Source organism: Brevibacillus sp. NPDC003359 (assembly GCF_042878995.1).
Taxonomy (GTDB): Bacteria; Bacillota; Bacilli; order Brevibacillales; family Brevibacillaceae; genus Brevibacillus.
Map to the genome: position 1 here is coordinate 1,873,309 of NZ_JBIAOR010000001.1, position 115,343 is coordinate 1,988,651.

The window sequence follows — 115,343 nt, forward strand, 5'->3', positions numbered from 1 at the left end:
AGCCCCATTTCATAGTAACCAATCTGCGTATCGATCAGCGCGGCTGGAACTTGTAATCGAACTGCCAGCAGCTGTTGTAAAAAAGATTGCACTTGATTCACTAATGCAGACTGCGGCTCATTCGACTCATGAATGGGTCCTTTCGACAGTGATACCGTTTGCTTCGCTGGTTGGATATCCGCTCGAGGCTGAGGTGCTTCTTTTTTATTGGGATTGATCAGACCAGGATCACGAACTAACTTGCCCGCATAATTTTGCAAGTGCGCTATTTTTCTACCGGTTCTATCAAAGAACTCCATCGTCATATACATCAGCTCATTTTTTCGTTGGATAGATGAAGTTTGGACTCTGGCAAAACAATGTTGCTGTAATAGAGCGGAGGCACGAAAAGATTCATAAAAAAGCGGCAAAAATAGCCGTTGCTCTTCTTGGACCACCGAAGAGAACAATACCATCGAGCCGATCGCGGACCCATCGATCAGTGTCGGGTGAAACATGAACCCTTCCGCACTGGGAAGGGCATGTTTACCGAGAGAAATCTCCATAACCGCCGCAGAATCTGTTTCGTAAATCGTTCCTTCTGCCTTCATAAAACCTGTGTGCTCCAGTTCCTGACGGCGGCATTGTTCATACACGTCATGCAGATGGACCTTTTTGTTGGCAGCTTGCTCTATCATGGAAAGATCCAGCGTTTCATCGAACTGCGTAGAAGCATGGGGATGCATTTCAGCAGTGACGTATAGCTTTTTCTCCGATTCCAAAATGCCGTTGCGCTGTGTCTGCCCCTCTATCCGAATCTGCCACTGTCCTGCTTTGCCTTCCTGGCACTGAATGCTCAGCCATACATCATAATCTTGTCCCACCATGATCGGATGATAGATCGTTAGATTACGAAGCTCAAGCTCGCTGTAATCATGACCATTTTCTCGAAACATTTGATACAACAGATCAATATAGGCTAATCCGGGCAACAGTTCCTGACCGTGCGCTTTATGATTTTTGAGGATTGGATGGTTGATAGTTATGAGAAACTGATCATGCACTTTTATCCCTCCACTATTTGTAGCTTCCAAATACTGGTCGTATGGTTAGGTTTCTGGCTCAGATATGTCAGTGTTTCTGTTGAACGATCTGCTTCTTCACGATAGACGTCAAATCGGTTTAGAGTCGGAGGTGCAATCGGATGTCGTTGGTTCGGACGTGAGACTGTCTCCTCCCAGGATTGTAAAACGACGTTGGCGTTGGTTCCCCCATCTGCGAAACAATTTATCGCTGCCGTTCGGGGCGAATCGTTCCATTCAGAAAGCTGTCGATGAAAATAAAAAGGCGTTGACTCCATATCGAAATGGGTCATCCGCTCTTGCCCTGATAGGAACGGGACCAATTGTTGGTGTTTCAGCATCAGCACGACTTTTATCAAACTGGCAATCCCTTCTGCACATAAGGGATGACCGATATTTGGCTTGATCGATCCTAATCCGCAAACGACCGTATTCGATGAGCGATAGACAGACTGAATAGCTTTGAGTTCAAGTAAATCTGTAACCTCTGAACCCGATCCATTCGCTTCTATATAGCTGATTTGTTCCGGCTTCACGCCAGCTTTAGCCAGTGCCGACTGCATAACCTCTTTTTGGGCTTGCAAATTCGGTGTGGCAGGACCTGCTGTTCGTCCATCATTGTTGACCGCTACTCCCTTGATGACGGCATGTATTTCATCACCATCAGCCAGTGCTTGCTCCACGGTCTTCAATAGAACCATTCCTACGCCTTCTCCCAATACGAGTCCGCCCGCACGCCTGTCAAAAATATGGAAGGCTGGCTCTTCGCTTAAAATTCCTCTTTGGTGGAACATCCGATGCGCTTCATCACCGTTTAATACGTTAACCCCGCCGACGATAGCAGCCCCAATCTCTCCACTACGAAGTGAATGAATCGCCATATTCATCCCGACCAGTGCCGAAGAGCATGCGGTATCGATGACCATACTAGGACCTCTAAGATCGAAGAACTGGGAAATATTTGTAGCCAAATAGTTTTGTCCCACGGTCATAATCGGGTTTTGTGTTTGATGAAGACGCTCTTCGCTTGGGCGATGGTTACTTCTTGCTCCAATGTAGACACCTACCGATTTTCCCTTGATGTCCTTCGGTGTGTATCCAGCTTGATGCCATAGATGAAGACTTTCCTCCAATACCAATAAAGCTTGCGGGTCCATTGCCTTGGCATCTTCTTTTGCTATCAGGAAGAAAGCAGGATCAAAAGCATTAATATCGTCCAGAAGTCCCGCATGATAGGAATTTTCATAACCCCAGCGTTCCTTGGGCACGGAACCAATGGCTGAACGACCATCCGCTAACAATTTCCAATATTCTTCCACGTTACGAGCACCCGGAAAACGGCAAGATAGCCCTACTACTGCAATGTCAGTTGGACTTGCCTCCCTAAATGGAGCAGTCTGACTACTCATACTCACCATCTGGCTTTTCACAGTCTCACTATGGATGGACTGAATCTCCGAATCGTCGCTCATTTCAGGAGAAGCCAACGTCAGATCGTCAGCGATGGAATCACCGTGATTGCTGACAATCCATTCTCCAAGTGTTTCTATGGTGGGATATTCATATAAAATCGTCGGATCCAAGTCCTTACCTAACCATTTACTGATCTCATTCATGACTTGAGCCAGTAACACCGAATCGATCCCATAGTCCGGAAACTTTTTATCTATCTCCAACCTGGCAGGGTCTAGTTTCAACTCCTTCGCAAATAGCTCAATCAGTCTTGTCTGCGCTGTCTTCACAAGATCAACTAAGCTTTGCGTCGGCTTGCCTGCTGTTGGACGATGAGACGACAAGTTCGCAACAGAAACTTCTTGCTTTTTGTGTCGCATCAATTGATGGGGTTCCCACAACTCTTGGTTAATTACGGCCGGCAAAACAACGGGACCTATCTTTTTCAAAAGAATTTGATCCAACAATCGCAAGCCTTGCTCGTCAGTGAGGTGTACCAGTCCTGTTTGTTGATAGGCTTTGGTCGTAACGGCACCTATTCCTGTTTCCTTCCAACTCGGCCACTGTATGCTAATGATTGGGCAAGCATCAGCATGTGCGAAAGCAAAATAATCCATATAGGCATTGGCTAACGCATAATCACTCTGTCCTGCTGCCAAGGATGGAATGATTGCCGAAACAGATGAAAAGAGAACGAAGAACTGTAGGGGCTCGCCCTTGCAGTTTTGATAAATCGTATGCAACCCAGCCACTTTCGGTTGTAATACCTGCTGAATTCCAGCAGTCGATTTCCGAATAAACGCAGGATTTTGATCATCGCTATAACCAGCGCAATGAATCACCCCGCCAATAGGACCCATCGTCTGCTTCAAATCCTGCAAATGCTGTTGCCAAGCCTCTTCATCGGTTAAGGATACAGCTAAAACTTGAACCTGTACGCCTTGCGCTTCCAAAGCTTGTATCGCCTGAATTTTCTCTGCTACAGAATTGCTTTGCTGCTGATAGGCTCCCCATTGCTCGCGCGGCGGTAGACTTTCTCGCCCTGTGAGCACCAGTTTTTTGACACCATAACGCTCTACAAAATGCTTGGCACATAAATATCCAAGCCCTCGTGTACCGCCAGTGATCAATAGAACATGGTTCTCTGGGAAAACAAGCGCTGACTCCTGACTGTCTGCTACCATCGCTTCCTGAAGATAAGCGCTGTAACGCTCACCCGATCGGTAGCAAACCTCTGTTTCCTGATCATCCATGAGAAACTCTGCTGCAATCTGTCGCGCAAGTTCTTCTACATCAGCCGATGGCTCCAGATCCACATGGCGTGATTGCAGATGCTTATATTCACTTTGCAGCATGCGATACAAACCAACACGTGAGGCGCCGGACAAATTGACAGAGTCATTCTGGTAAGACTCCAAGCCTTTTGTCACACCCAATAGCTTCAAGCCTTCCTTATGACCATTCTCAATGAGTTGTTGCAACCATGGAATCCAAGACAACAAATCAGTCTGCTGATGTCCACAACCGATCAAATCTATGACGCCATCATAGTTTTTCCACTCCATCTCATCCTGATGGAATCGTGATTCGAGCTCGTTCAGCTCTAGGATTTCACTCTTAGCGAAATGGTTAGACAATCGAATCGCCAATTGCTTCGTTTCATCCGTTGTGAAAATACCAACCGTTCGATGAGCTACTTTGGTTGGCATCGCTGTGCAAGCCTTCCATTGCTTTTTCACAAAACGCATGTCTGGCTGAATGGGAAGCTCCTCATAGGTGGATATGGATGCTGCACCTGTAAATGGTGTATATCCACCAGGCACCCAATATGCTTCTTTACTAAACGGATAGGTTGGAAGACTAATCCGGCGAGGCTTCCTCTCACCATACAAGCTGTTCCAGTCAATGTTCAGCCCTTTGACCCAAACGTCCAGCAATTTGCCGTATTTGCCTTTGTTCATCCAGGAATCAATCATTTGCGGCAGATCCTCATCTGCTGCAAAGATTGCCAAGGTCTCTTTATGACGTTTTACCTGTCCGTGGTAAAGGTCTTCTGTGTCCTTCTGTCTTCCCATGAATTGCTTCAATTTCTCTTCAAGTTCAATCATCGAGCCCGCGATCACAGCCAAACGTTCTTCCATCGCTTCTCGGCCCACTTGAAGGGTATACGCTATTTCAGCTAAATCCGTATCGGACAATCCCTGTTCCTCAATGGCTCCGAGCAGACGTTGGACCCTCTGATGAAGCTGTTGTTCATTCTTAGCCGATAAGAGAATCAATGCGGGATTTTGCGGACTTGCCATTACAGCAGGCTGCTCTTGCGTTTTTGGCATATATTCTTCAATCAACACATGAGCATTCGATCCGCCCGCACCAAAACTGCTCACACCGGCACGTCGTGGAGCTTCCCGCCCCTCAATGACAGGGCGTTTCCACTCCGCTAGCTCTTGCTGAACAACAAACGGCGTCATGCTGAAATCTATATTCGGATTGAGTACTTCTGCATGTAAGGATGGCGCTAATTGTCCATGCTTGAGCTGCAATAGCACCTTCGTCACCCCAGCAATTCCCGCTGCACTCTCACAATGCCCGATGTTGGACTTCGCCGATCCAATGGCACAAAACTGTTTGTCATTGGTGTACGCTTGGAAAGCCTTCGTTAAGCCCGTAATTTCAATCGGATCACCTAATGAGGTCCCTGTACCGTGCGCTTCCAGATAGCTAATCGTCCGTGGATCGATTCCCGCTTTTTCGAAAGCACGTCCAATAACCCGCGCTTGGGCATTCGGGCTAGGTACATTGTAACCATTCGTTTTTCCTCCATGGTTAACGGCGGTTCCTTTTATCACACCATAAATTTGATCTCCATCGGCAATCGCTTTCGCCAGAGGTTTAAGCAGGACTGCTCCCACTCCCTCGCCAGGTACATAACCATCACCGCCGATACCAAAGCTTTCGCATCGTCCTTTGCTGGATGCGAATTTGCCCTGTCCAAGCATCAAGTATTTATTAGGGTGGATCGAAACATTGACACCACCTGCAATCGCAGTCTCACATTCCCCTTGCTGCAAACTTTGGCAAGCCAAATGAATGGTTGTCAGCGAAGAAGAACACATGGTATCTACCGCCATGCTAGGTCCATGGAAGTTGCAGAAATAAGAAACCCGATTCGCAATAGATGCTGGACTTCCTGCGAGCGCTATCGGTCTACCGAGCATCGTTTCTTGGGCTCCGTAGAGCTGGTATTCTTCGTACATGACTCCGACATAAACCCCGACATTACCGCCTAGACCCGTGCCAGGTGCCGAGCCGAGAGATTCACGAGTATAGCCAGCATCCTCTAATGTTTCATAGACGCATTCCAAGAACAAGCGCTCTTGCGGGTCCATGATTTCAGCCTCTCTTGGTGTGATATTGAAAAATAACGGGTCAAATTGATCAACACCGTCCAGGAAGCCTCCCCACTTGCTGTAGGTTTTTCCTTGCTTTTTCTTATCTGCATCAAAAAACAGGCTGTGATTCCAACGTTCTTCAGGAATTTCTGCGACACAATCCTTGCCATCGCGCAAGTTACGCCAGAACTCTTTGATATTTCCAGCCTCCGGATAACGACCTGAGACCCCAATAATCGCAATGTCTAAGGCGTCGTTTGCTGGTTTGGTAATTCTCGTCGTTTCTATCAATGCGTTGCCTCTGCTCCTGCGGTTGTTGATAATCGGTTTTGTCGTTGCAGCAACCATCGCTGGTGCAACACTCGACTTTTTAACAGGGGTAACCGTTGGTGCTGCTTTCTCATCCATACCAAGGATGCTCATCATTTGATCTCGATGCGACGCCAGGAAGTATTTCGCAATTTCTTCGATGGTTTGATATTCGAAAAATAATGTTTTCGACAACGAACCAAACGTTTTTTCTAATTCATTCGTTAATTGCATGACCATAATCGAATCGATTCCGTACTTTTCCAACAAGGCATCTGCTTCGATGCGATCTATGGGCAGCTTGATGACGGAAGAGACCAGCTTTTTGAAATAATAGATCGCTTTTTCCTTTGGCAAATGATGACTTGATGGTTGTATTACGGTAGAAGCTTTGACGTCTTGTTCTGTTGTCTTCGGTCTCCCCACCACTGCTGCGCGGAGGCGTTGTAGATCTCCTTCCATTACCATCACCTGATCTTTTCGAGAAGCTACGGCTTCATAAAAAGCACGAATACCCGTCGCGGTCTGCAAAGCGATCATTCCTATACTTTGTTTCACCATCTCCTCAACTGCTTCATCTACTTGCATTCCGCCCTCTTTCCAGAGCGGCCAATTGATAGAGACAGTTTGACCCTGACGTTGTTTAGCCTGCACCCGTTCATTCCGATATTTCGCATAGCCATCCATAAAGGCATTGGCGCAAGCATAGTCTGCTTGACCAACATTTCCTATACTTCCTGCTATCGAAGAAAAGAGGACGAAGAAATCGAGCGGCTGATCTTTGCATGCTTCATCCAGATTCGTAAGACCAGCAACTTTAGGCGCTACCACTTGGCTCCATTCTTCTGTCGTTTTCTTCAGGATGAAGTTATCACGAACAACACCCGCACTATGGATGATGCCGCGAAGACCTCCGAATTCCTGTTGAATGCTTTGGATGAGCTGAACGACTTCCTGCTTGTCCGTCACATCTACTTGACGGTAGACAACCCTTGCCCCTGACCTTTGCAAATCATGAAGCATTGCTTGTTTATCTTCATGCAGAAGAGAACGTCCTGTGAGAATTAAGGTTACCTGTTTCGCTTGACTCGCGATTTCCCTTGCGAAAATCAACCCTAAACCGCCTGCTCCACCCGTAATCAGATAGGTTCCTTGATCTTTCCACGGAATGGTGACCTCATCATGCAATGGCTTGGTTTCGCACCAGCCCAGTACATAGCGTTTACCCGCTTGATAGCGAATTCGGTCTTCCATCGGATAGCAGGCATTCTCTTGCAGCTTGTTGACGATGTCTGCCGCATGTTCACCCGGGTTTAGTTCAATAAATTGACCGACTAGATTTGGATTCTCCTGCCGAGCTGTTTTCATCAATCCAGAAAGTCCGCTTACGTATGATTGCTCAGCTTTGTGGGGAACGACGACCTGCAATAACACCTTGCCCAGTATCTTTTGCTGGAAGATGCTTTGGATTTCCAAAAATACTTGGGAAGCATAAGTCTCGAACCTGTCCGCAATGCCTTCCTGTTGGGATTGCAAAGGAATCAAGCGCACTTCGTTCATCTGGGCGGATATACTTGCAAATGACGATTCAAAACCTTCCACAATCATCACGATATGCTGTGCATAGGTAGGAGTCGCCGTTTCTTGAACACCTGCTTGTTCTTTCCAGCAAGGATTTACGATCAGCATTCCTTGTGCCCCTCTGGATTCGAAGTCGTCAATTTTACCGTCCAGCTTACGAGACGAAAATCGCTTCATTCTGACGCAAACATTTCCTTGCTCGTCACATAAGTCAATATCCAGCTTCTGTACATGATCAGAAGCACTGCTGCCATCACTGTAGCGAATATAAGCCCACATCTGTGGCACGCAAGGACTGAAGATTTCCAGCTCATCCAGCGCAAAAGGCAGGATTGGCTTTAGCGAATCAAGATTGTGAGCGAGGCTCTTGTCATCTGTCCCCATAAATAAACCAATCGCCGCCTGCAAAGCAGAATCCATCATACTTGGATGCAGCACAAACTGTTCTTCTGTCCCCAAAACAGCGAAAGGTAAAGACAGCTTTGCCAACACCTGCTCGAATCCCTTATACACTTGCTCCATTCCTTGCAGGGCTGGCCCGTATTGGATTCCCATTGCTTTATAGATGTCATAGCATTGGCTGCCGCTCAAGATGCTATGGCTGCACGCTGCTTGTAACATAGCAAGATCAAGTGTTGGCGTCTCGGCTACCGAATGAAATACGGCACTTCCCTGACTGTGGACAATCTCTTCTGCTCCCTTTCCTGTATGCTCACTGTAGATTCGATAACCAATCTCTCCACTGTCTTCCAGCTGAAGACCAATGTGAACATCAACAGGCTGAGCATCGACAGCAATTGGCTTGGCCCACACAATATTTTTAAGCGTAATTCCATTTTGTCCCGCTCTCAGGGCTCCCGCTGACTGGTCGATTGCCTCACGTGCCATTTCGAGATAGGCAACACCCGGTAAGAGCTGCTGTCCATTCACAACATGATCTGCCAAGAAAAATTCCTGTCCACGGAAGGTAGAACTATACCGCTGTTCCAACAATTCAGATGTGTTTTTCTGGAGCAACGGGTGAAGGAAGAGCGTTCCTTCTGATGCTGCTGCAACTTCGCGCGCAAATTGCGTATCCATCTGAGGAATCCAATATCGTTCTCTTGCAAACGGATACGTAGGCAAGCTGATACGACGAGGTTTCTTTTCACCGTAAAGCTTTTGCCAATCAACCACGCCTCCACTTACCCACAGATCAAGCAGCTTGGCGTATTTTCTTTTGCTAATCCAAGCATCGATTGCCTTTTTCAAATCTTCATCTGCTTCAAACACGGCGATCGTCTTCTTATTGCTCTTCACCTGTCCACGGAATACGTCTGGGGTGCCTTCCTGTCCATCTACAAATTGCATCAGCTTGTCCTGAAGCTCTTGAATGGAGCTGGTCATTACAGCCAGGCGTTCGTCCATGGCTTCTCGTCCCATTTGAAGCGTGTAGGCAATATCCGCCAAGTCCATGTCAGAAATGGACTGATCCCTGATCGCGGCTAACAAACGCTGTGCCTGTTCGTGGAGCTGGTTTTCATTTTTCGCTGACAAGAGAATGATCGCTGGATTCGAGTGACTTACTTGAATAGCTGGACGTTTCTCATATTCTGGCATGTACTCTTCAATGACAAGATGAGCATTAGATCCACCCGCACCAAAGCTGCTCACACCCGAGCGTCTTGGAATTTCCTGACCGTCAATGATAGGGCGTTTCCACTCCGCCAGCTCTTGCTGTACGACAAATGGAGTCGTGCTGAAATCAATATTCGGGTTTAGCACCTCTGCATGTAAGGATGGTGCTAGTTGTCCGTGTTTGAGCTGCAACAGGATCTTCGTTATCCCGGCAATTCCCGCTGCACTCTCACAATGACCGATATTGGACTTCGCTGATCCGATAGAGCAAAACTGCTTATCTGTTGTGTACGCTTGGAATGCTTTTGTCAATCCTGCGATCTCTATAGGATCTCCTAAAGAAGTGCCTGTACCGTGAGCTTCCAAATAACTGATCGTCCGTGGATCAATTCCTGCCTCCTTCAAGGCACGTCCAATTACACTCGCTTGTGCATTGGGGTTAGGTACGGTATAACCATTTGTTTTGCCCCCATGGTTAATGGCGCTTCCTTTAATCACGCCGTAAATCTGATCTCCATCGGCAATCGCTTTCGCCAGAGGTTTCAGCAGTACTGCTCCGACACCCTCTCCAGGCACATAGCCGTCACCGCCAAGCCCAAAGCTTTCGCATCGTCCCTTGCTAGAAGCAAATTTTCCCTGTCCAAGCATCAAATATTTATTCGGATGAATCGAAACATTGACACCACCTGCAATCGCAACCTCGCATTCACCGCGTTGCAAGCTTTGGCAGGCAAAATGGATGCCTGTTAGAGAAGAGGAACACATCGTATCTACCGCTACGCTAGGACCATGGAAATTAAAGAAGTAAGAGACGCGGTTCGCTACAGATGAGAAGCTTCCGCCAAGGGCCATCGGTCTGCCCATTATGGTTTCTTGTGCGCCATACAGCTGATACTCTTCATACATGATGCCCACATAAACACCCACATTACCGTCAAAGCCAAAGCCTTGGGACGATCCGAGAGATTCGCGGGTATAGCCTGCATCCTCTAAGGTTTCGTACACACACTCCAGGAATAAACGTTCCTGAGGGTCCATGATTTCTGCTTCCAGAGGCGCGATGTTGAAGAAAAGCGGATCGAATTGATCAACACCGTCTATGAATCCGCCCCATTTGCTGTAAGTTTTCCCACGCTTGTTCTTATCCTCATCAAAATACAGACTGTGGTTCCAGCGCTCTTTAGGGATCTCCGTAATGCAATCTTTGCCATCGCGCAGATTGTTCCAAAACTCTTGGGTATTCCGCGCTTTCGGATAACGTCCAGAAACCCCAATGATCGCAACGTCCAAAGCGCCTTTTGCTGATTGGGTTTCCTTCTGTTTCGAAGTGAACCGCGAGCCTTTGTGACTTCTTCCGCGACGGCTGTTCACGTGCCTTTGCGACGTGTTTTCTTCTTTTGTCACGGATGCTGTTTCTTCCATAACAACTGTTTCCTGCTGTTCCTTCAGACCTAAGATTTCTATTAATTTGTCTCGATAGGAATCCAAGAAATATCCAATCAATTCTTGAATGGTTTGATATTCAAAAAATAACGTTTTCGGCAATGAGCCAAAGCTTTTCTCTAATTGGTTGGTTAATTTCATGGATAGAATCGAATCAATTCCGTATGTCTCCATCGAGGCATCTTCTTCTATTCGATTCACTGGCAGTTGCAGAACCTCGGCAAATTCCTTTTTAACAAAATGAGTCGCTTTCTCGTGGAGGACATTTTGTTCCACACTGGTGATCGTTTGTTTTTCATTTTGCTCTACCTTGGTAGGTGTGATCGATGCCACTGGCTGCATCTGTTTTACCGGCATTTCTTCAAATTCCCCCAGTAAATAGGAGGCAAGCTGCTGAAGTGTTGGACACTCCACGAACACAGTCGGAATCAGCCCAATGTTATATTGCTGACTTAGCTTGTTGGCGAATTCCGTCAGTAGAACCTGATTAAACCCGAGTTCAGACAGCTCCACTTTGACATCAATATCCGTGGTATGAACCTGAAGCAGCTCCGACACCGTTTGCATCAAAGCAAGTTCCACTTCATACAGCAGGTTGCTGGTATCCGCCGTTACCGAAGCTTCAGATCGGACAGGAACATGCGTCGATGGGGATTTGCTGGTCGGTGTTTGCAAAAACAATGTTTGCTTGAGCTTTGCCAGATCGCCTGTCATCACCATAACCTGAGCTTTTCCGGAGGCTAAACCTTGGTACATAGCTGCAATACCCGTTGAAGTCTCCATAGCGACTACTCCCATGCTATTCTTCAACATGTCACCAGCATCTGCATCAGCCTGCATTCCGCCCTCTTTCCACAACGGCCAATTCATGGACAATGTCTGTCCGTGACGTTGCTTTCGTGCAACCAGTCCATTGCGATAGTGGGCAAAGCCGTCCATAAAGGCGTTGGCGCAAGCATAATCGGCTTGTCCGATATTTCCCAAGCTGCCTGCCACCGAGGAAAACAGCACCAAGAAATCCAGTTCTACATCCTTGCAGGCTTCATCCAGATTGATGAGACCCGTGACCTTCGGACCCTGAACCGTTTGGACCTCCTCCATGTTTTTCTTGAGGATATAGCTGTCACGAATCACGCCAGCACTATGAATAACGCCATGAAGACGTCCATAGTCCCGTTGAATCGTATGGACCAAATCAGCCATTTCCTGTTTCTGCGTCACATCAACTTGGCGGTATTCAACATTTGCTCCCAATCTTCTGAATTCATGGAGTTTATCTTGCTTCTCTTCATCCAATGGGGAACGTCCTGTAAGAATCAGGTTTGCATGTTGAACCTTCTGTACAATTTCTTTGGCAAAAATATAACCCAGTCCACCTGCCCCGCCAGTGATGAGATAAACCCCACTGTCTTTCCATGGAATCCTCGCGTCTTGGGGAGCATTCAGTTCTACCCAGTCAGATACATATCTCTTTCCAGCTTGATATCGAATCTGAACATCCAAAGGGCAGCGTACATTCTCCTTTATTTTTTCAGCAATATCTAATTCGTCGTCTCCCGCTTCTACCTCAATTACCTGTCCAATCAGGTTGGGGTTCTCCAATTTCGCCGTTTTCAGCAATCCAGAGAACGCGGTGTAAAATGGCTGTTCTTCTTGCATTGGAACGACAAGCTGAACCAATACCTTGCCACGTAGTTTTTGCTTGATAATCCCTTGAATTTCCTCCAATACCTGCGTCGTATACTCAATGAAACGCTCGGCAACGCCTTCTTGTGAGGATCGCAAAGGAATGTAACGTACTCCATCCAAATAGTTTTGGAGATGATTCCAAGAGACGCGATGCGGTTCAACCATCATCACGATGCGCTGTGTATAGTCAGGGGCTTCGGCGTTGTTCACAACCGCTTGTTCCTTCCACTCAGGTTGAACCAGCAATGTTCCGAGTTTCCCTTTGGAATCCACTGCCTCAACTTCGTCTTCCAGCACTCGTGCGGAGAAGCCCTTCATACGCACACAAACCGTTCCTTGGTCGTCACACAAATCAATATCTATTTTCTGTACCTTGTCTCCCGTCCTACTGCTGTCAGCCTGTCGAATCCATACCCACATCTGGGAAGTAGTCTGGCTAAAAATGCTCAGCTTCTCCAGTGCAAAAGGCAGAATTGGCTTCAGAATCGCCGTATCACCAGCGCCAAGCAACAATCCAATAGAGGATTGTAAGGCCGAATCCAGCATACTCGGATGCAAGACGAATTCTCCTTGCGTCTCGGCTACTTTGGAAGGAATGGCTAACTTGGCCAATACTTGTGCGTCTCCCACGTACACCTGCTCAATTCCTTGATGGGCTGGACCATAGACGAGTCCCATTGTTTGAAAGGCTTCATAACACTGACTAGAATGAAGCGTGCGATAGCTGCATTGCGCTTTGATCGCATCGAGATTATGCGTTGGTGCAGTAGTGAGCGCAGCAAACACGACACTTCCTTGGCTGTGTACTACTACTTCATCCTGCTCTACTCGCGGTTCACTGTATATTTCATAACGAAGGTCGCCGTTATCCTCAGGATAAATGCCGATGTGTACCTGAACAGGCTCGTCTTCCACTACAATTGGTTGCACCCATCCTACATTTTTCAGCTCCATCGCGAATTGATCTTCTTCCAACGATCCCGCTGCTAGATCCGCAGCAGCACGAGCCATCTCAAGATAAGCAACCCCAGGCAGGATTCTCTTTCCTTTTACAACATGATCCGTTAAAAAGAATTCCTGACCATCAAAAATAGAGGTGAATCTTTGCTCACTGAGATCCGAAGTATTCTGATGCAACAAAGGATGAAGGGAAGCAGTCAGACCAAGCGTGCCTTTTGTGTTAGTTGACGTCTGTGCCTTGGGTTTTGGCAGCCAGTAATGCTCTCTGGCAAAAGGATACGCAGGCAAGCTAATCCGCCGAGGTTTATTCTCGTCATAAAGCTTATTCCAATCAAAATTCAAGCCCTTCACCCAGAAATCGAGAAGCTTGGAGAATTTTTTGCGTTGAATCCACTTCTCAATCGCTTCTTGCAATTCCTCATCGCCTGTGAAGATATCTGCTGTTTCTCTGCCGCGTTTTACCTGACCACGATAGAGATCGGCAATGCTGTCATTACCCGCAAGGAAGCTTTGCAACTTCTCTGCAAGTTCTGTAAGCGAGCTCGTCATTAGAGCCAGGCGCTCTTCCATTGCCTCGCGTCCCACTTGGAGCGTATACGCAATATCTGCCAGATCGACTTCTGAAAAGGATTGCTCCTCAATCGACGCTAACAGTCTTTGCACTTGTTCGACGAGACGCTCCTTATTTTTTGCCGACAGGACAATGATCGCCGGGTTTTGCGGACTGACCGTAATCAAAGGGCGTTCCTTGACCTCAGGAATATATTCCTCAATCACGACGTGTGCATTGGCCCCTCCTGCACCGAAAGAAGAGATCCCGGCTATTCTCGGGAATTCTCTCCTTTCTCCATTCACTTCAATGAGCGGTCGTTTCCATTCAGTCAAGTCCTGCTGAACGACAAAAGGCGTTTTCGAAAACGGAATATTCGGATTCAGCTCTTTGGCATGCAGGCTTGGGACCAGCTGTTGATGCTTCATTTGAAGCAATATTTTTGCCACTCCTGCTATTCCAGCCGCCGCTTCCAAGTGACCAATATTGGATTTAACAGAACCAATCGCACAATACTCCGTATCCTGCGTATCCTTGCGGAAGGCTTGGATGAGACCCGTAATTTCGATCGGATCGCCAAGCTCCGTGCCTGTTCCGTGAGCTTCGATATAGCTTACTGCTTTGGCATGAACCCCTGCCTTATCCAATGCCTGGCGAATCAGCTCTCCTTGAGCAGTTGGATTCGGTACGGTATAGCCATTGGTTTTTCCGCCGTGATTCACGCTGGTTCCACGAATCAACCCATAGATATGGTCGCCATCTGCCATTGCTTTTGACAGTGGTTTAAGCAGCACTGTACCTACGCCTTCCCCCGGTACAAAACCGTTTCCTCCTTGCCCAAAGCTTTTGCATTGTCCATCTATGGAAAGCATATGCAGCGCAGACAAAAAGACATAACTGGAAGGATGAAGATACAAATTGACTCCTCCGGCAATCGCCAGTTCACAATCCCCGTTATACAGATGCTCGCACGCTTCATGAATCGCTGTGAGCGAAGCGGAGCACATCGTATCAATCGGCATACTCGGACCTTGGAGGTTGAGGAAATAGGAAACACGATTCGTCAGTGAGCTAAACGATGTGTGAGGGTAAATGAACTCACCCTGCTTCCATAAATCAGGTCCATATAAGCTGAACCCTGTTTTTGTGATGCCTCCAAACACTCCGACTCGTCGATTGTACTTTTCCGCAAGCTGTTGTCTCGTATAGCCTGCATCCTCCAGCACTTCCCAGCACGATTCCATAAACAACCGTTCCTGCGGATCAAAATGCATCGCTTCCCACGGTGACATATTGAAAAAGAGCGGATCAAAGTCAGCGAATCCGTCTACAAAGCCGCCCCATTTGCCATAGCTTTTTCCTTCTGCCACAGCTTTGTCTGGATTAGGCTCGAAAAAGCCATCCAGAGACCAGCGCTCTTCCGGAATTTCTATAATGCAATCCTTTCCGGATTTCAGATTCTCCCAGTACTCGTTCAACGACCGCGCTTTCGGATAACGTCCGCTCATTCCGATAATGGCAATCGGCTCCCGCGCTATCTGATTTCCTGATTGCACTGCTACACTGCGAGTCGGTTCATAGTTAGCTGCTTCACGTTCGCTACGCGCCACTGGCGTTGGTGTGCCGCGATTGACCGCAATCTGACGATCAAGCCCCGTCCACTTCATGCATTCCTCATGATGATCAGCGACGAGATAATCTGCAAGGGTGTCAAGAGTCTGGTATTCATACAAGATGGTCTTGGACAATTCGCTAAAGACATCACCTAGCTTTTTATTTAGCTGGATAACCATGATCGAATCGATTCCGTATGTTTCTAACGGTTCATCGATAGCGATTTTACCTGCTCCAATTCTTGTCTCTTGACCAAACATCATTTTTAGCTGATAGAGCGTTTTATCTTTTAACACGCCTGCATCGACCGATAGCTTTGTTTCCTGCATTGGTGTGGAATCAAGCTGCGACAAGGCAGGAGTACCTAGCAAGTGTTCTTTGATTATTGGGAGATTGCCCTCGATGACCAGCATCTGCACAGAGCCAGAAGCCACCCCTTGATACAGCGCCTGAATGCCGCTTGCAGTCGGCATCGCGATCATGCCTCTGTCCTCCATAATCTTCTCTGTCGCTTCATCAATACGCATACCGCCATCTTTCCACAGCGGCCAATTGATGGAGAGTGTTTGGCCCTGGCGTTCGCCTGCTTTCACCAAACCACGGCGATACGTGGCGTATTGATCCATAAAGGCATTCGCGGAAGCATAATCAGCTTGCCCTGCATTCCCGAAGCATCCCACCCCAGAGGAGAAGAGAATAAAGAAGTCAAGCGCCATATCCTTGCTTGCTTCATCGAGATAAACCAGTCCAGAGACTTTTGGCGCTAGTACTTGCTCTAGTTCGTCCGCCGTTTTTCTAATGATAAAACTGTCGCGAATGACACCCGCAGCATGAATGATGCCCGTGAGACTTCCAAACTCTTGCTTGATGGCGTGAATTAATTCTTCTACCGCCTGCTTTTGTGTGATATCAGCTTGGCGATATTGAATATTGGCTCCCAGTGCTTTCAATGCGCTGTATTTGGCTTTCTTTTCTTCATCCAAAGAAGAACGACCGGCGATAATCACAGTCGCTCCCTTTGTTCGCTGAGCGATTTCCTGGGCAAAAATCAAGCCTAATCCGCCAGCACCACCAGTAATCAGATAAACGCCATCCTCTTTCCATACATGCTCCACTTGCTGTGAAACTTTCATTTCTGTCCAGCCGCTCACCCATCGCTTGCCATCCTGATAACGAATGTGCTTACTTTTCTCATCGGTGCTGTTTTGTTGCAGCTTTTTGACCAATTCCGCTGGATGGTCCTCTACTTGCACTTCAATGAGCTGTCCAATCAGCTTGGGATTTTCCAATTGAGCCGTTTTCAGTAAACCAGAGAGAGCCGTGAAGCATTGCTGTTCCCCCTTGTCAGGCACGACAATCTGAAGCAGAACTTTTCCCTTTGGTTTATTGGCAAGGATTCGCTGAATTTCCGTGAATACTTGGACGGTGAAGGCATGGAACCGTTCTGCAATACTTTCCTGCTGTGATTGCGATTGTAAGGCTAAGCAACGCACTCCGTTCATTTCGGATTCGATACGCTCTTTGAATTCCTCTGCCCATTCACAAACGATCACGAGATGCTCTGCAAAAGCAGGTGAACCAGCTCTTTCGTTGATCTCCTGTTCGTTCCAGCACGGTTGTAGAAGAAGCGTTTCTTGCTTTGGAGTTGCGAAAGCGATTGGCGAAATCTGTACCGAATCCGCTCCCGACTCCGTATATGCATTCTTGTTCGGTTTCGTATCCATCTCGGGAACCCGATAGGACTCCTCAGCAAAAGGATAGGTAGGAACGCTGATACGACGCGGTTTTGCGTCGTTGTACAGGAACTCCCACTCGATATCAAGACCCTTGCTCCACAACTCGGCTGCTTTTTCGCCCTCGCCTTCTGCAAACAGCTTGGAAATTCGCTCACGATTCGTCTCATTCTTTTTCAATAAGGAGACTTCATGGCTTGCTTGCTTTGCGTTCCCTTTAAAGCTACCTGCTGTTTGTTCGGCTCCACTCAAAAAGTCATCCAGCTTTTGAATGAGCTCTTCTGTATCTTTGACAATAAAAATAGCCCTGCTCTCCATCGCTTCTCTTCCCACTTGGAGGGTATAGGCCAAATCAGCTATATAAACGGACGGAACTCGCAGTTCTTTATTATCTCTAAGGAAATCCACTAATTGCTGGGCATACGCTTGTAGGCGATCATCGTTTTTAGCTGATAACGGCACGAAATAAACGCGATTGCTGTTATCATCGCTTCCGCTGACACGCTTAGCTTCTGCCCCAACCTTCCATTGTTCAAAAATGGCATGTGCATTCGTCCCGCCAAGACCAAATGAACTCAATGCCGCTCTGTGGGGAACAGGTGCATCCTCCCATTTTTTGAGCGAATCTACCACATAAAACGGTGACTGATCCAAATGGATATTCGGATTCGGCTTTTCATAATTTAGTGATGGAGGAATTTCGTTATGGTATAGGCTTAATGCTACCTTAATGCAACCTGCTAACCCTGCGGCTGTATCAAGATGTCCAATATTGGTCTTAACCGATCCAAGTCCGCAGTACTGTTTATTGGTTGTGTATTTTGTATACACTTCATTGAGCGCCGCAAATTCTATCGGATCTCCTAAATAAGTGCCCGTTCCATGCGCTTCAATATAGCTAACTGTTTCAGGATGAACCTTGGTGTCATCTAATACTTGCTGAATCACCTCAGCCTGACCTTTTATACTTGGCGCATAAAATCCGACTTTATCTGCCCCATCATTATTGATGCGAATTCCTCTCATGAGGGCATAAATATGATCGCCGTCCTTTATCGCATCGGAAGCTTTTTTGAGGACTACCACGCCGACTCCTTCTCCACCGATCATGCCGTCAGCTGACGCGTCGAATGTCTTGCAGTGACCATCACTGGAAAAGTTCAAACCGGATTGATAAACATACCCTGTATAAGTCGTAGGGAAAATAGTTGCGCCCCCTACTAAAGCCACTTTCGATTCTCCCGATTGCAGGCTGCGATAAGCCAGATGCAAGCCAACCAGCGAGGAAGAACAATTGGAATGGACGGCAAAGCTCGGTCCCTTCAGCCCCATTTTATGTGAAATCATCGTTGGAATGGTTCCACCTTGCGCCAAAACCCACGATACATATTCATTGGGGTCCTTCATGACATTCGGTGATTCCTTAGTGAAATGCGGCAAGAGTGCTTGATAATAACTATTGCTCGCCGACATAAATACACCTGTTTGCGGAACCTGTTTCGGTGTATACCCTGCATCCTCCATTGCTTTCCATGAATGGGTCAATAACAGTCGAAACTGCGGGTCCATAAATTCTGCGTCTCTGGCTGAAAGGTGGAAGAACCCTGGATCGAAGTGATCCTTCCCTTCTATGGTGGACTGCACTGGGATAAAGTTAGGATTCTGTAAGTATTCATCCGGCAGATGTAATTGATCTAACTCCTCATTAGTGAAGAAACGCACACTTTCTACGCCGTTTCGTAAATTCTCCCAAAACTCTCTATGATTTTTCGCTCCTGGGAAGTGGCAAGAGATTCCAATAATCGCGATGCTATCCTCATAGTATTCAGGATAAGTCTCCTCCACTTGTACTTCGCTATTCGCCGTTGCTTGGTTCGGATTGACAACATCTGCTTGCTCATCCGATTCATTCTCTTTCACTGCTACGATATATTCGCTAATCTCCCTAATATTGACGTACTTAAACAGAGTGGTCACATTTAGATCGCACTGAAACTCTTCCGTCATTTTGGCTACAACCATGGTAGCTAAAATCGAGTCTCCGCCCACATCGAAAAAGCCATCTTCTATACTGATCCCCTCTACATTCAGAACATCCTGCCAAATCTTTAATGTCCGCTGTTCAATATCAGATTGCGGTAGGCTCTGTTTCTTTGCCTGTGTTACCACAAGCTTTTGATTCAGTAGCTCTGTGCGATCCACTTTTCCATTAGCCGTTAACGGGATTTTCTCCATGGAAATAAAAAATGCCGGGAGCATATACTCTGGCAGGTTTTTCCTCAAATAATCCCGTAATTTTAACGGCTCAAGCAGTTCATGGTTCACACCTGCTTTCGGAACATAATAAGCAACTAACCGTTTATAATCTCCCTCTTCTTTCACTAACACGACAACGCTTTGGATCTGTGGATGAGCACTTAATTGGCTCTCGATCTCACCCAATTCAATTCGAAAACCTCGGATTTTTACTTGATGATCGATTCGTCCTAAATACTCAATCGTTCCATCAGGCAGCCAACGTGTTAAATCACCTGTTTTATACAACTTGGTTCCCTGTGTAATCGGGTTATCCACAAACTTCTCTGCGGTAAGCTCCGGGCGATTCAAATACCCGCGAGCCAAGCCTTTTCCCGCAATACAAAGCTCTCCTGGAACACCAACTGGTACCGGATTCATATGGCGATCAACAATGTAGAGCTGCGTATTAGAGACGGGTTTACCGATCGGTGTATTGCTGCTGACCAGTTCATTCTCAGAGCAGGAGAACCATGCTGCATAAATGGAGGCTTCTGTTGGTCCGTAAATATTTTCAATCTTCGCTTTTTGAAAAGCGGCAACCGTCTTTTTCACCAACTCTTTTGGAAAGGCTTCGCCCGCAACCATCACATATTTTAGCGGACAATGCTGTAGGAAGGGCTTATTCTCCACAACGCCGTTTACGAAGACATTAAGCATCGCCGGAACAAAATTGACATGCGTCACGCGATGCTTCACGATATATTCGGCTAACATCTCTGGTGACTTCTCCCCATGTGGCGGAAGAATGACCAGATGGCCTCTGCCAATGAACCAACCAAACAGCTCGGACAAAGAAACGTCAAACACATAGTTGGTTTTCAGCAGATAAACATCGTTTTCCATAACCGGATAACGAGCTTCAAGGAAAAAGAGGGTATTGATAATACTTTCATGACTCACCATGACCCCTTTTGGTTTCCCAGTGCTTCCTGATGTATAAATCACATAAGCCAAATTGGTTGGGTTTCCTACCCGGTTGAGCGTTTTTTGTCGCTGGGCTGTCTGCTCAACTTCTTCCCAACCCCTGTCTAAGACGATGCATTTCGTATTTTCTCCTGTGAAGGAAGATAACTTGTCCAAAAGGCGAGCCTGGGTAAGCACCAAAGCGGTCTTGCTGTCTTCCACCATGTATGCCAACCGCTCTGCGGAATAGGTTGGGTCCAATGGTACATAAGCTGCACCAGCTTTTAGAATGCCTAAAATGCCTATGACCATTTCCAAAGAGCGTTCGACACATATCCCTACTGTAGCTTCAGGACCTGCTCCCTTGGCCTGCAAATAGATCGCCAGCTTGGTAATCCGCGCATCCAATTCACGGTAGGTCAACGACTGATTTTCATAAACAACAGCCACGGCATCTGGCGTTTGTTGGACTCGCTTCTCGAACAAATCATGGAGGCACAAAGCCTGTGGGAATGCCGCTTCAGTCGCATTCCACTCCACGAGCAGCATGTTTCGTTCTTCCACAGAAATAAGTGGTATCTCATCCAAAGTCATGTCAGGATTTTTGATGACTTCGTTTGCGATATTCTGATAATGCTCTGCCATCCGCTGGATCGTCGCTTGATCAAATACATGCGGATTGTATTTCAAATTCAATACAAACTCGGCTTCCTGCTCAAACACCTCTAACTCAAATTCATACTCACCCTCTTGATGAACACCATCAATCAATTCGATGGCAAGCTTGTTTTGGCATTCATCATAAAATCGCTGCAGGTTTTGTGATTGCAGAAAATTTTGGTACGTAAAGATGATGTCGAATACAGGTGAATTTCCATGAAGTCGAGGAATGTTTGCCTCTCGAACCATCGCTGGAAAAGGATAGACAGCGTGATCCAACCCGTCAATCAGCGTAAGCTGCAGTTCCCGAATGAACTGGGAGAATGACTTTTCCCCTGTTACCTGACTGCGGATGGGGATCATATTGACAAAATAACCGATCAGAGAATCGAATTTCTCTTCTGGACGTCCCATCGTCGGCATGCCTACAATCACATCTGTTTGCCCTGTATAGCGATACAATAAGGCTTTAAATATTCCTAACAAGAGAACAGATGGGTTCATACGGTAATGTTTGGAGAGCTTTTTCACCTGCTGACTCAATTCTCGTGAAAATGCGTGCGTAAAAACCTGCCCCTCAAAGCTTGGGACAGAAGAACGCGGACGATCGGCAGGAAGCTCCAGTTGTGGTAGCGTCCCTGACAATTGCTCCAGCCAGTAAGATCGATGTTCCCCACCATCCGCGCTCGCCATCATGTCCTGTTCCCACTTTACGAAGTCAGCGTAAGCGGTTGAATTTGGTGTTACGTTTGGCTGTTTTCCTTCCACCAGCTCGATATATGTATGGACTAATGCTTGTAGTAATAGCACGGAGGAATGTCCGTCAAATATCATATGATGAATCGTAATCAGGACAAAATGCTCTTCTTCTGCGCGTGACAGTAGATGAACGCGAAGCAAAGAACCCTTTTCCAATGAAAAGGGTTCTTTTACTTTTTTCCTGAGATACGGCAAAACATCCTGAGACGTTAGGTGTGTGATGTCCTCCTGCTCAATGGCAAGCGATTGCTCCAGGCGTTGAAGCAGATATGGAACACCATGCTCTTCCATAATCGAACTCTGTAAAATCGGATGCTGTTTTCGCACAAGGGAGCAAGCTTGTTTAAATAACGCTACGTCCCATTTCTGGCGGATGCAAAAGCATAACGGAACATTATAAGCACTCATGGTAGGAGACATTTTTTGCAACATCCACAATCCTTGCTGCCCGACGGACAGAGGACTTGTAAACGATGGGGTTTCCAGCTCCAGAAGCTTCTCTTGGACTTGCTCAGCAGACAGCTTCCCTTCTTTGTAAGCCATGAGAATTTCCCGTCGCATCATATAATCCCTCCTTTGTCGATTAACTGTTCGATCTCTTCTAAACTTAGCAGGCCCTCTTTGAATTTTTGCAACAGATTCTCCGTCCGTTCACCGCGAGCCTGAGACGTTGTTTCTACATCTGTAGTGGAAGCGATCTCTTTATGACTCAACTCTCTTATTTTTAAGGCAAGTAGATGAGCCAAAGACTTCATCGTCGGGTTCTCCAGCACTTCCCGCCCTTTGATTTTGATGTTCCAGCGCTGCTCTAAATGACGAATCAGCTTGGTAACCATGATCGAGTCCATGCCATAGTCCAAGAAATATTTGTTAATCTTGATTTGCCCTTCAGAAAGGTGTAATTCCCGTGAGAGAAAATGTGCCATATCGCGCTGTATGTTTTCCTCAGTTGGGCTGTCAGAGTTGATATCAATCGCTAACGTCGCTTTTTCCATAGGTGGACGAATCGATTCAGTTCCAAGCTGCTGCTCCTCACCCTCAGAACTGGAGAGCCAATAGCGGTCTCTGGCGAAAGGATAGGTAGGCAGAGATATCATGCGACGCTCTTGTACATGCAAGGATTCCCAAGGAATTTTGCCTCCCTGCGTCCAATGAAGGGCTAGCTTTTCCAGATTGTTTTCTGCTAAAAGAACCTGCAACACCGTATCTCCTACCTTGCCTGAAAGAAGATTTCTCACTGCTGCCTGGTCTTCTTCGAGATCTCCTGTATAGATAGGAATCCATGTATTTGGTTCGCTGCCTTGATCGACTGCTTCCAAATACGCCTGTAATCCATGAATCAGTTCATCTCGATCGTGAACCACCATAGCCAACCTGCATTCCATGGCTTCTCGTTTCACTTGAATCGTATAGGCAAAATCCGCCAAGGAAAACGCTTGCTGCTTGGCAAATGCAAGCATCTTCTCGGCAACGGCACGCAATCGCTCAGTATTTTTTGCCGAGAAAACCACGATCTGAGATGAAGTGGCAGAAGAAATGGATTTCATCTCAGTCTGCGGCGGAATATATTCTTCCAGGATCAAATGAGCATTTGACCCGCCTGCTCCAAACGAACTAATCGTAGCACGGCGTGGAACCTCTCGTTCTTCTCCATTGATTCTCACCACTGGTCGGTTCCACTTTTGTCGATCTTTTTGCAGATAAAAAGGCGTTTCTGCAAAATCGACATGCGGGTTCAACGGCTCCGCTTTTATCGATGGAACCAATTCCTGATGCTGTAGCTGCAAGATCACCTTTGTCAGTTGAGAAATACCAGAAGCTGCCTCGGCGTGACCGATATTCGATTTCACCGATCCAATCGCACAAAACTGAACATCGTCCGTCTGCTTCGAAAAAGCATTCGTTAACGCCTTCAACTCAATCGGGTCTCCCAACAGCGAACCATTCGCGGCGGATTCCACGTAACTGATCGTCCGTGGATCAATGCCCGCTCTAGCAAAATTTTCTTCCATCAATTGCGCTTGTGCATTCGGATTCGGCACGGAAAATCCATTGGTACGTCCTCCATGATTGGTCGCGGCTGATTTGATGACGGCTAAGATGGAATCTCCATCTTCAATCGCTTTGGCTAAAGGCTTTAATAATACAGCACCTACGCCTTCTGCTGGTAAATATCCGTCTCCATCTCCAAAGCTTCTGCTGTCTGCGTGGCTTCCAATCATTTGGGCCTGACTTAAGCCTAGGTATTTCTTAGGATGGATCGAAACATTCACTCCACCAGCGATAGCAAGTGAGCTTTCTCCTTTAATTAAGCTTTCGCAGGCATGATAAATGGCAATGGCGGATGAAGAACACGCTGTATCAATTGCCATACTTGGACCTTGCAGATTAAAGAAGTAAGAGGCTCGGTTGGCAATCGAATGGTAGGAAGAGAGAGAAATGATAGAAGCCTTTTCCATATCTGTATCAAATGCGTGATACGGCTGATACATTGCCCCTACATAGACGCCGACCCTATTATCATATTGACGTTGTAATACCTCTCGCGTGTGTCCTGCTTCTTCGAGTAGATTCCACACGGTTTCCAAGAAAAGGCGTTCTTGAGGGTCCATCATTTCCGCTTCCCGTGGAGAAATCTGGAAGAAGAGCGGGTCAAATTGATCGACACCGTCTATGAATCCTCCCCATTTGCTGTATGCTTTTCCTTGACTGGTCTTAGCCTCGTCAAAATACAAGCTGTGATCCCATCGCTCTTGCGGAATTTCTGTAATGCAATCCATGCCGTCCCGCAAATTGTTCCAGAACTCTTGTACATTGGAAGCCTGCGGATATCGTCCAGACACACCAATAATGGCAATGTCTCGGTCAGATGTTGTTTGTTTATTTGTCTGCTCACGCGTAACAAACCGTGAGAAACGACGGCGATGCTCTGTTATGGAGTCAGCAGTATCCGGTACATTAGCAACATTCTCTACTGCACTTGCCTCTGCTGTTTTCCCAGCTCCCATGATTTCGATGATTTTGTCTCGATAATGCGCCAAAAGATAGCCTGTCAACTCTTCTATGTTTTGGTATTCATAGAATAACGTTTTCGACAGCGAACCAAATGCTTTCTCCAATTGATTGGTCAATTGCATCGCCATGACCGAGTCGATCCCGTATTTCTCCAGCGGAGCATCCTCATCGATTTTATAAGCTGGGAGCTTGATAACAGCAGAAATTTCCTTTTTCAGATACTCCCTTACTTTTTCCCGAAGCCCATCTTGTTGCGCAACGGAAACAGGCTGTGCATTCTCTGTTTTTGCAAAAGTATTTGCGATCTCTGCTGGCTGGAACTGTTGTTTGAATCTATCTTGGTAGACATCCATCAAGTGTTGCGAGACAGCAAAAAGCGTCGGGTACTCTACCAATCCAGTCGGAGTAAGTTCCAGCCCATAGGCTTGATTCAGCTTGTTTGTAAATTCGGTCAGCTTAATCTGGTCAAAGCCGTACTCATGGAACTCGGCGTGGATTTCAATATCCCCTCTATCAACCTTGAGTAAATCAGCGACCATTTTCAGCAAAGACGCATGAACCTCGCTTTGCATGCTGTTCGAATGAGCTGTTGGTGTCACTAAGGTCACAGAGGCCCCCATCAGCTGTTGCTTCATCCGCACAAGATCGCCTTCCATTACCATCAACTGATCTTGTCCAGAAGCTAATCCCCGATACAAGCAGTGGATACCCGAAGCCGTCTGCATAGCAACCATGCCAAGGTCATCCCACAATCTCTTTTCTGTCTCTTCGTCTACCTGCATTCCGCCCTCTTTCCACAAAGGCCAATTGATGGAGAGGGTCTGCCCTTGCCGTTCGCCTAGCGCGATCTGTTCATTGCGGTAAGCGGAGTAGTTATCCATAAAGGCATTGGCCGTAGCATAATCTGCTTGGCCCATATTCCCCAAGCTTCCTGCCGCTGAAGAAAAGAGCACAAAGAAATCCAGATTCAGCCCCTTCGTCGCTTCGTCTAAATGAACGAGTCCCGCAACTTTTGGCGCGAGAACTGCTTGTACCTCTTCTTTGGTTTTCTTCAGGATAAAGTTGTCTCGAGTCACGCCCGCGCTGTGAATGATGCCGTGAAGATCGCCAAGCTCTGATCGAATGCTTTGGATCAAATCCTCCACAGCCTGTTTCTGCGTTACATCCACTTGGCGGTATTCGATTCTTGTCCCGTTGTCCGTAAGCTTGCGAAGCTTTGCTTGCTTCGCTTCACTAAGCGAAGAGCGTCCCGTCAAAATCAAGGTGATGCCATGGGCTTTCTCAGCCATTTCTTCGGCAAAAATAAGTCCCAAACCACCTGCTCCACCCGTGATCAAATAAATCCCGTTGTCTTTCCACGGCATGCTTTCTTCATGCTGTGGAGCTGCAACTTCACTCCATCCCGCACTATATCTTTTCCCTGACTGATAGCGAATCTGGCTGTCTGTTGGGCAAAGGCTGTTTGCTTTTAGCTTCTCCACCAATCCCTCTGAGTCTTCAATGGAATCGATTTGGATCAGCTGTCCGATTACTTTCGGGTTTTCGATCTGTGCCGTTTTCAAGAGACCAGCTATTCCAGCGAATAACCGTTGTTCCGATCGGAGAGGAGTAACGATTTGAATTAGCACCTTCCCCTTTGGTTTTGCTTGAAGAAGGGCTTTTATTTCTTCAAACACCTGAACAGCATACGCTTGGAATCGTTCCGCTACGCCTTGCTGATCGGAATGCAGCACAAGGAATCTCGCTCCGTTTATCTGAGTTTGAATGCTTTCCCAGGAAATTTCCCCTGGTTCGCAGAGCATCACCACATGTTGTTCATATTCAGGGGCTTTGGTTTCCTTAGGAATGGCTTGTTCGATCCAAGCAGGCTGAAGCATCAGCGTACTCGTGATTTTTCCTGATTCCCCTGTACCTTTGCTGCCTTGTACAACTCCGGCAGATTTTTCACCTTCGAGCACCCTAGTTGTGAATCCCTTCATGCTTACGCAAATCTTGCCTTGCTCATCACACAAATCAATGTCGAGCTTCTGCACTTTTTGCGTAGTTGCATGGCCGGTACTGTATCGAACCAACGCCAATACAGCCGTTGTAGAATCACTGTAAATGTTCAATTGTTCTAATGCAAAAGGCAGAGACGGCTGAAGGTCGGAAGCACTCATCATGAAACCAAGCGATGCCTGTAAGGCAGCATCCATGATAGTCGGATGGAGTCCAAATTTTCCTGCTGTATCCGTAACAGTGGATGGCAAGATCAGCTTCGCCAGCACTTGGTCTGACCCGACAAATAGCTTCTCAATCCCTTGGTGTGATGGACCGTATTCCAGTCCGATCGCATGAAATGTTTCGTAACAATGGCTAGCGCTATAACTATGCGCTGTGCACTGTGCTTGAATTGCAGAAAGGTCGAGAATTGGCGCTTCCATAGCTGATAGTAGTACCGCTCTTCCCTGGCTATGTACTACTACATTCTCCTGAGCTTCACTTGACTGGCTGTAGATTTCAAAAGCGATTTCACCATTCTCTTCCGGGTATAGTCCCGTGTGTACTTGGATAGGTGCATCTTCCACAATAACTGGTTTCGCCCATACGATATTTTTAAGCTGAATCGCCGACTGGTTATCAGGCAGGACACCTGCTGCCAAATCTACAGCCACTCGTGCCATCTCCAGATAAGCTACCCCAGGCAAGACCTTTTGCCCATTCACGACATGATCGCTAAGGAAAAACTCCTGCCCTGTAAATGTCGAGCTGTGCCGTTGTTCTGAAAGTGTAGACGTATTTTGATGCAGCATGGGATGAAGGGTAGCCAGGGATCCTGCTGCGATAAGACTAGTTGCTTGTGACTCCATCTTTGGCAGCCAATAGCGCTCTCTTGCAAAAGGATAAGCAGGTAAACTGATTCGACGAGGCTTCGTATTCCCATAGAGTTTGTTCCAGTCAAAAATCAGTCCCTGTACCCACATCTGCAAGATTTTTGCGTATTTCCCTTTGGTGATCCATGTATCGATTGCCTGTTGCAAATCCTCATCTGCGGCGAAAACATCCATCGTTTCTTTATTCCGCTTTACCTGACCCGTGAACAGGTCTTGGATATCATCCTCATCTTCCAAATAATTCGTTAACTTCGCTTCAAGCTCAGCGATCGACTTGACGATCACAGCGAACCGCTCTTCCATCGCTTCACGTCCTACTTGGAGCGTGTAGGCAATCTCAGCTAGTTCGTTATCCGTAAAGAGTTGCTCCCGAATAGCAGACAACAACCGCTGCACCTGCTCCCGAAGACGGTCTTTATTCTTCGCTGACAATACGATGACAGCTGGATTTTTTGCCGAGATGCTGATTTGTGGGCGGTGTTCCTCTTCGATGTATTCTTCAATGACGAGATGAGCATTTGCCCCTCCCGCACCAAAGGAAGATATCCCCGCAATCCTTGCATATTCTCTCGTTACCCCATTGATTTCAATCACGGGTCGCTTCCATTCCGCCAGTTCTTGCTGCACCACAAATGGAGTCTTGCTGAAATCAACATTCGGGTTAAGGGTATGGGAATGAAGGGATGGAACTAACCGCTTATATTTCATTTGCAGCAATATCTTGGTCAACCCTGCTATCCCTGCCGCACTCTCACCATGCCCGATATTTGACTTGGCCGAACCAATCGCGCAGAACTGATTCTCCTTCGTATATTCCTGAAAAGTCTTCGTCAATCCAGCAATTTCAATAGGGTCCCCCAAGGAAGTCCCCGTACCATGCGCCTCGATATAGCTGACCGTTCTCGGGTGAATTCCTGCCTCTTCAAAAGCCCGACGAATCACCCTTGATTGCGTTTGAGGATTCGGAACCGTATAACCGTTCGTTTTTCCCCCATGATTAATGGCGCTTCCTTTGATCACACCATAGATGTTGTCTCCATCAGCGATTGCTCTCGCCAAAGGTTTGAGCAATACCGCTCCGACTCCTTCGCCAGGTACATATCCGTCGCCGCCTTCCCCAAAGCTTTCGCATCTTCCTTTGCTGGAGGCGAACTTGCCCTGCGACAAATACAGATATTTATTTGGATGAATAGAAACATTCACACCACCTGCGATCGCAACCTCACATTCACCGCGCTGCAAGCTGTGACACGCTAAATGAATCCCCGTCAACGAAGAAGAACACATGGTATCGACCGCCATGCTCGGACCGTGGAAATTGCCAAAATAGGAGACACGGTTAGCTATGGAAGCCGGACTTCCCGCAATCGTAAGCGCTCTGCCCAACGCCTGTTCAGCGGACGCATACAGTTGGTATTCCTCGTACATAACACCTACGTAAACACCTACACTACCTCCCAAGCCTTCGTGCCTGCCAAGAGCATCACGCGTATACCCTGCATCCTCTATCGTTTCATAGACACACTGTAAAAATAACCGCTCCTGTGGGTCCATCAGCTCTGCTTCCCGTGGGGAAATATGGAAGAACAGTGGATCGAATTGATCGACACCTTCTATGAACCCGCCCCATTTGGAATACGATTTACCGGCCTTGTCCTTCGCTTCATCAAAGTACTGGCTGTGATCCCAACGGTCTTTTGGAATTTCGGTAATACAATCCTTGCCGTCGCGCAGATTTTTCCAAAAGTCTTGAACATTCCAGGCTTGCGGATAGCGTCCAGAAACACCAATAATGGCAATGTCCAACGCTCCTTTTTCTCGTTGGGTTTCCATGCGCAGTGACGCGAAACGGTGAGACTTGCGTTTTTTGCTCCTACGCTCGGTCTGTGCTGTCCTCTCGTCCACAATCGTTGCTTCTGGTTCTTGCGTGAGGAGGGCTTCCGCATTTTCCCCCATCCCCAGGATGCTCATCAGCTTTTCACGATAGTTTTCAAGGAAATATCCAGTCAGTTCTTTTATCGTTTGGTATTCAAAAAATAGCGTTTTTGGTAACGATCCAAATATCTTTTCCAGCTCCTTGGTCATCTGCATCGCCACAATGGAATCGACACCGTATTTTTCCAACGAGGCGTCTGCTTCCATTTTATTTGCTGGCAATTTGATGACGGAGGAAAGCAGCCTTTTAAAATAATGGGTTGCATGTTCCGTATCGAATCGTTGTTCCCCGACTACCGCCTTATCAGCGGATGGCTGGATAAAATCATCGGCGAATTTTGACTCTCCTACTCCCAGTCCAGCAGATTCGCCTGCGATCTTGCGCGTAGAAAAACCCTTCATCCGCACACGGACATTCCCGCTCTCGTCGCACAAGTCGATATCAAATTTCTCCACTTTATCTCCAGCTTTACTGCCCTCACTGTAATGAATGAGTGCCCACATGGTAGCGGAGCATGCGCCTACGATCTCCAATTCCTCAAGAGCGAAGGGAAGAATCAGCCCAAAATCACCAGTTGCCATCATCAAGCCTATTGATGCTTGGAGAGCTGCGTCGAGCAAGCTCGGATGCAGACCAAATTGTTCTTGGGTCTTCACCACGGAAGAAGGCAGAGACAGCTTCGCCAACACCTGCCCTTGACCGATCAAAATCTGCTCAATCCCACGATGGGCAAGCCCATAGTCGACTCCCATCTTTTTGAAAACATCGTAGCATTGTTCAGCGCTGAGTGTGCTTAGGTTGCACTGTTCCTGCACTGCGGTGAGATCAAAAGCTGGAATATCTGAAATGGAACACAACACGGCACTTCCCTGGCTGTGTACAATTTCCGTCGCTTCCTTCTGGTCTTGCATGCTATCGCTGTAAATCTCGTAAACAATCTCACCATTAGCCTCAGGGTAGAGTTCAATATGTGCCTGAATAGGTTCTGACCCAACAACCAAAGGTTGAGTCCAGACCACATTTTTAAAGCGAAGCCCTTCGAATTCTTGCCCAGAATCCATGACTCCCGTCGCCAGCTTAATCGCTGCCCGTGCCATCTCCAGATAAGCCGCACTTGGCAAGACTCGTTGTCCCTTGATGACATGGTCACTCAGGAAAAACTCCTGTCCCGTAAAGGTAGAACTAAACCGCTGCTCCAAGAAATCGGATGTATTTTGATGCAAGAAAGGATGTATCGAACCCACCCCTTCACTTCTGCTAGCAGACTTGGCTTCGATCCAGTAAGATTCCTTGGCAAAAGGATACGTCGGCAAACTGATACGACGAGGTTGCTCTTCTTGATAAAGCTTGTTCCAATCGATATGTAAGCCCTTCACCCACAGGTCGAGAAGCTTGCTGTATTTACCGCGTTCCATCCATCTCGCAATCGTTTCTTCTACTTCATCATCGAACGTCAAAATATCCAGCATTTCCTGATTTCGGTTTACCTGACCAAGGTACAATTCAGCAATATGCTCTTGTCCTTCTACAAAGGCTGTTAGCTTTTGTTCCAGCTCCTTCACAGAACCTGCAAGGACTGCCAGACGCTCTTCCATGGCTACACGTCCTACCTGAAGCGTGTACGCCATGTCGGCTAAGCTCGCATCAGATAAGGAGTCTCCCTGGATAAAAGCTAACAACTGCTGTACTTTCTCAAACAGCCTCTCCGCATTCTTTGCTGACAACACAATAATCGCCGGGTTCTGAGGCGTGATCTTCCTACTGGATTGCTGTTTGACTTCAGGAATATATTCTTCAATAATCACATGGGCATTGCTTCCCCCTGCACCAAACGAGGAAATCCCTGCAATCCGTGGATATTCATTGGGTGTGCCATTGATCTCAACGATCGGCCGTTTCCATTCCGCCAACTCTTGCTGAACCACAAACGGAGTCTTGCTGAAATCAATGTTGGGATTAAGTGTGCTCGAATGTAAAGAAGGCACCAGTTGGGAGTGCTTCAGCTGCAATAATATTTTCGTTACCCCAGCAATCCCTGCCGCACTCTCACAATGTCCAATATTGGACTTCGCCGATCCCAATGCGCAAAACTGTTTGTCCTGGGTGTCTTTTTCAAAAGCGCGAGTAAGTCCAGCCACCTCGATCGGGTCTCCAAGCTCCGTCCCTGTTCCGTGTGCTTCCAGATAACTAACCGTTCTTGCATGAACTTTGGCACGTTGTAGGGCATCCGCCACTAACTGCGCTTGCGCCTGCGGATTAGGGACGGTATAGCCATTCGTTTTCCCACCGGCATTCATCATACTTCCTTTGATGACCCCGTAAATATGGTCACCATCAGCTATCGCCTTATCCAAAGGCTTCAAGACGATAGCTCCTACTCCCTCTCCATCCACAAAGCCGTCCGCTTGATCACCGAAGGACTTGCATTGATTCGTCGGAGAGAGCATCGTCAAGGCTGACAATTTCATATAGTGGGCGGGATCGACGATAAGATTGACTCCCCCTGCGATTGCACAATCGCTTGTACCGCTGTACAAGCTTTCCAAGGCTAAATGAATCGCTGTGAGAGAAGCAGAGCACGCGGTATCCACCGCCACGCTAGGACCTTGAAAGTTTAATAGATAAGACAGTCGATTCGCGATCGACCAATAAGTGGCTCCCGTCGAATAATTACCATTCATCACGCCGACAAAAACGCCTACTTTTCTGCTTTCGCACAGAGTTGTAGGCGTATATCCAGCGTCCTCGATACTCGCATATGCTTCTTGTAAAAATAACCGTTCTTGCGGGTCCATCCCCTCGGCTTCTTTAGGAGAGATTTGAAAAAATAAGGGATCGAATTTATCAATATCCTCGATAAATCCGCCCCATTTTGTATACATAGATTCCTTTTTGCCTTTTTCCTCGTCAAAATAGTTCTTCCAATCCCAGCGATCCTTAGGGATTTCAGAAATGCAGTTTTTCCCCTCTTTTAAACGATTCCAGAATTCATCCACATTTTTCGCCTGAGGATAACGCCCGGAAAGACCGATGATCGCCACATCCCGAACTACAGAGGAAGACGAAATGGATTCCTTGCTTTCTTGCTCGCGAACGGATAAAAAGCGTCGCGCTTTTCTCATAGGGAGATCGGTGTACGCCGATGAAGCAGAGGTGGTCACCTCCTCATTCTCTAGCTCATTTTGGTATGTTTCCTCAACTGCTTCCTGTGCTTCGAATCCTATTACCTTGATCAATGCTTCCTTTTGCGTCTCTATGAGATACTCTACCAAAGCATCAATCGTTTGATATTCGAAAAATATCGTACTGCTCATATTTGCAAAATCTTTGCGAAGCGAATTGGTCAATTGCACAACCAGAATAGAATCAATCCCATATTGCTCTAATGGGGCAGATGATTTAATCTGATGGGTCGGTATTCTAAGCGTTTCACCAATTAGCCTTTTTATATAAGCCGTACTTTTTTCGCGAAGCAATGCCTCAGTGACTTTGCCTGTCTTTTTCGCTGGTGTTGTGCGTACAGGCACTTGTTTTTTGAGTGGCATCGCCTTTAACTTTGGGGCTTGCTTTTTTACAGACGAATACGCAACCGTAACCGCCGACTGCTTCGGTTGGTTGCTACGACGAATAGCGCCATCGCTTTCTGCAACAATAATCTGTTGGCATAAATCCAGATCCTCTTCTGCTGGCAAGAAAACAGATCGGTATCCTGCCTTCTTCAACACCTTTTGCCATGTTTCAACCGTTAACAAAGGGCAGCCGGGAATGCGCGATTCTGAATCATCATAGCGCCACCAACCGTCCAGCAAGCCAAACGTCAAGTGAGCAAACAAGGTATTGCTGGTCAACTCATTCAGAAGAAGCAAGCCATTTTTCTGTAAAGCTGTTTTTGCGTGGAGCAAGGTTTGGCTAATATTTTTAGTAGCATGCAGCACGTTTGTTGCAATCACCAGATCATAGGCACCCGCAGCGATCCCCTGATCCTCAACAGGCTTTTCCACGTTAAAAATCCGATACGTGAGAAATGGATTTTCGGCTCCATATTCTTTTTCGGCGTGAAGTAAAAAGGCTTGCGAAATATCGGTATAACAATATTCCTCAATATGCTTTTGAAAAGGTTGTAGCCTTGGCAGTACGATCGCACTGGTTCCACCTGTACCTGCCCCGATTTCCAAAATTCGAATCCGTGCAGAAGCATCTTGCTTCGTACGTTGCTTCACATAGGTAACAATCGTATTAGCGAGCACTTCGTTAAAGTAGTCCGCAACCTTGTTGTGTTTATATATCCCTTCCACCAATTCCATCGAAGAATGAGGGAACATGATCTCTGTAGCTGGATTTTTTCCCGTTAGAATCTCTGGCAGTACACGCATGGTTGCCTCTACCAGATTCACCTGAGCTTTGCTATTAGGGTTACTGAGCCAAGCTCTTTTTTCTTCCTCCCAGTTTTTCCATGCTGTATCAAGATCGATAGGGGTGGTATCGTTTGCGATGAAAAACTCTCCATCGCACGCAACGTAATGACTTTGCACGAGAACGGCTATACTTTCTTCCAGCCATTTGCCGTATTTGTCATGCAATTTGGATTTGAGTTCTGCTATTGTTTGTTTTTTTACCGTAAACAGCCCGATTGACTGTAATTGACCATAGAGTAGTTCACCGAGAAGCTTATCCATCGTATTCATTTATAAGCCTCCATTTCAGATTGTCTGCGTTGTGACGAAAACTCTAGTTTCGGCATATCATTCTTGACACTTTCGATTTGCGATACCAGTTTTTCTGGATAGATGTGAATCGATTCATCCGGGTTTACCTTGAGCATGGCCTGTGATTTCGTTGTTTTCACCAACGCGACTTGATTCATCGGTCCAGCAAGCAGGTTTTCCAAAGCTGCCATCGCTTCGGGAGGTTCAATGGAACCTAATCCTGCCTGTGCCATCCTCTCTTGATAATCCTTGGAAGCAACAATTCCTACGTTCGCCCAGTATCCCCAATTCATCACCTTCACAGCACTGAGGCTATGTAACGATAGCTGGTGCGCGAATATATCTTTAAACGTACAACCAGATGCATAATTACTTTGCCCAGGCGACTTGGTAAATGAGTTGATCGATGAGAAGAACAAGACAAAATCCAACGGCTCCCGATCAAATACTTGCGCAATCCGCACGCTAACATCTACCTTTGCCGAAAGTCCAGCACGGAAGCGCTCTTCGTCCATGTTCGCGAGACTTTTATCGAGCAGAACAATCGCGGAATGAATGACTCCGTTTACTTGTTTATACCGTTTTTTGATCTCTTCATAGGCAAAATACAAGGACTTGCGATTCGTCGCATCCGCCGCAATATAGACGGGAGCAGGTCCGAGCTTGGCAAGTCGATCCACTTTGGCTTGGATCGCTGTATCCTTTTCTCTGCGACCAATCCAGATGATTTGCGCTTGATACGTGCTGATCATGTATTCGCTCCATACTTCGCCAATACCGCCAGCGCCTCCAATCACAACATAGACGCCACCCTGTCTGTAGGAAGCCTGCTCCAGTTGCGGATGACGCAATGGAAGTAATTCCTGACGATACCATTTCCCTCCGCGATAAACCGCTGCATTTCCCTCGCCATCTGGCGGAAGTGTGAAAACCTCCTCCATTGGCCAAGCACGACCAGCTTCCAGATCAACAAGTCGGATACGCCAGTTTGCGTATTCTTTTGCCATCGAACCGACTAATCCATAAAGACTCGCATGAATAGGGTTGACCGCATCGTTTTGATGAATCGGCTGGGTCTGGAAGGTTACGAGACTCCATCCTATTTCCTTGGTACCGTAGCCCAGCTTGAGCATGGCTTTTAACAAGCGAAACACATGAAATACACCGCGCTCCTGCTCGATGATGAGTCCCTCTTCTGCTAGGTATTCCAAATCTATCCATGGCGCAATCCAGATGATATGATCAATCGAACCAAACTGCTCCAGCTTAATTGCTATTTCATCAATACTTTCTGCGGGCGTAATCTCCATAACAGATGCCCCAGGATAGCGTTGTTGAACAAAGCTTCGATTCTCGTCATCTGCACAAACAAGCAAAATATGATCGCTTGCAAGTGGAGTTGCAGAACCACGGTCCATCACAACCTCTTCCCATACGGGGCTGAGCAGCATGGTTCCAATCAGCGATTCGCTGGAGGTCTCAACTGGCGCATTCGTTGCTGTACGATCTGTTTGAATCTCTCTTTCCAGTACACGAGATGTGAATCCCTTCATCCGTACACAAATCGTTCCTGTGTCGTCACATAGATCGATATCGTATTTTTCTACCTTATCCCCTGCCTGGCTGCCCTTGCTGTAGCGAGCGTATGCCCACATCTCAGAGGTACACGGACTGATGATTTCCATCTCTTCCAGAACAAAAGGCATCACCGGCTTACGTTTTGCCATACTGTCGGACGACATCACGTGGCGGGAAGAGAGTGTCAACTCCACAGATGCCTGTAAAGCTGAATCCATCAAGCTTGGATGCAAGACATACTGATCCTCTGAGCCTTTGACTGATATCGGTAGAACAAGCTTTGCCAAGACTTGTCCAGGCCCGACATATACTTTGTCTATTCCTTTATGTCCGAATCCATAATCAATCTGAATCGCGCTGAAGAACTCATAGAATTCCTCGGATGAAATCACCTGCTCGCGGCACTGCTCCTGCAAAACGGGCAAATCTAGCATTTGCAACTCCGAAAGAGGAGTAAGCACAGCATTTCCTTGGCTGTGTACCACGAGTTCGGCATCACTGCCCTCTGTCTCGCTATAGATTTGGTAGGATACCTCACCATCTTCTTCGAGAATGAGACCCGTATGTACCTGAACAGGCTGATCCCCTACAACGATCGGACGAGCCCATACGACATTCTGTAGTTTCATCGCTGTATCCCCGTGCCCGATCTCTCCTACAGCATGCTCTATCGCGGTCCTTGCCATCTCCAGATAGGCAACTCCCGGTAACACCCGCTGCCCTTTGACTACGTGATCTGCCAAGAAAAACTCTTTTCCCGTGAAGGTGGAACTAAACCGTTGCTCGGAAAAAGTAGAAGTGTTTTGATGCAGCATGGGATGGATCACGGACGCTGTGGTTGCATTGGCCGTTACCCTTGCATTTGCTTTCGTTTCACTCTCAAGTACCCAATGGCGTTCTTTGGCAAAAGGATACGTGGGAAGAGAAATACGAGAATACTGATCGTTCGCAAACAGCTTGTCATAATCTAATCCATATCCCTGCACAAACAATTCCGCGATCACAGACAACTGTTCCAAATATTCACTCGCCTGACTCGTCACATGCAGATTCTCGATGCTTTGATTTCCGTAACGTTTCAATGCGGTTTGCTCACGATGGTCTTTTTCATTTAACTCGGAAACAAAAGCCTGCGATGCTTTTCCTGTTTCCAGCCACTTTTTCAAAAGCTGAACGAGCTCGGCTGTATTCTGAACCATACAAGAGAAGCGGTGATGGAAATGCTTTCTGCCTACTAACAGCGTATAGCTCATATTTCCACAATCCGTCTCCGGTGCTTTTTCACAAAACGAAAGCAATTGGGCAACCTGCTGACGTAACTGTTCAAAAGTACGCGCCGACAGCACAAGCAAATAGCCCGGCTTTTTCCCATGACTCCACTCTACCTGTGGTGCCTCTTCGATGACCATATGCGCATTTGTACCGCTGGCTCCAAAGGAACTGATCGCGGCACAACGTTTGGCATGCGACTCCACTGACCATTCCCTCAGGCTTGTATTCACATAAAACGGACTATCTGCAAACTTAATGTTGGCGTTCCCTTCTTCAAAATGCAGGGATGGCGCTATTTGTTTGTGTTTTAATGACAAAAGGGTTTTGATGACCCCTGCAACGCCTGCTGCGATCTGCGTATGACCAATATTCGTCTTGATCGATCCAATCGCACAAAATTCTTTTTTATCCGTATATGCTCGAAAAGCGCGAGTCAGCGCTTGATACTCAATCGGATCTCCCAGCTTGGTCCCTGTTCCATGGGCCTCTACCATCGTAATCTGCTCAGGATTGATGTCATATGTATCGTAGACATTGCGTTCCAAGCGCTCCTGAGATTTCGCACTCGGCGCAGTAATCCCATTCGTCGTACCATCCTGATTGATTCCCGAGCCTCGAATGACACCATAAATATGGTCACCGCAAGCGATAGCTTCCGAGAGTCGTTTCAGTACAACCACACCAGCGCCTTCCCCCGTAGCAAAGCCATCGGCTCGCTCATCAAACGTATGGCATCGTCCTGTCGGTGACAGCATCCCCGCTCGCTTGGCAGACAAATAGAATCCCGGCGTAGATTGAATGAAGACACCACCTGCCAATGCCATGTCGACCTCACCTGTCCGCAAGGCTTGGCACGCCATATGAATCGCTACCAATGAACTGGAGCAAGCCGTATCAATCGTTACGGCAGGTCCCTGCAAATCCAGATGATAAGCAACCCGAGCAGGCACGATTGACTCCATATTTCCCCAGAATGCTTGGGCAGGGGGATTCTCTCCCACGAGACGATCGTAATCTCCTTTGGCACATCCTGCGTAAACACCACATTGGATTCCTTGCACGCCTAGCCCTGCATAACCAGCATCCTCCAACGCCTTCCAGGACTCCTCTAAAAAGAATCGTTGCTGCGGGTCCATATAGTCAGCTTCCAAACCGGAGATGTTGAAAAAAAGCGGATCAAACAAGTCAATATTCTCTACAAGCCCGCCATATTGAAAACCATCTGCTTCGTCCAGGCCGTACTTTGATAAATCCCAGCGTGTCACTTTCTTAAGTAAATCCGAACCGTTCACCAAGTGATCCCATAAGTCATCTGCGTTGTTCGATGAGGCAAAGGTACCGCTCATTCCAATAATCGCAATGGGTTCAGCGGAGAACGAAGCTTTTTCTGACACGCTCACTTTTTCCTCTGACAACAGAGGAGCTGCTTGAATGAATACTTCAGTCTGAATAGCAGAGACGGAGTCTTCACTCTGCTCGGATAGACTGATCTTCTGCCCTAACGCTTGAGCAATGACTTCTTTGTACTCAGACAAAATATAGCTGGCAAGTTGATTTACCGAGCTGTAATCAAAAAGAATCGTCGTCTCAATTTCAATCTTCAAAGCTTGATTGATCTCTTGAACCAATCTAACGCCAAGAATGGAGTCCAATCCATAATCTCTGAAAGCGTCATCCACATCGATCGAATCGACATCTACTTCCAATGCGGTGACCAGCTTTTCAATAATCTTATCCTTCACATAATCCTTCACCGTTTGCTCGGTCACAACAGACTGGCTTGGAATGTACTTGGTTTTTGGCTGCGAAGAGAGCTTCCCTTCTACTTTTGCCTTTTGTGAAGTCTTGTGCGCGATAGGTGATGAAACACTCGTTCCGGCACTAACATCAGGGTGAAGGACGCCATCGCTGTTTCCAATGACAATCTGTTGTCCCAGATCATGAGTTTCCCGAGCTGGAAAAGAGATCGTGTGAAATCCTTCTTTTTCCAGAACCGTTTGCCACAATGCCGGAGTTAAGGCAGGAGAACCTGGAATACGTACATCCGTATCTTCAGACAGCCACCAGCCCTCCAAAAGACCAAAGGTCAGATGAAGGAACAAGGAATTACTACTGATTTCATTTAAAAGAACCAAACCGTTTTCTCGCAAAACAGCTTTTGTGTGGCGCAAGGTTTTGCGAATGTCTTTGGTGGCATGCAACACATTAGCCGCAATCACCAGATCGTAATAGCCCTCTCGAACTCCTTGCTCAGCAAATGGTGCTTCCACATTAAAAATCTGATAGGTCAGATACGGAACATGCGGTCCATATTCCTTTTGTGCATACATTAAAAATGCTTTGGAGATGTCGGTATAGCAATATTCTTCGATACACTTCTGATAAGGCTTCAGCTTTTCAAATACAAAAGTGCTTGTTCCGCCTGTCCCCGCACCAATCTCTATGATGCGAATTTTTGCAGAAGGATCTTTTTTCACCCGTTCTTCCACATAGGTTGCGACTGTTTGTGCGAGCACTTCATTGTAGTGATCCGCCACCGGGTTATTTTTATAAATATTTTGTACCAATTCCATAGAAGAGCCTGGAAACATGACATCCGTAGCAAGTCGCTTGCCTGTCACAATGTGCGGCAGGGATTTCATCGTAGCTTCCAGCAAACTTATCCGCACTTCCAGATTGGCATCTTCTTTCCATGCCACCTTACGCCGATCCCATTCTTCCCATACAGGCTGTACCTCAATAAAGGTCGGATCAACCACCAGGCATTGTTTTCCATCATAACCATCGAGATAGCCATGACGAGTGAACATCGCCATACTTTCTTCCATCCATTTCTCATAACGGTGCTGGACGCCTGTTTTTGCCTTGAGGTCGGCGACATTCACACTCTTCTCAGCAAACCAACCGATGGACTGCATTTGCCCCCATAACAGTTTACAGAGAAGCTCGTCCATCTCCTTCCACAGCTCGGGGTGGGTATTGGGCAAGCGATCCTGTCTATTTGTTTGGGGCAACCAATAGCGTTCCCCTCTAAATGGATAGACTGGCAAAGGCACTCGGGTATATCTGCCTTTTTGATAGAAGGACCTCCAATCCAGCTTGTATCCTTTTACAAATAAATCGGCAAGCATGGACAGCTTTTCTTTACTTGCGTGGGTGGTTACCGAGCTGTTCTCTGCTACTTCTGCAATTAATTTTTCTCCAGTCTCTTTCAAGCTCTTTTCTACTCTCGCGGAATCCGTTGCATCATGGACAAAATAATCAGCAGTTGTTCCCGTTTCTTTTACTTCCGCGATTTTTTGTCGCAATTCATCTACGTCCTTGGCAATAAACATGCAACGGTGCGAGAAATGACTTCTCCCTGTGAACAAGGTATAGGAAATATCTTGTTCGTGAAAACGTCCCGCTTCTTTTGCTAACCAATGGGACATTTCATCCATTTTTCGCTTGAGAGCTGACTCGCTCTTAGCTGAAAACGGGAACAAGTAATAAGCACCTACTTGCTGATTGCTTGATTTCGGTTGTACCTTTGGCGCCTCTTCCAGTATCAGATGACAATTGGTTCCATTCGAGCCCAAAGCGCTCACACCTGCTCTTCGCGGAGTCGCATCACCGGTATTCCATTCTCTGAGCTCGGTGTTGATGAAAAAGGGACTTCCGTTCAGTTTGATGTGCTTATTGACTTCCTTGACACTGATCGTCGGAGCCATCTTTTTATATTTCATCGCCATGACAACTTTAAACAAACTCGCCAGTCCCGATGACATCGTGGTATGACCGATGTTGGGCTTATGCGATCCAATTGCACAAAATTCTGTTTTATCCGTAAACGAACGAAATGCTTCAATCAATGCCTTTACTTCAATAGGGTCACCCAGCTGCGTTCCTGTCCCATGCGTTTCGATATAACTGATCGTCTCAGGATCAACCCCTGCATTTTCGTAGGCATCCACAATCAATTCTTTTTGGGCAAGCATGCTCGGTGCTGTAATTCCGTTTGATCTTCCTGTCTGATTCACGGTCGAGCCCTTGATGACAGCATAAATATAGTCGCCATCTTCCATTGCTTGGGCAACTGGCTTCAGTACGACCGCTCCAACGCCTTCTCCAAACACCATGCCATTTGCATGATTGTCAAAGGTATTGCATGCCCCATCGGGTGACACCACGCCCATTTTTGAGGACATCACAAAAAATTCAGGGGAGCTGTGAATCGCCACTCCGCCTGCCAGAGCCATTTCGGTTTCTCCCCTGCGAAGACTGTCGCAAGCTAAATGAATGGCTACCAAAGCTGAGGAACAAGCTGTATCTACAGCAAGACTTGGACCCTTGAGATTGAAAAAGTAGGAGAGTCTTGCTCCTAGCATCGACATTTCATTGCCTAGCATTGTGTGTGAAGAGACACCTTCGGCCAACAAAGATTTCTCTTTGTAGTCTGAATTGCGTCCCCCAACAAACACACCTACTTTTCTCCCGGCTAACAGTTCAGTAGCGTATCCGCTATCTTCAAAAGCTTTATAGGATTCTTGCAGGAACAACCGTTGTTGAGGGTCCATACTTTTTGCTTCATCAGGCGAAATATTGAAAAAGGATGCATCGAATTGATCAATGTCCTTGAGAAGCCCGCCGTAATATTGATCCACTTCCCAACCACTGCGCGTTATTTCCTCGATACAACTGTTGCCAGACGCGAGATGCTCCCAAAACTCTTCCACTGAATCCGAGCCAGCAAACCTGCCTGATATTCCGATGATCGCGATATCGGAGTGGCGAATTTCTTTGACTGTATCATCCGAAAGATTCCCTTCATTTGCTGAAACAGTCTGAAGGATTTGGCTGTCATCTGCTGCTATCTCTGCCGCAAATTGCAGAGGGATATATTCAGCGAGCTCACCCACCTCTGTATAATCAAAAATAACTTCTACACCTAGATTAATCCCCAAGTCATCATTGATTGCTTCTACTAATTCGACAGCCAGCACAGAATGAATGCCCAGCTCGATGAAACTTTTATCGAAATTCAAAGTTTCTACAGGTGTATCCAATAGCTGAGCAATGATTTTACCGATCTTGCTCGCAATCGTCGATGAACCATTATCGGCCTCGGTATGATCTGCTGGCGGAGCGATTTCCTGGTACTTTCCTAAAATGTGCGTGGCTAGTTGCTTGGTATTCTCATGATCAAAAACGACCTCAATCCCTAAGTCAATGCCTAGCTTCCCATTGATCATCTCTACCATTTCTACAGACAATACCGAGCTGATACCTAATTCTATAAAGTTTTTATCGAAATCCAAGGGATTCGTCGTATCTTTTAATAAGTCGGTCATTACTTCTTTCACTATGGCTTCAATATCATGTAATGAATGAAAAAGTACCTTCATACTCGACTCCTCCCTGTCTCCTACACCGATTTCTCACCAACAGCCATGTATAGCTGTCTGAGAATAGAATGTCCTTCACTATTCAGCATGTTTCGCCATGCAACAGATAGCTTGCCCAACGCCTTGCTGGATAAATAACCGTCACGCACCAACTGCACAGGAATGCCTACGCCCTCCGACTTTAGAAACATTTCGTACCCGAGAAGCTCACTGTGTGCGCAAATGACTTCGAAATCTATTTTTTCAAGCCCGCCTTGCTTGAGGACCGTTGGCAATTCACGACCAATTTTCGGGTTGCCACCTTCCGCATAGCGTGCCGCGCAGTAGGCATCATACAACTCTCTCAATTCTGGTACATGTGGAGTGGTCATGATGTGCATCTCGAAATCGTTATCGATAAAGATCGCTTTGCCACCTGTTTTTAACAACCTCGCCACTTCGCGAACCGCACCCACTGGGTCAGGTAAATGTTCCAATACGAGTCGCGTTATCGCAAAATCATAGGAATCGCTAGGTAAGCCCGTTTCCATGATCGATCCCTCGACAATCTCAAATCGATCCGGTTGCTTTTGTTTCAAATAGTTTCTTGAATAATCAACGAGAAGAGGATCAATCTCCAATCCCGTCACTCTGCCATTCGGAAACTTCTGCATGACCTTTTCCATCACGAATCCTGGCCCTGAGCCTAGCTCTATGACCGACATCCCATCTGTCAGACCAAACTCGATATAATGCTTAAGCTCTTTATCCCAAAACAACTCCACTTGAGATTTCAAACGTTCTATTTCTACTTCAACATTCGTTGCAATGTTTGCGATTTGATAAGAACCTTCCATGTTATTCCCTACCTCCGCAATTCAGATATAGATTCGTTCAAAAAAGCCAAAATCTGGCCAGCAACCGCTTCCCATTCAGGATCAAGCATCATATCATGACTGGCATTTTGGAACAGGACAGGCTCGATTCCGTATGCTTTGCCAATACGACGCGTTGTTTTCTCAGAAATCATCCGATCTTGTTTGGAGCCAAGAACCAGCATTGGAGCATTCGCACTGATAGTTTTGGGAACAATTTTTCCATTCATCTCGGTTCTTGCTTTCAGTGATTCGGGTTGCAAGAGCTTCACCCACTCGTCCTTTTTTTCAATCGGCAGCTCCTTGGAAAAAAAGACATTGGCAAGCAATGAGGCATCTCTTTTGTCGTTATATGTAAACAATTGCATAGCTTCTTTAAAATTCATGAACATTAATCGGAATAAGTCACGCATCCCGCCATGAGGGGGAATCGAGGCAACAAGAACGGTACCCGAGATTATATCCGGATGCTGGTGCAAGATCTTTTGCACAATTCCTCCGCCCATGGAGTGTCCGATCAGCACGGGCTTGTTTTTTAGACGACCTATCACCTCCAAAACATCATCGGCGTAATCCTGTAGTGTGTAGGAATGAAGATTCTCATAGCCGTCACTTTCACCGTGTCCACGGAGGCTTAGCGCATAGGAAGAAAAGCCTTTATCCGCAAAAAAAGGAAGGAAGTTTTTTTCCCAACACCATGCTCCGTGACATGCTCCATGCACAAAAAGAAGAGGCGCTTCGCTTGAAACGCCTTCAGGGTGGTATTCTACTAGTTCCAAATTCATTTTCGCAGTTCCTTTCTTATTAGAGAGTCGTTTTTTTATTTGCTTGAACCTGTTAAGGCGTAAATACGCTGATTCAAAAGACTGGCTGTCTCCTTTATCAGCATTTCACCAATTTGATCAACATGGCGGTCTCTCCAGTTTTCAACAGCCGTTCCCTTCACCCATTGATTAAAAGAACCTAACGCAGGGCCACAGTAAATCTGATAGTCCACTTTATAGCTATCCACTCCATCCAAGGCCCAGTCAAAACAGCGGTTAAAATACCATTTGAAAAGTAATGCCATTTTATATTTAGGAGTGCGTTCCGCTCTTTTCAATTCCTGAGGCGGACAAGTTGTTTTCATCTGCTCATACACTTCTTCAAAGCTGCGTTTAAAATACTTTTCTTGTAGCTGTTTCTTTGTTTTCTCATCGATTTCATCAAGAGAGTTGTATTGACGGTAGAGGTCGTGCAATTTGTTTGCTCTCGCTGGAAAGAATAACCCTTTTTTCAACACCTGAATTTTGGCTCCCATTTCAAACATTTCACCGGCTGGAGCATACTCTGTGTCTTGAACATTGGCCACCTGCAACGAATCCTTCACCGACTCGCTGGTCGCCGCCTCCACTGTGCACTGATTAATCGAGCCTGTCACAATATAATCTGCCCCAAGCATGAAAGCGACCGCTACAGCCTCAGGAGTTCCAATCCCTCCCGCAGCTCCGATTCTGATCGGCTTACGGTATCCGTATTTTTGCATCATGTTATCTCGTAACCTGATCATCGCTGGCATCAGAGCCGAAGCTACGCCGTGATCGGTATTTCCTCCAGAATCAGCCTCCACCGTTAACTCATCTGCCATCGGAACTTCTCGTAACAGGCTTGCTTCTTCCCTCGTAATTTTCTGTTCTTGCACCAATTTTTCTATCAAGTACTCAGGTGCAGGACTTAAAAAGGCTTCCGCTACCTCAGGCTGTGATACCTTGGCAAAAATTTTGTTTGCCGCCTCCACATACCCGTTCATCCCCCGTTTTAATCCTTTGGCCCGATAGATAATCAGCGCAGGGGTAATCGCCATAAATGCAGATGCTTCAATCACCCTCACTCGATAAGCAAGATACAGATCGACGATTTTTTCTTCCATGGACGGGTCGCTTGGATGATGCAACAAATTCATACCATACGGCTCGCCGTGCTGTAGTTCACGTTGAATCTGTTGGATGGCACGCTCGATTCTATCCAGCTGTAAGCCACCGCTTCCGAAAAAGCCCATCATCCCGCCTTTCCCCATTGTAATGACCAGCTTTTCGGATGAGATTCCCTTGTACATGGCTCCGGCCAGGTAGGGATATTTCAATTTGTAGTCCTGTTTAAATTGCTGATTTCCCAGCGAAAAGGCGGTAATATCTTTTGGCTGCTCCATGCTGTTCGATATCTCTTCCGCCTGTACGGCATTAGAAACCGACTTGGCCTCTTGTACAATGGATTCTTTCTCTTCTTCCTCTTTTACAATTAGCGGCTCAACTTCATTTCGGATCGTAGTCACTAACTTAGTCAGCACAGTACCAGGGCCGACTTCTTCTATTTCGTTTTCCCCCAAGCCCAGTAGATATCGAACGCTGTCATTCCATTTCACCGGGTTTGTAATTTGTTCAACCAAATTCCGTTTCACATCGCTCTGTTTATAAGGTCTTGCGTGAACATTTGAAATCACCGGGATAGTCATACTGGAAAACGCAAACTGATCCAAATAGTCCGCAAAGCGTTGCATCGCATCACTCATGTAACGGGAATGGAATGCTCCGCTCACTTTTAATGGTATGTATACCTTTACGCCCGCTTCCTGAAAAGTAGGGTTCGCACGCTCAATATCTTCTTTCCGACCTGCAATCACAAATTGGGAGGGAGAATTGTGATTGGCAATGTCGATGCTGGTCAAATTATTTTCTTGTAATACACGTTCCACTTGCTCCAAAGTAAACCCGATCACAGCCGCCATCCCCCCACCGACGGCCTGACTCATTAACTCTCCTCTTTTTTTGACCAAATGTAGCCCAGTCTCAAAATCAAACGCCCCTGATGCAAAAAGTGCGTTGTACTCACCCAAGCTGTGCCCCGCCACATAGTCAGGATTTTTCCCTGTTTCCTTGACTTTTTTTAGATAGCTAAGGGCATTTACCACATACAAGGCAGGCTGGGTAAACTGTGTTTTACTTAACTGCTTGTCCGGATCATTCAGGCATAGCTCTTTGATGGAATAACCTAATATCTGATCAGCTTTGGCCGTTATTTCTGGAAACTCATCAAAAAGAGAGCCCCCCATTCCTTTTATTTGGGAGCCCTGCCCTGGGAAAACGTATGTGGTCATTTTTCTGCCTTCCTTTCTATTGGTATTCAAACGTTTCTTTGAGAATAGCTGCTTAATGCGCTCGACATTTTCGCCGTCCTTTTTAAAAGGAGTGATGATCGAGTAGCATTCTGACTGTGAATCATGCCGCAGGTTTCGCTTTGTAAAATTACTCAAATTTCCTGCTGGTCCCAAATCCAAATAGATGTAGCTCTGGTGTTTCTCCAGCTCTTGGACAGCTTTAGGAAGCTGCATCGGTTTTCTTACTACTTGCCAAAAGTAGTCTCCTGGCAGTTCCTTCATGATTTCCCCACGAACACACGATACAAAGGGAATCTGGGGAATTCCAAACGATTTATGTTTCAATACATCCCGATAATGGAGTTCAGCCGGATCGATGAAAGCGGAGTGAAAAGCATACGATACGGGTAATCGTTGGCAAATTATCCCCTTGCCTTTTACATAGTCCTCCAAGCGTTGTAGCTGATGACTGCCCCCGGCAATGACAAAATGTGAATCAAAATTCACCGCTACCAACTCACTATTTTGATGCAATAGCGGGTCTTGATGATACAAATCGGGATTATGGAGAATCGCAAGCATACTCCCTTTCTGGCAATACGTTTCGTAAAGGGTGGCTTGTTCAATCACGAGTTGCAGCAATTCTTCCACAGGCATGATCCCAGACACACCCGCCGCCGCAAATTCCCCCAAACTACTCCCTAGACAATAGTCGGGCTTTATTCCGCTCTCCATAAGCACCTGGGCCAGAGCATATTCCACCATAAAAATGGCGGGATGCGTATAAAGGGTGCGATCAAATATGTCGTCCCGACGCCTCGTGTCATCATATAACTGAGCAAGGACAGACTCCCCGATCAGGGAATGTACCTTTTCATCTAATCTGAGCATCCATTTGCGGAATACCGGATTCTGCTCAAAAAGGTCTTTCCCCATCTGATAGTACTGAGACCCCTGTCCAGAAAACATAAACACAACAGGCTTTTCCATGTATGATGCACCCCTTGCTTTTATGAAAGGTTTTTATAAACAAAACTCCCCACAGCCTGGTCAATTGACAGCTAGTGGGGAATTTATAAGCAATTTGTCATGGATTGTTCTATTTCCTGGAGTACATCCTTCACTACAGTTACACTCAACTCTGTCTTTTTCGGGTAGGTGATCGAACACACATAACTACCAAGGATAGAGGATGCTGTACGGTATTGCGGAAAGTTTTCAAAGAGACTAAAAACAACTCCATCCCTTACCTCCATTTGGCTTATTTCATAGATGTGAAAAGAAGTGGTTAAGCCTGTTTTCAAAATTTTGGATAACGCTTCCTTGACTGTCCAGAAAAGAGTGAGCGTCGTTTCATAGGAATAAGGCAGGCAAGAAAACAAGTTGCTCTCTTTCGCAGTCATTTGCGTCTCCAGAACTTTATTTTGATCAACGCTTATTCTCTCAATATCAATCCCCATCGGAAGTTCTTCCGAAAAAGCAATGGCCGCTGCAAGATCATCACAGTGGGTGATGCTCACTTGGATATTGGGTGTATTCGGAAGGGTCACGACAGGATGATGAAGAATGCCCTGTTCAATACATATTCGATCGAAGCATTTTTCTCCTGACAAAAGCGAAACGGCTTCTTTGGCGACATATCTCCCTGTCAGGTAGCTTTTTACTCTCCGCTCAAACTCTAACGTAAAATAGTACTCGAATTCTTTCGGATGCAGAAATTTTACCGTTTTTAAAAAATCTGCGGGAATAGAAAAGTAGCCAATGCACAAGCCGGCACGTAACTCTCTATCCGTTCCTTTTATCACTAATTCTTTCGTAGAAATTTGTGGAAACAGCTTGTTATGACTTTTTCGTTCTCCTCGTAAAATCAACATTCACCCCTTGGGCATCGAATCTCCGCCTTCTCTCGTTCTACTACTATGCCAAAGGACAGAGCTTCCCCAGTTCGTGTGCAAATAAATATACACACTACCGTTTCTACTTATGACCTCTCTACGTTCCTTTAACGTGCCGAGACATCGATTAAATTCCCACAGAGATTTTACTTCCGATTTATACAAGCATACTAGTAACACAACAACTCTTGAAATTTATGGAATAAATGGATACATTTAGTATACTACCACAATTTTCGAAAAGATATCTACTAAATCATTCCTATTTTTTGGGACAACTACAAAAATCGTAGAAGCATAATGCGTTCAAGCTACGAATCTACTTCACAATGAAAGGATCAATCACCTTGAAATGGTATGCTATTTTTGTACAATCTGGTAAAGAAGAAGTCGTTCAAAAGTACCTTAGACTCTATTTTAATGAGCAGTCATTATTGTCCGTTGTACCGAAGAGATTGGTTCCTGAGAAAAAGTCAGGTATTGTGAATAATGTCATGAAGAATATTTTTCCAGGATATGTACTTATTAAGACTGAAATGAACAACGATATGTTCCATAAAATCAAAAAAATTCCTAGAAGTTTGCGTTTAGTAAATAGCGGTAGTTATTACTCGCAAGATGAGGGCGTTTATTACTCGAGCATTGACGAAAAAGAAATCACTCTGATACTCCAATTGATGCAGAACGGTGAGGTTGTCGATTACTCAAAAGTTTATCTGGAAAATTCAACGGTTATCGTAGAATCTGGTCCCCTAAAAGGGCTGGAAGGTATTATCAAAAAAGTGGATAAGCACAAAAATAGGGCAAAAATTATTCTAACCTTTATGGGAGTAGAGAAAACCATTGATGTAGGAATTGAAATCCTCTCAAAGCCTCTGTAGATGGGGGCGTCAAGCTAGCAAACTTGCGTAACATAAAAACACACTTTCTCTCAGAATTTTTGTACTGAATGAAAGTGTGTTTCATTTTAGAAGGCACAAGCCCGATAAGCAGTCATATATTTTCTTCATACAAGCACGCATTCCCTGATAAAAACATAGGCTCATGGTAAGTGTCATTACATATTCTTGTTCGGAAAGGACTTTGTATACATGGTTTTCTCGGACGAAAACAACATGTTTACTAGTAACGCTGCCATTTTCCTTGCAGCCATGAGCTATCAGACTTATCCATTCTATTTTGAAGAGAAGCTTACCTTACCCAAAGGTTTTCAGCTTCGATACACCATTCGAGCTTCTGCTGACGTAGAGAATCCAACTGAACATATATATGGTTTTGTGGCAGAATCAAAAGATGAAATCATCATTGCCTTCAGAGGGTACGCGGCATATCCAGCGGATCTTTTGGCAGCCTATGACATCCTCCAAGTCCCCTATCCTTTTGTTACAGATGCAGGGAGAACCTCACGTGGATTTACATGCCTGTATCAATCAACGCGGGATCGGTTAGTCAGAAAAATAAATCAGTTTTCAGCCTCTAAAAAGCTGTTTATTACTGGCCACAACTACGGCGGCGCTCTGGCTGTGCTGGTAGCTATAGATATTGCGGTAAACACGAAGTTTGGGCAACCAATCGTTTATACCTATGGTAGTCCGCGCATTGGGGACCCTACATTCGCCTCACGCTTCAATCAAGTCGTTGTAAGTAGTCTACGCATTGTAAATGTCCACGACTCTTTCCCTACCTTCCCCGATCAAAAGTATCCGCCTCCTTTTACCAAGGAAGGTATCTATTATCAACATGTAAAAAACAAGTTTCCGCTCTCGTTTCAACTGAATAATACTCCCCGTAACGATAGCATCGCCTGCTATTTTCAAAGCCTTAGTCAGCTTAACCCTCCTTATGCCCAATCGCTTTGTGTGGAAAATCCCGGGTTTTGCCCCGATACCGATACGTGCATTCCGTTTCAAGGCAACTGCAAACCTTTACGGTCTTGAAACTCAGAAAGGGAGTCACCTGTATGATCGATCGGATTTATAACAGCGAAGATGCGATATTACTTGCAGCCATGATCCATCAGGCATATCAGCTCTTTGAAACAGATTCACTTGTCTTGCCAAAAGGGTATCATCAGCACTCGACTATTCGAGCATTGGCTGGTGTTGAGACTCCGGAGCCGGAGGTATTTGGTTTTTTAGCCGAGTCACAAGACAGTATCGTTGTCACGTTTAGAGGAACCCGCACGTTTAACGACAATGAGTCTGATCAAGATCTGTATCAAGTCCCCTATCCTTTTGTCAAAAAGGCTGGAGTGACCCACCGTGGGTTTACTTGTATTTATCAATCAGCGAGAGATGAATTGATTCGGGAGTTGAGCAAGCTATCAAGATCAAAAAAACTATTTGTCGCGGGGCACAGTTTAGGCGGAGGCTTGGCCGTACTTGCTGGTTTGGATATTGCGGTGAATACGAAGTTTCCCCATCCTTTTGTGTATACGTACGGAAGTCCTCGTGTCGGAGATCCTGTCTTTGCTTCGCGGTTTAACGAGATCGTAAAGAAAAGTGTTCGGATCGTGAATGTTCATGATATTATTCCGACTTTGCCGTCTAAAGTGTATCCGCCTCCGTTTACAAAGAAAGGATTGTACTATCGGCATGTGGATCGGAAGTATTTGTTGGATTTTCAGTTGAATAGTTTGGCTGTAAGGAATCATGAGATTGTTTGTTATTTTAAGTTCCTCGGGCAGGCAAATCCGGGGTTTACTGAGAGGTTTTGTGCAGAGAATGAGGGGTTTTGTCCGGATACCAGGATGTGCGTTCCTTTTTTAGGGGGGTGTTGATTCAATTGAATCACACTCTTTTTTATTGCCTGGCGTCTTCAGTCTATCGAGCACAATGCTTATCATGTCTAGCCAAATCGTATAACGTAGCTCTGCTACCTTCCCGTTGTAAGAGTAAAAATATAACAAAAAATCCCATTTATATTGATAATTATTATCATTGAGGCTATAATGGCTTGAGTGGATATATTTTCCATTTTTCACTTTCGCTCACGGATGATATAAAAGGAGGAGTTACAGTTATGAAAAAAGTCATGTTAGCAGGGGCATTAGCAGTTGCAGTACTTTCGGGTGCAAATTTGCCAGGATTGGAAGTCTCAAAAGCTAGCGCAGCAACTGTGGATTTAGACATTCAAGAGGTTACGAAATACTATTCTCTTAGTTCATACGAAGTGACTCAAAAAGAATCTTTTCAGCTTAAAAAAGGAGAAGAACTTACGATCTTTGTAAATCATTCAGGATTTCCGATTTCTTATACGGTCTTTGATGCGGATAATCAAGTAATTGGTACATACCAAGCTAATTCACCTTACGGACGCGTCTTCAAAGCGCAAAAAGACGGCAATATTTCTGTACAATTTCAAGCAGGTGCGAATTCTTCCTATATGAAAAAAATGAATTTTACAGCTAAGTTCTCTCTTTCCAAGTTTCATTAATTGATAAGGGGCTGTCTCAAAAGTCGATTTTCCAACTAAGAGGCAGCCCTCTTTTCTTTCAAACCCCTTAATAAATTCACAGCGTTGAATAGAAATTGCTACGGGTAAGATTCTGTCCGTTTGTATTCGAATATCATCCCGACGAAACAAAATAAGAAAACCCCTTGTCTAGCAAGGGGTGGGAAGTTATTAACAAATGATCTGAAGAAAGCAGTCAATAAGTACACGGATTTTATAAAGTTAGCATTTACAATAGCGCAATGGAGCAACCTAAATTCCCCGTTCGATAATAGAAGGAATCCAAATCATAACCTTGCTCCTTATTTCTTTAATTCCTCTGGAATTTCAGGTTTCCCCACAAAACCGAAAGAAGCTGTAGATACGGCCACTACCGCAACAAATGAAGCAATTGCAGAAACATGTTTCGCAACGAACATCATCGTTTTATTTTTCATCATTTCCACCTCCTTTCAATGGAATCAGTGTCAGTGATTGCATAAAGAAGGTCTTCACCAGTGTCTCGCTGTCTATGAAAAATAAGGAACCGACGATAATAATTGAAATGGTCTTGAGGAATAAAGTGTGATTTTGTTTGAAGAGCCGTGATTGCATTTCCATTCCTTGTGGTGCAAACAGTGCTACTAGGACTAGTGTGATGATAATAATTGGGGTGACAAAATTATTAGGTAGGTTAACTAGAGGGATGAGTACGGCTCCCCCTATACTTGTCATGGTGCAGTAAACAGACGATGAATAGTGAAATCCTCCCGAAAATTGGCGTAACACTAAAAAACCAGCTAGTGTGATCAATGTTTCATAAAAGGTTCCGATCATTAGTGAAAGGGTAAGGCTAGTAGTAATGATGAGAAGCATGTTAATGATAAGGATTAATCCAAATTTCATTGTAGGGACTGACTTCGTTTCATGTGGATTGATCTGCTTTAGTTGAATGGCTATTCTTTCGGCAAGCGTTTCAATCATATTCCCCATCCCTTTTTATAGCCAGCCACGCCAGTATAGTAATTGCAACCGCCATCCCAAGGAAAATCCACACTAAAGAAGAAATTCCATGTGTTTTCGCTAAATTAAACAAGACCGTTATCAATACGCCTGTTACAATGATTAGCGACAAAATAACCATGTTGATTCTATGGTAAATAGAGAAATGCGCTCCGTCCCTGACAAATGAAAAATGAAGATTACATTTTCTAAGTCCAAAACATAATGCAAAGGTAAGTAATGCCGTGCTTGTCTGGAATATGTACCCCATTCTGATACTTCGATCCTGTAACGATTCCATTGACACTAAGTTTCCTGTGGCTGTCAGGATGAACACTTCCACCATCTGAATGCCCAAGAATACTCCTGCGGTTAAAATGGTCATTAAGGCAGCATGTCCCCAATTAACACCCCATACTATGATTAATGCCCAAAAGATTATGACGACTTGGGCGATGGTTGCATAGTCTCCATATGGAGTAAATTGTCGTAGCCCAAACGAGGTAAGCATTAATAGCAGACTCACAAAGAGAATACGGTTGATATGCCTCCAAAACTCAAACCGAAATATCGTAAACATAAGCGCAAATATTGCGAGGTATTCTAATGTCGAGAATAGAACCAACAGCATTTGACTTTATCACCCCAATTACTGATTGATTGTTCTATTCTACTAAAAATGCCATAATCCTGTTTTTGTTTACTATTTTTTACATTCGAAAGTGGTCTGAGTGAAATTTCGTGACTTGGGCATGCGATTCTCTTAAAGACAATGAATGTCTACGGTCACGCGCTGCTCTGCGCTGTGCTGATCAGGAAGCAGATAGGCATTTTGATTCGCTTTTTGAATCTCCAGGACCTAAAACCAAGAATCTACAAGGTTGATTGATTCCGTCAACAATCCGTCAACGACTTTGTTTTTTTGTCTTTTTGACGCGAATGAATTAGCCGCAAGATACTAAACAAACCTTGATTACCAAGGGTGTCATCATTCGATATATGCTGATCCGGACTGGGTTCGAACCAGCGACCCCCACCCTGTCAAGAGGAATCACCGGGTATTCTCCGCTATTCCACAATGGTCAAAACCATTGATACGAAAGCACTTTTACCTTACTTGATTATCTGCGGTAAACCGTGATTATTTAGCGTTTCGCTCCAAAATTCGCTCCCCCATATAAAAAAGGCACAGGGTTGGTTTAACCCGTGCGCCTCTTCTTATCTTCTAATCTCTCAGTAAATCCCTTTTCCTCATACCACTCTAAAAAGACTCGCCGTGATACTTTGATTTTTGTTCCTACTCTAACAACATGGAATGCTCCAGAGTTTACTAACTCATACGCTTGTTTTCTCCCACAATCCAACACTTGCTGAATATGACACACTTCAAGTGCATCTGGTAGATTATCAATAAGTTGGCTACTCATAACCTTCTCCCCTTTACTTATACTTTAAAACTTCAATATTCAAGCTGAGCGCAATTTTGTAAAAGGCCTTCCATCTGTACTTGGAGTAGGTTCCCTCGCTAATTGCTGGTATTAGACGATGATTGTATACCGCGTAATCAGTAATGTACTCGTTATCTGCACTCATGTATCGTTCTTGGATAAGAGCCTTTTCCTTCAAGGAAGAGCATTGCCAGCCCGTTCCACTCTTTCGATATACAACCTTCGCTCTACTTGAGCATCTATGTTATAGACTGCTATTGATCCAGTCTGATCACTTGTTTGATTTGTCCTCCCGCCTTCGCGGAGCTCATAACTGGCTGTAATGGATGCTTTCCGCTCATTGAAGGTCAGATACTTGCACAGTCTGTATTTGCGAACTGCATCCTCTACGGCCTTCTGAGTCAGTTTTCTATCCAGCTCAGGTAAGAAACTCATTTGCTGCATACACTCCCTCCTTTATGTATGCTCGCTCCCATTTGAGAGGGCTTCTTTCTTATGAATGGATCTTCTCGGATGAAGATGCTTCTGGTTGTTCAAGCAGTACGATACGGGCTGGGATGTTTTGCATTTGAGGCATTGTTTCCTCCATATGCATAGCGCAATTCAAGTTCCAAGCTGCGGCCGCCAAATGGTCTTCTTGGTTATCTCCAGCCATGTATTGAAAAATGTGCCTCAGAGCGCTATCCATGAATTCACCGATGGGCATTCCTCTTTCCCAATTCCGTCCATCGCCGTATTTCAATTCACCAAGCTCGCTTCGAATTGCTATTCGACGAATCGCTATGGGCGAGAGCAAATCATATCTGTCTTTCCCTGGCGCTCGATCGCGTTTTGCTCCAGTTCCAAACGTTTTGTGTTGTCCATCATCTAGGATCCCAGCAGGTATCATTGTCCCTGCCCCTTCACTCCCGAAATATTGTGTTAAATACTTTGGCTCCGCTGCCTGCCCACACTTAACGCAAAACAGCTTTTCTTCTCCGTCGATCCACCACATGTGCTCGAACACAATTTCACTTCCCTGCACTAATATGATTTTTACATATTTTGTAAATAATGGTATAACACTTCGACTGGGGGTGATACATTTGAAAAAGTTGCTTGCTGTTGTTTTTACTGTGATGATTGTAGCTTCTGTTCCGGTTGCTGCTTCCGCGTGGAACCCGATTTGCCCTCCGTGGATTACTCTTTGCAGTAGAGGATAATTGCTATTTTCATAGTGAACGAGGGCGATCATGCTCTCGTTTTCTTACTTTCTCTTATGTTAAATGTCTGGAAGCAATGTCAATTGTACTGTACACATCTTACTTATCTCTCTTTACTAGTTTACCATGGTATAATTTGAAAACTAATCAATTACTAGTGATCCTTGATTGAGGTTATTTTTTTTAGAAAGTGTGATTCTGATGAAAGAACCCTTGAATGCCTCACTCAATGAGATTCAGGAATGGGCATATGATAAAGCATCTTTGATTCCAACACAGGATTGGGATCTCGCTATCACCGACCTTGAGAGTGCCCCCCTTTTATTAAAGCTATCAATCGATCCCAAAGTCCTCGTCGAAAAACGTCTGTTCTTTCTTGCCTGTTTATATTTGTTAGTTGGAGAAACTATTTTTACAGGTGGAACTGAACATAATTCTGAGGGTGTTCGATTATTCGTTGAAGATTCCTCATCCATTTCAGATCAAGCAATCCAAAAGTGGGTATCCCGTTCAAGAGAGCTTTTCAATAACCCTGATTTGTTTGAATACAATAGATGGTGCAATGGTGAATTGATATTCATTTTTTGGGATGACTAGGTTTTCACCATTTGACATTTGTAATGTTTTGTTAATAACACCCGATTCCATGACGGCGTCCTACCTAACGCTGATTTTTTACGTATATTTTTATCACTTGAGAACACTCGTCCAGCCAAAAGGAAAATTCTGTTAATACCTTATTTTAGATCCATCATAAAGGAGGAAATATCCCTTGAAAAAGAAGAAATCTCATTCTAAGAAATTCAAGAAAGTAAAAGGTCAATTGGTGCAATATCAACCATATGAATCATATGGGCAATATCAAACGCGAGCTAGACGTTGTTTCCCGTGTTGCTGGGATGATGGTTGTGGTTATTGTTGCCCCCCCATTCAAATGTGACGATCCTCTAAATAGAGCGATTATCTTAAAACAAATTGCCCAAGTATTGTCTCAACATTAATCATGGACTTCATGGACACTCCTTAATTAATCAAGGAGTGTCTTTTTATTTTCCTATTAATCAAAACGTGTGTTTTGTAAAATGCCCCCGTACTTCTAGTAAGTTGTTTAAAATCGATCGCATATTTACCATTTTTTTGAAATATGATCTTCATGTAGTTACTTTCCTGAGAGGGTGTTTTTTCATGAGTGCACTTAAGTCGACGTTTATCGGCGCTATTTATTCCGCTCCTTCCCCATTGCCTGGTCAATCGCATCGTTCTAGCTCAAATATTGGTACAGAAGTCCTTCCGCCAGACACAGTTAATTTTCAATGGGTAATAAGTGGGGTTTCCAATCCTAATCAAATTAGTTTTTCTGTCAGTCAAGATGTTAGTGGAGGCAATGATCCTACTCATCTTACTGGAGTAGTTAGCGAGAAAATCACAGATGTTGTTTCTACCCGCTCTCTTTACATTGGGAGTCCCAAGGGTGCACAAGAAAACTTTTTGGTTGAAATCTATGCACTTTCAAGATCATAAATAATGCTGTTCAATTAGGGTGTCCTTTGGGACACTTCTTTGTTATTTGCAAATGACTATCTTGCATTTCTCTTATGTTAAATTGCTTCCAGCAGCTCTGGTTTCTCGTAGATGTTGCCGATGACTTCGTTGTGATACTTCACTTCGTACCCAGTCCAACCACCGCGCCCGGCATTAGAGTGATACGCAACTAAAGGGACCGTTTTGTATTTAAGTTGATGCAGGTCGTAGCATACAACACGCCTTTCTTTGCCACTTGATCGAGAGTCGCACAAAACAACATTCCCCTTATAAATCTCCTTGTCGTTACTGTCACGAAGGCCAGTGAATTGCATGAGTTCGACAAATGGAGATTCAATGCAGACCCTTAGCCAGTTTTTATTTAGAAAGTCATGGCTCATTTTTTTCGTTTCTGTATCCCACGCCCAAAACTTGATCTCACGTCCTGCTTGCATCAGTTGCATACCTCCAGTAGCTCAGGATTAGCTCCCCATTAATATCAAAGCGTAGTGATGTGACTGTTTTCATCTCGCCCGTTGGTACAATCCAAGCTTGATACTTCACTTCACGTCCTGTTTGCATCCCGTTCCCCTCCTACATAATTTCTAATTTCAGCTTCTTCCGCCGCTCTGAGAACAGCTTCGCCTTGGCCTCTTTCCGATCTACCGGGTGAATTGGACGGCCTATGCAGCAAATCCTAATGTCCGTTCCAACTAGAGAAATATCAGTGTACTCGACCAGCTTGTATAACTGTCCCTTGTGCCATTGAGTGACACCTAGCACAACGGACTTTATAAGGTCACTGTCATGCTTTAGGATTACTTCAAACACTGATTAGCGCGGCTGTTTATAAGCATTTTTCTTGGAGATGAAATCTGCTTGGGATAAGTCTTGGCATGTGTACCAAATTGTTAGTGTAGCGCCCCAGAGGTTAAAGCGCTCAATCCCGATAACCAGAAGGTCTATTTCTCTCACGCGAATTACGTCTCCGACCTTGTGTGGTTGACGAAAGAGTCGGAATTCAGATTTAACCGTTACAATTAATCGATCTGCTGCCACCTCTTCCCCTCCCTGGGTACAAACGTAATGTTTTGTAAAGAACATCCTCCCCCACTGCGCCTGCAGTTTTTACGTCCATTTTTGACACTTGCAAGCACTCGTCCAGTCAAGAGGTAAATTTCGTTAATAAGTTATCTTAGATCGTTATAAAGGAGGAAGTACCTCATGAAAAAGAAGAAATCTGGTTCTACGAAATTCAAGAAAGTAAAAGGTCAATTGGTGAGTTATCAACCATATGAATCATCTGGGCAATATCAAGAGCGAGCTAGACGTTGTTTCCCCTGTTGCTGGGATGATGGCTGCGGTTATTGTTGCCCTGGCCCCCCAATAATGTGACCATCCTCTAAATAGAGCGATCATTGTCTTAAAACAGATTGCCCAAGTATAGTCCCAACATTAATCTTGGACTTCATGGACACTCCTTAATTATTCAAGGAGTGTCTTTTTTATTTATCAAATCGTGTGTTGTGTTACCCATTTGGAAGTAACAGCTTCACCATCCTTACTCTCTACAAAACTAAATATCTATTAATGTACTTTACTAAAAACCGTTTATTAGTTACCATATATTGTAAATAAAACCACATTATCAGGAGGTACTAACAATGCAAAAACAAGATTTGTTTGATTTAGATGTACAGGTTAAATTCGCAAATCAAGTACAAGATGGCTTTCCACTTTCTGAGTATGGTTGTACTAGTGGATGCCCAACTTTTTGGCAATGCCCAACTTTTTCCTACAACGGCTATTGCTAAAAAAATTATAAGTTTTTAAAATATAAACTCACTGGCGACAGTGGGTTATTGTTTTGTCTTAAGTAGGTAATTGAGCCCATTCTCCTCAATTACCGATGTGTTAAGCACGTGCCTCAATCGCTTCAATCGTCTTTTTGGCTACTTCACAAATGACTCCTGAATCGATCGCGCATATGAGTGGTGATACATGAGATTCGAACGTAAACCTGATGTATGCATCTGAATCGTGCTTGAATCTATCAACAATCATCCAAGCATCGGCAATGTTTTGGAGTGGGTTCCAAAGAGAAGAATCAAACAAGTTTCCATTTTCACCATGCCAAAATTCTGTTTTCCCGTACCGTTTCCACCCCATCACCTTCGTTGCCAAAGTTAGAACGATCTGCTGCTCGGTCATACAATCCCCACCGCCTCGCATTCGCCTTCGCACTCATCGTCGCTGAGCTTGTCCAACACTCGTTCTGGATAGCCGTTTTTACGAAGCAATTTCCGATACTCTGAATCATCCGAGCTGACAGACAGTTGACATGCATTCGCTCTGGGAAGTATTTCTTCGCATCTTCCAACGCTTGCTCGGGCGTTTCCGCTGGCAAGGTAATGACCTGTTCAACAGTTCCTGATTGACCTTTTATCTTGTATACTGTCATGGCTATTTGCCTCCCTAACTAATATGTTAATTTGATCAACTGACAACGGAACGGTACCAATAAATGTTGGTACTTTCTTGTTTTTATTAAATAGCATTTAATACTTGTAAATGGTGAATGAGGTGAGTTTTTATGAGAAAAACCATCCTATTTTTAACCATATCGCTAGTTCCATTTACATATCTGGGGATGCTTATGGACTGGCAGACTAAGACCATCTACGGTTATTTTCTCGTACTTTCCTTTGTCACAATTCTTGCGTTTCTCCAACGTTCCTTATTCACCTTACTAGTCTCAAATCTACTTTCAACTATTTGGAGCTATTGGCTAGCTTCAGCTAAACTACTTGATTATCAATATTTCTTTAAGCCATTTAGCGTCAATGGACTCGTAATTATTTCCGCTGTCTTATGGCTTGTTCCTCAAATACTAGCCTTCTGTTTTAACGATAAATCTCGAAGACGAAAGTAATTTTCCTCCTTACACAGTTTGTAAAGCGATCAACTTAGCGATATGGTAATCGTGAATTCTGGGTTAATTCCTCTTGCTGTCCGGTAATGTCGTTCATCATCAGCCACAATGCTTGTTGGTTTGGCATTCCGGTACAAGCTCGGGTAGCGATCAACTTTGCTCTTCGGTATCAACTGCCACACCTTGATATCATTCATGCAGCTATCAAGGTCTTTGCATTCCCAGTAACCCCAATCGTGGTATTTTTGTTCAAGCCAGCTGGTCAATCCAGAGTCGCAAAGAAAAATGTACGCATCTTCCGGATTGTCTTCGCAATAAACGTAAAAGTATTCACCGAAAGGACTGTTCTGCTTTTCTATTTCAACCTTCAGCTCCCACCAATTTGCTACGGGTCCACCGCCAAAATCAATTCTGTACTCACTCATACCACGTTCCTCCTTATCTCCCTGAGCATTTTGTTAAATCACAGTCCGAAAATATTCAGAAAATTAGTATTTATATATTTTTCTGTATATGTTAAGCTTTAATTATTGGTAATAATTAACTTTTTTGGAGGTGAATAACTATGCTGAAGCGATTTCTTCAAGCGTTAGGATCAAAGCAACCATATTCCACTTGCATGCCTCCTTGGTGCATTGAGACAATGAACGGATGCTTCTGCCCGTGGGGTCATAATTAATTCCACAGCGACTGTCTCAAAAGCCCTAATGTGGCTGAGGGATGGTCGTTTTTCTATTTATCTGCTCACATCCTATTAGATATCAGCTCTGACCATTTAACAAAATTGAGAGTTTGTAACTACAAACTAAAGCCACTTACTGCATCATCAATCAAATCTTGAGTTATACCGATATAGCGCAGCGTGATCGACGGGTGTGAGTGATTGAAAATCATCTGGAGTGTCGCTATGTCCTTTGTTCGCTGGTAGATTAAGATGGAAAGATGTCAATTTAGACACTGGGGTTCTCTCTATTACACAGACTCTTAGCCATGATGGAAAAGAAATGCAGGTTGGTGCAAAAACCGATTCAGGTAATAGAACTGTAGCTATCGATGCGGAGACGATCAAAGAACTTCCTAAGCTCGCGAAGAGAAGCAAGGCGGAAAGAATTGGAACACTACTTACTCCAAGAAATCTAATGCGTACCTTTTATCGCTTAATTGAAAAAGCAGACGTGAAAAAGATTCGTTTCCACGATCTACGCCACACTCACGTTACGATGCTCCTCAAAGCAAATGTTAATCCTAAAATTGTTGCCGAACGTATGGGATGATCTGATATCAAGATGATTGACCGTTACGCACACGTTCTACCTAACATACAGAAGGATACAGCAGATGCATTCGGAAAAGTGTTCTTTCAAAACAAAGAAGCAAAGTAGAACATCATTCGCTCCAAATTCGCGCCAACTACGCTATTTCGCACCAAAACCATATCTAACTTCATTTTGCAAAATAAGAAAAACCCCTTGTCTACCAAGGGGTTCTAGCGTTTGAATTATGGTGATCCGGACTGGGTTCGAACCAGCGACCCCCACCCTGTCAAGATGGTGCTCTCCCAACTGAGCTACCGGATCATGGGATATGTGTGTGATCGTTTAAATGGTGGGCCCTGTAGGACTCGAACCTACGACCAATCGGTTATGAGCCGACCGCTCTGACCAACTGAGCTAAGGGCCCGAATCGTATCGGACGTCGATCACATTTATTACTATACAGCATCATAAAATGGATTTCAAGAGGAAATGAACAATTTCTTGTAAAAATTTTCACTCATACCAAAAGAATACTAAGAAACCCAGTGAAATCAGGCTTGTTTTTACCTTGTAAAAAGTCTAGACCATCTCATTTCAGCTATGTGTCGATGCTAAACTCCCAACAAAAAAGCCATTCCCCACCGCTGCTGTCCACATTCCCCTACAAAAACCTTGGGAATAGCATACATGCTGGCATGATCGCATCCCATCATCCATGACTGCATCAAGTATATGAACTACATCGGTGAAGAATTGGCTCCTGCCGTTTAAGACGACCCCATATAGGTTAAAACAAACAAGATAATTAGGTAACGATCGAAACAAACTCTCTCATCCCAAACCTAACCTACCCCGCCTGCTCTTTCTCTTTCCCTTTCTCCTCGACACGCAACTCGGCTTCCTGTAGCTTCAACGCCTCACTTCGTGCCAACTCTGCCTCCTGCTCATCTCTCATCCGATGTGCCATCCGGCTAGACGCATTAGCTGCCACACTCGCAACAAGGTCGTCTAAGAATGTATGCACACGACCCTCTCCCGACTTGGTATCCAGCCTTTTAATCACCCCGACCTTGTGCTTATCCAAATGTCCAAAGGTAGTCACCGCGATACTTCCATATCCAAATACGGAACCTAGCGCCAATGTTTCGTCGCATCCAAACAGTCCTTCATCTGATGCGATGATGGATTGGAGCGGCTCAGACAAGAGGCCTTTCTCTGCTAACGTATCCAACTCAACGCCAACCAGGATGGCGTGCTGCATTTCTCTTTTTTCCAAGACCGCTTTTACGCTCTCGATGCACTGCGCCATCTTGAGATCTGGATGGTATGGTGACTGCATGAGATACACGATCTCTGCGATATCATCCAACGTCACTCCGCGTTCTGCCAAACGTGCGAGAGCAGCGTTTCTGACTTCGATGCTGTGTACTTGCTTCTTCATCTAAGAGACAACCCCTTCCACAAATCGAGTGAAGTCGTTTCCTACCATAGTATCACAAGCTGACCAAATTGCGACAATCTTTCGCCCACAGCCTGACCGTTGCACCCAAACTCTTGGGCATGCCCGCTCGCTCCTGTATAATAATGAACAGAATATCCTAATAAGGAGGACACCGCAGTGGCCCTTGAGGAAATCATCTTGGAAAGCCGGCATTTGGGGACGCCGGAAAAGCTGATTGTCTACACACCCCAACGCTACTCGCCACTCTACTCGTATCCAGTTCTCTACGTACAGGATGGAGAAGATTACTTGGCGATGGGCAGGATGGCTTCTTTGCTGGATCAATTGAATCGCGATAAAGAATTGCCTGATATCATCGCGATCTTTCTCCCTGTCGAGAAAAACAAACGGCACGACCGTTATCATCCGGATGGCAAGGAGCATATGGCCTACCGTCGCTTTCTCGCCGATGAAGTCGTGAGCTATGTCGATACACATTACTCCACCCATCCTTTGGGGAACGCACGAACACTCCTTGGCGAATCTTTGGGCGGAGTCGTCTCTCTGTTCACTGCGCTGGCCTATCCACATACGTTTGGACAAGTTGCCTGCCAGTCGAGTGCCATGGACAACAAGTTAAATAGTCTGGTAGCTGATGCTGACTTTTCCGTACCGCAAACCTTCTATTTGGAAATCGGGACGGAGGAAGCGGCCGTAAGCACGGGCCGCGGTACATTGAATCTTCTTGCGGCCAATGAAGAGTTGCGCGAGATTTTAAGCACGAAAAAAGCCACCCTCGTTTATGAAACGTTTGAGGGTGACCATACGTGGGGCCACTGGCAGCGTAATCTACCGCGTATGCTAAAGACGCTTTACGGGTAAACTTACCGTGGCTGTTCTTCTTGTGGACCTTCATCCTTGATAGTCGATACGAGTGCCTCTTCGAATTCTCCTTTTCGTATCGCAGTCAAGATGGTGAAGGTCAGCACAGACAATAGAAGCAGAACGAGAAAAATGAATGTGATCATCATTGCCGTATACATGCAGTGCGGCACCTCCTTGCACTACACAGTCTTTCCTTTGGCACAAGGAATATACAGACCCACGCTTAACATTACACAAATGAAGAATTTTCTGTTAAAATAAGATCTTGTAGAGCATGATAGATAGTAAGGAGGAGTGGTTCTGATGATGTACAGTATCGTAATATTCCCATCTAGCAAGGTGCAAGAAGTAGCCAACTCTTACCGGAAACGTTATGACCCAGGCTATGCTTTGGTTCCTCCGTATATCCGTTTGAAGGAAGCCTTTGAGCTGGACGAAGCCAAGCTGCCTGAACTGGTGGGCCATCTAGAGCAGGTTGCCTCCTCTACCGACAGCTTTTCGGCTCAGTTCCATCGGGTATCTTCTTTCCACCCTACCACCAACGTGATCTATTTGGCTGTGCAAAACAAAGAACCATTTAACGAGCTGCATCAAAAGATTGCCAATCAGTGTGTGAATGAAAAAGAAACCTATGCATACGTACCGCATCTGACCATCGGGCGCGACCTGTCCGACGATGAGCTGCGGGATGTAACCGGCCAACTGAGCATGGCAAAAATCGATTTGAACAGCGAAATTGATCGCTTCCACTTGGTTTATCAGCTCGAGGATGGTATCTGGAGCGTTTACCAGACCTTCCTCCTCAAAAAATAAAAACCCTTACCTCAATCACCAACCCTCCCTGCGTATCTATCGTAGGGAGGGATATTTTCTAACAAAGGACGAATACCAATGAACCTGCAAACCTACCAGATCCAAAAAGCAACCACTGAACAAGAATTGGCGGATGCCCTGTCCGTACGCCGAGTCGTTTTCATCGAGGAACAGGAAGTACCAGAAGACCTGGAAATAGATGAGCATGATACATTGAATAGCGGTACGATTCATTTTGTAACCTACCGCGAAGGAAAGCCAGTGGGGGCAAGCCGTCTCCGTACCTACGCACCTGGCGTGGGAAAAATTGAACGGGTAGCGGTTGCCAAAACAGAACGCGGTACCGGACTGGGCCGCCAAATCATGCTCGCGATAGAAGAGCTGGCCAAACAACACGGGTATGATAGCCTGAAGCTGAACGCGCAGACGCAAGCCCAACGATTTTATGAAAAGCTCGGTTATCAAGCATTTGGCGACTTATTTGACGATGCGGGTATCGAGCATATTGCGATGGTTAAATCCATTCGCGAATAAAAAAAGCTGCGTGCAGCCCTATTCCCTCAGTCGGAAAAACACCCTCGTTTTCGCTATGATCATCATGCGAAGCGAGGGTGTTTTTCATTTCAACAAAAAAATTAAATCACCAGCGGTTTTCGAATTGCCTCAATCACGCGCTCAAAAGAATCAGCACCGTAGCCCTCTGCTACTTTTTTCACCGCCTATTCGTGCACTGGCAATAACCAATCAACGGAGATTCCCTGCTCCTTGCTGGCATGGATGATGTGTTCAAGCCCTAACTTGTTCGTATTCATATTGGACACATCAGTCGTGAAGTTTCCTTCATCACGTGCACGTGCCGCAACAGGGTATGACAGTAGAGGGGCAACCAAGTGATTCATCCAGTTGGTTGCATATGGGAGGAACTCCGTCGCCGTTATGTTTGCGGTACCAGATCACAGTAGACATGAACAAGGAGTGCTTCTTGACACATCACATCCGGTGGAATAACATGGAATCAGAAACATACGATACCGTATCTTTTGAGGTGAACCATGCAATACGTACGTGAAGATTGGATTCGGGCAGGGCTCGATATGTTGGCTGAAGCAGGCATTGACGCAGTCCGTGTGGAACCTCTGTCCAGAAAACTGAAGATCAGCAAGGGGAGCTTTTATCATCACTTTCAAGATCGTCAAACGCTACTGGACTCTATGATCGATTATTGGGAGGAGCATGCGACGGAGCGGATCATTCGGGCGCCACACTCGGACACCATGTCGTTGGAACAGCTGTTGTCGAGCGTTTTTAGCAGTGAGCGAAAAATCGAAGCCGCTATATACAACTGGGCGAAACAACATCCTGCTCTTTCCAAACGACTCGTGGAAATCGAGAAACGCAGAATCGGCTTCGTCGCCTCATTGTATGAGAAAAAAGGATTGGCTCCCGCTGATGCAAAGGCACGTGCACAGCTTGCGTACCTCTTCTATATTGGATGGCTCGTGCGAAGAGAACTAGAAGGGCCTTTTGATATGTCCGCGCCCTTGCATCATTTTATGACCTGGAGTTGATACCCCTCCTGCCTGACAAACTACCTGCGCAGGAATTTTTTCACCCAAAACATACCGATGCGTATCTTTTTAAATATCCTGACGAATCAGTAGGGAGGTTTTCCCATGACGCATGTTTTCTCCATCTCATCTGCTGTCTTCTTAGCCATCGTATCCTTGCTACATGTTTATTGGGCCTTCGGAGGAAAATGGGGCACGGATTCCGTCATTCCCACAACAGCCGATCATACACGTCGGACATTTTCACCTCGGAGAAGCGGTACGATCGCTGTTGCCTGCTTGCTATTTTGTGCCTTTTACATTTTGCTCGTCCAGAGCGGTTATCTCTCGCCCATAATAGCCCCTTCTTTGATTCGATGGGGATGCATGCTCTGTGCAGCTGTGTTTATCCTACGAGCAGTGGGAGACTTCAACTACATTGGCTTTTTTAAAAAAGTGAAAAATACGAGGTTTGCCCGTCAAGATACGGTATTGTTTAGCCCTCTATGCTTGTGGTTAGGAATATCATTTCTGCTGGCATTGTTTTAAGTTCACAAAAACCCTCTTCCCATAAAAGAGAAGAGGGTCGCTTACTTTACGTATAAATGAATTACGCCTTCCGCTTTGCCGCAATCGCACGTAGCTGTTCAACTGCATCCATCGTTGCGGTATAAGAGCCGAGCATCGCATGAAACGGCTCCTCTCCACGCCAGCCATGAAAATCAGAACCGCCCGTTTCAACAAGTCCGTATTGTGCTGCCCACTTGCTGTACCGCATTTTTTGTACCTCATCGTTATCCGGGTGATTGACTTCAATCCCGTCCAATCCGAATACGATCAACTCCTGCACGAGCTCATCATCGTCATACAGCCCCGGATGAGCGAGCACCGCCACTCCGCCTGCCTCTTTGATCAGCGTGATTGCTTCCTGTGGAGTAATGCGTGGAGGATTGACATAAGCCGCTCCCCCTTTGCCCAAGTACTTATCGAAGGCCTCTGCAATCGTAGAAACGATGCCCAGCTCCATCAGTTCTTCAGCAATATGCGGTCGCCCGATATTTTTATCCGTGCCCTGCTTGCGGCGGTATACTTTTTCCAATGAAATGTCGATACCGAGCTCCTGCAGCCGTGCTATCAGCAGTTGGTTACGCTCATGCCTTTTCTCTCGCAAACGGAATAGACGCTCTTCAAAAGCTGGGTTATCATACGGGACAAAGTAGCCCAGAACGTGAATATCCTGCCCCTTCCCTACGGAGCTCACTTCGACTCCCGGAATGATTTCCACGCCGAGTGCGCGAGCAGCCTCGATTGCTTCTGGAATCCCTGCTACCGTGTCGTGATCCGTGATTGCCAGTGCAGCAAGTCCGGCCTCCTTGGCCAAACGTACGTTTTCCGCTGGCTCGCAGGTGCCGTCTGACGCTTTTGTATGTGTATGCAAATCTGCCATAAGTTGCATCCTCTTCCACTCCTTCTTTTCTTTTTCTACAAGTCTGAAATGATATTGCCGTACATAGTATGAGACTAAGCTCAATTTCTCAATGGTTGAACCGAGGAGGATGTCCATGCGGTTAAAAAACAAGACCCTTACTGGTGTTGTTCAGCCCCTCTCCTATGTTGACAAAATGCTGCGGCAACAAGGCTTTCATCGATCAGGCGGGGACAGTATGCCTACGTACGATGTCGTCATGTACGATTCCGCTAGCAGCAGCGCGTATTTTTTGCGCATCCCTACAAACTACACCACCACGACAACCGGAAAAGGGGAACTGAATGTCAAACTGGGTCATCCGTATTTGGAAGCAAAGTTCTACATGAACACCTCATCCGAAGAAGTTTTTTTCATTCCCAAGGCCGTCCGCGAAGCTGCCGAGCATAAGCTAGCAGAAATCGCCGATTACCTTTCTGCTCCCTCCGCTCCAACCTAAACGATTCTCCACAACCACCGATTACGTTCAAACCGGTAAGCCACCCTCTTTGTTTTCTGAAGCCCGACCAGGTACCCCATAAAGGCCGTCCGAAACAGGACGTAGCTCGAAGCATTCTCTATGAAAATGTGTAAACGCTCACATAGGAGAGTGAATGCTTCTTCTGGTGTTCTCTCCTCTACTAAAATGGCTTCGATCACCGAGATAATCCGCTCATGCCAAGCAATATTTTTGTTCACGGCATCTTGAGAGGTGGTGGTATATGCTCCGTGTCCAGGCAAGTATCCCTTGTAGTTGGTTGCAAGCAATTTATGAAGACTGAGTAGGGTCTCATGGGCATCCACAAGAAACGGCAGCTTGTGCTTTTCCAAAACCTCTTCGCCTAAATAACTGTCGGCAGCGAAGCAAATCTCGTCACAGACGACGCCAACCTGTTGCCAGCTATGCCCCGGCAGAGAAAGGATAAAGAATAGTACGCCATCTATCTCGATTCCTTCATCCAGTGGAAGGAGGTGGTCCACCCGAGAAGGCTGCGCCAGCAAAAACTTGTTGTTGAGATCCTCAAGCGGTGCTGCACCCATATTCAAGTAAATGGGTTCAAGTATGGGGTTCCGAATGATCGCCTCTTCCAGCGGTGGCGCATAGACCTTTGCTTCGGGCCAGCATCCGAGCAAGTAGGCGTTGCCACCGAAATGGTCGGCATGAGAGTGTGTTTGAATGATTGCACACAAGGGCTGGGCGATAGCGTCCAGTCCTTTTTTGATTTTTTTGGCGTTTTGGGTATCCAGACCAGAATCAATCAGGATCGCCCCACGCTCACCAATGACGAGGCCTATGTTAACATGACCGGGAAAATAGCCGACACGCTCCGTTATCATCTGAAATGCTTGTCCAGACAAAGAAGTCCCTCATTTCATCCTTTTCCTATTTATTTTCTCCAAAATATCGTCTTCCCCTTCCCCGTTCCGGCGCGAAATAAGCGGGCCAATGATCGTATACGGTGGCAAAGGTCGTCCGAGTCCACTGAACATATGCGTAGTCGCCGCAACTGCGACGATTGTCAGCAAAGAAAAAATCATTCTTTCCATCCCGATCGTCTGAATGGAGCATAGTACGATCACCCCATCGATGAGAAAAATCAGCATAGCAACGCGCAGCTTGTATCGTCTGGCGAGAAATTGCGCGAGCAGGTCTGTGCCTCCCGTATTCGTCTCGTAGGCAAGCATCAAGCCGATCCCCATTCCAATTAACACGCCTCCAGTAACTGCGGAAATGGATGTTGACCACATATTCCAACCCCGCATATCCGAGAGAATGTCGATAAAAAAAGCAGAGATCAGCATGCCGTGAAAGCTGTGAAAAAACAATCTGCGATCATAATAAAAGACGATGACATACACAGGGATACTAACCAAAATCATCACGAGACCCGGCGGCATCTGCATGTAATACGTCGCCAACAAACCGATCCCGATCATACCCCCGTCCATCAGGCGGTGCGGAACCAAAAACAGATTGACTCCTACACCTAGAAGCACGCTTCCTGTAAGAATCGCTACACTTTTTTGCAGCCAGTACACGTCGCTCCCCTCCTTGGACCATGCTCGTTTATGTTTATGATCGGAACGAAGCAGGTATGTCCAAGCATTGCGTCAGAATGCGCTCGTTCAAATCGGAACGTTTTGACTGTTCGGCTGACCTATTGGTATACTTACGAGTAACAAGAAAACCTGTAGCATGGCTCATAAATGGTGTATCAGCTGCAGGCTTTAGATCGAATATTTATCCGTTTTTGGTCGTACATGTAAAATACCATTATCGTATCGGAGGTGAATTCTCCACCTTTCGCACTGCGGGAGGCGGAGGTGTGCTTGGAGAGTCCGATAGGGGAGATTACGCTGAATCTGCTGCTCGTGATATTTTTGGTTCTTCTGAACGGCTTCTTCGTCGCAGCAGAATTCTCGTTGGTAAAAGTTCGCCAAACTCGTCTGACCCAGCTCGTCAGTGAAGGCAATAACAAAAGGGCCCGCTACGCGCAAAAAGTCACCCGAGAACTCGACGCCTATCTGTCCGCCTGCCAGCTCGGGATTACACTGGCTTCGCTCGGGTTAGGCTGGGTCGGTGAACCTGCCGTCGCCCATTACGTCGCGCCCGTCATGGCATTTTTTCATTTCCCGTCTTATTTGGTCGGTCCGATTTCACTTACGATCGCCTTTGCTATCATCACATTTCTACACATCGTTTTCGGAGAGCTTGCGCCCAAGTCTTTGGCGATCCAAAAAGCGGAGGCCACTTCCCTATGGACTGCCGCACCGCTCATGTTTTTTTACAAGCTGAGCTATCCACTCATCTGGTTTTTAAACGGAGCAGCCAATTTACTGATCAGACGCCTTGGAATCCAGCCTGCCACCGAAAACGAATCCGCTCATACGGAAGAAGAAATCCGCCTTCTAATGAACCAGAGTCATAAAGTTGGTCATATAGACCAGACTGAGATGGCTCTCGTCGACAATGTCTTCGTGTTCTCCGAACGTCTTGCCCGGGAAATCATGATTCCACGGATTGATATGATTTGCCTCTACGATGACAACACGTTTGACGAAAACCTCGAGATCATGAGAGAGTCTCGCCATTCACGTTTTCCCGTCGCCCATGAGGATAAGGACAGGCTGATTGGCTTTGTGCATACCTCAGATTTTTACCTCTCTGCGTTGACGACAGGGAAGGCAGAATTACATGATTTTCTCCGCCCATTATTGACGGTGCCGGAGTCAATGGAAATTAGCCACGTCTTGCGCTTAATGCAAAAACGCCGTTCCCAGCTCGCCATCGTCATTGACGAATACGGAGGTACAGCAGGGTTGTTAACGATGGAGGACATTTTGGAGGAAATCGTCGGTGATATTCAGGATGAGTTCGATGAAAATGAGCGCCCTGAAATTGAAGAAAGCTCCAGCAATACGCTCTCGGTTTCCGGCAAAACTCTCTTGACAGAACTGAATGATTACATATCGATTGAAGTCGTTTCTGACGAAGTCGACACCATTGCCGGATGGGTCTACAGCCAGTTAAATGAAGAGGTGGCGAAGGGCAAAACCGTCACGTTCCAAGGCTATCTTTTTGCCATCAGTGAACTGGAAAACCATCGCATAACACGGGTGAGCATCACGTATCTGGGAGCGGAAGATTTGTCCGCTCTTCCTGAGGACATCGTGTCGCTGCACTCCTAATCGAATCCAACAACCATAATGGCAAGTGTCCCCTGCCGACAGGGGGCACTTCTTATTTCCGAGGTGTCATGATGAACTACGCTTTACTAGACAACAAACCCATCCTGTTGCTACCAGAGAACTACAACCGCATACCGTTTTGGCGAATGGCTGCCCGACAGGACAAGGTACGCTGTCCAGTCTGTGCATCGGCGCTTCGTCTTCATGCTGGCATCAGCTTTGAACCGCACTTCTTCCATCCCGAAGGAGCAGAATGCCCGCTTCTGACGGAAAATGGTCCTGCTCCTCTCGATTCGTTGCAAGCAATAGATGAAACGGCTGCAACTGCCTTTCAAGCTGTCTTGGCTACTACGGTCGAAAAGGATCACAGCGAGGATAACACCAAGGAACCACTCGCTTTCTCAACCAAAGAGCACATTGAGGCATCCTTAGACGACGAAAATACAACGTCCATCGGCTCCTTTCGCCTTCCAAAAAAAAGAACGATTGGCACGAGCACGACGCCTCCCCCGCCAGCTCCGAAGCCACCGGTTTTCCGCAAACGCTTGATGCCGAAGAAGACTATCTCTCATATGGCTGAGCAAATGCGTGATCAACCGCTACACCCGGGACAACAGCAAGCGGTGCACGCTACCGAGGGGCCTTTTCTCATCCTTGCCGGAGCCGGAAGTGGCAAGACGCGCGTCATGACTGCACGCACGACTCACTTGATCTCAGAGTTGGGCGTAAAGCCGAATCAAATCATGGTCGTGACCTTTACGACCAAAGCCGCCGATGAAATCCGTCAGCGCATTGCCCGGCAGCTACCCGCTGGACAAGCACGTGAGCTGATTGCCGGCACGTTCCATAGCATCTTTTACCGAATGCTCATGCATCACCAGCCAGATCGCTGGGATCAGCAGCGCCTCTTGAAAAAGGATTGGCAAAAATGGCGCTTGATGCGCGAGACCGGGGCACTGCTTGGTCATGACGACCTTGCCGCGTTAAAGGAAACAGAGATCGCGGAAGCACTCGGCATCGTCAGCCGTTGGAAAAACGAATACATCCTCCCCCATGAGGTTGCGTATCGGGAAGCAAGTAACGATGCAGAAAAACGGGCGATTCAGCTTTATCCACTGTATGAGGCCACGAAGAAAAAGCATCATTGGTTTGACTTTGACGACATGCTCATTGGCTGCTACGAAATGCTACGTGATGATCCAGGGCTTCTGCGCCGTTATCAGGACCGTATTACCTATGTGATGGTCGATGAGTTTCAGGATATCAATCGCATTCAGTATGAGACGGTCAAGCTGCTAGCCGCTCCACAAAACAACTTGTGTGTCATCGGGGATGACGACCAGTCCATTTACGGCTTTCGCGGCAGTGATCCGCAGTACATCTTGGGCTTCACCAAAGACTTTCCGCAAGCGTCAACGTTTACACTCGAGGTCAACTACCGTTCCCACTCCTCGATTGTCAGTCTTGGCTACTCGCTAATCGGTCACAACCGGGAGCGTTGGGCAAAGGAATGTCGGTCTTTTCATCGCGAGGAAGGCGACACATATTTATTCGAGCCGGAAGACGAAGAAGAACAGGCTTCCCGGATCGTCGATGAAATTAGCCACCGTCGCGAGCAAGGGGCCATTTTGGGTGAATGCGCGATCTTGTACCGCACCAATGAATCTGCACGCCCCATTTTGGAGCGCCTGAGCGAAGCAGGGATTCCTTTTCACTACACCCAAGAGGAGGATTCCTTTTACCAACGCCAGACGGTTCGCTGGACGCTGAATTATTTGCGGCTCGCATTAAACCCGGATGACACCGATGCGCTTAAAGAAATATTGTCGACCCTCTACATCTCGGCCGAAATGTGGAATGCCTTGCGTAGCCAAGCCATCATCGAGGACAAGCCGATTCTGCACGTTCTTCCGCATCTGACACAGCTCAAACCGTATCAGCGCAAGCACATGCAGCAAATCAACGAGATTCTCACTGCGTGCAAGGATGTTCCACCTGCCCAGGCACTGGAGCTCATCTATGAGGATGGCAAACTGCGCGACTATCTAAAAAAACGCGCGAAAGACCGGGAAGATGGCCGGGAACGTTGGAGCGATGAGCTGCAGCAAATACTGGCAGCTTCCAAGCGCCACGCGACGATCAATGATTTTTTGGCTTATATCGATCAAATGGCGCGACAAGAAAAAGAGTGGCGCACGATGCGACCACTCCCGGACGAAGCTGTTCATATTTTAAGCATCCATCGGGCAAAAGGTCTCGAATACGACCACGTCTTCTTGCCCGATCTGGTAGAAGGTGCCCTTCCTCATGAGTACACATTGGATGAGCTGCGAAAAGGCGGCTCCGGTGCGCTTGAAGAAGAACGCCGTCTTTTATACGTCGCGATTACCCGGGCCCGTCACAGCTTGTGTATCGGTATCCCCCGAGAGCGATTCGGACGAAAGACCCGCACCTCCCGCTTCATTGCCGAGATGGGCAGGTAAGTACTGAAAACCACCGCCCATATAAATCAAAAATTCTTCCATGTTCGTAATCAGTGGAAACATAAAAAACAGGCCCCCTTTCACGCATTTTGGGTATAGTATGCGAGAAAACGGGGCCTGTTATTCTTTTTCGGTAAATTGGCTTCTGGTTAGCCGCCCACAATGCTGTAGCCAGCATCGACGTGCAGAATTTCACCCGTGATTCCTCGGGAGAGATTGCTGAACAAGAAGAGAGCGGTATCGCCTACTTCTGATTGGTCAATCGTGCGGCGCAATGGCGCTTTTTCCTCAATTTCCTTCAGCACGGAGTTGAAATTGCGGATTCCTTTTGCAGCAAGCGTACGAATTGGACCAGCGGAGATCGCATTGATACGAATGTTCTCTTTGCCCAAGTCGTTTGCCAAGTAACGGACAGATGCATCAAGCGCAGCTTTGGCTACACCCATTACGTTGTAGTTTTGAATGACGCGCTCACCGCCAAGGTAAGTCAAGGTTACGATGCTTCCGCCCTCGGTCATCAACGGACGAGCAGCACGAGCAACTGCAACCAGGGAGAATGCGCTAATGTCTTGTGCCAACGCGTATCCTTCGCGGGATGTGTTGACATACTCGCCTTCGAGTTCTTCGGTTTTCGCAAACGCGATGCAATGCGCCAGTCCGTGAATAACGCCCACTTTTTCTTTGATCACAGCAAAAGCCGCTTCTACATCCTCATCCTTCGTAACATCGCAATTCACCAACAGCGACTCTACTCCCATTTTTTCTGTGAGTGCCGCCACGTTTTCACGCAGACGCTCCCCTTGGTACGTAAAAATCAGATTCGCTCCAGCATTATGTAAGGATTGCGCAATTCCCCAGGCAATGCTGCGGTGGTTTGCTACGCCCATGATGACGATGTTCTTTCCTTGCAACAATGTATTCATTATGTATCTGCCCCTTCCCAACTTATTCCCCTGCATTATAACCGATCTTGTCCATGGATACGAGGGGATAAACGAGAGGGGTTGTATAAAAACATTTAATCAGTACTTCCGGCCTGATCGGTCAGCGCAGATAGAACTTCAGAGGAAGCCCACGATTCCTGCATTGGATTCAACGAAGTCCCCATGACCGGGAATTCAGTCAGTGACTGCAAGAGATCGTCTGTATGCATTTGCTCTTGATTGTTCATACTGTCAGTCCACACTCCCTTCCTCCAGTCTAGACTGGGTAGGAAGGGGACATTTTATGCATGCAAGTGGTTCGCGTGCAAAAACGCAGACAAAATAAGATACACGGCCATAGCACCCACAAAATAAACCCCGTACTGTGCCTTTTTGGTTTGTCCGATATAAGGGACGAGATGACTGGCGGATACATACAAAAAAATACCGGTCGTCATGGCCAACATAATGCCAGACCAATTCGCTGGAAATATTTTCTCGGCAAAACCAAAGCTAAAGGCTCCTGCAATCGTCGCGATTCCGAGGGATGTCGCCCCCCAAAATGCTTTCTTTCTTGAATTGGTTGCTGCGAGCAGAAGAGAGGCAATGGTCACACCATCCGGAATTTTGTGCAGCAGCATAGCCACCAGGACCGATACCCCTACTTCTGAATCCATCCGCAGGCTAGCAACTAATGAAACCCCTTCAACAAATGCATGCAATAAAAAACCCGTCATGACCCCAATGATTCCCGTGGAGCCAAACTCTCCGCTAGACTTGCTGATTAATTCCAGAGCAAAAATCGTCACAAAGCCAACGAGCACAAATGGCATCAACCACAAGCTTTTGTCAGAAAAGACATGTGGCATCAAATCTAGCAGCGTAATCGCCAGCAGCAGCCCAGCCCCTGCACTGATCATCGCAAACAACGCCTCGGATGACCAGGCACGCAGACATAACAGCAGTCCCCCTATACTGCTCGCCAAGGCAGCAGTCAAAAGGACAATCCAGAAAACAGATTGCATCATCCGGTCCTCTCCTCACCCAACGAGCAAAGACATGGTTACTTCTTCCATATGTACGCGCCTGTCCCGGTCATTATGAGCAGACAACCATATTTGACAAAATACGACGATCTGTCCGAATCGGACGAAAGATCACTAGTTTTTAGAACCTTTGTCGATTCTCTCTTACCCGGAAATTTTTGGTGCTATAATGAGTCCACCGGGAATACCGAGAGGAAAAAAAGGAGTGATTCTGGATGGATGTACAAGTTTGGATGGCTTCAAAAGAGGTAGCTGATCGCCTTGATGTGCATGTTCGTACACTGCGTAACTGGCTGGACTTGTTCGTACCTGCACAGGAACGTCTGAAAAATCCGCAGGGTCACTATTTGATCAGCGAAGCAGGCTTTGAACTACTCAAAGAAGTGAAAGAAAGAAAAGACAACGGCAGCAGCTCGTTAAAAGATATTCAGCGCCAACTGATAGATGAAGGACGCCTGTCCGAGGAAATGCTCATGGAAGAAGAACTCACAGGAGCGGAAGAAACCGCCGTTACGATCAGCACCACGAACAAGCTGGGAGCAGGCATGCGCGAAGTGGAATTGACGGTTCACGAGACACTCGTCCAATTTCAACAGGAGCTAACACAGCTCTCCTCTATGAACCATATGCAATCGACCATCCTACAAAAGATTGCGGATATTGAAGAGATGCAAGAGTCCCTTCGCTTGGAAATGCGTCGTGTTACTTTTGAACTGGATCTTATGCAGCAGCGCTTGACACGTCGCAAAGAGCGCTATGCCCGCTACGAGCCTCGCTGGTCACTCAACCCTTTCCGTTGGTTTACACGTTCAGATCGGGCAGCCGAGCAATAATCGTGATTTTTTATACGGAAAAAAATGACAATTAAGAGAAGTACTTCAACAGCGGTAGTCTCCCCATGTTCTACTGTGATAAAATGGTACTACATGAACTGACTGAAAATCAGGACTATTTACATTCCATTTAAAAAGGACTGGGGCTTTCGTTGTGAGAAAATTGCATATTACTTCGGTAAAGCCGGGCGATGTCATCGCCAAGAGCGTGTTTCAGGAAAATGGAAACGTTCTATTGGGGATCGGGGTACAACTAACCCCCCGTTACATCGAACGGCTTGTTCAATTGGGAATTGATACCCTTTACATTCAAGACAAGCACACAGAAGATATCATGCCGGAAGATGTAATCCGCGATGAGACACGTAAAGAAGCCGTGGATGCCGTATACAAAACGATGACCACCCTCATGGATCAGCCGCAGATCAAACGCCGTACGTCCGTCCCTGATTTCGGGAGCAGTTTTCAAAAGGTTTTTCGGGAAATCTTTCAAGATTTGAGTAGTCGAAAAGACATCTTGGTCAACCTGTCCAGTCTTCACGTGTTAGATGGTTACCTTTTTCACCACGCTGTCAACGTCGCCATTCTGTCTGGTGTGGTAGGGATGGCCAAAGGCTACAACCAGCTGCAGATGATGGAGTTGGGCATTGGTGCGCTTTTGTTCGACATCGGCATGACGCAGGTTCCTAAGGAGCTATGGACCATGCCTATCGAGTTAAGCACAGAAGAACGACAACGTGTCCAATACCATACCGAAGAAGGCTTCAATATTTTGCGGAATCAACATAATATCTCGGTCGTCTCCGCACACTGTGCGCTGCAGCACCACGAGAGATACAACGGAACAGGGTATCCCCGTCAGCTCTGTGAGAAAAACATTCACGAGTATGCACGTATCGTCGCAATCGCCGATGTTTACGATGCATTAGTTTCCCCGCGTCCATTTCGGAAAAGCTACTCGCCGAGTGATGCTACCGAGTACTTGTTTGCCACGGGAAACACCTATTTCGACCTCGACCTACTCAAGCTATTCCTGCAACACGTCGCCATTTATCCCATCGCTTCAACTGTATTGCTGAGTACAGGGCATACTGGGGTCGTTTCCAAAGTGAATCCATTGGCAGTAAATCGGCCAACGATCCGTATTCTTACCAATGAAGATGGATCTGAAGTAGCCACCACATATGAAATCGATCTCTACGATAAAGAATGGATGAGCGTGACGATCGTCAAAACCTTATAAGCCTAAGACAAAGCTGAGATACCTTATTCATCTCAGTTTTTTCATGCGTGGGTATGAGTTGTTTTCGTACGTTGCAAATATCCGGCTACTAATACGAGAGCGACTAACCCAATTTTTATCGCTAATTCGACCCACATCCTGCCTACGATCCACTCATGCATCGCATCTTCCATCAGAATCATATTCGCCGCTGTCACAGCCAAGACACCAGAACCAACATAAACAAGCCATTCAAAGCGTTCCATTGCTCTTAGAATGAGCTGGCTGCCAAAAATCATGAGAGGCACACTGATCAAAAGGCCCAGCACGATGAGGACGACATCCCCTTTCGCTGCCCCCGCAATGGCGAGTACGTTGTCCAGTCCCATCATCACATCTGCCACGACAATCGTCTTGACCGCTTGAACCAAGTCTTCACTCGAGTTGAACGCTTCCTCTCGCTCGTCCTCGCGTAGCAGGTTGTAGCTGATCCATAGCAGAATAATCCCGCCGATCATGTACAGAAACGGGATTTTCAGCAAATAAACGGCAAGAATCGTAGCAATCACGCGTACGATGATAGCAAGAAAGGTCCCCCACAAAATGGCACGTTTTCGTTGTTCGAAAGGAAGCTTCCGACAAGCGATGGCAATGACCACGGCATTATCTCCACTTAATACGAGGTTAATGGTGATAATGAGTAGTAGCGAAGAAAAAAAGGCAGATTCAAACAAAGGATACACCCTCCTGAACTTTTTGAGCCCTACTCGCACCCTTGTACGGTGCCCCCGATTTTTTGTATGATGGTAACGAGGAGGGTTGTCGAAATGTCGAAACAGTTCGTTATAGAAGCGATTATGTTGGCTATCTACGGGGAGTTGATGGTCCCATCGCAACCAGTAGAATATCTGATACCCGCGTCGACAATCTATGAATTGGACGAATTTATCCAGAGTCCTGAACCTATCATGCCCTACTCTGCTGATGATCAGTATGTCCGTCGGATTATGAAAGAAATGAGCCAATTTTTTTCCGATCCATTCAACCGCAAGCGAATGGAAAAAGGACTGATAGCCCCATGGTCCAAGGTTCCCTTTTCTTTTCCAAACGGTGTGACCCTGACGGTCGTAAAAGTGGAGGACAACGCCATGTGGGGGGAAATATTTGATCCCGTAGAGACACAGCTATTGTTGACGGCCATGAAATTTGAGGCGCCGCTTCTCACAGACCAGCCTGATTATCAGGATCGGATATTGGAATATATCGTGCCTGTTCAATTTTACGATGTGGATGATTTTGATTTCGCGCTCGAGCAAGGAATCTCGTTGAACGACCTTCGTGAACCATAATCAAGAAAACAGACCGACGAGCCTGACGCTTGTCGGTTTGTTCTTTTTGGGTGCTGGCTTTTTACAGAAGGAATTTGGCTCTTTTATTTTACGATCACTGAAACAAGTCGTCTGGGATGCCCTGCCCCTCATGGCTAGCTACATTTTATCGGGTGTTATTTTCGGCATGATGGCCTTGGCGGCAGGACTTACTACATGGGATAGCGTCGCCATGTCGCTTTTTGTGTACACCGGAGCCGCCCAGTACAGCGCGATTGCGATGATCGCGGAAAATACGGGCATGTGGGCGATCATCTCACCACCTGACGCTCCTACCAGCACAATGGCAGCGCCAGTCATAGCATCAAAACCAAGAGCAATCTCCAGCGGAATCATGATCGCGATGTAAGGCAAAGTCTCTTCGGCCATGCCCATGAGCGAGCCTCCTGCCGCAAAAAACAGCATCATGATGGGAATCAGCCACTTCTCTTGATTCCTAAGTAGACGCGATAGTGTGACAATGAGCACTTCGATTGCGCCAACCGTCATTAAAACACTGAATATTCCACCAATTAAACAAAAAAATAATACCTGAGGCTTCCACCAAACCGGTATGCAGGCTGTTTACAAGACCCGAGCGGCTTGACTGGAGATGATTCAATCCATAGAAACGACTCCAGATCAATGACGCTTCTACCCTTTACCTCGACCCGTCCGTATTCTCATGCCGGCAAAATGTACGTCAGAATGACTGCGATCGCAATCACGGCAAAAAGTAACGCAAACACATTGACTTCCCACAGCTTCTTCTGTTTTTTCGGCTGCAAATCTACATTAGGCTGACTCATGATATCCCCCCAGTTCGGTATCGTGATCAGAAATGCCAGAAGCCCGGGGAGTCTCCCTGCGTGTCATTGAAGAGATCCTCCCTTCCCTGCTTCATCCGTTATTTGCGTGACTCCAAAAACTCCGATACTTTTGCCAGACCCGTTTGAAGCACTTCTGTCGAGCAGGCATACCCGATTCGTACCCTGCCTTCCATGTCGAAGCAGCTGCCTGGTGTCAAAAACGCCCCCGTTGTTTTAAACAGGTCGATACAAAACGTTTCTGAAGGAATATCCAGCTCGTACTTGAGCATCGCGGTGGTTCCTGCCTGCGGCTTGATGTAAGACACCAACGGCTCCTTCTCCACCCACTCATCGAGAATCTGCAGATTGTCGCGCACGATCTTCAGGTTACGCTCCATAATCTTGTCGCGGTTTTTCAGTGCATGGACAGCCAGCATGTCATCCAGCATCCCGCAACTGATGGTGGTGTAATCGCGGTGTTGGAGGCAGCTTTTGATGACGTCCAGAGGCGCTGCGATCCATCCCAAACGCAAGCCCGCCAACGAAAACACTTTGGTCATGCTGCTAGTCGAAATCCCTTTTTCGTACAAGTCGACGATGGATGGCACCACAACCTCCGGGTCTTGGTGCAAATGGCGATACACCTCGTCACACAGTAGGTAGGCATCGACGGAACGTGCGATTTCTACGATTTCTCGCAGAATCCCTTCACCCATCAAAGCACCAGATGGATTGTTGATACAGATCAGCTTGGTCTTGTCTGTAACGAGCGAGCGCAGCTCATCCAGATCAGGCAGAAAATCATTTTCCGGCAAAAGTCTGAGCAGCTTGACCTGCGCTCCGAACGACTCCGGTACTGAATAAATTTGCTGATACGTCGGATGAACGGTAATCACTTCGTCTCCAGGTGCGACGAGCGAGAACAAGGTGAGAAAATTCGCTCCGATCGCCCCATTCATCGCCAAAATGTTGTCCGGCTTCATCGTCTGATACATACTCGCGACGAGGCTACGGAATTCCGGTGAGCCTTCGATATGACCGTACGTTAGCTTCTTCTGCGCCATCTCGCGGAAAAAATCGTCCGGTTCATCAGAGAGGCGGATCACCTCTTCTACCGTCAGCGAATCGACGCATGTTTCGGCAATATTGTAAACGGCCTCCATCTCGTAGGCGTTCATCCATTCTTCTACTTTAAAGGGTGCAATTCTCATGGTCGTTCCTCCCCTTTGTTCTAGCTTTCTTTCTTACAGATCGATAATGGTATCTACGCCGCGCTGATTAGCTACTTTTAAAATGTGGTTGGCCGTCAGCAAATCCTGAATCGCGATACCCGCGCTCTCAAAAATCGTAATCTCTTCTGCGCTTTGTCGCCCTTCTGCCAGTCCCGGAATGACATTGCCAATCTCGGCTTCAATATCGCTGGCAGTGATCAGACCTTTTCTTCCAAGTTGTCCACCGCGATAAACTCCACTTCACAACGGCCGGCATACCGCTCGTACTCTTCTCCCGCATACTTGGAGATAAATCTGGTTAACAGCTTCTCTTTGATTTGGGCGGCGGCAAAGCTTTGTGCCTTTTCGAAGGACCGCAGATTGCAGATGTACACCCGCTTGATCTCTTTCATCGTCATCAGGGTCGCCATGATTTGAAAAGGAGCCTGGTGCCCCGTCCCGACGATCAACAGGTTCTCCGATTCGGGGCGTGCCAAATACTTAACCCCGATACCACCTGCTGCTCCCGTACGCATGCAAGTAATGTGCTCTCCACTCAAAATTCCCTGTGGTACGCCGGTTTGGCTGTCCAGCACCATCACCGTACCGACTAATTGTGGCAGACCTTTCTTGTCATTGTCACCGAACCACAAGACGAGCTTCCGTCCTAATATATCGGCATGCGGCAAGTGACCGAATTTGATATCTATATCGGCTCTACCTTCTACGAACTCGTGAAAAATGAGCGGAAACAACGTCGCCTGCTGGCTTGATTTCATTTGATAGGCTTGCTCCACCACTTCGATTACACTCTTTAAGCCATCCACTTCGCTTTGAACTTACGGCTGGGCAAGACCATGATTCTGTCAAGGGCTACGAGATGCTATAGTCAGCATGTCGATGAAGAGAATGACCTGGCCAGAATTTATCCACTCGATACTCCGGAACGTGAGCTAAGTGTGCCAGTAGCCAGCCTGCGGGAACACGGTACGTATTAATTTGCTGACCAAGTCAAATGACGAAGGGACCTGCAGCAATTTCTACAGGTGCCTATCGGCGTATTCATTTGACAAAATCCCGTTTTAGTATCGAGTACATGTCCAAATCAACATACTCTCCACGTTCACGTTCATAGTCTCGCAGTACGCCTTCTAAAAGAAATCCGTTTTTTCGCAGCGTTTTTTGGCAACCGACATTCCGCGTATCTACTAAAGCTTCGATTCGATTATAGCCTAGCTCTTGAAAACCATACGCCAAGGTTTTGTTTATGCAGGCGGTTATGATTCCCTTATTCCAGTAATCTTTTTTGAGTTTAAAACCAATCTCCACTCGATTATGACGAGGATGAAAGTGAAATAGCCCAATATCCCCCACATATCGATTGCTTGTCCGATCAGCTATGACCCATCGTACGCCTTGACCTTCTTCCGCGAGACTGAGGAACCATTTGATTTCATCCTCTGCCTCTTTTCTATGTTGATAAGGCTCGACTCCATAGTATCTCATCACGTCTTCATCGGTTGATACGGTAAATAATTCATCGGCATCTTCCAAACTGGCTTGACGTAATCGAATGAATTGATTTTCAAAAACGGCTTCCATTCTTTCACCACCCTTTTACATTTTCTGTCCGATCAAAATATAAGATAACGGTATTCCCTTATCACTTAGATCATTGAATAATTCAGAGATATCCTTTTCATATTCTTTTAATTTTCTTATGCAGATACCATTTTGAATCATGGAATTGATAATATCTTCCATAGTATGTGAGTAATTTGTAAATACTTTCGATGAGTAGGCCTCACCACTTATATAGTGCATCCCGTTATTTTCAATCCAAGGTTCTTTTTTGAAATACGAATTTAAAAGCTTGTTACGTTCATTTTGATCGAAGTTTTCTTCTCCCTGTGCTCCTAACATATTGGCAACAGGATGCATTTCATGAATCACTACTGTTCCCCCTACTTTTAAACACTCCGAAACTTTTTCAAAAAATAAGGGTAGTTTCTCGAACCAATTCAGAGCACCTATTGTAATAAATAGATAATCAAAACGATTCTGGTACTCTTCATTGATTCCAAGAATATTTGTAGCTTCAAATACACAGTTATATCCCATTTTTCTAGCATGTTCATTCGCATAAGCTACCATATTTTCAGCGATATCAAAGCCTATCCCTAATTTTGCACCAAATTTCATAATGGATAACAATTCCCTCCCATCATTGCAGCAAAATTGAGAAACGGTCTTATTTGCAAAATCGAATTCCTTACATTCATCAATTAATTCCTTTTCAAGATACGGGTACTGTTCTGTTTGAAGTCGCTTACACATATTATTTCCCCATTCTTTTGAACGCTTTTCAAACGCTTCTTCCCATGCTTCTTTATTCGAATCAATATAAGTCACGCCTCTCCACTTCCTTTCTGTATTATTCCCTCCCAATGCTCAAGCCTCCACTGAACACCACGGAATAATAAGGCATTGGCTTCTATTAGAGCCTTCCACTCTGGACTCAAGAGAGAACATAACGTTTCAAAACGCTCCGTACTTACAGTTACAGTCTGAAACAAATAGTCCGCAAACTGTTGAAAACCTTCACGTGTGCCTTGGGATCGCTCTTTATGCAAGATGAGAGATGCATAATCTTGAACGATCCCCTGTACGAGTGGACTATCCGCAGCAAGTTGTTCCCGAGAAGCAGCAACCAGTCTCATACAGACGGCTTGATACTTTTGTATCCATATGGTTACATCCACTGTATGTTTCTGCAGCATATTTACCATGGGGAGTACCCGATAACGCATGTCCGATATAAACTTTGGATCGTTTAGTAGCTCCTTTATTTCGTTCCAAATCACAGTTCTTCTGGCGGATATTTTTCCATCTTTTAATATGCATTCGTGAAAGAAATGTAAGAAGGCGTCTCTCCATTCCAATGGGACTTCATCAAAAATCTTCCTTTCTTCTATTTTTTCATAGACATATTCTTTTTGTTTTGCTGCATTTGCAGAAAGTGAATCTACCAGATGATGAATCTGGCACAACGAGTCCTCTTCGAAGCCTTCTTCTTTCGCGCATCGCAATATTGAAAGCATATTGGTAAGAGACTTTACTTGTGTTTCCAAGGCTTCGATTTGCAAATCCAGGGCCTTTGCAACCTGTGTTTCTCCGGATAATAACTTGCGAATGTCTTCTATTCCAAAATCCAGATAACGAAGGGTATGAATGAGTTCCAAACGTCTTATTTCCTCTGTCGAATAAAGACGATGTCCCCCTTCCGTAAACCATGCGGGTTTGAGAAGTTCAATTTCATCGTAATAACGGACCGTTTTAATGGTTGAACCAGTGAGCTTCGCTACTTCTCCGATCGAGTACATGTCGCCTCGTCCTGTGAAATCAGGATTAAACTTTTTCTGGTTGTCTTTCGCATTCTTCACATTCAACCATCAATACCTCCTTGCTCGCTTCATTTCACTGCTATCGTATCTTCCTTTTTCATTTGACTCTTCTCTCCTGATCGTGAAAGGGTAAATGTAGCTTGTACATCCCTGCTTAGCTTGGTCGGAATACCCACGTTTTTAGCGTTGGGGCGCCAATTGCCTCTTCATTCGTTTTCACGACTGTCACATCTATCAGCTTCATTCTATCGTCAGATGCCAGATAGCTCCACAAATAACCAGTTGAAGGATTTTCCTCAAGTGATACCACTACGCGCTCTCCTGCTGTTACTGTCGTACTAACATTCTCGTGTAACACCACCCCTGTTTTGTCTGTTTCGGTCATCATGATAATCCCTTGTTGTTCTGTAACCTGTTCATCTGTACTTATGTCTCTTGGTCGCATTATAAATCCTCCCGTAACGGGAGATTCAATAGCAAAGTTCAAAACAGAAGTAGACAAAAAGCGCTTGGGCATCAAACGCTTCATATCGAACTACGAGCCTTGCCTTGCTTTTGACTTCACGGAGTCTTTCTTCATGTCATTGCTTTTGCCTAACTCATGCTTGATGAACAAATAATTCTAAATCTCCCGAAGGAGGTAAAACAGCGATGCACGCGTCTCAAATTCCTCTCGTGGATGCGGTAACTCGACTTCCTTGATCTCCTCTTGCATCACACGCTATTGGTCGATAAAGCGGTACGCGGTATTTCCCGGATGAACCGAGTGTCGAACCAACATCCACGCAGGGAGCTGAAACAGCATGAACTTATTCTGGTTAATTGTCATGATGACCATTGCTACGTATATTTCGCGGCGTGCCTTTTTGCGCTTGCCTGGTCATTGGCTGTCGCCCCGATTAAAAAACGGGCTGATCTTTATTCCTGTTGGCATTTTCGCCGCACTTATTTTCCCTGCCCTGTTCGTCCAACATCAAGGGCTTGTGTCAACCGATCCTCTTGATCGCTGGCATTAATGACAAAAAAACGTCCTGAGTAGGTTTGTCCATGGTACAATATGGGTAAAGACATGGAAAGCGGTTCGGGGAGGAATAGTGCACATGGAATTGACGAAAAGAAGCAACGGTTCGGAATGGGAGACAGAATCAGCTGTTGACCAACAGATTTTATTTAAAATGGGGAACGAATATTACGGACTGTCGATTTCGCTCGTACGTGAGATCATCAAGCCACTGCCCATTACACGTTTTCCAAAATCTCCACCTTATGTCGAAGGAGTCATTGATCTGCGTGGGCGGATCTTACCGATAATCAATTTGCGGAAAATGTTTGATTTGGAACCTTTGGAAGAAACGGATGACACTCGCTTTGTCGATTTGCAGATGGATGGGTTGAACATCGGGATCATCGTGGATGCGGTCTCTGAAGTCATGAATATTCCGCAGAGCTTGATCGAGCCTGCACCACCCATTATCGCTGGAGTAGAAGGCAAGTATTTGCACGGCATTGCCCGTTTGAACGAAAAGCTGATCATGCTGCTTGATGTGGATGAAATTTTTGGACAGTGGAAAAAGAAGTAAGTGCCAGTGTAAAGCCCAGTGCGCGATGATGCACTGGGCTTTTGTTCTCTTTATTCGTTACTCCCTATTCTCTGCCTCCGCTTGCTAAATACGCATAGTTCACCCATACCATCTCTTCGATTCCCAAAATTTCCTTGAACAGGTCAACCGAGTCGTACAACAGTGAAGCTCCTGTGTCGTCATCGACATTCGTCAACAACTGCAAGTCAAAGAGGGAACGTAACTGCTGAATCTGCTTCGGACCCATGATCCGACTAAATGACTGCGGCTTGATACGTGTGATCCCTTTAGCTACCTCGCGCCGATACAACTCCGAATGCACTACCCTCTCCAGTATGTCTTCATACTTTTGCCGAACGTCCTCGCTGTCTACAATGCCTTCCTGCAGGTCAATCTCCGGATAAAGCCTGCCAAACTGGGCTTCCGCCATTTCCACATCGAGCGAGTAGCTGATTGTCGCTGACGCAACCTCGAAGCCTGCATCGAACAAGCGAAAGCCCCACCCGTTGTCCTCCGCGTCATGAAACCAGAGAAGGGGTACGAATTGCTTGGACAGTCTCAACAAAAAATCAAGCGTCGTAGAGGTTTCCAGCCACTCATCCTGCAGGAAAAATGCATTCCAGTCGCTGTTGACGTTTCTGTGGAAGTATGGCTGCTCTGTCTTGGATAAGGCAATCAGTACTTTCGGTTCGTATTTGCGTGGATAAAGAATGCCGGTCGTGAACTCACCCATCCGTTTTCCACCGCTTTCTGGAAGGCTTCCCTGATCCTTTCTTCTTAGTCTATTCAGGCAACGCTTGTTTTTTGCTGTGATCTTTATCAAACGTGCTCGTGTGGATAATCGTATGTACCGCGCCCTCTGGCAACAGTTCGGAACGATACAAATGGAAATGCCGTACCTTCCATTGTGGCGGCTCCTGCGCTAAATAACGTTCATTCCAATCCAAGAGTGCCAGCTCATCCCCACTGTGATGCGGACCGCGTGCCAGCGTAATATGCGGCTGATACCGTTTCCGATCGTAGGACAAGCCGTCATGCAATTCGAACCGTCTGCCCAACAATAAATGCAGCTGCTTCAGCACAGAAAGTTGGCCGCGCAGTCCCAGCCAGAGGACACGTGGATGCAGGGCATTCGGAAAAACCCCGAAGCTGCCAATCCGCAAGCTAAATGGCTGGATGATCGCACTGACAATATCCATGTCCTCGCAAATGGCGGGAACAAGTGATTCTTGGACCTCTCCGAGAAAATGCAGCGTCAAATGCAAATTAGCGAGAGACTGCCACCTGTCCGCTGTCACATCTTGCTTCAACCGTTTTTGAACATCGGCAATATAAGCGGCAGCCTCGGTTGGAATTTCCAGTGCTATGAATAAGCGCATTTCTGTCCTCCTTCGAAAAAAATAGCCCTCCTGTGACGGAGAGCCATTTCCCTTTCATGCCGCGTTAGGCAGCCATCATCTTTCCGGTTACGATTCCCAAAACACTTCTGACATATTCCGCAAGACGGTTCGATCCAGGCTGGTAGGTAAAGCGCAAGGTCAGCTCACTATGACCAACATGACCAGCGGGAGGAATATTCCAGAAGTACTCTGCTTCCCCGTATAGAAACTCTTCAATGCGCTGCTTCTTTCCTTCCATATCGATACTCGGATCATGCGTCAAGGAAAACTTCATCATGACAGAAAATGAATCTGTCCAAACTTGATTGCGCTTATGTAATTTCCCATGGATAACAACTAAACCGGCTTCTCCCCACAGATTGTACTCGAGCAAAGCCTGAAACTGCGGATGCACCTGCAACTCCAAGGCAGGAAGCCCTCCTTCGATCGTAAGTGCATGACGTTTTGCCAGTTGCTCAATCTCCCCCTGAAAACGGTGGGCGCATTCAGAAACTACCTGGAACAAATTGGGTTCAACAGCGTACATCGTCGTCACCTCTCCCCAATGGATTGTCTGTCTTACCTAATTCGGATTCCCACTTGTCGTATCCTTTGTTGAAAAATGACTTATTTACCCTTATTTCATCGAAGTCCAAAAGATTCCGAGGAGAGTCTTTTTTCACAATCTCTCAACAATTACAGGTAAGGGACAGGCATTCCTGGAAACGCTTTCGCAAACGCCTGCGCGAGATGCTTCTGTACATCTTCATCCAGCTCCAAATGATAGAGGCGACCGCTCTCATAACGCAATAATGGATAGGCTCCTAACTGCAAGGGAGAAGCGTCCTGCGTCTGCACGTACTCCGGCAAGGTCATCATAAAACGCGAAAACGGATTCGCTTCATCCTGTGACATATGAACGACCTCGAACAAATACGAGAGACTTGGCGTCAGTATGATCATGACGTAATCGTCAGCTTCCGCAGCCCATACGGTAAAGGACGTATCCCGGACCTCGCTACGGGCGTGCCTGCGCATGACCCATACCGCTTGCTGCACAGTACTCATCAATAAATGCTGCGCTCCTTCTTCACCATGGACATCTCTCATGTGCTTGTAACGCAATACGAAGGCCATCCCCGATTCTGTAAAAACAGATGCGGGCAAACTCATCGCTGAGATGCTTTCGGTCTCTTCCTCACGCACCTGCACCTCTTCGGGAAGTGTATCGGGTGTTCCCTCATAGAGTGCCTGAATCATCTCACGCGTACGAGCCACTTCCGCTGGGGAAAAAGAGAGCGACTCGGAATAGATGTGGGTAAGCTCACTATCTGCGTAAGCCAAGTAGTGAATAGAGGAATAAGGCTGCTCGATCAATCTCAAGGCCATGCTCCGCTCATCCGCCTGGCCTATGTCGAACGTCAAAGGAAAACCAAGCGGATTCAGCGGGTCCGACAGTGTCCAAATGACGGCGAGCAGCTTATTTTGATACGTTTTGAATTCCAGCGAAACGGCGTCTTTCGTCTGCTCACTAAAAGCATCCACCGATTCGAACACCAAATACAGCTCCACCTCACCAGTGCCGCTAAGACGAACAAAGTAAGGAAGCCCCTCTTCTTCTGCCAGCTTGTACAGATCGTGATAAACCACAGGATCAAGCACCTCTCCCTGCGTTGACTCTTCTGGAGAACGCAAGGTGTCATCGGGGGTTAACGGAGGGTACAATTCCTCATTCATACATTATTCCTCCTGATTTCCCCAAGCTTTTAGTAATGCCCAATTGTCCATTTGTTTTAAGAGAATCCGATCTGTTGCGTCAATGTGGACAGGGGTAATCGCGATATAGCCATGCTTGAGCAAATCATAGTCCAGCGGCTCCGCCAGTGGCATTACTTGAGGATACTCGCGTGCCAAATAATACCCTTCCGCTTCTTCGCTATATTTGTCTTCATAGTGATTCATAGACAAGGTGGCCGGAACCATTCCTTTCACCTCAGCCAGCGGTACATGCGGGATATTAATATTCCAGAATACCTCTGACGCCAGCTCTCCTTTAACCGCACGATCGTTGAATTCTTTTACAATCGGCCGAATCATCTCCACTACATCGCCGTAGTTGTCTTGATCGAACCAGTTATCATAGGAAAGTGCAACGCCGGGGACACCCAAGATTACCGCCTCTCTGGCACCGCTGCATGTACCGGAGTAATAAATGTCACGTCCGAGATTCGTCCCAACGTTAATCCCTGAGAATACGATATCCGGCTTTTTCCCATGTTCAAACAATAGATGGTACGCAGCTTTTACACAGTCTGCAGGGTTGCCATTGACCGCCCACGCTTTCACAGGCATTCCGTAAAAATCACGCTGTTCAGGCGCGAGTGCACTGCGATAAGTGATTCCGTGTCCGACCCCGCTTTTCTCTTCAACCGGGGCTACTATATAGACCTCAGCTTCCTCCAAAGTGAGCAAGGCTTCTACCAATCGCTTGATTCCAAGAGCTTCGATGCCATCATCATTCGTAACCAAGATCCGCAAAATAGGGTCTCCTCCTTCATCAATAGCGCTGCCACTCGCTGAGACGTCCTTTTTCTTATTGTACTGTAGAAATCGAGGCTGCGCCAAGCTTCCACCTAAAACGAAAGGACCCCAATCATATTGGGGCCCCGGCTATTCTCCTACAATATCTTTCCAACGTTCGCGCCAAACAATCCCTTCGCGAATCCACTCTTCTACTTGACGCTGCTTTTCCTCCGAGATTCCAATCAGGCAAGCGATGCGGGCAATCTCTTTTGTCTCCGACGGTGACAGCTTCCGATCGATCAATGCCATGTGGTAGAGCTTGCGCATCATAACGAGCTTTTCAGCCTGGGTCATGGCTACCAGATCTTCCACGATGACCTCCGGACGCTTCGGATAGTCCATATCATCCATTAAAATTTGTCGTTCTTTCAAAGTAAAATGTTCCGAATTCACGATTTCATGAATCCGATCCATTTCTTTATTTCCTATATAACCGTCGGCGTGCCCGACGCAGATCATCAAACGAATGGACGCAAACAAAATGTGTTTGTCCTTCTCGATTTTGGTATACACCGGCATAGTTCCTCCTCAAAGAGCTTTCTAAACACAATCAAATATCTACATATGATAATACGATAAAAAACGAAAGCGGTTTCACATGATTATGTGACAAATTTATGCTATTCCCTAACAAAAATGCGCCTGAAATCAATCCAGCCATAAGCATCCAGACTCACGCCAGATAACCGCGGATGTGCAAGCATTTCTACACGATTCGAATACAGCGGGACAAACGTACTGCAAGCCGTAAGCGTATCCATGATGCTGTCCACGTAAGCGTGTCGGTCTTGTGCTGTTTGGACGCACGACATGTCCTTCATCAAATACTCAATCTCTTCCTTTCCATGCGGATCTAAATGATGAGAAATACTCAACGCACCAGCGTATAGAAATTCTCGTAACGATAGCTCCGCCCTTTCATCTACATTCGCACTATCCACCACCAAATCTGCCTCTTGTAATAACGAGGGCAAGGCAAGCTCCTCTGGGGATGCATACCTGATCTCTATGGCAATTCCGTATTCCTGGCACGTTTTCTGAATCCACTGGGCATCTTCTATATGATCAGAGTCTGGGTACGTATAGAGCGACAGTGCTTCTCCCTGATACCCGCTCTCTTTGAAGATACGAACCAACTCCTGTGAATCCGGCACCTCTCTTTTTTCTTGGAACGAATCAGTTCCCCCCCAGATGACTGCATGCTCTCTCGTTCCCTGTAGCTCTTGTCTCAAGGCTTGTCCACAAATGATAGCCACAATGAGTCTCCGAAATTCGCTATGTGACAGCGGGCCATTTTTTGCTCCATTCATGCTGACGTATTGAAAACAATCTTCCAATCTGCCAACGTCACTCCATGCCGGAACACTCGTATCCCGATGATTATCCATAGACGTAACAGATAACAAGGTCTCATCTGCCTGTACTTCTGCTTCCATTCCAGGTACGCACCAGATTTCGATTCGGTCCAAGAACGGCCTTCCCCCAAAATATGGCGTGAACGCTTCTAGCACGAGCATGGAATCGTCATTGCGGACTACTCGAAATGGACCCGTTCCTACTGGCATTTGCGCAAATTGCTCTCCCATCTGCAGAACGTAATCATGAGGGACAATCGCCATATATTCCTTGCTCAGTGCCTGTAAAAACAATTCATCCGGCATATACAAGGAGATCGTCAACACGTAGTCATCTTTGACGGTAATCGATACAATTGAAGCGGCTAACCAGCGATGCTTATAGGAATGCTCCATCAAACGAAGCAAGGAAAAGCGCACATCATCGGCAACAAGTGGACGACCATGATGGAATAAGACACCTTTCCGCAAGTAAAAAGTCCACTGCTTCCCTTCTTCACTAGCCTCCCAATAAAAAGCGATAGCGGGTTCAATCCTTTTCGTGACTGGATCAAACTGGACCAGAGAATCAAATAGCTGCTTGACCATGTGTGACTCGGAACGCAGGAGAATATGAATCGGATCAAGCCCTGCGAATGGCCGATTGTAAAACAAACGCAAGGTATCTACTCTGCCCTTACTTCCCTTTTCCCGCATCACACGATGTCCAAACTGACTATTCATCCATCGTGAAAATTTTTCATTTAATACAGGCAAATGTGCCCCATATTCATCGATCATATCTCGTGCAGCACGGATTTCCCCTTTTTGCACGAGTTCCTTTGCTACGCTCATGATCAGGTCTGAGGGCGCGAGCAAGCATGTCAATACAGATCGATTTCCTCGTCCTCTCCCCGGTTGCCAGACCACCCATCCTTGGCTTTGCATTTTTTTCAAGGTCAAGGTCGCATTCCGCGATGTACAAAATAAAATCGCCGCCACCTCAGCCAACGATATGTCAAGCGGATGCGCAATGGCTTCATTCGGTCGGCCCGCACACAAACGCATGTATTGTTCAACGAGTTGCATCTTGCCACCACCAATTCCCTCACAAAACATGAAAAAGTTATTCGCCTAATCGTACGCTTTTTCTCTGGTCTTTGCCACCTTACAATTCTAAAAACACCAACTAACCGGAAAAGCCGGAGAAAGGACTTTCTTATGTCACACACTCCTAATGCTCTCAGTCGATTCTTTGCTGCGTATCCGGCACTCATCTGGGTCCGTCTGTTCGGCGAAACGCTTACCTCTTTATCCAGTGCCATGATCGCCCCATTTCTCGTCTTGTACTTGAGCGAGAACATCGGAGGATCTGTCACCATGACCATGCTCGTCATTGGCTTGCAGCCCTTTTCAGAGATTTTGCTCACGTTATTTGCTGGAGGCATCATCGATCGCTATCGCCGAAAAACGATCATGCTAATTGCCCTGTTCCTGCAAGGGTTCGCTATGCTCGGGATGGCTTGGGCCGACTCGATGTGGGGCTTTGCGATCCTGTACATCATCAACGGTGCTGGTCGTTCCTTGTTTATCCCTGCCAGCCGCGCCCATCTCGCTGATACGATTTCCTCCGCACAAATGGCCGGTGCTTTTGCGCTTCTCAATACTTCTAGCAGCATCGGGGCCGCATTAGGCCCTTTAGTCGGAGTCATTATTTACAAGTACGATCCTGCTATGGCTTTTTTGTTTACTGCGGTCTCGTTATTGATCTATGCAGTTGCCGTCTGGTGGAAAATCCCGCAAACACCTCTGCCAGAAGCTCCCGTCGAAGAAGCAGCAGACATTCGTTCACGCAGCTCCTGGCATACTTATCGACCAGCCCTTGCCATTATGATGCTGTCTTTGCCGATCAGTCTGTTTTACGCGCAAACCGAAACGAATCTCCAGCTTCATCTAAAATACACGCTGCCGGACTATTTGCAAACGCTCGCCTTGCTCATTGCGGTAAAAGGCATCATGCTGCTGCTATTCGAATATTTGCTCGTAAAATGGACACAGCACTTGCCCGCTCGCCTTTTAATTAGCGGCTCCTACATTTGTTTTCTCATCGTCGCATTGGGCTACGCCTACATCGACAATGTACCTGTCCTTCTCGCCCTGCAAGTGTTTCTCGTCATCGGAGAGAGTATTGGTCTGACTCAGTTGATGGCCTTCGTCACGCGGATATCACCTGTCACGATGCGCGGGAGGTACTTCGCGATCACGGGAACACACTGGGATATCTCCCGCACTTGCGGACCGTACTTGGGCAGCCTCGTCTTGTTGCATTATGGCGGCACGATGCTTTTCACCATTGTCGCAGGCATCCTCTTGATCGGTGCCGGATTCATGTACGTGTATCTTTCCAACAACGAAAAAGCCTCCCCGCTTGAACAGGAAGGCTGATTCGTTCCGATTAGGTTAACAAGAAGCGATCCTCACTGAAGCTTTCTCCACCGCGGGCTGTTTCGAAGGCACGAAGCAGATCCTGCGGCTTCATCGTCCGTTTTTTCTCATCCGGAATGTCGAGGATGATTCCCCCATCGTGGAGCATTAACAGACGATTGCCCATGTTCAACGCTTGTTCCATATTATGCGTGACCATGATCGTCGTGAGTTTATAGCGCTCCACGATTTTTTCCGTTAATTCTACGATTAGCTGCGCACGTTTCGGGTCAAGCGCTGCTGTATGCTCATCAAGGAGCAAAATCTTCGGCTCTGTGAAGGTAGCCATCAAAAGGCTCAGCGCTTGACGCTGTCCACCGGAGAGGAAGCCTACCTTGGTCTTCAGACGATTTTCCAGTCCTTGATCAAGCTGCTTGAGCTGCTCGCGGAACAGCTCTCGCTTGTGGTGACTCACCCCAAATCCAAGTGTACGGCGTTTTCCCCGCCCCAAAGCGATTGCCAGATTTTCCTCAATTGTCATGTTTGGCGCTGTACCTGCCATTGGGTCCTGAAACACTCGACCGATCAGACCTGCGCGTTGGTGCTCCGCCAAGCGCGTGACATCTTTGCCGTCAATCGTAATGCTGCCCTCATCTGGCGTCAGTCCACCGGAGATCATATTCATCATCGTCGATTTACCGGCACCATTACTACCAATAACGGTGATGAACTCCCCTTTCTTCACGTGCAGATTGACGTTTCGAAGCGCGATTTTCTCATTCACGGTTCCTGCGTTGAATACTTTGTTGACGTTGGTAATTTTAAGCATCGCTGCTTCCTCCCCTTGCCGAGCGTACCGCTTGCTTTTTCCAGATGCCTTTTGCCACAGTTGGGACAGTCAGTGCAAAAATAACAATCAGGGCAGTGATCAGCTTCATGTCAGAAGGATTGAGTCCTGCATCCAGTGCCTGTGCAATGACCAAACGGTAAACAATCGAGCCGAGAATGACAGCGAGCGTCACTCGGAAAATCGAAGAACTGCCAAACAGAACTTCCCCGACAATAACGGAAGCGAGACCGATGACGATCATCCCGATCCCCATTCCTACATCCGCAAAACCTTGGTATTGGGCTACCCACGCACCAGCTAAAGCTACCAAACCATTGGAGAGAGCCAAACCGATGATTGTTGTCGAATCTGTGTTTACACCAAAGCTGCGGATCATCTTCGAGTTGTCACCTGTCGCGCGCAAATCCAGACCCATATCCGTATGCAGGAACCAGTCAATGATGAGCTTCAACACCATAACACCTATGATAAAGACGATAGCTACTCCAGACAGCAAGGTAACTCCACCTACGGCCAGGTTCGGGATGCCCATATCCTTCACATATGTGAACAAGGTATCCTCTCGCAAAAGGGGCAGATTCGCTTTTCCCATGACACGTAAATTGATCGAGTACAAGGCGATCATCGTCAAGATCCCCGCCAAAAGTGCGTTAATCTTTCCTTTGGTATGCAAGACGCCCGTAAAAGCTCCAGCCAACCCACCTACAATGAACGCCAGCAGAGTAGCCAAGAACGGATTGGTTCCATCGATAATGAACTTGGCTGCGATAGCGCCTCCCAAGGCAAAACTACCATCTACGGTCAAGTCAGGAACGTTTAGGACGCGGAAGGTCAAATATACACCGAGAGCCAAGATACCAAAAAGTAAACCTTGCTCAATGGCTCCCATTATTGCCAGTTGATTCATAGAAGAAATCCTCCAATTACTGCATTTATTACTCGATCACTTGTCCAGCACGGTCGAGCATGGCTTGCGGAATCGTCACACCCATTTTTTCCGCTGCTTTCTTATTCAATACGAGCTTCATGTCTGCTTGCACTTCAACAGCCATATCTGCTGGCTTCGCTTCACCCTTCAGGATTTTTGCTGCCATATCAGCTGTTTGCTCGCCCAGCTTCGTGTAGTCGATCCCGTAGGTGGCGATCGCTCCGCTCTTCACAGAGTTTTCTTCACCTGCGATTACTGGAATTTTTTGTGCTTCGGCTACACCGATAACTGCTGCAATCGAAGATACAACCATATTGTCAGTCGGTACATAGAAAGCATCTACTTTGCCCACCATGGACTCAGCTGCTTGCTTCACTTCCGTTGCGCTCGTAATCGCCGCTTCTTTAATTTCTAAACCAAGCTTGCCGGCTACAGCTTTTGCCGCATCCACCTGTACTTTGGAGTTGACTTCACCAGAACTATAAATGATTCCAACAGATTTCGCATCAGCTTTCATTTCTTTGATCAGCTTCAATTGCTCCTCGACAGGGTTCATATCCGATGTGCCTGTTACGTTCGCACCTGGCTTGTCCATCGCTGCAACCAGACCAGCTTCTACCGGATCTGTTACCGCAGTAAACAGGATCGGAATTGTCTTACTGGTTTGTGCGGCAGCTTGTGCCGTCGGAGTCGCAATGGCCAACACCAAATCTACTTTGTCAGCCTCAAATTTTTGAGCAATCTGAATCGCTGTATCCATGCTCGCCTGAGCGGATTGCACATCGATTTTTACTTGCTTGTCTTTTTCGTAGCCGTTTTTAGCCAGTTGGCTGATAAAGCCTTCTCTTGCTGCATCCAAAGCAGGGTGTTCAACGAATTGGGCAATTCCAATTGTCAGCTGCTTGGTTTCAGTAGACGGAGCAGGTGCCGTCGTGTTTGAAGGGGCTGGGGTAGAATTGTTTGCAGGGGTAGCGCTTTGCTGTCCACAAGCGGTAACAGACAAAAGCAATAAAGGAAATAAAAAACTCTGAAAAATCTTAATACTCTTCTTTTGTTTGAACATTTGGTGAATTCCCCCTCGTGAATTTTTTTCTACAGTTTAACATGGATAAAACCGTTTTAAAAGAATAAAAAGAGAGCATGACGCTCTCTTTTTACTTGATGATGTCTTTCGCCTGTTGTTTGAGTGCCTCTGAAATAGTGAGCCCAAACTTTGCAGCAGCTGTTTCATTAATATACAAATCAGCTTGTTTCGAAATCTCTACAGGAGTATCAGCAACACTATGCCCTTTTAAGATACGGGCAGCCATATCGCCTGTTTGTTTACCGATTTGGTAGTAATCAATCCCATAAGTAGCCACCGCTCCACGCTTCACTGTATCGGTATCAGAAGCAAAGACAGGGATTTTGTTTTCCTCTGCTGCTCCGAGTACCGCTTCAAATGAAGATACGACGGTGTTGTCAATTGGGATTATAATGGCATCTGCTTTACTAGTAAGCCCTTGAGCTGCCAGTTGCACTTCGGATAGCTGCGAAATGCCTGCCTTGATGATTTCTACGCCTTCTTTTTGCGCTGCGTCTTCCAATTCCTTGACCTGTACCTCTGAGTTAATTTCGGAGGTCGTATAGATCACGCCCAGCTTTTTAAGCTCAGGCAGGAAGGCTTTCACCAGCTTCAATTGTTGTTCCATCGATACTTTATCGGACGTCCCGGTCACATTTTTGTCTGGCTTCTCCAGACTGCCGACCAGTTGAGCTGAGAGTGGGTCTGTTACGGAACTGAAAATTACAGGATTGTCAGCAATCGCCTTCGCTGCAGCCTGAGCGGATGGTGTCGCAATCGCTACGACAATATCCTTTTTATCTCCGGCATACTTTTGTGCGATCGAGACCGTATTGTTCATGTCGCCATGGGCGTTCTGGGAGTCTACCTCTAAGTTCTTGCCCTCTTCATAGCCAGCATCTTTCAGACCATCCAAAACTCCTTTATGAATCGCATCCAGTGCAGGGTGCTCCACGAATTGCGTCAGCCCCAGTTTCACTGTTTGTCCTTGGCCTGTCGTTGCTGCTGTCTCTGTTTTTCCACCTGTTTCATTACCACATGCTGCCAAAGAAAACGCCAGCAATGCGGTCAGTACCATACTGACTGCTCGTCTCATCTGTACTTCCTCCTCTAGTCTCTACTCTCTGCTGCTCTAATCACCCTAAGCAATTAGGCTCGTTACCATCTATGCAACTTGTGTCCCATTATAGCATATTATTGCGCATTGAGAAGCCCCCTTTGCTCACTCACGTGGAACTGATCTCGTCCTCTGCTTTACCGATTTTGTTTACATATACCCTGGTGATTCTGTAATGATCGACCTCTCCCACGACAAATTCATACTTCCCCTCTTTTACCCGATCCCCCACGCGCGGCGGATGGTCGATTTGCATGTAAATCCACCCTGCAAGCGTATCTACATCGCTCGACTCCAAATCGATGTCCAAATAATCGCCGACTTCTTCCAGTAGCATACGCCCGTCCAATGACAGCATACCGTCACTGCGCTCCACCTCTGGGCGCTCGTCATCGAACTCGTCCTGAATGTCACCAACAATTTCTTCCATTATATCTTCGAGAGTCACCAAGCCCGCAGTGCCCCCATACTCGTCAATGATAATCGCCATTTGCCCTCGTTGTTTTTGCAGCATGGTCAACAACCGGCTGATCGAGATCGTCTCCGGTACAGTCAAAATAGGACGCATGAATGTCTGAAGATCATTGCTCTCTCCTTCCAAAAGCCCTGTCAGCATATCCTTGATGTGCAAGCTACCCACAACATGGTCCTTGTCACCATCCACAACCGGATAGCGGGTAAACCGTCCGTTTTGGACATGCTTGACGTTCTCGTCAAATGCATCGCGCAGGTTCAAGACAACCATATCCGTACGCGGAACCATGATTTCTCTTGCCATCGTCTCCGAGAAATCAAAAATATTATCGACCAGCATCAGTTCGGTTTGATCAATCAAGCCGCTTTTATGACTTTCGTTGACGAGAATGCGAATCTCTTCTTCTGTATGTGCTTCCTGATGCGGCTCCAAGGATATATGAAAGAGTGCAAGAAAACGACTCGCGGCCCAGTTCAGCATTTGAATAAAGGGATACATGATTTTGTAAAAAAGTTGGATCGGCTTGGCAACCGCAAGTACTACTTTTTCGGAGTATTGAATAGCCAGTGTCTTAGGAGCCAACTCCCCCAACACGATATGTAAAAACGTAATCAGCGAAAAAGCGATAATAAAGGAAATACTGGCAACGAACGTTTCATTTAATTGGAAATAACGGAATACAGGATGCAAGAGATGCGCGATGGCAGGCTCTCCCAACCAACCAAGTCCTAATGAAGCCAGCGTAATCCCAAGTTGGCACGCGGAGAGATAGGCATCCAAATTGTGCAGAACCCTCTCAACGTCAACAGCACGCATGTTTCCTTCCGCAGCGAGCTGGGCAATGCGCGATTCCCTTACTTTTACAATCGCGAATTCAGTCGCAACAAAGAACCCGTTCAGGAATACGAGGATCATGACCAAGACCAAATTAAACAAGCTTCCCCAAATTGCCATGCTCCCTCCATCCTTTCCGTCCATGCTTTGGGATATTGTTTCCCATCCTAGCCAAAATGTTACCTGTTCGTTTTTCTTTCTTTTCGAGATTGTGATACCATAGTGCTGATTCCTATGCCCTTTTGTAACGAGGTGAGTCTATTGTCGTACCGTCCAGACCTGCCCTTGATCGTTCAAAGCGATCGGACGATATTGTTGGAAACTCAGCATCCTTTATTTCCCGAGGCCAGACAAGCTATCAGCGGTTTTACTGAGCTAATCAAGAACCCAGAATACATCCATACCTATCGAATCACCCCATTATCGCTTTGGAATGCGGCAGCATCTGGTCTTACATCACAAGAGATAACAGACGTACTTGGCAACTACAGCAAGTATGGTGTCCCGCCAACCATCGTCAAAGAGATAGATGATACGATGCGAAAATACGGCCTGTTTCGTTTGGAACGCATTAGTGATCAACTCGTATTAATAAGTGATGACCCACTTCTTTTAGCAGAGGTGACCAGCTATAAATCAATCGCTGCTCTTTTTGAAAGCGAATTTATCATCAAAAGCTATGCGCGCGGACTGATCAAGCAAGAGCTGATCAAGCTCGGGTTTCCTGTTCAGGATTTGGCGGGCTATACAGAAGGCGAATCCTGTGCAGTCAGCTTGCGGGAAACGACATCCCAAGGCAGAGCATTCTCCCTGCGTTCTTATCAACAAGAAGCTGTTGATACCTTCTATTCTGGTGGAGCCGTGACCGGGGGAAGCGGCGTGCTCGTCCTGCCCTGTGGTGCTGGAAAAACCGTCATTGGACTTGGTGCCATTTGCCAATTGCAAACTGCCACCCTCATTTTGACAACGAATACCACTTCCGTTCGGCAATGGATCGCAGAGCTCTTGGACAAAACAGGCCTTGATCCAACTATGGTCGGCGAATACACTGGTGACAACAAAGAAGTCAAGCCGATAACTGTGGCGACTTATCAAATTCTTACATACCGCCCCACCGCCGAAGATGATTTTCCTCATCTGAAACTCTTTTCAGAGCGCGACTGGGGGCTTATTATTTACGATGAGGTGCATTTGTTGCCCGCACCCATCTTTCGTGTTACTTCTGGGATTCAAGCCACTCGCAGACTTGGGCTGACTGCTACTCTTGTTCGTGAAGACGGGCGGGAGGAAGATGTTTTCACCCTGATTGGTCCAAAAAAGTACGAGGTTCCATGGAAAGTCATGGAAGAGCAAGGCTGGATCGCAGAAGCGCATTGCCGAGAAATTCGACTCCCCTTTGAGCCGAAGTGGCGAGAAGCTTATGCACATGCAAGCGCTCGTCAAAAGTTTCGAATTGCGGCAGAAAATCCAAAAAAACTGGAGGTCGTCCGCGAGCTATTGGAGAGGCACGCCCACGATCGCGTTTTGATCATCGGGCAATATATCGATCAGCTTGAGCAGATGGCTACGGCCCTCCAACTGCCACTCATTACAGGAAAAGTACCGGACAAAGAACGTGAGTATTTGTACACTCAGTTTAAAAAAGGGGAAATTTCACGCCTGATCGTATCCAAGGTAGCCAATTTTGCGGTCGATTTGCCGGATGCCAACGTCGCGATCCAAATTTCCGGGACGTATGGTTCTAGGCAAGAAGAGGCACAGCGCCTAGGACGTATCTTAAGGCCCAAAACAGACAACAATACCGCCCATTTTTATACATTAGTAACACGAGACACGAGAGAGCAGGAGTTTTCGCTCCATCGCCAGCTTTTTCTCGTCGAACAAGGCTATCCATACGATATTATAGAAATGGAAACGCTGGTCTGAAACGTTTACGAATAACCAGCGTCTCATAGAGGGAAGGGAGGCCAAAGATTCAATGCAATCCGACGCCGAAATCATTCAGCGGATTCTTCAAGGCGACATCGAAGCGTATCGCGACCTCATCCAGCGATATCAGCATATGATCTACGTTTTCATTTACAAAATGGTAAACAATCGCTCTGATGCAGAGGATCTCACTCAGGAAGTATTTGTAAAAGCGTATGAAAAACTGTCCACATTCCGCGGGGACAGCCAGTTTTCCTCTTGGTTACATACGCTTGCCCGAAATAAGAGCATCGACTTCTTGCGTCGCCGAAAGTATCATGACTCGGATGAACAATTGGCCTATGTGCCATCCAATACACGTGACGAATCCCCTCAGGAATCGCTCATGACAAAAGAGCAACGGCGAGAAATCCAGGAGGCCTTTGACTTACTGTCAGATTCTTATCGAGAAGTGATCGTCCTTCGCTGTACGCACGAATATCCGTTTGAAAAAATAGCTTCACTCCTCGGCATCGCCGAATCTACAGCTCGCGTCCGTTACTTGCGTGCTCGTCAGGAACTCGCAAAATTGTTATCCCGCAAGGAAGGGGGGCTCGTACATGAACTGCCAGGCATTTAGAAAAGCATGGCTAGATGACACAGATAGCGATTCGCACTCGCATATTGAAACCTGTGACGAATGCATCGCTTGGATAGAATCGCAAATGACAACAGAAGAGGAGGTGCAGTTCTTGAAGGAGGTTCCACTGCCTCAAGCGAACCTGGAAGACAGAATCATGCAAGCAATCTACCAGACCGCCGGAAATGGTGTACCCCCTCACGCCGCTACTGTATCTTCAGAGCAACAAACCAGCACAGTGATAGCAAAGCCAAACAAGCGTTGGACCAAAGGCTTCCCTTCATACGCCTGGGTTAGCGCAGCGGCTGTTTTACTCGCAGTTGGTTTCGTCGGATACCAACAGCTATCACCGAATAATATTCAAATGGCCGCCATACAAGAAAACGGGATACAAGACAACCAGAACACCTTTGCATACGACGAATCGGAATCAAAACCGGTACCGTCAGCTCAAGCACCTGCTATCGCTTCCCTACCAGCAGCTGCCGATAGTCAGACGATGAAGAAGGCAGAAAGCAATCCAGAGTCCGCTGCTACAAAATCGCAGGTTGCTCCGACTGCACCTGCAACAGATACACCTCCTGCACCACCTACCCAATCGAACAATGCGATTGCGATGGTGAAACCACAGGAAAAAGTAGCAACACCAGAGCCACGTACAGTAATGAAAGACGAGCGGAACAGCGTGGCATCTCGAGGACTGCAAGGAAATACGGCTGATCAAACGGCAAAAGCGAAATCGGAACTTCCAGCCGAATCGTCAAATACTGGTAACCATGTAGCCGCTAAGGGAGCCAATGGCTCTACTGCAGAGAAACCTACGACTTTTGGGATTGCCTCCGAAGTGGAACCAAACAATGGGGATGGCGGTACAACGGAGAACGCATTAGTGGGTCCAGCGTTGCCGACGGCAGCGAAGCAGCCCATCACACTTTCCTCCTTCTCGGATTTGAACACCGCTGTACAAGCATCAGATATGCCCGTGCCTGCCCTCACACAAGCACCGAATGGGTTCTCGATGAGTACGGTATCGGTCCAATATGAATCGGAAACCAGCCAGAAGGTGACTCGCTTGACAGCAGATTACAAGCGGAACAGCGACTGGATTCGCATAGATGTTGTGCGTAATACAGAAGGCAAGCGCAGCCTCTCTATCCCAGGCACTTTCTCCGCTACTCAGTTGTTCGCAGTCAACGGAGAGCAGGCCATCGCTGTTTCTTTTGATCAAACCGATTCAAAAGGATCAACAGCCCAGCACTCGGTTCATTTTAACGTTCAATCCGACAACCAATCGTTGTATGTAGTAGTGACCGCAAACGGAGTCACCTTAAATGAATTAATGGAAGCTACCAAACATATCACGTGGAATTCGTAAAACGCTCTTTACAACTGAAAGGACACGACCTGATTTTCAGGGGCGTGTCTTTTTTGTCTATCAAAAGAGGCTATTCTATTTTTTGCTCAAATCCAAATTACGATATAATGAAGGAAGATAAACATGAGGAGCTAACTTATGAACAAATTTCACATCTGCTTCGGCCTATCTGCCTACGGTACACTCCGATCCGTTTTCCGCAAACAAAATCTGTTACAGACAGATAGCATCATCTGCATCGAGGATGATTTCTCGGTTGGACCGCTTCATCGAATGGAAACGGCAAATGGGCTTGATGAAAGGATCGAATGGATTCATTCTTTTTTCAAACGAGTAGAAGGGACCTCTCCCGAAGATCTGACAACGGTAAAAGCATACCTGTTGCGAAATCAAACCCTTTCATCACAGATATCGGACGGCAGTAACGTAATTCTGTGGCATGGTCAGAACGCATCTGACGGCATAGGAATGAGCTATGTTGTCTCCATGCTTCAGGATAAAAATCTCTCGTTCGAAACAATCGACGTAACCGCATTTAGTGTGGATAGCGATTACAAAGTAAGGGACTTAGACGGCACTGAGGGATCTTATGTATTAAAAAGCGTGGGTGCCCTCCCTCCTAGATTGGTAATGGATGCTTATCAGGCAAAGAAGAATATGCCTGCGCCTCTCGTACAAAACTTGATCCTCGAATGGGAAAAGTGGTCGCTTTCTGATGAAAGCATGCTGCGCGTTTACAAACAAGGTGAAGTGCTAGCAGTTTCGGAGGATTATTATGATGCCTCGCTCTTGGAACATGCATCGAAAAAGTTCCAAAAGGCTGCACGTGTTATCGGTACCGTCATGGGAGAAAGCGATCAATGTATTGGTGACACGTATTTGATACACCGTGTTCATGAGCTGATCAAGCAGGGGCTGCTAGAGTACCGAGGAGAGTTAATGCCTCTACATCGGTTAGAAATTCGGTTGAAGTAAAAAAACGCTGTTCTCTTTCGCAAAGAGACAGCGTTTTTTCATCTTTAATGCTTTTGATTTTTCTCCTGATTCCACAGCTTGATTTGCTCGATGATTTCCCGAATTTGATTTCGTGCTTCCATATGCTCTGGCTCGCTTCCCCAATGCTGAATCAGCGGTGGCATCGCTTTTGCCATTGTCGTGTACAGGCACCATACTTTCACCATTTCTACGCGTTCAGGAGTCGCTTCTCCTGTCAACAACTCTGTAAATTTATGAACTAGATCCTCCAGTTCAGGGACCAACGCTTCTTTTTTCTCGTCCATGTCAGTTACCTCACTTTCGGGAACATTTTCTATTTGTATCCTTGGTTTATTTTACGAAAAAACGACCACGTGGAAAAGGAAGATTTTTCAGGAGTGATCGGTTACGCTTAAGCTATCAAGATGATCGAGGTGAAGACCTATCAAAGACATACTTATCCGCTTGACTCCAACAACCAGGGATAACTGGCAAGATGCACTACACTTGCAGGTGCATGATGAGCAGCAGCACTTTGTCCCATCTGTTGCCGTTTCATTGGCAAAGGTTCACATCCGCCCTGATGGTGACGACTGCGTATATGAACCATTCTGTCTGTATGACGCTGATAAAATGGTTGGGTTTGTCATGATTACCTATGACGCATCAACAGATTGGTGTTACTGGTTCAACGGCTTTTTCATCGATCAACAGTATCAAGGCAAAGGATATGGTAGAGCCGCTCTCGTAGCGATAGTGGATACGGTACGGAACCGTTTCCCGCAAAGCCGATTTGTCAACTTGACGGTATGCCCGGGCAATGCAGGTGCAAGGCATTTATACAGTCAATCTGGTTTTGAAGAAACCGGTGACGTATACGATGGAGAGATTGTCTACAGACTCACCTTGTGATTTCGTATGAACAAAAACCGCCAGAAAAAAATGGCGGTTTTTCATGCATATAAGCTATTTCGCTTCTGGTACCATGAAGTGCAAAAGACCAAAAGCCACTCCTGCCGTCAATAACACACTCCAGATAATGATGCCCACCGACATCCACAACATGAGCTTTTTCGTAGGAGCTCCCAGCGAGATACCGATAGCAGCTCCCAAGGGTGCTCCTGTTAAAAGCGGCGAAGCGAGGCCAAGGCCAATCACCCCGTATTTATCCCATATCTGCCACATACGCCCCTGACGCTTGCTGCGTTTCTCCACACGCTTTAAAAGCCAAGTGCGCAAGGAGCCTCCCAGAAAAATGACGACACCTGCGCTGATGATCGCACCCACCGCACTAAATATTCCGATTAACACCGGTGGTAGTTTCAACATAAAACCTACAGGGATCGCTGCCCACAGCTCAAGCATGCCAGATAGTGTCACCGATCCTGCTTTCCATAATACATCCATTCTGTTTCGCCTTTCCCCTCTCGCTGTCTTTTTCATTCGTCTTGGTAAAGACGAGCAGACATGTAATAAAGTAACGGAAAAAGCCAAATTAGGATGTGACATCCCTACGGATAAAGGTCGCGTACGCAATGATCAACGCTGCGATGGCCCATACGCTCAATACCGTCAACGAGAACGGCAACGTCATCCCCTTAATCGGAGGCAGTGTTCCATTGAGATAATCCGTAAGCTGCAAATTTACCACGAACAAGTATTTGGCCGATTCCCAGGAGGATGCCATCTGCGTCAGGATCGTTCCGCTGATTAACGCTGCCATCATGATTCCCATCCCCGCAGCTGCACTCCGAACCAATACAGAGACCATGAGTGTTACCGTTGCAACCACGACGCAGACAAACCAGCCGAGACCATACTGCATCAGTAAAAATTGCCATTGTGGCAACATGAATGCGCCAGATGTCTCCAGTTCTCCTCCTGATACTTCAAATCCAGTCAAAATCGGCAGGTCCCACCCCGAATAGCCAAACACGACCCCAGAGAGCAAATAGGCAAGAATCAGTGTCGTGAGAACCGTCAGAGAGGTAAACAGCAGCAGAGTGATGTATTTACTGGTCAGTACCTTCCATCGCCGTACGGGTCGCGTCAGTAAGAGCTTGACCGTCCCTTCGCTAAACTCAGAAGAAACGAGATCGACCGCGAGTACGACGATAATCATCGGTAAAAACATCGAAATGGCCTGATCCATAAAACCACGGGCGAATGTAGGTCCACCCGGCGCCATCGGGTTAATGTCGTGATCCAAATAATATTGCTGCTGTGCGATCCTGACCTTGATAAAATCCCGCCACTCTTCGGGAAGACGGCTTGATGCCAGCCTGTTTTGCATATCGACGATTTGTTGGGTCAATAGCGGACGCCAGTCGGTCGTCCCCATTCGTTCTTGTGCAGTGACAACCGAGCGGTACTGCGCGTATGTAAAAATCGGGATCAAAATCGCCAAGATCAGTACAACGACGAGAAAACGACGCCGACGCAGCAATTTTATGGTTTCATTCTGTACGAGCCCCACCATGCTCTGATCCATGACTTCCCCCTCCTCCCGTCAATGTAAGGAACAGGTCTTCCAGCGTAACCGTCTTCGTCGCAATCCCCATTACAGGTATGCTGCTATTGACCAACGCTTGGTTAGCCTCGCTCACTTTTTCTACATCCATGCGAGATTTCAGGCGTTCTTCACTAACTACCCACACGTCAGTCACTGCTGGTAGTTTGCGCAAGACTTCCTCGGCCTTTTGTATGTGGGAAGACGGGATTGTCCAATCGACCTGATCAGCAAACTGCCCCATCAGTTCTTTGACTAATCCAACCGAAATGACCTTCCCTTGGCTGATAATCGCCACCCGGTCGCACATCATCTCAATTTCACTGAGAAGGTGACTTGAAATGAAGACAGCGAGCCCTTCTTCCTCGGCAAGCTTGCGAATAAACTGGCGCAACTCACGGATCCCCGCCGGGTCCAAACCGTTCGTCGGTTCGTCCAGGATCAATATTTTCGGACGGTGCAAAAGTGCCTGTGCGATCCCTAGGCGCTGCCTCATTCCGAGCGAGTACGTTTTCACCTTATCATCAATCGCTCGCTCCAAATCAACGAAGCGGACTATTTCCTCAATACGTTCAGGCGTAATACCGCCACTCATTCTCGCAAACTGCTCCAGATTCTCTCTGCCCGTCAAAAACTTGTACAGCTCCGGATTTTCGACGATACAACCAACCTGCGCAATCGCTTGCGGAAACTGTTGCTGAAGAGAGATACCTCCGATGCGGATATCTCCTCCATCCGCTTTTGCCAAACCGACGAGCATGCGGATCGTGGTGGTTTTGCCTGCGCCATTCGGCCCGAGAAATCCAAATACCTCTCCGGCGAAAACGTCAAACGTAATATCATGAATGATCGGCTTTTTGCCAATCGCTTTTTGCAATCCTTTTACTGTGAGGACCGTTTCGGCCAATGTACGCCCTCCTATCTGAGTCTCCCCTCGTCAACTGACGATGGTGTTCTGTTTATGGTACACTGTCATAAGATGTCCATCCACATTATACCATGACCATACACTTTAAAACGAATAGGAGGATACCCGATGCGCACATCCGGCCATCTTCTTTGGCGCACGGCAGGTCTCTTGTCTTTACTCTCTTTTCTCTTATTTGCAACAGGGTTTGTCCTCGCGATGAATCCGCAGCAGTTGGCCCCATCCACCGCAACTCCACCTGCTGAGAAAGCACAACCTCCTGCTCCCTTGCCAGAAAAAGGCGTTCATAAGGTAGTCGCTCTAGGAGATTCACTCACGCGCGGCGCAGGTGACGCAAGTGGTCAAGGCTATGTGGGACTCGTCCGCCAAGCACTGGAAAAAAATTCGGGTCAGACCATAACATTGACGAACCTTGCCATCAGTGGCCAGGAATCGACGGAACTATTGGAGCAAATGTCCCAGGAGCAAGTAAAGAAGCTGCTCGCTGAAGCTGATCTGATTCTATTTACTATCGGCGGCAACGACTTGTTCAGACAGACAGGCGGGCTGTATACCATCGAAAAAGAAAAAGTGACCGGAGCTCTCAATAAGCTCTCTGCCAACTATGAAGAGATTCTCAAACAGATTCGCAGCGTCAACAAGACGGCGACCATCGTATATACTTCGTTGTACAATCCGTTTGGGAATACGGAAGCCTCGGTCGACACCATCGGACCCGTACTCGACTGGAACAATCAGGCGTCCCAAATCGCTTCCCGCTATCCACAAGTCTTCGTGGTGCCGACCTACGACTTGTTCCTGAGAAAGGAACAAAATTATTTGTTCACCGACCATTTTCATCCGAATGCTGCTGGGTACGCGCGTATCGCTGAGCGTATCTTGCAAGCGCTAGAGTGATCCAAGCATAAAAAATGCCGGTTTTCACCAAGTATGGGTGTAACCGGCTTGACTATTTTAGGCATTTGAATTTGAAAATGCCACTTTTATATAGGTTCGTACGGTCAAACAATAGTAAATCAAATACATAACGGTATAGGCGACGATGGTCAATAAGACGAGCCAGGCGATCCCGGTCTCAGCACTAGTGAAATAAGAGCGTAATACAACAATGGAGTGTAAGATCCCTAATAACAAGGGCAAACCGAAAATAACCATGATCTGCCTGGAAATCGATTGTGTGATCTGGGTCTTATCCATCCCAATCTTTTTCATCAGAGAAAATTGCTCCTGGTCTGCGTACGCTTCCGCTACTTGCTTAAAATAAAGAATACTTCCTGTAGCCGCCAAAAAGACCAGTCCCAGGAACAGACCTACATATAAAAACAGTCCAGTCACGAACATGTTGTTGTTATAAAAATAGAGCTGAGAAATAAAATGGGTACCTGCAAATTTGTCCTGCAAGCTCATAAATGCTTCCGCTAGCTCTGGGCTATCTTTTTTAAGCTGAAACAAATGATTATAGGAACTTGCTTTGCCTTTTTTCATTTGATCAAAGGTAGCGTCATTTACAACGAGCAAAATATCCTCATTGCTTCTCATGGGCGCATACGTTTTGGCGCGGTCGGCAGTTATTTCAAATGCTCCACCCAATTGAACCGAAAAGGTTTGACCCGATATCCGATCGATCTCTTCCGAACGTAATTCTTCGGAATCAAGAACTGGAACCGCATGCTGAAGAGCTATCTTTTCTATGGTCTCTTCTTGTTTATCTGCTAATCTCAACATGGTGTTGTAATCTGTCACTGCAATTACCGTAAAATTCGGTGAATAACCCTTGGGCAGGGGAAGTTTAGAATCTGGCGTTGCTGTTACGTTCACAACCTCGACTCTCTTTTGAAATTTGATCCCGTCTTTTCCGACTTTTTCTGTTAGTAGCTGCTCAACTTGACGGTCAATCTCTTCAGTAGAATTTGATAGTTGGTAACTTACCGGAGAGAAGGAGCTCGCTTGCTTTTCTATCGTCAAGTAAAGGCTGCTTGTAAAACCAACCACGGTCAGGATACTGGCAATCAAAATCACAATCATCGTCATCAGATTGATTTGTGTGCGCAAACGAAAACCTAAATGTGAAATGCTAATCAGATTCGTCCCTCTGTAAAAGACAGATTTTTTCGTTCTCAACCAAATCAACCATGTTGGAATCATAGATCCGATAAACAAATACGTTCCCATCGTTAATAAAAGAATAATGACTAGAGCAAGTAGGGGAATGGGGATACCCTGCCAAGGTACACTCGGTGTAAGAGGCAATAGAAGGATGAGGTAGCCGAATAGTAGAAAGCTCATACCCACCATTGCTAAATACACGTTTGATCGAGGTCCCTTTTCTTTTTTACCTGCTGCTTTAAATAATTCAAGAAGGGAAAAACGATATACAATTCGGTACCCGCTAAATGATGTGATGACAATCAATATAAGGAAGGCAACAACGGTTATCACGATCGCCGAGGCGGAGAATGAAAAACTGGATTCCACTTTCATCCCGACGAATGCAAGCAATATGTTCACAAACATTCGCGATAACAACATTCCGCCAGCAAGACCTAGAAGAAGCGCCATTGCCCCCATAACGAAGTTCTCCATCAGCATCATACGCCCAACTTGGCCTTTACGTAAGCCTAATAATAGATATAGGCCCATCTCGTTTTTTCGTTTATGAGCAAAGAAATGGCTCGAATACATAATGAAGACGGTAATAAACAAGACGAGTACAAGCGCGCCGCCCGTTAGCAGTATCTCTGCCGCCAGTGATTCTTGGACAAGCTTGACAATCGTCGGTTCATATCTCAACGATACAAAGGTGTAAAAAATGATGATACTTCCCACTAACGAGATGAAATAGAGTAAATAGTGCTTGAAACTTCGTTGAACATTGCGGGTAGCTACATTAAATAACGTCATTGATATTCCCGCCTATCTTCGAGAGCATATCCAGTATTTCTTGGAAAAATGCTTTTCGAGAGGATTGTTCGCGTGTCAATTCTTCAAAAACGACGCCATCTTTGATGAACAGGATTCGCTCGCAAAAACTCGCTGCAAATGCATCGTGCGTCACCATCATGATCGTTGCTTTCTGCGTTTCGTTTAAGCTTTTCAAACTTTCCAGCAAGTCCTGTGCAGATTTGGAATCGAGTGCCCCCGTCGGTTCATCGGCAAAGATGATGTTTGGTTTCGTAACAATCGCGCGGGAAGAAGCCGTTCGTTGCTTTTGTCCACCCGAAATTTCATTAGGGAATTTATCAAGTAAAGTGTGAATCCCGAATGTTGTCGCTACATCCAATACACGATCTTCTATTTCATTCGCATCTACTTTAGCCAATGCCAATGGCAAAACAATATTTTCACGGACCGTTAAAGCATGCAGCAGGTTATAATCTTGGAAAATAAACCCGATTTCTTCACGGCGGAATTGCGCCATCCTTTTCTCATTCATCGTGCTCAGATTTTTCCCGGCAATCCTGACATCCCCCGAGGTGGGACTGTCAACGGTCGATAAAACATGGAGAAGCGTTGATTTCCCTGCACCGGACGGCCCCATAATGCCAACGAATTCACCTTCCTCCACTTGTATATTGATGTTCTCAAGAGCGGTAAATGATTGATTTTTACTCACAAACTTTTTGCAAACTTCTCGTGCTTCCAGCATAACCGCCATATTTTCTCCTCGTTTCTATGTTGTCGTTACAATGCTGTGATCCTATCGGTTTGGGCCATCTATTCGAGTGGTAGAGAAATATTAATTGTAGTACCCTTTCCGGGAGAGCTCTGGACCTTGATCGTACCGCGATGTGCGACGATAAGCTGCTTGGCAATTGCCATACCCAGTCCCGTTCCGCCGATGGGTGTATCGGTAGACGTTCCGCGGTAATAACGTTCGAAAAGCTTCTTCTGTTCCTCTGTGGTCATGCCAATGCCATTATCCGTTATCGTGATGGTCAACTCCGTATCGCACTGGACCGAAAGCGTAATCTCCGTACCAGCAGGATTGTGAATAACCGCGTTCATTAGAAAATTGGTTAATGCTCGTCTCAATACATGTTCGTCATAGCGGTAAACAAGCGTTTCTTTATCCGACTGGAAGTGAAGAAGAGATTTTCCCACAGACGGTTGATACTGCGCATCATCCACCAGTTTCCTGAGAAACGGAATGATATCTGTCTGTTTTTTATCCAGCTGCACTACACCGTTTTCAAATTGAAAACTTTCATTCAAATCGTTAATTAACTGCTGCATATGCAACGCCTTTTCTTGCATGATCGTTAGAAATGTTTTACGTTCTTCCTCTGTCCAATGGTGATCTTCAGACAGAAGCATGGTGGAATACCCCTGGATATAGGAAAGGGGAGTTTTCAAGTCATGTGTAACCCCTGAGGTCCATTCCTTGCGCATTGCTTCCAGTTCTTTGCGCTCCATTTCGTTTTGGCGCAGGCGGCTTGTCAATTGTTGCATCTTAACGATCAAATCTTTATACAATCGAAAGGATCGCTTCTTTCTTGGGGAAAGCTTGGGTTCTTCGTATATACCCTGTGATAGTAGATCAAGCCATTTCAGAAAATAGAAAATGGGAGCACTCATCTTTATGCTGTAGAGCAAAGCGATTAGTAAAAAAGTGCCGAAAAACAAAACCCAAAAATCGATATAAACATGTAAGTAGTATGAAGATATATTGACGGCTTGAGAAACCAGGAACACCGTAATAATAATCAAAAGGTAATGCAGAACCAATTTTCTTAGCAATTTCATTTCATGGACTCCTTCTTCTTCGCCGCCAGCTTGTAACCCAATCCTCTCATATTCACGATCAATGTCGGATTGTTCGGATCCGCTTCAATTTTTTGACGTAATCGCCTTACATGGACCATCACGGTATTCTCATCTCCATAGCTATTCTGTCCCCATATTTGTTCGTACAAGTGCTGTGTACTAAATATCTGGTTAGGGTGCTCACAGAGGAATTTCAGAAGCTCAAACTCTTTTGCAGGGCAGCTAATTTCCTGGCCCTGCACGACAAGCCGTCCTTCCTGTTTATAAAGTTGAAAGGTATCGAAATCGTATACGTCTACAGCATGCACCGTTCCCTCTTTCGCCAGTTCCTGACGGCGAAGCTGCGCTTTGATTCGGGCCACCACCTCGAGGGGATTAAACGGTTTTGTAATGTAATCATCAGCTCCTATGGTTAACCCCATGATTTTATCTATATCCATCGTTTTCGCTGATAAAAATAAAATGGGCACTTTCGTCATTTCACGGAGTTGACGGCATAACTCAAATCCATCCATGTCGGGCAGCATAATATCCAATACGATAAGATCGTATGGCCATTCATTTACATAACGAAGGGCTTCTTTGGCGTTTGTTGCTAACTGAATATGTTGAAATCCTTCTTTGGTCAACAGGTACTTTAACATGTCAAGCAGTCCTTGCTCGTCATCCACCAACAATAACTTATCGCTCATAGACATTCCCCTCTTCCTTGTACAATCGTAGTATTTATTACAGCGATATGGATCATGCACCTGCCTTTATTTGATTATCCTTTTTGGTTCGCAGCTTGCGAATCAGGAACCATCCGGAAGCAAGTACGATGAAGATACCTAACAATATCAAGGTAAAATATTGATCGATTACTTTGTCAGCCAGTGTGCCATAGACATAGAACAATACCCCGACGACATAAAATTTGGCTGCTCGTCCGATCGCAGCATACCCGAGCAGTTTCCATAGAGAGTAGTTCGTAGCCCCGGAAAGAATGGTGAAAATCTTAAAAGGAATCGGTGTGAAAGCTCCTAGTAAAATAGCAGCTTCGCCATGACGGTTAAACATCTTCGTGGCTGAATCGACCCAGTTTTTTTTGAGGATTTTGCCCAGAAACGATCTACCTGCCACTTTTCCGATCCAGTAACCAATCGGGGTTCCCAATAAACAACCGATAAACCCGACAGTAGCCAGCCATATTGCATTGGAAGGATCAATCATACTTAAGGATAACTGAGTAAAAAAAGCGGGAATAGGGAAAATAACTGCATCCACAAAAGAATGGAAGAACATTCCCCAAGCTCCGAATTCTTTTAGAAAATTCACAATGACATCTACCATGCTATCCTCTCTCCCCTCATTTCGTGTAATTCATCGATCAATTTCTCTTTACGCAATAACGGATAATCATATAATCTTCCTTCGTATACCCTCTGTACTGAGGCGTGTTGCAGAAAGTCATCCGGCGTAATGAGAGCAGACGGACGATTCCATAATGGAAGACCGCTTCTCTTTAGTGCTTCTGTTACGAACTGAGAACAAAAATAGGAATTTTTTGGAGCTATAGGAACATTCATCATTACACCAAACAGTCCGATGAAATTATATCGATAGTCATTTGCTTTCTTTTGAATATAACGAATGACTCTGTTTACTTTATCCCATTGTCGCTGTGTCATAGCTAATCGCAGTAGCACACATTTTGTATGAGGAAACTGGCGGTAGGTTCCTTTGTACACATCCTCTTTGATAAAACCACCGGCCAAAGGGTTATGCGGCTGTTTACGGCCAAAGCTGTACAGTTCGTCTAACCTGCTATCCATTGCAATAGACACATGATTGTACGGAGCACCCGTATACTGTTTAATCAGGTTTGTTAATAACGATCCTGTATGTGTAAGAAGAATATAGACGTTCTTCACTGCGTCTCGATTTTCCGATTGCTCGTTCATGACGATCACCTCGGGAATATAATAGTTCATGAACTTGAACGAGGACGGAAGGAAGACTGAACAAAACACTAACTTTACCTGAACGGAGCCTTAATTCTTTGTTCGAAATGAAAAAGAGCCGGTTTTCACCTGTAGCGCAGATGAAAACCGGCTTCGTTATATTTTCAATCCCAGAATTCCTTAAGCAAACGGTCATTCATAATTCAAAGACTTGCCACGTGTTGCCTCAAAGGCGCGAGCACCTGCCCATTGGAAGGCACTGCTCATCATCGAGGTAGCTGCTACAATCAGGAACAAGGTCGTACCTCCGTAGTGTGCCAACAGCAATCCACCCATCCACGGACCGATGAACTGTCCGAAGTTACTGAAGCTTTTCGCACCGTAATAGCTGCCGCGCATACTCTCTGGAGCCATTCGGTCGATTAGGACGTCCCCTGCTGTAAATGTTAGGATTTCACCAATTGTGAAAAATACCATCGCCACGATGAATATCAGCCACGAATTGGCAAATGCATAACCCACGTCACCAACCGCATACATGACGTTTCCCACCACAATCGCGGTGAGAGGCGTCCTTTTCTCTGCCCAGTTCGTCAACGGAAGCTGCATCAGAATGACGACGATCGCATTGACTGTCATCAAAATGGCGAATAGCTCCGTTCCATTTACGACCGTCATCTCCGCGAATTTTGCCAGCGTAGAAGACATCTGCGAGTAACCAATCGCTCCTAAAACTCCGGCGAGCATGTACAAGCGAAAGGCCTTGTCGTTCATCACAACACTGAATGCACGGCCGAATGTAACGACTTCTTTCTTTTGACCTTCAATTTGCTTAATGCCGAACTTGTTCAATAATCCTTGCAAGCTAATCACATAGATCAAATAAATCAGCGCCGTTATCAGGAAAGGCAGAGCTACAGAGCTTTTCGCGAGTACTACCCCTGCGATAGGCCCTACCGCTACCCCGACGTTAATCGCCATGTAGCGAATCCCGAACACACGAAGCCGCTTCTCTTGTGGCGTTACATCTGCCATCAGAGCCTGTGAGACCGGTTCGTAGAACGATCGACAGAGCCCCCCTGCTATATTGAGCAAAAGCAGAATCCACGGGTCTTTACTAAGCGCAAACCCGACG

At 46.3% G+C, this 115,343-nt stretch carries 92 protein-coding genes, 2 tRNA genes and 2 pseudogenes (2 of these 96 only partly in view); 30 read left to right on the plus strand and 66 right to left on the minus strand.

Features of this window, described 5'->3' with window-relative positions; translation table 11 throughout:
* From ACFYU8_RS08690 to ACFYU8_RS08735, 8 genes are all read right to left on the minus strand, one after another.
* Positions 1 to 1,043 carry the 5' portion of an SDR family NAD(P)-dependent oxidoreductase gene (locus ACFYU8_RS08690; protein WP_390293957.1) on the minus strand. 10,357 nt of this gene lie to the left of the window's left edge, so 1,043 of the gene's 11,400 nt are visible here — the first part of the coding sequence; its start codon is at positions 1,041 to 1,043; its stop codon lies off the left edge, out of view.
* A 2-nt stretch (positions 1,044 to 1,045) separates the two neighbouring features.
* Positions 1,046 to 22,585, minus strand: a complete 21,540-nt coding sequence (locus ACFYU8_RS08695; protein WP_390293955.1) for an amino acid adenylation domain-containing protein — start codon at positions 22,583 to 22,585, stop codon at positions 1,046 to 1,048.
* On the minus strand, positions 22,582 to 34,530 hold the full coding sequence (locus ACFYU8_RS08700) for an SDR family NAD(P)-dependent oxidoreductase (protein WP_483862270.1): 11,949 nt from the start codon (positions 34,528 to 34,530) through the stop codon (positions 22,582 to 22,584). The genes ACFYU8_RS08695 and ACFYU8_RS08700 overlap by 4 nt, the downstream gene beginning before the upstream one ends.
* Positions 34,527 to 42,785, minus strand: a complete 8,259-nt coding sequence (locus ACFYU8_RS08715; protein WP_390293953.1) for an SDR family NAD(P)-dependent oxidoreductase — start codon at positions 42,783 to 42,785, stop codon at positions 34,527 to 34,529. Before ACFYU8_RS08715 ends, ACFYU8_RS08700 begins: the two co-directional genes overlap by 4 nt.
* A gap of 20 nt (positions 42,786 to 42,805) precedes the next feature.
* Complete coding sequence (locus ACFYU8_RS08720) at positions 42,806 to 43,621, minus strand: methyltransferase domain-containing protein (protein ID WP_390293951.1); 816 nt, start codon at positions 43,619 to 43,621, stop codon at positions 42,806 to 42,808.
* An 8-nt stretch (positions 43,622 to 43,629) separates the two neighbouring features.
* Positions 43,630 to 44,424: an alpha/beta hydrolase gene (locus ACFYU8_RS08725; RefSeq protein WP_390293949.1), complete on the minus strand. Its 795-nt coding sequence runs from the start codon at positions 44,422 to 44,424 to the stop codon at positions 43,630 to 43,632.
* A 35-nt stretch (positions 44,425 to 44,459) separates the two neighbouring features.
* Entirely contained in the window at positions 44,460 to 47,762 is a 3,303-nt protein-coding gene (gene fabD, locus ACFYU8_RS08730) for an ACP S-malonyltransferase (protein ID WP_390293947.1), read from the minus strand.
* A gap of 83 nt (positions 47,763 to 47,845) precedes the next feature.
* On the minus strand, positions 47,846 to 48,646 hold the full coding sequence (locus tag ACFYU8_RS08735) for a 4'-phosphopantetheinyl transferase superfamily protein (RefSeq protein WP_390293945.1): 801 nt from the start codon (positions 48,644 to 48,646) through the stop codon (positions 47,846 to 47,848).
* A 368-nt stretch (positions 48,647 to 49,014) separates the two neighbouring features.
* Between ACFYU8_RS08735 and loaP the strand changes: the two genes are divergently transcribed.
* From loaP to ACFYU8_RS08755, 4 genes are all read left to right on the plus strand, one after another.
* Positions 49,015 to 49,548, plus strand: a complete 534-nt coding sequence (gene loaP, locus ACFYU8_RS08740; RefSeq protein WP_390293943.1) for an antiterminator LoaP — start codon at positions 49,015 to 49,017, stop codon at positions 49,546 to 49,548.
* 210 nt (positions 49,549 to 49,758) lie between these two features.
* Complete coding sequence (locus tag ACFYU8_RS08745) at positions 49,759 to 50,604, plus strand: lipase family protein (protein WP_390293941.1); 846 nt, start codon at positions 49,759 to 49,761, stop codon at positions 50,602 to 50,604.
* A 23-nt stretch (positions 50,605 to 50,627) separates the two neighbouring features.
* Positions 50,628 to 51,446, plus strand: a complete 819-nt coding sequence (locus ACFYU8_RS08750; protein ID WP_390293939.1) for a lipase family protein — start codon at positions 50,628 to 50,630, stop codon at positions 51,444 to 51,446.
* Positions 51,447 to 51,688: 242 nt separating this feature from the next.
* Positions 51,689 to 52,102 carry a hypothetical protein gene (locus ACFYU8_RS08755; protein WP_390293937.1) on the plus strand — a complete coding sequence of 138 codons (414 nt, stop codon included), beginning with the start codon at positions 51,689 to 51,691 and terminating at the stop codon, positions 52,100 to 52,102.
* A 320-nt stretch (positions 52,103 to 52,422) separates the two neighbouring features.
* On the opposite strand, the gene ACFYU8_RS08760 is transcribed toward ACFYU8_RS08755, so the two are convergent.
* From ACFYU8_RS08760 to ACFYU8_RS08785, 6 genes are all read right to left on the minus strand, one after another.
* A complete protein-coding gene (locus tag ACFYU8_RS08760; protein ID WP_390293935.1) occupies positions 52,423 to 52,560 on the minus strand; it encodes a cyclic lactone autoinducer peptide in 138 nt (45 codons plus the stop codon).
* A complete protein-coding gene (locus tag ACFYU8_RS08765; protein ID WP_390293933.1) occupies positions 52,547 to 53,083 on the minus strand; it encodes an accessory gene regulator ArgB-like protein in 537 nt (178 codons plus the stop codon). The genes ACFYU8_RS08760 and ACFYU8_RS08765 overlap by 14 nt, the downstream gene beginning before the upstream one ends.
* The gene (locus tag ACFYU8_RS08770) at positions 53,076 to 53,732 is read right to left on the minus strand and encodes a hypothetical protein (RefSeq protein ID WP_390293931.1); all 657 of its coding nucleotides are present in this window, start codon (positions 53,730 to 53,732) and stop codon (positions 53,076 to 53,078) included. The genes ACFYU8_RS08765 and ACFYU8_RS08770 overlap by 8 nt, the downstream gene beginning before the upstream one ends.
* A gap of 568 nt (positions 53,733 to 54,300) precedes the next feature.
* Positions 54,301 to 54,528, minus strand: a complete 228-nt coding sequence (locus ACFYU8_RS08775; RefSeq protein ID WP_390293929.1) for a helix-turn-helix domain-containing protein — start codon at positions 54,526 to 54,528, stop codon at positions 54,301 to 54,303.
* Between the two features lie 195 nt (positions 54,529 to 54,723).
* Entirely contained in the window at positions 54,724 to 54,993 is a 270-nt protein-coding gene (locus ACFYU8_RS08780) for an ArpU family phage packaging/lysis transcriptional regulator (protein ID WP_390293927.1), read from the minus strand.
* Between the two features lie 49 nt (positions 54,994 to 55,042).
* Positions 55,043 to 55,555 carry a dATP/dGTP diphosphohydrolase domain-containing protein gene (locus ACFYU8_RS08785; RefSeq protein WP_390293925.1) on the minus strand — a complete coding sequence of 171 codons (513 nt, stop codon included), beginning with the start codon at positions 55,553 to 55,555 and terminating at the stop codon, positions 55,043 to 55,045.
* A gap of 397 nt (positions 55,556 to 55,952) precedes the next feature.
* Between ACFYU8_RS08785 and ACFYU8_RS08790 the strand changes: the two genes are divergently transcribed.
* Positions 55,953 to 56,348: a hypothetical protein gene (locus tag ACFYU8_RS08790; protein ID WP_390293923.1), complete on the plus strand. Its 396-nt coding sequence runs from the start codon at positions 55,953 to 55,955 to the stop codon at positions 56,346 to 56,348.
* Positions 56,349 to 56,936: 588 nt separating this feature from the next.
* A complete protein-coding gene (locus tag ACFYU8_RS08795; protein ID WP_106840592.1) occupies positions 56,937 to 57,272 on the plus strand; it encodes a DeoR family transcriptional regulator in 336 nt (111 codons plus the stop codon).
* Between the two features lie 77 nt (positions 57,273 to 57,349).
* On the opposite strand, the gene ACFYU8_RS08800 is transcribed toward ACFYU8_RS08795, so the two are convergent.
* From ACFYU8_RS08800 to ACFYU8_RS08810, 3 genes are all read right to left on the minus strand, one after another.
* Positions 57,350 to 57,727 (minus strand): YopX family protein, encoded by a 378-nt coding sequence (locus ACFYU8_RS08800; protein ID WP_390293921.1) that lies wholly within the window; start codon positions 57,725 to 57,727, stop codon positions 57,350 to 57,352.
* Positions 57,711 to 57,854: a hypothetical protein gene (locus ACFYU8_RS08805; RefSeq protein WP_390293919.1), complete on the minus strand. Its 144-nt coding sequence runs from the start codon at positions 57,852 to 57,854 to the stop codon at positions 57,711 to 57,713. Before ACFYU8_RS08805 ends, ACFYU8_RS08800 begins: the two co-directional genes overlap by 17 nt.
* 252 nt (positions 57,855 to 58,106) lie before the next feature.
* Positions 58,107 to 58,331 carry a hypothetical protein gene (locus ACFYU8_RS08810; RefSeq protein WP_391365645.1) on the minus strand — a complete coding sequence of 75 codons (225 nt, stop codon included), beginning with the start codon at positions 58,329 to 58,331 and terminating at the stop codon, positions 58,107 to 58,109.
* Positions 58,332 to 58,936: 605 nt separating this feature from the next.
* Here ACFYU8_RS08810 and ACFYU8_RS08815 point away from each other — a divergent pair.
* On the plus strand, positions 58,937 to 59,086 hold the full coding sequence (locus tag ACFYU8_RS08815) for a hypothetical protein (RefSeq protein ID WP_390293915.1): 150 nt from the start codon (positions 58,937 to 58,939) through the stop codon (positions 59,084 to 59,086).
* A 100-nt stretch (positions 59,087 to 59,186) separates the two neighbouring features.
* Here the strand turns inward: ACFYU8_RS08815 and ACFYU8_RS08820 are convergent, their stop codons facing one another.
* The 4 genes and pseudogenes from ACFYU8_RS08820 to ACFYU8_RS08835 form a co-directional block, all read right to left on the minus strand.
* Positions 59,187 to 59,483, minus strand: coding sequence for a BC1872 family protein (locus ACFYU8_RS08820; RefSeq protein ID WP_391365647.1), 297 nt, complete (start codon positions 59,481 to 59,483; stop codon positions 59,187 to 59,189).
* On the minus strand, positions 59,398 to 59,733 hold the full coding sequence (locus ACFYU8_RS08825) for a hypothetical protein (protein ID WP_390293911.1): 336 nt from the start codon (positions 59,731 to 59,733) through the stop codon (positions 59,398 to 59,400). Before ACFYU8_RS08825 ends, ACFYU8_RS08820 begins: the two co-directional genes overlap by 86 nt.
* A gap of 500 nt (positions 59,734 to 60,233) precedes the next feature.
* Positions 60,234 to 60,629, minus strand: a complete 396-nt coding sequence (locus ACFYU8_RS08830; RefSeq protein ID WP_390293909.1) for a hypothetical protein — start codon at positions 60,627 to 60,629, stop codon at positions 60,234 to 60,236.
* A 373-nt stretch (positions 60,630 to 61,002) separates the two neighbouring features.
* Positions 61,003 to 61,131: pseudogene (locus ACFYU8_RS08835) on the minus strand (site-specific integrase); the annotation flags it as partial.
* Between ACFYU8_RS08835 and ACFYU8_RS08840 the strand changes: the two are divergent.
* Positions 61,104 to 61,478: a site-specific integrase gene (locus tag ACFYU8_RS08840; RefSeq protein ID WP_390293907.1), complete on the plus strand. Its 375-nt coding sequence runs from the start codon at positions 61,104 to 61,106 to the stop codon at positions 61,476 to 61,478. The pseudogene ACFYU8_RS08835 and the gene ACFYU8_RS08840 overlap by 28 nt on opposite strands.
* 227 nt (positions 61,479 to 61,705) lie before the next feature.
* On the opposite strand, the gene ACFYU8_RS08845 is transcribed toward ACFYU8_RS08840, so the two are convergent.
* From ACFYU8_RS08845 to ACFYU8_RS08855, 3 genes are all read right to left on the minus strand, one after another.
* A tRNA-Val gene (locus ACFYU8_RS08845) sits at positions 61,706 to 61,781 on the minus strand.
* A gap of 26 nt (positions 61,782 to 61,807) precedes the next feature.
* Positions 61,808 to 61,884 (minus strand) — tRNA-Ile (locus ACFYU8_RS08850).
* Positions 61,885 to 62,307: 423 nt separating this feature from the next.
* A complete protein-coding gene (locus ACFYU8_RS08855; RefSeq protein ID WP_390293905.1) occupies positions 62,308 to 62,901 on the minus strand; it encodes a phosphatidylglycerophosphatase A family protein in 594 nt (197 codons plus the stop codon).
* 177 nt (positions 62,902 to 63,078) lie between these two features.
* On the opposite strand from ACFYU8_RS08855, the gene ACFYU8_RS08860 reads away from it, so the two are divergent.
* A complete protein-coding gene (locus ACFYU8_RS08860; protein ID WP_390293903.1) occupies positions 63,079 to 63,783 on the plus strand; it encodes an alpha/beta hydrolase in 705 nt (234 codons plus the stop codon).
* A gap of 2 nt (positions 63,784 to 63,785) precedes the next feature.
* Here the strand turns inward: ACFYU8_RS08860 and ACFYU8_RS08865 are convergent, their stop codons facing one another.
* Positions 63,786 to 63,944, minus strand: coding sequence for a hypothetical protein (locus tag ACFYU8_RS08865; RefSeq protein ID WP_017250308.1), 159 nt, complete (start codon positions 63,942 to 63,944; stop codon positions 63,786 to 63,788).
* A 145-nt stretch (positions 63,945 to 64,089) separates the two neighbouring features.
* Here ACFYU8_RS08865 and ACFYU8_RS08870 point away from each other — a divergent pair, with 145 nt between their 5' ends.
* Positions 64,090 to 64,599, plus strand: a complete 510-nt coding sequence (locus ACFYU8_RS08870; protein ID WP_327949680.1) for a YjcG family protein — start codon at positions 64,090 to 64,092, stop codon at positions 64,597 to 64,599.
* A 78-nt stretch (positions 64,600 to 64,677) separates the two neighbouring features.
* Positions 64,678 to 65,133, plus strand: a complete 456-nt coding sequence (locus ACFYU8_RS08875) for a GNAT family N-acetyltransferase (RefSeq protein ID WP_390293901.1) — start codon at positions 64,678 to 64,680, stop codon at positions 65,131 to 65,133.
* A gap of 185 nt (positions 65,134 to 65,318) precedes the next feature.
* On the opposite strand, the gene ACFYU8_RS08880 is transcribed toward ACFYU8_RS08875, so the two are convergent.
* Positions 65,319 to 65,537: an imine reductase family protein gene (locus ACFYU8_RS08880; RefSeq protein WP_390297168.1), complete on the minus strand. Its 219-nt coding sequence runs from the start codon at positions 65,535 to 65,537 to the stop codon at positions 65,319 to 65,321.
* Positions 65,538 to 65,651: 114 nt separating this feature from the next.
* On the opposite strand from ACFYU8_RS08880, the gene ACFYU8_RS08885 reads away from it, so the two are divergent.
* Both ACFYU8_RS08885 and ACFYU8_RS08890 read left to right on the plus strand, forming a co-directional pair.
* The gene (locus tag ACFYU8_RS08885) at positions 65,652 to 66,167 is read left to right on the plus strand and encodes a TetR/AcrR family transcriptional regulator (RefSeq protein WP_390293899.1); all 516 of its coding nucleotides are present in this window, start codon (positions 65,652 to 65,654) and stop codon (positions 66,165 to 66,167) included.
* 105 nt (positions 66,168 to 66,272) lie between these two features.
* Positions 66,273 to 66,695, plus strand: a complete 423-nt coding sequence (locus ACFYU8_RS08890; protein WP_390293897.1) for a DUF3995 domain-containing protein — start codon at positions 66,273 to 66,275, stop codon at positions 66,693 to 66,695.
* Positions 66,696 to 66,756: 61 nt separating this feature from the next.
* Here ACFYU8_RS08890 and ACFYU8_RS08895 read toward each other — a convergent pair whose 3' ends face one another.
* A complete protein-coding gene (locus ACFYU8_RS08895; protein WP_390293895.1) occupies positions 66,757 to 67,602 on the minus strand; it encodes a PHP domain-containing protein in 846 nt (281 codons plus the stop codon).
* Between the two features lie 106 nt (positions 67,603 to 67,708).
* Between ACFYU8_RS08895 and ACFYU8_RS08900 the strand changes: the two genes are divergently transcribed.
* Positions 67,709 to 68,071 carry a hypothetical protein gene (locus tag ACFYU8_RS08900; RefSeq protein ID WP_390293893.1) on the plus strand — a complete coding sequence of 121 codons (363 nt, stop codon included), beginning with the start codon at positions 67,709 to 67,711 and terminating at the stop codon, positions 68,069 to 68,071.
* Here ACFYU8_RS08900 and ACFYU8_RS08905 read toward each other — a convergent pair.
* Positions 68,068 to 68,970, minus strand: a complete 903-nt coding sequence (locus ACFYU8_RS08905; RefSeq protein ID WP_390293891.1) for an MBL fold metallo-hydrolase — start codon at positions 68,968 to 68,970, stop codon at positions 68,068 to 68,070. The two genes, ACFYU8_RS08900 and ACFYU8_RS08905, sit on opposite strands and share 4 nt — an antisense overlap.
* A gap of 9 nt (positions 68,971 to 68,979) precedes the next feature.
* Positions 68,980 to 69,651: a YitT family protein gene (locus ACFYU8_RS08910; RefSeq protein WP_390293889.1), complete on the minus strand. Its 672-nt coding sequence runs from the start codon at positions 69,649 to 69,651 to the stop codon at positions 68,980 to 68,982.
* Positions 69,652 to 69,936: 285 nt separating this feature from the next.
* Between ACFYU8_RS08910 and ACFYU8_RS08915 the strand changes: the two genes are divergently transcribed.
* Both ACFYU8_RS08915 and ACFYU8_RS08920 read left to right on the plus strand, forming a co-directional pair.
* Positions 69,937 to 71,301: a hemolysin family protein gene (locus tag ACFYU8_RS08915; protein WP_390293887.1), complete on the plus strand. Its 1,365-nt coding sequence runs from the start codon at positions 69,937 to 69,939 to the stop codon at positions 71,299 to 71,301.
* 71 nt (positions 71,302 to 71,372) lie between these two features.
* A complete protein-coding gene (locus tag ACFYU8_RS08920) occupies positions 71,373 to 73,784 on the plus strand; it encodes a UvrD-helicase domain-containing protein (RefSeq protein WP_390297165.1) in 2,412 nt (803 codons plus the stop codon).
* A gap of 149 nt (positions 73,785 to 73,933) precedes the next feature.
* Here ACFYU8_RS08920 and fabI read toward each other — a convergent pair whose 3' ends face one another.
* From fabI to ACFYU8_RS08935, 3 genes are all read right to left on the minus strand, one after another.
* The gene (fabI, locus tag ACFYU8_RS08925; protein ID WP_390293885.1) at positions 73,934 to 74,707 is read right to left on the minus strand and encodes an enoyl-ACP reductase FabI; all 774 of its coding nucleotides are present in this window, start codon (positions 74,705 to 74,707) and stop codon (positions 73,934 to 73,936) included.
* A 95-nt stretch (positions 74,708 to 74,802) separates the two neighbouring features.
* Positions 74,803 to 74,970 (minus strand): hypothetical protein, encoded by a 168-nt coding sequence (locus tag ACFYU8_RS08930; RefSeq protein ID WP_390293883.1) that lies wholly within the window; start codon positions 74,968 to 74,970, stop codon positions 74,803 to 74,805.
* A 39-nt stretch (positions 74,971 to 75,009) separates the two neighbouring features.
* Positions 75,010 to 75,735 carry a ZIP family metal transporter gene (locus tag ACFYU8_RS08935; RefSeq protein ID WP_390293881.1) on the minus strand — a complete coding sequence of 242 codons (726 nt, stop codon included), beginning with the start codon at positions 75,733 to 75,735 and terminating at the stop codon, positions 75,010 to 75,012.
* Between the two features lie 233 nt (positions 75,736 to 75,968).
* Here ACFYU8_RS08935 and ACFYU8_RS08940 point away from each other — a divergent pair, with 233 nt between their 5' ends.
* Complete coding sequence (locus ACFYU8_RS08940) at positions 75,969 to 76,586, plus strand: MerR family transcriptional regulator (RefSeq protein ID WP_390293879.1); 618 nt, start codon at positions 75,969 to 75,971, stop codon at positions 76,584 to 76,586.
* 154 nt (positions 76,587 to 76,740) lie between these two features.
* Positions 76,741 to 77,829, plus strand: coding sequence for an HD-GYP domain-containing protein (locus ACFYU8_RS08945; RefSeq protein WP_390293877.1), 1,089 nt, complete (start codon positions 76,741 to 76,743; stop codon positions 77,827 to 77,829).
* Positions 77,830 to 77,870: 41 nt separating this feature from the next.
* Here ACFYU8_RS08945 and ACFYU8_RS08950 read toward each other — a convergent pair whose 3' ends face one another.
* Positions 77,871 to 78,551 (minus strand): TerC family protein, encoded by a 681-nt coding sequence (locus ACFYU8_RS08950; protein ID WP_390293875.1) that lies wholly within the window; start codon positions 78,549 to 78,551, stop codon positions 77,871 to 77,873.
* An 84-nt stretch (positions 78,552 to 78,635) separates the two neighbouring features.
* Between ACFYU8_RS08950 and ACFYU8_RS08955 the strand changes: the two genes are divergently transcribed.
* Together ACFYU8_RS08955 and ACFYU8_RS08960 are read left to right on the plus strand one after the other, a co-directional pair.
* Positions 78,636 to 79,157: an ADP-heptose synthase gene (locus ACFYU8_RS08955; protein ID WP_390293873.1), complete on the plus strand. Its 522-nt coding sequence runs from the start codon at positions 78,636 to 78,638 to the stop codon at positions 79,155 to 79,157.
* A 169-nt stretch (positions 79,158 to 79,326) separates the two neighbouring features.
* Positions 79,327 to 79,545, plus strand: a complete 219-nt coding sequence (locus ACFYU8_RS08960) for an AzlC family ABC transporter permease (RefSeq protein WP_391365718.1) — start codon at positions 79,327 to 79,329, stop codon at positions 79,543 to 79,545.
* Here the strand turns inward: ACFYU8_RS08960 and ACFYU8_RS08965 are convergent.
* From ACFYU8_RS08965 to ACFYU8_RS08985, 5 genes and pseudogenes are all read right to left on the minus strand, one after another.
* Positions 79,473 to 79,685: pseudogene (locus ACFYU8_RS08965) on the minus strand (YfcC family protein); the annotation flags it as partial. The gene ACFYU8_RS08960 and the pseudogene ACFYU8_RS08965 overlap by 73 nt on opposite strands.
* A gap of 173 nt (positions 79,686 to 79,858) precedes the next feature.
* Positions 79,859 to 79,984, minus strand: coding sequence for a hypothetical protein (locus tag ACFYU8_RS08970; RefSeq protein ID WP_390293871.1), 126 nt, complete (start codon positions 79,982 to 79,984; stop codon positions 79,859 to 79,861).
* A gap of 98 nt (positions 79,985 to 80,082) precedes the next feature.
* Positions 80,083 to 81,195 (minus strand): aminotransferase, encoded by a 1,113-nt coding sequence (locus ACFYU8_RS08975; protein ID WP_390293869.1) that lies wholly within the window; start codon positions 81,193 to 81,195, stop codon positions 80,083 to 80,085.
* A gap of 33 nt (positions 81,196 to 81,228) precedes the next feature.
* The gene (locus ACFYU8_RS08980; protein ID WP_391365720.1) at positions 81,229 to 81,417 is read right to left on the minus strand and encodes a hypothetical protein; all 189 of its coding nucleotides are present in this window, start codon (positions 81,415 to 81,417) and stop codon (positions 81,229 to 81,231) included.
* Complete coding sequence (locus ACFYU8_RS08985) at positions 81,414 to 81,995, minus strand: hypothetical protein (protein ID WP_390293867.1); 582 nt, start codon at positions 81,993 to 81,995, stop codon at positions 81,414 to 81,416. Before ACFYU8_RS08985 ends, ACFYU8_RS08980 begins: the two co-directional genes overlap by 4 nt.
* Positions 81,996 to 82,052: 57 nt before the next feature.
* On the opposite strand from ACFYU8_RS08985, the gene ACFYU8_RS08990 reads away from it, so the two are divergent.
* Complete coding sequence (locus tag ACFYU8_RS08990; RefSeq protein ID WP_390293865.1) at positions 82,053 to 82,193, plus strand: small, acid-soluble spore protein, H family; 141 nt, start codon at positions 82,053 to 82,055, stop codon at positions 82,191 to 82,193.
* Between the two features lie 64 nt (positions 82,194 to 82,257).
* On the opposite strand, the gene ACFYU8_RS08995 is transcribed toward ACFYU8_RS08990, so the two are convergent.
* The 5 genes from ACFYU8_RS08995 to ACFYU8_RS09015 all read right to left on the minus strand — a co-directional run bounded on the left by ACFYU8_RS08995 (position 82,258) and on the right by ACFYU8_RS09015 (position 85,314).
* Positions 82,258 to 82,797 (minus strand): GNAT family N-acetyltransferase, encoded by a 540-nt coding sequence (locus ACFYU8_RS08995; RefSeq protein WP_390293863.1) that lies wholly within the window; start codon positions 82,795 to 82,797, stop codon positions 82,258 to 82,260.
* A 15-nt stretch (positions 82,798 to 82,812) separates the two neighbouring features.
* Positions 82,813 to 83,607, minus strand: coding sequence for a class I SAM-dependent methyltransferase (locus ACFYU8_RS09000; RefSeq protein WP_390293861.1), 795 nt, complete (start codon positions 83,605 to 83,607; stop codon positions 82,813 to 82,815).
* Complete coding sequence (locus tag ACFYU8_RS09005; protein ID WP_390297156.1) at positions 83,604 to 84,638, minus strand: MerR family transcriptional regulator; 1,035 nt, start codon at positions 84,636 to 84,638, stop codon at positions 83,604 to 83,606. Before ACFYU8_RS09005 ends, ACFYU8_RS09000 begins: the two co-directional genes overlap by 4 nt.
* Positions 84,639 to 84,753: 115 nt before the next feature.
* Positions 84,754 to 85,044 (minus strand): protease inhibitor I42 family protein, encoded by a 291-nt coding sequence (locus ACFYU8_RS09010; RefSeq protein ID WP_390293859.1) that lies wholly within the window; start codon positions 85,042 to 85,044, stop codon positions 84,754 to 84,756.
* 177 nt (positions 85,045 to 85,221) lie between these two features.
* Entirely contained in the window at positions 85,222 to 85,314 is a 93-nt protein-coding gene (locus ACFYU8_RS09015) for a hypothetical protein (protein ID WP_390297153.1), read from the minus strand.
* 88 nt (positions 85,315 to 85,402) lie between these two features.
* Between ACFYU8_RS09015 and ACFYU8_RS09020 the strand changes: the two genes are divergently transcribed.
* Positions 85,403 to 85,615 carry an AzlD domain-containing protein gene (locus tag ACFYU8_RS09020; RefSeq protein WP_390293857.1) on the plus strand — a complete coding sequence of 71 codons (213 nt, stop codon included), beginning with the start codon at positions 85,403 to 85,405 and terminating at the stop codon, positions 85,613 to 85,615.
* Positions 85,616 to 85,699: 84 nt separating this feature from the next.
* On the plus strand, positions 85,700 to 86,179 hold the full coding sequence (locus tag ACFYU8_RS09025; protein WP_390293855.1) for a chemotaxis protein CheW: 480 nt from the start codon (positions 85,700 to 85,702) through the stop codon (positions 86,177 to 86,179).
* A gap of 64 nt (positions 86,180 to 86,243) precedes the next feature.
* On the opposite strand, the gene ACFYU8_RS09030 is transcribed toward ACFYU8_RS09025, so the two are convergent.
* From ACFYU8_RS09030 to ACFYU8_RS09060, 7 genes are all read right to left on the minus strand, one after another.
* Positions 86,244 to 86,912, minus strand: a complete 669-nt coding sequence (locus tag ACFYU8_RS09030; RefSeq protein ID WP_390293853.1) for a hypothetical protein — start codon at positions 86,910 to 86,912, stop codon at positions 86,244 to 86,246.
* Positions 86,913 to 86,961: 49 nt separating this feature from the next.
* Positions 86,962 to 87,558, minus strand: a complete 597-nt coding sequence (thpR, locus tag ACFYU8_RS09035) for an RNA 2',3'-cyclic phosphodiesterase (protein ID WP_390293851.1) — start codon at positions 87,556 to 87,558, stop codon at positions 86,962 to 86,964.
* Positions 87,559 to 87,622: 64 nt separating this feature from the next.
* Complete coding sequence (locus ACFYU8_RS09040) at positions 87,623 to 88,105, minus strand: hypothetical protein (RefSeq protein WP_390293849.1); 483 nt, start codon at positions 88,103 to 88,105, stop codon at positions 87,623 to 87,625.
* Between the two features lie 149 nt (positions 88,106 to 88,254).
* Positions 88,255 to 89,295 (minus strand): hypothetical protein, encoded by a 1,041-nt coding sequence (locus ACFYU8_RS09045; protein ID WP_390293847.1) that lies wholly within the window; start codon positions 89,293 to 89,295, stop codon positions 88,255 to 88,257.
* Positions 89,296 to 89,298: 3 nt separating this feature from the next.
* Complete coding sequence (gene surE, locus ACFYU8_RS09050) at positions 89,299 to 90,096, minus strand: 5'/3'-nucleotidase SurE (protein ID WP_390293845.1); 798 nt, start codon at positions 90,094 to 90,096, stop codon at positions 89,299 to 89,301.
* 132 nt (positions 90,097 to 90,228) lie between these two features.
* Positions 90,229 to 90,660: a tellurite resistance TerB family protein gene (locus tag ACFYU8_RS09055; protein ID WP_048033900.1), complete on the minus strand. Its 432-nt coding sequence runs from the start codon at positions 90,658 to 90,660 to the stop codon at positions 90,229 to 90,231.
* Positions 90,661 to 90,761: 101 nt separating this feature from the next.
* Complete coding sequence (locus ACFYU8_RS09060) at positions 90,762 to 92,564, minus strand: SgrR family transcriptional regulator (RefSeq protein WP_390293842.1); 1,803 nt, start codon at positions 92,562 to 92,564, stop codon at positions 90,762 to 90,764.
* A gap of 132 nt (positions 92,565 to 92,696) precedes the next feature.
* On the opposite strand from ACFYU8_RS09060, the gene ACFYU8_RS09065 reads away from it, so the two are divergent.
* The gene (locus ACFYU8_RS09065; RefSeq protein WP_390293840.1) at positions 92,697 to 93,920 is read left to right on the plus strand and encodes an MDR family MFS transporter; all 1,224 of its coding nucleotides are present in this window, start codon (positions 92,697 to 92,699) and stop codon (positions 93,918 to 93,920) included.
* 10 nt (positions 93,921 to 93,930) lie between these two features.
* Here the strand turns inward: ACFYU8_RS09065 and ACFYU8_RS09070 are convergent, their stop codons facing one another.
* From ACFYU8_RS09070 to ACFYU8_RS09090, 5 genes are all read right to left on the minus strand, one after another.
* The gene (locus ACFYU8_RS09070; RefSeq protein ID WP_390293838.1) at positions 93,931 to 94,728 is read right to left on the minus strand and encodes an ABC transporter ATP-binding protein; all 798 of its coding nucleotides are present in this window, start codon (positions 94,726 to 94,728) and stop codon (positions 93,931 to 93,933) included.
* On the minus strand, positions 94,721 to 95,656 hold the full coding sequence (locus ACFYU8_RS09075; RefSeq protein ID WP_390293835.1) for an ABC transporter permease: 936 nt from the start codon (positions 95,654 to 95,656) through the stop codon (positions 94,721 to 94,723). The genes ACFYU8_RS09070 and ACFYU8_RS09075 overlap by 8 nt, the downstream gene beginning before the upstream one ends.
* Positions 95,657 to 95,684: 28 nt before the next feature.
* Positions 95,685 to 96,740 (minus strand): ABC transporter substrate-binding protein, encoded by a 1,056-nt coding sequence (locus tag ACFYU8_RS09080; RefSeq protein WP_390293833.1) that lies wholly within the window; start codon positions 96,738 to 96,740, stop codon positions 95,685 to 95,687.
* A 91-nt stretch (positions 96,741 to 96,831) separates the two neighbouring features.
* The gene (locus ACFYU8_RS09085; protein ID WP_390293830.1) at positions 96,832 to 97,836 is read right to left on the minus strand and encodes an ABC transporter substrate binding protein; all 1,005 of its coding nucleotides are present in this window, start codon (positions 97,834 to 97,836) and stop codon (positions 96,832 to 96,834) included.
* A gap of 130 nt (positions 97,837 to 97,966) precedes the next feature.
* Entirely contained in the window at positions 97,967 to 99,286 is a 1,320-nt protein-coding gene (locus tag ACFYU8_RS09090) for a hemolysin family protein (RefSeq protein ID WP_390293827.1), read from the minus strand.
* A gap of 141 nt (positions 99,287 to 99,427) precedes the next feature.
* Between ACFYU8_RS09090 and ACFYU8_RS09095 the strand changes: the two genes are divergently transcribed.
* From ACFYU8_RS09095 to ACFYU8_RS09110, 4 genes are all read left to right on the plus strand, one after another.
* Positions 99,428 to 101,092, plus strand: coding sequence for a DNA repair helicase XPB (locus ACFYU8_RS09095; protein ID WP_390293825.1), 1,665 nt, complete (start codon positions 99,428 to 99,430; stop codon positions 101,090 to 101,092).
* A gap of 52 nt (positions 101,093 to 101,144) precedes the next feature.
* Positions 101,145 to 101,714: an RNA polymerase sigma factor gene (locus ACFYU8_RS09100; protein ID WP_390293823.1), complete on the plus strand. Its 570-nt coding sequence runs from the start codon at positions 101,145 to 101,147 to the stop codon at positions 101,712 to 101,714.
* On the plus strand, positions 101,695 to 103,089 hold the full coding sequence (locus ACFYU8_RS09105; RefSeq protein WP_390293821.1) for a hypothetical protein: 1,395 nt from the start codon (positions 101,695 to 101,697) through the stop codon (positions 103,087 to 103,089). The genes ACFYU8_RS09100 and ACFYU8_RS09105 overlap by 20 nt, the downstream gene beginning before the upstream one ends.
* 138 nt (positions 103,090 to 103,227) lie before the next feature.
* Positions 103,228 to 104,064 carry a DUF1835 domain-containing protein gene (locus tag ACFYU8_RS09110; RefSeq protein WP_390293818.1) on the plus strand — a complete coding sequence of 279 codons (837 nt, stop codon included), beginning with the start codon at positions 103,228 to 103,230 and terminating at the stop codon, positions 104,062 to 104,064.
* A gap of 44 nt (positions 104,065 to 104,108) precedes the next feature.
* On the opposite strand, the gene ACFYU8_RS09115 is transcribed toward ACFYU8_RS09110, so the two are convergent.
* Positions 104,109 to 104,369: a DUF2573 family protein gene (locus ACFYU8_RS09115; RefSeq protein ID WP_390293816.1), complete on the minus strand. Its 261-nt coding sequence runs from the start codon at positions 104,367 to 104,369 to the stop codon at positions 104,109 to 104,111.
* Positions 104,370 to 104,517: 148 nt separating this feature from the next.
* Between ACFYU8_RS09115 and ACFYU8_RS09120 the strand changes: the two genes are divergently transcribed.
* Positions 104,518 to 104,976 (plus strand): GNAT family N-acetyltransferase, encoded by a 459-nt coding sequence (locus tag ACFYU8_RS09120; protein WP_390297150.1) that lies wholly within the window; start codon positions 104,518 to 104,520, stop codon positions 104,974 to 104,976.
* A gap of 54 nt (positions 104,977 to 105,030) precedes the next feature.
* Here ACFYU8_RS09120 and ACFYU8_RS09125 read toward each other — a convergent pair whose 3' ends face one another.
* From ACFYU8_RS09125 to ACFYU8_RS09135, 3 genes are all read right to left on the minus strand, one after another.
* Positions 105,031 to 105,471: a small multi-drug export protein gene (locus ACFYU8_RS09125; RefSeq protein WP_390293813.1), complete on the minus strand. Its 441-nt coding sequence runs from the start codon at positions 105,469 to 105,471 to the stop codon at positions 105,031 to 105,033.
* Positions 105,472 to 105,559: 88 nt separating this feature from the next.
* Entirely contained in the window at positions 105,560 to 106,555 is a 996-nt protein-coding gene (locus ACFYU8_RS09130; protein WP_390293811.1) for an ABC transporter permease, read from the minus strand.
* Positions 106,521 to 107,480, minus strand: a complete 960-nt coding sequence (locus ACFYU8_RS09135) for an ABC transporter ATP-binding protein (protein ID WP_390293809.1) — start codon at positions 107,478 to 107,480, stop codon at positions 106,521 to 106,523. The genes ACFYU8_RS09130 and ACFYU8_RS09135 overlap by 35 nt, the downstream gene beginning before the upstream one ends.
* A 129-nt stretch (positions 107,481 to 107,609) precedes the next feature.
* Here ACFYU8_RS09135 and ACFYU8_RS09140 point away from each other — a divergent pair, with 129 nt between their 5' ends.
* Entirely contained in the window at positions 107,610 to 108,398 is a 789-nt protein-coding gene (locus ACFYU8_RS09140) for a GDSL-type esterase/lipase family protein (RefSeq protein ID WP_390293807.1), read from the plus strand.
* Between the two features lie 57 nt (positions 108,399 to 108,455).
* Here the strand turns inward: ACFYU8_RS09140 and ACFYU8_RS09145 are convergent, their stop codons facing one another.
* From ACFYU8_RS09145 to ACFYU8_RS09175, 7 genes are all read right to left on the minus strand, one after another.
* Entirely contained in the window at positions 108,456 to 110,402 is a 1,947-nt protein-coding gene (locus ACFYU8_RS09145) for an FtsX-like permease family protein (protein ID WP_390293804.1), read from the minus strand.
* Entirely contained in the window at positions 110,389 to 111,156 is a 768-nt protein-coding gene (locus ACFYU8_RS09150; protein WP_390293802.1) for an ABC transporter ATP-binding protein, read from the minus strand. Before ACFYU8_RS09150 ends, ACFYU8_RS09145 begins: the two co-directional genes overlap by 14 nt.
* Before the next feature lie 59 nt (positions 111,157 to 111,215).
* Positions 111,216 to 111,950, minus strand: a complete 735-nt coding sequence (locus ACFYU8_RS09155) for a sensor histidine kinase (RefSeq protein WP_390293800.1) — start codon at positions 111,948 to 111,950, stop codon at positions 111,216 to 111,218.
* 290 nt (positions 111,951 to 112,240) lie between these two features.
* Positions 112,241 to 112,957 carry a response regulator transcription factor gene (locus ACFYU8_RS09160; protein ID WP_390293798.1) on the minus strand — a complete coding sequence of 239 codons (717 nt, stop codon included), beginning with the start codon at positions 112,955 to 112,957 and terminating at the stop codon, positions 112,241 to 112,243.
* A 52-nt stretch (positions 112,958 to 113,009) separates the two neighbouring features.
* The gene (locus ACFYU8_RS09165; RefSeq protein ID WP_390293795.1) at positions 113,010 to 113,597 is read right to left on the minus strand and encodes a YqaA family protein; all 588 of its coding nucleotides are present in this window, start codon (positions 113,595 to 113,597) and stop codon (positions 113,010 to 113,012) included.
* Positions 113,591 to 114,208, minus strand: coding sequence for a hypothetical protein (locus tag ACFYU8_RS09170; protein ID WP_390293793.1), 618 nt, complete (start codon positions 114,206 to 114,208; stop codon positions 113,591 to 113,593). The genes ACFYU8_RS09165 and ACFYU8_RS09170 overlap by 7 nt, the downstream gene beginning before the upstream one ends.
* Positions 114,209 to 114,400: 192 nt before the next feature.
* Positions 114,401 to 115,343, minus strand: the 3' portion of a protein-coding gene (locus ACFYU8_RS09175; protein ID WP_390293791.1) for an MDR family MFS transporter. Its footprint extends 278 nt past the window's final position; 943 of the gene's 1,221 nt are visible here — the last part of the coding sequence; its start codon lies off the right edge, out of view — the gene reads right to left on this strand; the stop codon is at positions 114,401 to 114,403.

Bases quoted from the DNA above. Each gene is read 5' to 3' on its own strand.
- ACFYU8_RS08695 (WP_390293955.1), bottom strand. From the start codon at position 22,585: ATGATGCGACGGGAAATTCTCATGGCTTACAAAGAAGGGAAGCTGTCT.
- ACFYU8_RS08700 (WP_483862270.1), bottom strand. From the start codon at position 34,530: ATGAATACGATGGATAAGCTTCTCGGTGAACTACTCTATGGTCAATTA.
- ACFYU8_RS08715 (WP_390293953.1), bottom strand. From the start codon at position 42,785: ATGAAGGTACTTTTTCATTCATTACATGATATTGAAGCCATAGTGAAA.
- ACFYU8_RS08720 (WP_390293951.1), bottom strand. From the start codon at position 43,621: ATGGAAGGTTCTTATCAAATCGCAAACATTGCAACGAATGTTGAAGTA.
- ACFYU8_RS08725 (WP_390293949.1), bottom strand. From the start codon at position 44,424: ATGAATTTGGAACTAGTAGAATACCACCCTGAAGGCGTTTCAAGCGAA.
- fabD (WP_390293947.1), bottom strand. From the start codon at position 47,762: ATGGAAAAGCCTGTTGTGTTTATGTTTTCTGGACAGGGGTCTCAGTAC.
- ACFYU8_RS08735 (WP_390293945.1), bottom strand. From the start codon at position 48,646: ATGTTGATTTTACGAGGAGAACGAAAAAGTCATAACAAGCTGTTTCCA.
- ACFYU8_RS08745 (WP_390293941.1), top strand. From the start codon at position 49,759: ATGGTTTTCTCGGACGAAAACAACATGTTTACTAGTAACGCTGCCATT.
- ACFYU8_RS08750 (WP_390293939.1), top strand. From the start codon at position 50,628: ATGATCGATCGGATTTATAACAGCGAAGATGCGATATTACTTGCAGCC.
- ACFYU8_RS08755 (WP_390293937.1), top strand. From the start codon at position 51,689: ATGAAAAAAGTCATGTTAGCAGGGGCATTAGCAGTTGCAGTACTTTCG.
- ACFYU8_RS08760 (WP_390293935.1), bottom strand. From the start codon at position 52,560: ATGATGAAAAATAAAACGATGATGTTCGTTGCGAAACATGTTTCTGCA.
- ACFYU8_RS08765 (WP_390293933.1), bottom strand. From the start codon at position 53,083: ATGATTGAAACGCTTGCCGAAAGAATAGCCATTCAACTAAAGCAGATC.
- ACFYU8_RS08770 (WP_390293931.1), bottom strand. From the start codon at position 53,732: ATGCTGTTGGTTCTATTCTCGACATTAGAATACCTCGCAATATTTGCG.
- ACFYU8_RS08775 (WP_390293929.1), bottom strand. From the start codon at position 54,528: ATGAGTAGCCAACTTATTGATAATCTACCAGATGCACTTGAAGTGTGT.
- ACFYU8_RS08780 (WP_390293927.1), bottom strand. From the start codon at position 54,993: ATGCAGCAAATGAGTTTCTTACCTGAGCTGGATAGAAAACTGACTCAG.
- ACFYU8_RS08790 (WP_390293923.1), top strand. From the start codon at position 55,953: ATGAAAGAACCCTTGAATGCCTCACTCAATGAGATTCAGGAATGGGCA.
- ACFYU8_RS08795 (WP_106840592.1), top strand. From the start codon at position 56,937: ATGAGTGCACTTAAGTCGACGTTTATCGGCGCTATTTATTCCGCTCCT.
- ACFYU8_RS08800 (WP_390293921.1), bottom strand. From the start codon at position 57,727: ATGCAAGCAGGACGTGAGATCAAGTTTTGGGCGTGGGATACAGAAACG.
- ACFYU8_RS08805 (WP_390293919.1), bottom strand. From the start codon at position 57,854: ATGCAAACAGGACGTGAAGTGAAGTATCAAGCTTGGATTGTACCAACG.
- ACFYU8_RS08815 (WP_390293915.1), top strand. From the start codon at position 58,937: ATGCAAAAACAAGATTTGTTTGATTTAGATGTACAGGTTAAATTCGCA.
- ACFYU8_RS08820 (WP_391365647.1), bottom strand. From the start codon at position 59,483: ATGACCGAGCAGCAGATCGTTCTAACTTTGGCAACGAAGGTGATGGGG.
- ACFYU8_RS08825 (WP_390293911.1), bottom strand. From the start codon at position 59,733: ATGACAGTATACAAGATAAAAGGTCAATCAGGAACTGTTGAACAGGTC.
- ACFYU8_RS08830 (WP_390293909.1), bottom strand. From the start codon at position 60,629: ATGAGTGAGTACAGAATTGATTTTGGCGGTGGACCCGTAGCAAATTGG.
- ACFYU8_RS08855 (WP_390293905.1), bottom strand. From the start codon at position 62,901: ATGAAGAAGCAAGTACACAGCATCGAAGTCAGAAACGCTGCTCTCGCA.
- ACFYU8_RS08865 (WP_017250308.1), bottom strand. From the start codon at position 63,944: ATGTATACGGCAATGATGATCACATTCATTTTTCTCGTTCTGCTTCTA.
- ACFYU8_RS08870 (WP_327949680.1), top strand. From the start codon at position 64,090: ATGATGTACAGTATCGTAATATTCCCATCTAGCAAGGTGCAAGAAGTA.
- ACFYU8_RS08875 (WP_390293901.1), top strand. From the start codon at position 64,678: ATGAACCTGCAAACCTACCAGATCCAAAAAGCAACCACTGAACAAGAA.
- ACFYU8_RS08885 (WP_390293899.1), top strand. From the start codon at position 65,652: ATGCAATACGTACGTGAAGATTGGATTCGGGCAGGGCTCGATATGTTG.
- ACFYU8_RS08890 (WP_390293897.1), top strand. From the start codon at position 66,273: ATGACGCATGTTTTCTCCATCTCATCTGCTGTCTTCTTAGCCATCGTA.
- ACFYU8_RS08895 (WP_390293895.1), bottom strand. From the start codon at position 67,602: ATGCAACTTATGGCAGATTTGCATACACATACAAAAGCGTCAGACGGC.
- ACFYU8_RS08900 (WP_390293893.1), top strand. From the start codon at position 67,709: ATGCGGTTAAAAAACAAGACCCTTACTGGTGTTGTTCAGCCCCTCTCC.
- ACFYU8_RS08920 (WP_390297165.1), top strand. From the start codon at position 71,373: ATGAACTACGCTTTACTAGACAACAAACCCATCCTGTTGCTACCAGAG.
- fabI (WP_390293885.1), bottom strand. From the start codon at position 74,707: ATGAATACATTGTTGCAAGGAAAGAACATCGTCATCATGGGCGTAGCA.
- ACFYU8_RS08935 (WP_390293881.1), bottom strand. From the start codon at position 75,735: ATGATGCAATCTGTTTTCTGGATTGTCCTTTTGACTGCTGCCTTGGCG.
- ACFYU8_RS08940 (WP_390293879.1), top strand. From the start codon at position 75,969: ATGGATGTACAAGTTTGGATGGCTTCAAAAGAGGTAGCTGATCGCCTT.
- ACFYU8_RS08955 (WP_390293873.1), top strand. From the start codon at position 78,636: ATGTCGAAACAGTTCGTTATAGAAGCGATTATGTTGGCTATCTACGGG.
- ACFYU8_RS08960 (WP_391365718.1), top strand. From the start codon at position 79,327: ATGGCCTTGGCGGCAGGACTTACTACATGGGATAGCGTCGCCATGTCG.
- ACFYU8_RS08970 (WP_390293871.1), bottom strand. From the start codon at position 79,984: ATGAGTCAGCCTAATGTAGATTTGCAGCCGAAAAAACAGAAGAAGCTG.
- ACFYU8_RS08975 (WP_390293869.1), bottom strand. From the start codon at position 81,195: ATGAGAATTGCACCCTTTAAAGTAGAAGAATGGATGAACGCCTACGAG.
- ACFYU8_RS08990 (WP_390293865.1), top strand. From the start codon at position 82,053: ATGATTCTGTCAAGGGCTACGAGATGCTATAGTCAGCATGTCGATGAA.
- ACFYU8_RS08995 (WP_390293863.1), bottom strand. From the start codon at position 82,797: ATGGAAGCCGTTTTTGAAAATCAATTCATTCGATTACGTCAAGCCAGT.
- ACFYU8_RS09010 (WP_390293859.1), bottom strand. From the start codon at position 85,044: ATGCGACCAAGAGACATAAGTACAGATGAACAGGTTACAGAACAACAA.
- ACFYU8_RS09015 (WP_390297153.1), bottom strand. From the start codon at position 85,314: ATGCAAGAGGAGATCAAGGAAGTCGAGTTACCGCATCCACGAGAGGAA.
- ACFYU8_RS09020 (WP_390293857.1), top strand. From the start codon at position 85,403: ATGAACTTATTCTGGTTAATTGTCATGATGACCATTGCTACGTATATT.
- ACFYU8_RS09025 (WP_390293855.1), top strand. From the start codon at position 85,700: ATGGAATTGACGAAAAGAAGCAACGGTTCGGAATGGGAGACAGAATCA.
- ACFYU8_RS09030 (WP_390293853.1), bottom strand. From the start codon at position 86,912: ATGGGTGAGTTCACGACCGGCATTCTTTATCCACGCAAATACGAACCG.
- thpR (WP_390293851.1), bottom strand. From the start codon at position 87,558: ATGCGCTTATTCATAGCACTGGAAATTCCAACCGAGGCTGCCGCTTAT.
- ACFYU8_RS09040 (WP_390293849.1), bottom strand. From the start codon at position 88,105: ATGTACGCTGTTGAACCCAATTTGTTCCAGGTAGTTTCTGAATGCGCC.
- ACFYU8_RS09045 (WP_390293847.1), bottom strand. From the start codon at position 89,295: ATGAATGAGGAATTGTACCCTCCGTTAACCCCCGATGACACCTTGCGT.
- ACFYU8_RS09055 (WP_048033900.1), bottom strand. From the start codon at position 90,660: ATGCCGGTGTATACCAAAATCGAGAAGGACAAACACATTTTGTTTGCG.
- ACFYU8_RS09060 (WP_390293842.1), bottom strand. From the start codon at position 92,564: ATGCAACTCGTTGAACAATACATGCGTTTGTGTGCGGGCCGACCGAAT.
- ACFYU8_RS09065 (WP_390293840.1), top strand. From the start codon at position 92,697: ATGTCACACACTCCTAATGCTCTCAGTCGATTCTTTGCTGCGTATCCG.
- ACFYU8_RS09070 (WP_390293838.1), bottom strand. From the start codon at position 94,728: ATGCTTAAAATTACCAACGTCAACAAAGTATTCAACGCAGGAACCGTG.
- ACFYU8_RS09075 (WP_390293835.1), bottom strand. From the start codon at position 95,656: ATGAATCAACTGGCAATAATGGGAGCCATTGAGCAAGGTTTACTTTTT.
- ACFYU8_RS09080 (WP_390293833.1), bottom strand. From the start codon at position 96,740: ATGTTCAAACAAAAGAAGAGTATTAAGATTTTTCAGAGTTTTTTATTT.
- ACFYU8_RS09085 (WP_390293830.1), bottom strand. From the start codon at position 97,836: ATGAGACGAGCAGTCAGTATGGTACTGACCGCATTGCTGGCGTTTTCT.
- ACFYU8_RS09090 (WP_390293827.1), bottom strand. From the start codon at position 99,286: ATGGCAATTTGGGGAAGCTTGTTTAATTTGGTCTTGGTCATGATCCTC.
- ACFYU8_RS09100 (WP_390293823.1), top strand. From the start codon at position 101,145: ATGCAATCCGACGCCGAAATCATTCAGCGGATTCTTCAAGGCGACATC.
- ACFYU8_RS09105 (WP_390293821.1), top strand. From the start codon at position 101,695: ATGAACTGCCAGGCATTTAGAAAAGCATGGCTAGATGACACAGATAGC.
- ACFYU8_RS09110 (WP_390293818.1), top strand. From the start codon at position 103,228: ATGAACAAATTTCACATCTGCTTCGGCCTATCTGCCTACGGTACACTC.
- ACFYU8_RS09115 (WP_390293816.1), bottom strand. From the start codon at position 104,369: ATGGACGAGAAAAAAGAAGCGTTGGTCCCTGAACTGGAGGATCTAGTT.
- ACFYU8_RS09125 (WP_390293813.1), bottom strand. From the start codon at position 105,471: ATGGATGTATTATGGAAAGCAGGATCGGTGACACTATCTGGCATGCTT.
- ACFYU8_RS09130 (WP_390293811.1), bottom strand. From the start codon at position 106,555: ATGGATCAGAGCATGGTGGGGCTCGTACAGAATGAAACCATAAAATTG.
- ACFYU8_RS09140 (WP_390293807.1), top strand. From the start codon at position 107,610: ATGCGCACATCCGGCCATCTTCTTTGGCGCACGGCAGGTCTCTTGTCT.
- ACFYU8_RS09145 (WP_390293804.1), bottom strand. From the start codon at position 110,402: ATGACGTTATTTAATGTAGCTACCCGCAATGTTCAACGAAGTTTCAAG.
- ACFYU8_RS09150 (WP_390293802.1), bottom strand. From the start codon at position 111,156: ATGGCGGTTATGCTGGAAGCACGAGAAGTTTGCAAAAAGTTTGTGAGT.
- ACFYU8_RS09155 (WP_390293800.1), bottom strand. From the start codon at position 111,950: ATGCAACAATTGACAAGCCGCCTGCGCCAAAACGAAATGGAGCGCAAA.
- ACFYU8_RS09160 (WP_390293798.1), bottom strand. From the start codon at position 112,957: ATGAGCGATAAGTTATTGTTGGTGGATGACGAGCAAGGACTGCTTGAC.
- ACFYU8_RS09165 (WP_390293795.1), bottom strand. From the start codon at position 113,597: ATGGTAGATGTCATTGTGAATTTTCTAAAAGAATTCGGAGCTTGGGGA.
- ACFYU8_RS09170 (WP_390293793.1), bottom strand. From the start codon at position 114,208: ATGAACGAGCAATCGGAAAATCGAGACGCAGTGAAGAACGTCTATATT.